This window comes from Streptomyces sp. NPDC007856 (assembly GCF_042868225.1).
Lineage (GTDB): Bacteria > Actinomycetota > Actinomycetes > Streptomycetales > Streptomycetaceae > Streptomyces.
On record NZ_JBIAEC010000021.1, the window covers coordinates 1 to 114,227 of the forward strand.

93 protein-coding genes and 19 pseudogenes (1 of these 112 running past the window's edge) are annotated in these 114,227 nt (G+C 68.8%); 62 read left to right on the plus strand and 50 right to left on the minus strand.

Annotated features, from left to right (window positions below; all coding sequences use genetic code 11):
* Nucleotides 1-626 (minus strand): annotated as a pseudogene (locus ACFYOH_RS36820) (2,3-dihydroxybiphenyl 1,2-dioxygenase); the annotation flags it as partial.
* 256 nt (nt 627-882) lie between these two features.
* Here ACFYOH_RS36820 and ACFYOH_RS36825 point away from each other — a divergent pair.
* On the plus strand, nt 883-2,082 hold the full coding sequence (locus ACFYOH_RS36825; RefSeq protein ID WP_388635004.1) for an IS30 family transposase: 1,200 nt from the start codon (nt 883-885) through the stop codon (nt 2,080-2,082).
* Between the two features lie 247 nt (nt 2,083-2,329).
* Nucleotides 2,330-2,968: a TetR/AcrR family transcriptional regulator gene (locus ACFYOH_RS36830; protein ID WP_388635006.1), complete on the plus strand. Its 639-nt coding sequence runs from the start codon at nt 2,330-2,332 to the stop codon at nt 2,966-2,968.
* Here the strand turns inward: ACFYOH_RS36830 and ACFYOH_RS36835 are convergent.
* The 3 genes from ACFYOH_RS36835 to ACFYOH_RS36845 all read right to left on the minus strand — a co-directional run bounded on the left by ACFYOH_RS36835 (nt 2,934) and on the right by ACFYOH_RS36845 (nt 8,124).
* Nucleotides 2,934-3,584 (minus strand): TetR/AcrR family transcriptional regulator, encoded by a 651-nt coding sequence (locus ACFYOH_RS36835; RefSeq protein WP_388635008.1) that lies wholly within the window; start codon nt 3,582-3,584, stop codon nt 2,934-2,936. The genes ACFYOH_RS36830 and ACFYOH_RS36835 overlap by 35 nt on opposite strands.
* A gap of 108 nt (nt 3,585-3,692) precedes the next feature.
* A complete protein-coding gene (locus ACFYOH_RS36840; protein WP_388635010.1) occupies nt 3,693-4,739 on the minus strand; it encodes a zinc-binding dehydrogenase in 1,047 nt (348 codons plus the stop codon).
* A 163-nt stretch (nt 4,740-4,902) separates the two neighbouring features.
* Complete coding sequence (locus tag ACFYOH_RS36845) at nt 4,903-8,124, minus strand: bifunctional cytochrome P450/NADPH--P450 reductase (RefSeq protein ID WP_388635012.1); 3,222 nt, start codon at nt 8,122-8,124, stop codon at nt 4,903-4,905.
* Nucleotides 8,125-8,377: 253 nt separating this feature from the next.
* Between ACFYOH_RS36845 and ACFYOH_RS36850 the strand changes: the two genes are divergently transcribed.
* Both ACFYOH_RS36850 and ACFYOH_RS36855 read left to right on the plus strand, forming a co-directional pair.
* The gene (locus ACFYOH_RS36850; RefSeq protein WP_388635014.1) at nt 8,378-9,031 is read left to right on the plus strand and encodes a TetR/AcrR family transcriptional regulator; all 654 of its coding nucleotides are present in this window, start codon (nt 8,378-8,380) and stop codon (nt 9,029-9,031) included.
* Between the two features lie 228 nt (nt 9,032-9,259).
* Nucleotides 9,260-9,856, plus strand: a complete 597-nt coding sequence (locus tag ACFYOH_RS36855; RefSeq protein ID WP_388635016.1) for a TetR/AcrR family transcriptional regulator — start codon at nt 9,260-9,262, stop codon at nt 9,854-9,856.
* Between the two features lie 358 nt (nt 9,857-10,214).
* On the opposite strand, the gene ACFYOH_RS36860 is transcribed toward ACFYOH_RS36855, so the two are convergent.
* Nucleotides 10,215-10,979 (minus strand): IclR family transcriptional regulator, encoded by a 765-nt coding sequence (locus ACFYOH_RS36860; protein WP_388635018.1) that lies wholly within the window; start codon nt 10,977-10,979, stop codon nt 10,215-10,217.
* Nucleotides 10,980-11,089: 110 nt separating this feature from the next.
* Here ACFYOH_RS36860 and ACFYOH_RS36865 point away from each other — a divergent pair, with 110 nt between their 5' ends.
* Nucleotides 11,090-12,091 (plus strand): amidohydrolase family protein, encoded by a 1,002-nt coding sequence (locus ACFYOH_RS36865; protein ID WP_388635020.1) that lies wholly within the window; start codon nt 11,090-11,092, stop codon nt 12,089-12,091.
* 309 nt (nt 12,092-12,400) lie between these two features.
* On the opposite strand, the gene ACFYOH_RS36870 is transcribed toward ACFYOH_RS36865, so the two are convergent.
* From ACFYOH_RS36870 to ACFYOH_RS36890, 5 genes are all read right to left on the minus strand, one after another.
* Entirely contained in the window at nt 12,401-14,416 is a 2,016-nt protein-coding gene (locus tag ACFYOH_RS36870) for a SpoIIE family protein phosphatase (RefSeq protein ID WP_388635022.1), read from the minus strand.
* Nucleotides 14,417-15,005: 589 nt separating this feature from the next.
* Nucleotides 15,006-15,431 carry an SsgA family sporulation/cell division regulator gene (locus tag ACFYOH_RS36875; protein ID WP_388635024.1) on the minus strand — a complete coding sequence of 142 codons (426 nt, stop codon included), beginning with the start codon at nt 15,429-15,431 and terminating at the stop codon, nt 15,006-15,008.
* Between the two features lie 557 nt (nt 15,432-15,988).
* Nucleotides 15,989-16,318, minus strand: coding sequence for an NIPSNAP family protein (locus ACFYOH_RS36880; protein WP_388635026.1), 330 nt, complete (start codon nt 16,316-16,318; stop codon nt 15,989-15,991).
* 40 nt (nt 16,319-16,358) lie between these two features.
* Complete coding sequence (locus tag ACFYOH_RS36885) at nt 16,359-16,778, minus strand: SsgA family sporulation/cell division regulator (protein WP_388635028.1); 420 nt, start codon at nt 16,776-16,778, stop codon at nt 16,359-16,361.
* Nucleotides 16,779-17,122: 344 nt separating this feature from the next.
* A complete protein-coding gene (locus tag ACFYOH_RS36890; RefSeq protein ID WP_388635030.1) occupies nt 17,123-17,605 on the minus strand; it encodes a hypothetical protein in 483 nt (160 codons plus the stop codon).
* Nucleotides 17,606-17,964: 359 nt separating this feature from the next.
* On the opposite strand from ACFYOH_RS36890, the gene ACFYOH_RS36895 reads away from it, so the two are divergent.
* From ACFYOH_RS36895 to ACFYOH_RS36905, 3 genes and pseudogenes are all read left to right on the plus strand, one after another.
* Nucleotides 17,965-18,174, plus strand: coding sequence for a ferredoxin (locus ACFYOH_RS36895; RefSeq protein ID WP_388635168.1), 210 nt, complete (start codon nt 17,965-17,967; stop codon nt 18,172-18,174).
* Nucleotides 18,164-19,520: pseudogene (locus tag ACFYOH_RS36900) on the plus strand (NAD(P)/FAD-dependent oxidoreductase). Before ACFYOH_RS36895 ends, ACFYOH_RS36900 begins: the two are co-directional and overlap by 11 nt.
* Before the next feature lie 28 nt (nt 19,521-19,548).
* Nucleotides 19,549-20,734 (plus strand): annotated as a pseudogene (locus ACFYOH_RS36905) (cytochrome P450).
* A gap of 31 nt (nt 20,735-20,765) precedes the next feature.
* On the opposite strand, the gene ACFYOH_RS36910 reads toward ACFYOH_RS36905, so the two are convergent.
* Nucleotides 20,766-21,401, minus strand: coding sequence for a TetR family transcriptional regulator (locus ACFYOH_RS36910; RefSeq protein ID WP_388635032.1), 636 nt, complete (start codon nt 21,399-21,401; stop codon nt 20,766-20,768).
* 438 nt (nt 21,402-21,839) lie between these two features.
* Between ACFYOH_RS36910 and ACFYOH_RS36915 the strand changes: the two genes are divergently transcribed.
* On the plus strand, nt 21,840-24,302 hold the full coding sequence (locus ACFYOH_RS36915; protein ID WP_388635034.1) for a SpoIIE family protein phosphatase: 2,463 nt from the start codon (nt 21,840-21,842) through the stop codon (nt 24,300-24,302).
* A gap of 459 nt (nt 24,303-24,761) precedes the next feature.
* Here ACFYOH_RS36915 and ACFYOH_RS36920 read toward each other — a convergent pair.
* Nucleotides 24,762-25,649: pseudogene (locus ACFYOH_RS36920) on the minus strand (IS5 family transposase).
* 690 nt (nt 25,650-26,339) lie between these two features.
* On the opposite strand from ACFYOH_RS36920, the gene ACFYOH_RS36925 reads away from it, so the two are divergent.
* Nucleotides 26,340-27,947 (plus strand): hypothetical protein, encoded by a 1,608-nt coding sequence (locus tag ACFYOH_RS36925; RefSeq protein WP_388635036.1) that lies wholly within the window; start codon nt 26,340-26,342, stop codon nt 27,945-27,947.
* A 96-nt stretch (nt 27,948-28,043) separates the two neighbouring features.
* On the plus strand, nt 28,044-28,544 hold the full coding sequence (locus ACFYOH_RS36930; RefSeq protein ID WP_388635184.1) for a hypothetical protein: 501 nt from the start codon (nt 28,044-28,046) through the stop codon (nt 28,542-28,544).
* 27 nt (nt 28,545-28,571) lie between these two features.
* On the opposite strand, the pseudogene ACFYOH_RS36935 reads toward ACFYOH_RS36930, so the two are convergent.
* Together ACFYOH_RS36935 and ACFYOH_RS36940 are read right to left on the minus strand one after the other, a co-directional pair.
* Nucleotides 28,572-29,317: pseudogene (locus ACFYOH_RS36935) on the minus strand (IS5 family transposase); the annotation flags it as partial.
* A 54-nt stretch (nt 29,318-29,371) separates the two neighbouring features.
* Nucleotides 29,372-30,739: a cell filamentation protein Fic gene (locus ACFYOH_RS36940; RefSeq protein ID WP_388635170.1), complete on the minus strand. Its 1,368-nt coding sequence runs from the start codon at nt 30,737-30,739 to the stop codon at nt 29,372-29,374.
* A gap of 222 nt (nt 30,740-30,961) precedes the next feature.
* On the opposite strand from ACFYOH_RS36940, the gene ACFYOH_RS36945 reads away from it, so the two are divergent.
* Together ACFYOH_RS36945 and ACFYOH_RS36950 are read left to right on the plus strand one after the other, a co-directional pair.
* Complete coding sequence (locus ACFYOH_RS36945; protein WP_388635038.1) at nt 30,962-32,218, plus strand: SLC13 family permease; 1,257 nt, start codon at nt 30,962-30,964, stop codon at nt 32,216-32,218.
* 5 nt (nt 32,219-32,223) lie between these two features.
* Nucleotides 32,224-32,724 (plus strand): universal stress protein, encoded by a 501-nt coding sequence (locus ACFYOH_RS36950; protein WP_388635040.1) that lies wholly within the window; start codon nt 32,224-32,226, stop codon nt 32,722-32,724.
* Between the two features lie 232 nt (nt 32,725-32,956).
* On the opposite strand, the pseudogene ACFYOH_RS36955 reads toward ACFYOH_RS36950, so the two are convergent.
* Nucleotides 32,957-33,331: pseudogene (locus ACFYOH_RS36955) on the minus strand (FadR/GntR family transcriptional regulator); the annotation flags it as partial.
* A gap of 175 nt (nt 33,332-33,506) precedes the next feature.
* Between ACFYOH_RS36955 and ACFYOH_RS36960 the strand changes: the two are divergent.
* Nucleotides 33,507-33,944, plus strand: a complete 438-nt coding sequence (locus ACFYOH_RS36960; RefSeq protein WP_388635172.1) for a glyoxalase — start codon at nt 33,507-33,509, stop codon at nt 33,942-33,944.
* A 303-nt stretch (nt 33,945-34,247) separates the two neighbouring features.
* Here ACFYOH_RS36960 and ACFYOH_RS36965 read toward each other — a convergent pair.
* The 3 genes and pseudogenes from ACFYOH_RS36965 to ACFYOH_RS36975 form a co-directional block, all read right to left on the minus strand.
* Nucleotides 34,248-34,634: pseudogene (locus ACFYOH_RS36965) on the minus strand (PP2C family protein-serine/threonine phosphatase); the annotation flags it as partial.
* A gap of 135 nt (nt 34,635-34,769) precedes the next feature.
* Entirely contained in the window at nt 34,770-35,219 is a 450-nt protein-coding gene (locus tag ACFYOH_RS36970) for a hypothetical protein (protein ID WP_388635042.1), read from the minus strand.
* A 561-nt stretch (nt 35,220-35,780) separates the two neighbouring features.
* The gene (locus tag ACFYOH_RS36975; RefSeq protein ID WP_388635044.1) at nt 35,781-35,954 is read right to left on the minus strand and encodes a CsbD family protein; all 174 of its coding nucleotides are present in this window, start codon (nt 35,952-35,954) and stop codon (nt 35,781-35,783) included.
* A 139-nt stretch (nt 35,955-36,093) separates the two neighbouring features.
* Here ACFYOH_RS36975 and ACFYOH_RS36980 point away from each other — a divergent pair, with 139 nt between their 5' ends.
* Nucleotides 36,094-36,264 carry a hypothetical protein gene (locus ACFYOH_RS36980; RefSeq protein WP_014673915.1) on the plus strand — a complete coding sequence of 57 codons (171 nt, stop codon included), beginning with the start codon at nt 36,094-36,096 and terminating at the stop codon, nt 36,262-36,264.
* A gap of 648 nt (nt 36,265-36,912) precedes the next feature.
* Here the strand turns inward: ACFYOH_RS36980 and ACFYOH_RS36985 are convergent.
* The 9 genes from ACFYOH_RS36985 to ACFYOH_RS37025 form a co-directional block, all read right to left on the minus strand.
* Nucleotides 36,913-39,315, minus strand: coding sequence for a SpoIIE family protein phosphatase (locus ACFYOH_RS36985; protein WP_388635046.1), 2,403 nt, complete (start codon nt 39,313-39,315; stop codon nt 36,913-36,915).
* Nucleotides 39,316-39,406: 91 nt separating this feature from the next.
* A complete protein-coding gene (locus tag ACFYOH_RS36990; RefSeq protein WP_388635048.1) occupies nt 39,407-43,693 on the minus strand; it encodes a HAMP domain-containing protein in 4,287 nt (1,428 codons plus the stop codon).
* Between the two features lie 901 nt (nt 43,694-44,594).
* Nucleotides 44,595-45,821: an RNA-guided endonuclease InsQ/TnpB family protein gene (locus ACFYOH_RS36995; RefSeq protein WP_388635050.1), complete on the minus strand. Its 1,227-nt coding sequence runs from the start codon at nt 45,819-45,821 to the stop codon at nt 44,595-44,597.
* Nucleotides 45,822-46,087: 266 nt separating this feature from the next.
* Nucleotides 46,088-47,017, minus strand: a complete 930-nt coding sequence (locus tag ACFYOH_RS37000; protein ID WP_388635052.1) for an anti-sigma factor RsbA family regulatory protein — start codon at nt 47,015-47,017, stop codon at nt 46,088-46,090.
* Nucleotides 47,014-47,418 (minus strand): STAS domain-containing protein, encoded by a 405-nt coding sequence (locus ACFYOH_RS37005; protein WP_388635054.1) that lies wholly within the window; start codon nt 47,416-47,418, stop codon nt 47,014-47,016. Before ACFYOH_RS37005 ends, ACFYOH_RS37000 begins: the two co-directional genes overlap by 4 nt.
* Nucleotides 47,419-47,529: 111 nt before the next feature.
* Complete coding sequence (locus ACFYOH_RS37010; RefSeq protein WP_388635056.1) at nt 47,530-47,985, minus strand: hypothetical protein; 456 nt, start codon at nt 47,983-47,985, stop codon at nt 47,530-47,532.
* A gap of 382 nt (nt 47,986-48,367) precedes the next feature.
* Complete coding sequence (locus ACFYOH_RS37015) at nt 48,368-48,820, minus strand: PRC-barrel domain-containing protein (RefSeq protein WP_388635058.1); 453 nt, start codon at nt 48,818-48,820, stop codon at nt 48,368-48,370.
* Nucleotides 48,817-49,422 carry a PRC-barrel domain-containing protein gene (locus ACFYOH_RS37020; RefSeq protein ID WP_388635060.1) on the minus strand — a complete coding sequence of 202 codons (606 nt, stop codon included), beginning with the start codon at nt 49,420-49,422 and terminating at the stop codon, nt 48,817-48,819. The genes ACFYOH_RS37015 and ACFYOH_RS37020 overlap by 4 nt, the downstream gene beginning before the upstream one ends.
* Complete coding sequence (locus ACFYOH_RS37025; protein WP_388635062.1) at nt 49,419-49,565, minus strand: hypothetical protein; 147 nt, start codon at nt 49,563-49,565, stop codon at nt 49,419-49,421. Before ACFYOH_RS37025 ends, ACFYOH_RS37020 begins: the two co-directional genes overlap by 4 nt.
* 405 nt (nt 49,566-49,970) lie before the next feature.
* On the opposite strand from ACFYOH_RS37025, the gene ACFYOH_RS37030 reads away from it, so the two are divergent.
* A complete protein-coding gene (locus ACFYOH_RS37030) occupies nt 49,971-50,171 on the plus strand; it encodes an XRE family transcriptional regulator (protein ID WP_388635064.1) in 201 nt (66 codons plus the stop codon).
* A gap of 520 nt (nt 50,172-50,691) precedes the next feature.
* On the opposite strand, the gene ACFYOH_RS37035 is transcribed toward ACFYOH_RS37030, so the two are convergent.
* Entirely contained in the window at nt 50,692-51,255 is a 564-nt protein-coding gene (locus ACFYOH_RS37035; protein WP_388635066.1) for a Dps family protein, read from the minus strand.
* A 157-nt stretch (nt 51,256-51,412) separates the two neighbouring features.
* On the opposite strand from ACFYOH_RS37035, the gene ACFYOH_RS37040 reads away from it, so the two are divergent.
* The 5 genes from ACFYOH_RS37040 (at nt 51,413) to ACFYOH_RS37060 (ending at nt 56,324) form a co-directional block, all read left to right on the plus strand.
* The gene (locus ACFYOH_RS37040; protein ID WP_388635174.1) at nt 51,413-52,996 is read left to right on the plus strand and encodes an FMN-binding glutamate synthase family protein; all 1,584 of its coding nucleotides are present in this window, start codon (nt 51,413-51,415) and stop codon (nt 52,994-52,996) included.
* A gap of 14 nt (nt 52,997-53,010) precedes the next feature.
* Entirely contained in the window at nt 53,011-54,768 is a 1,758-nt protein-coding gene (locus tag ACFYOH_RS37045; protein ID WP_388635068.1) for a thiamine pyrophosphate-dependent enzyme, read from the plus strand.
* Between the two features lie 98 nt (nt 54,769-54,866).
* The gene (locus ACFYOH_RS37050; RefSeq protein ID WP_388635070.1) at nt 54,867-55,718 is read left to right on the plus strand and encodes an RNA polymerase sigma factor SigF; all 852 of its coding nucleotides are present in this window, start codon (nt 54,867-54,869) and stop codon (nt 55,716-55,718) included.
* An 87-nt stretch (nt 55,719-55,805) separates the two neighbouring features.
* Nucleotides 55,806-55,934: a hypothetical protein gene (locus ACFYOH_RS37055; protein ID WP_388635072.1), complete on the plus strand. Its 129-nt coding sequence runs from the start codon at nt 55,806-55,808 to the stop codon at nt 55,932-55,934.
* Nucleotides 55,935-56,027: 93 nt separating this feature from the next.
* The gene (locus tag ACFYOH_RS37060; protein WP_388635074.1) at nt 56,028-56,324 is read left to right on the plus strand and encodes a hypothetical protein; all 297 of its coding nucleotides are present in this window, start codon (nt 56,028-56,030) and stop codon (nt 56,322-56,324) included.
* Nucleotides 56,325-56,331: 7 nt separating this feature from the next.
* On the opposite strand, the gene glgX is transcribed toward ACFYOH_RS37060, so the two are convergent.
* From glgX to ACFYOH_RS37080, 4 genes and pseudogenes are all read right to left on the minus strand, one after another.
* Nucleotides 56,332-58,473, minus strand: a complete 2,142-nt coding sequence (gene glgX / locus ACFYOH_RS37065; protein WP_388635076.1) for a glycogen debranching protein GlgX — start codon at nt 58,471-58,473, stop codon at nt 56,332-56,334.
* Between the two features lie 268 nt (nt 58,474-58,741).
* Entirely contained in the window at nt 58,742-59,080 is a 339-nt protein-coding gene (locus ACFYOH_RS37070) for an STAS domain-containing protein (protein WP_388635077.1), read from the minus strand.
* Nucleotides 59,077-59,513: pseudogene (locus ACFYOH_RS37075) on the minus strand (PP2C family protein-serine/threonine phosphatase); the annotation flags it as partial. The gene ACFYOH_RS37070 and the pseudogene ACFYOH_RS37075, both read right to left, overlap by 4 nt.
* A 95-nt stretch (nt 59,514-59,608) precedes the next feature.
* Nucleotides 59,609-59,791: pseudogene (locus ACFYOH_RS37080) on the minus strand (CPCC family cysteine-rich protein); the annotation flags it as partial.
* A gap of 1,005 nt (nt 59,792-60,796) precedes the next feature.
* Between ACFYOH_RS37080 and ACFYOH_RS37085 the strand changes: the two are divergent.
* A complete protein-coding gene (locus ACFYOH_RS37085) occupies nt 60,797-63,283 on the plus strand; it encodes a SpoIIE family protein phosphatase (RefSeq protein WP_388635079.1) in 2,487 nt (828 codons plus the stop codon).
* A 68-nt stretch (nt 63,284-63,351) separates the two neighbouring features.
* Nucleotides 63,352-63,924: pseudogene (locus ACFYOH_RS37090) on the plus strand (zinc-binding dehydrogenase); the annotation flags it as partial.
* A 143-nt stretch (nt 63,925-64,067) separates the two neighbouring features.
* Here the strand turns inward: ACFYOH_RS37090 and ACFYOH_RS37095 are convergent.
* Both ACFYOH_RS37095 and ACFYOH_RS37100 read right to left on the minus strand, forming a co-directional pair.
* Nucleotides 64,068-64,403 carry a hypothetical protein gene (locus ACFYOH_RS37095; protein ID WP_388635081.1) on the minus strand — a complete coding sequence of 112 codons (336 nt, stop codon included), beginning with the start codon at nt 64,401-64,403 and terminating at the stop codon, nt 64,068-64,070.
* Between the two features lie 327 nt (nt 64,404-64,730).
* Nucleotides 64,731-66,427: pseudogene (locus ACFYOH_RS37100) on the minus strand (aminotransferase class I/II-fold pyridoxal phosphate-dependent enzyme).
* A 284-nt stretch (nt 66,428-66,711) separates the two neighbouring features.
* Between ACFYOH_RS37100 and ACFYOH_RS37105 the strand changes: the two are divergent.
* The 9 genes and pseudogenes from ACFYOH_RS37105 (at nt 66,712) to ACFYOH_RS37145 (ending at nt 74,698) form a co-directional block, all read left to right on the plus strand.
* The gene (locus tag ACFYOH_RS37105; protein ID WP_388635083.1) at nt 66,712-67,629 is read left to right on the plus strand and encodes an NADP-dependent oxidoreductase; all 918 of its coding nucleotides are present in this window, start codon (nt 66,712-66,714) and stop codon (nt 67,627-67,629) included.
* A gap of 629 nt (nt 67,630-68,258) precedes the next feature.
* Complete coding sequence (locus ACFYOH_RS37110; RefSeq protein ID WP_388635085.1) at nt 68,259-70,223, plus strand: SpoIIE family protein phosphatase; 1,965 nt, start codon at nt 68,259-68,261, stop codon at nt 70,221-70,223.
* Nucleotides 70,224-70,326: 103 nt separating this feature from the next.
* Nucleotides 70,327-70,502 (plus strand): annotated as a pseudogene (locus tag ACFYOH_RS37115) (FAD-dependent oxidoreductase); the annotation flags it as partial.
* Between the two features lie 285 nt (nt 70,503-70,787).
* On the plus strand, nt 70,788-71,459 hold the full coding sequence (locus ACFYOH_RS37120) for a TetR/AcrR family transcriptional regulator (protein WP_388635087.1): 672 nt from the start codon (nt 70,788-70,790) through the stop codon (nt 71,457-71,459).
* Between the two features lie 333 nt (nt 71,460-71,792).
* Nucleotides 71,793-72,077, plus strand: a complete 285-nt coding sequence (locus ACFYOH_RS37125) for a winged helix-turn-helix domain-containing protein (protein WP_388635089.1) — start codon at nt 71,793-71,795, stop codon at nt 72,075-72,077.
* A gap of 22 nt (nt 72,078-72,099) precedes the next feature.
* Nucleotides 72,100-72,558 (plus strand): BTAD domain-containing putative transcriptional regulator, encoded by a 459-nt coding sequence (locus tag ACFYOH_RS37130; RefSeq protein WP_388635176.1) that lies wholly within the window; start codon nt 72,100-72,102, stop codon nt 72,556-72,558.
* A gap of 504 nt (nt 72,559-73,062) precedes the next feature.
* Complete coding sequence (locus tag ACFYOH_RS37135) at nt 73,063-73,578, plus strand: RNA polymerase subunit sigma-70 (RefSeq protein WP_388635091.1); 516 nt, start codon at nt 73,063-73,065, stop codon at nt 73,576-73,578.
* 203 nt (nt 73,579-73,781) lie between these two features.
* Complete coding sequence (locus ACFYOH_RS37140; protein WP_388635093.1) at nt 73,782-73,922, plus strand: hypothetical protein; 141 nt, start codon at nt 73,782-73,784, stop codon at nt 73,920-73,922.
* 392 nt (nt 73,923-74,314) lie between these two features.
* Nucleotides 74,315-74,698 (plus strand): MmcQ/YjbR family DNA-binding protein, encoded by a 384-nt coding sequence (locus ACFYOH_RS37145; RefSeq protein WP_388635178.1) that lies wholly within the window; start codon nt 74,315-74,317, stop codon nt 74,696-74,698.
* A gap of 321 nt (nt 74,699-75,019) precedes the next feature.
* Here ACFYOH_RS37145 and ACFYOH_RS37150 read toward each other — a convergent pair whose 3' ends face one another.
* From ACFYOH_RS37150 to ACFYOH_RS37160, 3 genes are all read right to left on the minus strand, one after another.
* A complete protein-coding gene (locus tag ACFYOH_RS37150) occupies nt 75,020-75,709 on the minus strand; it encodes an Ada metal-binding domain-containing protein (protein ID WP_388635095.1) in 690 nt (229 codons plus the stop codon).
* A 311-nt stretch (nt 75,710-76,020) separates the two neighbouring features.
* Complete coding sequence (locus tag ACFYOH_RS37155; protein WP_388635097.1) at nt 76,021-76,890, minus strand: carbon-nitrogen hydrolase family protein; 870 nt, start codon at nt 76,888-76,890, stop codon at nt 76,021-76,023.
* Nucleotides 76,891-76,898: 8 nt separating this feature from the next.
* Nucleotides 76,899-78,389, minus strand: coding sequence for an APC family permease (locus tag ACFYOH_RS37160; RefSeq protein WP_388635099.1), 1,491 nt, complete (start codon nt 78,387-78,389; stop codon nt 76,899-76,901).
* 115 nt (nt 78,390-78,504) lie between these two features.
* Here ACFYOH_RS37160 and ACFYOH_RS37165 point away from each other — a divergent pair, with 115 nt between their 5' ends.
* The gene (locus tag ACFYOH_RS37165) at nt 78,505-79,110 is read left to right on the plus strand and encodes a TetR/AcrR family transcriptional regulator (RefSeq protein ID WP_388635101.1); all 606 of its coding nucleotides are present in this window, start codon (nt 78,505-78,507) and stop codon (nt 79,108-79,110) included.
* Between the two features lie 33 nt (nt 79,111-79,143).
* Here the strand turns inward: ACFYOH_RS37165 and ACFYOH_RS37170 are convergent, their stop codons facing one another.
* On the minus strand, nt 79,144-79,707 hold the full coding sequence (locus ACFYOH_RS37170) for a YbaK/EbsC family protein (protein WP_388635103.1): 564 nt from the start codon (nt 79,705-79,707) through the stop codon (nt 79,144-79,146).
* 270 nt (nt 79,708-79,977) lie between these two features.
* On the opposite strand from ACFYOH_RS37170, the gene ACFYOH_RS37175 reads away from it, so the two are divergent.
* Complete coding sequence (locus tag ACFYOH_RS37175) at nt 79,978-81,249, plus strand: ISAs1 family transposase (RefSeq protein WP_388635105.1); 1,272 nt, start codon at nt 79,978-79,980, stop codon at nt 81,247-81,249.
* Between the two features lie 106 nt (nt 81,250-81,355).
* Here the strand turns inward: ACFYOH_RS37175 and ACFYOH_RS37180 are convergent, their stop codons facing one another.
* A complete protein-coding gene (locus tag ACFYOH_RS37180; protein WP_388635107.1) occupies nt 81,356-81,769 on the minus strand; it encodes a Rid family hydrolase in 414 nt (137 codons plus the stop codon).
* Between the two features lie 521 nt (nt 81,770-82,290).
* On the opposite strand from ACFYOH_RS37180, the gene ACFYOH_RS37185 reads away from it, so the two are divergent.
* The 11 genes and pseudogenes from ACFYOH_RS37185 to ACFYOH_RS37235 all read left to right on the plus strand — a co-directional run.
* Nucleotides 82,291-82,839, plus strand: a complete 549-nt coding sequence (locus ACFYOH_RS37185; RefSeq protein ID WP_388635109.1) for a carboxymuconolactone decarboxylase family protein — start codon at nt 82,291-82,293, stop codon at nt 82,837-82,839.
* Nucleotides 82,840-82,952: 113 nt separating this feature from the next.
* Nucleotides 82,953-83,747 carry an isocitrate lyase/phosphoenolpyruvate mutase family protein gene (locus ACFYOH_RS37190; RefSeq protein WP_388635111.1) on the plus strand — a complete coding sequence of 265 codons (795 nt, stop codon included), beginning with the start codon at nt 82,953-82,955 and terminating at the stop codon, nt 83,745-83,747.
* A 59-nt stretch (nt 83,748-83,806) separates the two neighbouring features.
* Nucleotides 83,807-84,454, plus strand: coding sequence for a nitroreductase family protein (locus ACFYOH_RS37195; protein WP_388635113.1), 648 nt, complete (start codon nt 83,807-83,809; stop codon nt 84,452-84,454).
* Nucleotides 84,455-84,730: 276 nt separating this feature from the next.
* Nucleotides 84,731-85,786, plus strand: a complete 1,056-nt coding sequence (locus ACFYOH_RS37200) for an alpha/beta fold hydrolase (protein WP_388635115.1) — start codon at nt 84,731-84,733, stop codon at nt 85,784-85,786.
* Nucleotides 85,787-85,849: 63 nt separating this feature from the next.
* Complete coding sequence (locus tag ACFYOH_RS37205) at nt 85,850-86,197, plus strand: isocitrate lyase/phosphoenolpyruvate mutase family protein (RefSeq protein ID WP_388635180.1); 348 nt, start codon at nt 85,850-85,852, stop codon at nt 86,195-86,197.
* Nucleotides 86,198-86,396: 199 nt separating this feature from the next.
* Nucleotides 86,397-87,590: a C45 family autoproteolytic acyltransferase/hydolase gene (locus tag ACFYOH_RS37210; RefSeq protein WP_388635117.1), complete on the plus strand. Its 1,194-nt coding sequence runs from the start codon at nt 86,397-86,399 to the stop codon at nt 87,588-87,590.
* Nucleotides 87,591-87,626: 36 nt separating this feature from the next.
* Nucleotides 87,627-88,526 (plus strand): NADP-dependent oxidoreductase, encoded by a 900-nt coding sequence (locus tag ACFYOH_RS37215; RefSeq protein ID WP_388635119.1) that lies wholly within the window; start codon nt 87,627-87,629, stop codon nt 88,524-88,526.
* A gap of 166 nt (nt 88,527-88,692) precedes the next feature.
* A pseudogene (locus ACFYOH_RS37220) lies at nt 88,693-88,962 on the plus strand (NAD(P)/FAD-dependent oxidoreductase); the annotation flags it as partial.
* A complete protein-coding gene (locus ACFYOH_RS37225) occupies nt 88,959-89,837 on the plus strand; it encodes an SDR family NAD(P)-dependent oxidoreductase (RefSeq protein WP_388635121.1) in 879 nt (292 codons plus the stop codon). The pseudogene ACFYOH_RS37220 and the gene ACFYOH_RS37225, both read left to right, overlap by 4 nt.
* Nucleotides 89,834-91,261: an aldehyde dehydrogenase family protein gene (locus tag ACFYOH_RS37230; RefSeq protein WP_388635123.1), complete on the plus strand. Its 1,428-nt coding sequence runs from the start codon at nt 89,834-89,836 to the stop codon at nt 91,259-91,261. The genes ACFYOH_RS37225 and ACFYOH_RS37230 overlap by 4 nt, the downstream gene beginning before the upstream one ends.
* A gap of 61 nt (nt 91,262-91,322) precedes the next feature.
* A pseudogene (locus ACFYOH_RS37235) lies at nt 91,323-91,765 on the plus strand (AraC family transcriptional regulator ligand-binding domain-containing protein); the annotation flags it as partial.
* Nucleotides 91,766-91,834: 69 nt separating this feature from the next.
* Here the strand turns inward: ACFYOH_RS37235 and ACFYOH_RS37240 are convergent.
* Both ACFYOH_RS37240 and ACFYOH_RS37245 read right to left on the minus strand, forming a co-directional pair.
* Nucleotides 91,835-91,927 (minus strand): annotated as a pseudogene (locus ACFYOH_RS37240) (superoxide dismutase); the annotation flags it as partial.
* Between the two features lie 417 nt (nt 91,928-92,344).
* Entirely contained in the window at nt 92,345-92,800 is a 456-nt protein-coding gene (locus ACFYOH_RS37245; RefSeq protein ID WP_388635125.1) for a MarR family winged helix-turn-helix transcriptional regulator, read from the minus strand.
* 112 nt (nt 92,801-92,912) lie between these two features.
* Between ACFYOH_RS37245 and ACFYOH_RS37250 the strand changes: the two genes are divergently transcribed.
* The 4 genes from ACFYOH_RS37250 (at nt 92,913) to ACFYOH_RS37265 (ending at nt 96,868) form a co-directional block, all read left to right on the plus strand.
* Nucleotides 92,913-93,995, plus strand: coding sequence for a substrate-binding domain-containing protein (locus ACFYOH_RS37250; RefSeq protein ID WP_388635127.1), 1,083 nt, complete (start codon nt 92,913-92,915; stop codon nt 93,993-93,995).
* A gap of 546 nt (nt 93,996-94,541) precedes the next feature.
* On the plus strand, nt 94,542-96,239 hold the full coding sequence (locus ACFYOH_RS37255; RefSeq protein ID WP_388635129.1) for a purine-cytosine permease family protein: 1,698 nt from the start codon (nt 94,542-94,544) through the stop codon (nt 96,237-96,239).
* A 198-nt stretch (nt 96,240-96,437) separates the two neighbouring features.
* Nucleotides 96,438-96,662 (plus strand): hypothetical protein, encoded by a 225-nt coding sequence (locus ACFYOH_RS37260; RefSeq protein ID WP_388635131.1) that lies wholly within the window; start codon nt 96,438-96,440, stop codon nt 96,660-96,662.
* Entirely contained in the window at nt 96,659-96,868 is a 210-nt protein-coding gene (locus ACFYOH_RS37265) for a hypothetical protein (RefSeq protein WP_388635133.1), read from the plus strand. Before ACFYOH_RS37260 ends, ACFYOH_RS37265 begins: the two co-directional genes overlap by 4 nt.
* A gap of 121 nt (nt 96,869-96,989) precedes the next feature.
* On the opposite strand, the gene ACFYOH_RS37270 is transcribed toward ACFYOH_RS37265, so the two are convergent.
* Nucleotides 96,990-97,898, minus strand: a complete 909-nt coding sequence (locus ACFYOH_RS37270; protein ID WP_388635135.1) for a LysR family transcriptional regulator — start codon at nt 97,896-97,898, stop codon at nt 96,990-96,992.
* Between the two features lie 125 nt (nt 97,899-98,023).
* Here ACFYOH_RS37270 and ACFYOH_RS37275 point away from each other — a divergent pair, with 125 nt between their 5' ends.
* Both ACFYOH_RS37275 and ACFYOH_RS37280 read left to right on the plus strand, forming a co-directional pair.
* On the plus strand, nt 98,024-98,842 hold the full coding sequence (locus ACFYOH_RS37275) for an inositol monophosphatase family protein (RefSeq protein WP_388635137.1): 819 nt from the start codon (nt 98,024-98,026) through the stop codon (nt 98,840-98,842).
* 41 nt (nt 98,843-98,883) lie between these two features.
* Nucleotides 98,884-99,480, plus strand: coding sequence for an NADPH-dependent F420 reductase (locus ACFYOH_RS37280; RefSeq protein ID WP_388635139.1), 597 nt, complete (start codon nt 98,884-98,886; stop codon nt 99,478-99,480).
* 131 nt (nt 99,481-99,611) lie between these two features.
* Here the strand turns inward: ACFYOH_RS37280 and ACFYOH_RS37285 are convergent, their stop codons facing one another.
* Nucleotides 99,612-100,055: a hypothetical protein gene (locus tag ACFYOH_RS37285; protein ID WP_388635141.1), complete on the minus strand. Its 444-nt coding sequence runs from the start codon at nt 100,053-100,055 to the stop codon at nt 99,612-99,614.
* Nucleotides 100,056-100,059: 4 nt separating this feature from the next.
* Between ACFYOH_RS37285 and ACFYOH_RS37290 the strand changes: the two are divergent.
* Together ACFYOH_RS37290 and ACFYOH_RS37295 are read left to right on the plus strand one after the other, a co-directional pair.
* A pseudogene (locus tag ACFYOH_RS37290) lies at nt 100,060-100,425 on the plus strand (transposase); the annotation flags it as partial.
* Between the two features lie 565 nt (nt 100,426-100,990).
* A complete protein-coding gene (locus ACFYOH_RS37295; RefSeq protein WP_388635143.1) occupies nt 100,991-101,485 on the plus strand; it encodes a hypothetical protein in 495 nt (164 codons plus the stop codon).
* 395 nt (nt 101,486-101,880) lie between these two features.
* On the opposite strand, the gene ACFYOH_RS37300 is transcribed toward ACFYOH_RS37295, so the two are convergent.
* From ACFYOH_RS37300 to ACFYOH_RS37310, 3 genes and pseudogenes are all read right to left on the minus strand, one after another.
* On the minus strand, nt 101,881-102,183 hold the full coding sequence (locus ACFYOH_RS37300) for a hypothetical protein (protein WP_388635145.1): 303 nt from the start codon (nt 102,181-102,183) through the stop codon (nt 101,881-101,883).
* A gap of 138 nt (nt 102,184-102,321) precedes the next feature.
* Nucleotides 102,322-102,595: pseudogene (locus ACFYOH_RS37305) on the minus strand (transposase family protein); the annotation flags it as partial.
* Nucleotides 102,596-102,679: 84 nt separating this feature from the next.
* Nucleotides 102,680-103,540: a LysR family transcriptional regulator gene (locus tag ACFYOH_RS37310; RefSeq protein WP_388635147.1), complete on the minus strand. Its 861-nt coding sequence runs from the start codon at nt 103,538-103,540 to the stop codon at nt 102,680-102,682.
* Nucleotides 103,541-103,740: 200 nt separating this feature from the next.
* Here ACFYOH_RS37310 and ACFYOH_RS37315 point away from each other — a divergent pair, with 200 nt between their 5' ends.
* The 7 genes and pseudogenes from ACFYOH_RS37315 to ACFYOH_RS37345 all read left to right on the plus strand — a co-directional run.
* The gene (locus ACFYOH_RS37315; protein WP_099935065.1) at nt 103,741-104,427 is read left to right on the plus strand and encodes an isochorismatase family protein; all 687 of its coding nucleotides are present in this window, start codon (nt 103,741-103,743) and stop codon (nt 104,425-104,427) included.
* Nucleotides 104,428-104,571: 144 nt separating this feature from the next.
* Nucleotides 104,572-105,825, plus strand: coding sequence for an MFS transporter (locus tag ACFYOH_RS37320; RefSeq protein ID WP_388635149.1), 1,254 nt, complete (start codon nt 104,572-104,574; stop codon nt 105,823-105,825).
* 111 nt (nt 105,826-105,936) lie between these two features.
* Nucleotides 105,937-106,062 (plus strand): annotated as a pseudogene (locus ACFYOH_RS37325) (hydrolase); the annotation flags it as partial.
* A gap of 121 nt (nt 106,063-106,183) precedes the next feature.
* Entirely contained in the window at nt 106,184-106,744 is a 561-nt protein-coding gene (locus tag ACFYOH_RS37330) for an HAD hydrolase family protein (RefSeq protein WP_388635182.1), read from the plus strand.
* Nucleotides 106,745-106,761: 17 nt separating this feature from the next.
* Nucleotides 106,762-107,610 carry an IS5 family transposase gene (locus ACFYOH_RS37335; protein ID WP_388635151.1) on the plus strand — a complete coding sequence of 283 codons (849 nt, stop codon included), beginning with the start codon at nt 106,762-106,764 and terminating at the stop codon, nt 107,608-107,610.
* On the plus strand, nt 107,607-108,005 hold the full coding sequence (locus ACFYOH_RS37340; RefSeq protein ID WP_388635153.1) for a hypothetical protein: 399 nt from the start codon (nt 107,607-107,609) through the stop codon (nt 108,003-108,005). The genes ACFYOH_RS37335 and ACFYOH_RS37340 overlap by 4 nt, the downstream gene beginning before the upstream one ends.
* A 72-nt stretch (nt 108,006-108,077) precedes the next feature.
* Nucleotides 108,078-108,518, plus strand: a pseudogene (locus ACFYOH_RS37345) (DUF6461 domain-containing protein); the annotation flags it as partial.
* A gap of 181 nt (nt 108,519-108,699) precedes the next feature.
* On the opposite strand, the gene ACFYOH_RS37350 reads toward ACFYOH_RS37345, so the two are convergent.
* A complete protein-coding gene (locus ACFYOH_RS37350; protein WP_388635155.1) occupies nt 108,700-110,253 on the minus strand; it encodes an FAD-dependent monooxygenase in 1,554 nt (517 codons plus the stop codon).
* A 297-nt stretch (nt 110,254-110,550) separates the two neighbouring features.
* On the opposite strand from ACFYOH_RS37350, the gene ACFYOH_RS37355 reads away from it, so the two are divergent.
* Complete coding sequence (locus tag ACFYOH_RS37355; RefSeq protein WP_388635157.1) at nt 110,551-111,378, plus strand: alpha/beta fold hydrolase; 828 nt, start codon at nt 110,551-110,553, stop codon at nt 111,376-111,378.
* A 169-nt stretch (nt 111,379-111,547) separates the two neighbouring features.
* Here the strand turns inward: ACFYOH_RS37355 and ACFYOH_RS37360 are convergent, their stop codons facing one another.
* The 3 genes from ACFYOH_RS37360 to ACFYOH_RS37370 all read right to left on the minus strand — a co-directional run bounded on the left by ACFYOH_RS37360 (nt 111,548) and on the right by ACFYOH_RS37370 (nt 113,180).
* The gene (locus ACFYOH_RS37360) at nt 111,548-111,691 is read right to left on the minus strand and encodes a VOC family protein (protein ID WP_388635159.1); all 144 of its coding nucleotides are present in this window, start codon (nt 111,689-111,691) and stop codon (nt 111,548-111,550) included.
* 74 nt (nt 111,692-111,765) lie between these two features.
* Nucleotides 111,766-111,990 carry a VOC family protein gene (locus ACFYOH_RS37365; protein WP_388635161.1) on the minus strand — a complete coding sequence of 75 codons (225 nt, stop codon included), beginning with the start codon at nt 111,988-111,990 and terminating at the stop codon, nt 111,766-111,768.
* A 602-nt stretch (nt 111,991-112,592) separates the two neighbouring features.
* The gene (locus ACFYOH_RS37370; RefSeq protein WP_388635163.1) at nt 112,593-113,180 is read right to left on the minus strand and encodes a TetR/AcrR family transcriptional regulator; all 588 of its coding nucleotides are present in this window, start codon (nt 113,178-113,180) and stop codon (nt 112,593-112,595) included.
* Nucleotides 113,181-113,543: 363 nt separating this feature from the next.
* Here ACFYOH_RS37370 and ACFYOH_RS37375 point away from each other — a divergent pair, with 363 nt between their 5' ends.
* Nucleotides 113,544-114,227: the 5' portion of a glucose 1-dehydrogenase gene (locus tag ACFYOH_RS37375; RefSeq protein WP_031026510.1), read on the plus strand. It continues 66 nt past the right edge of the window; the window shows 684 of its 750 coding nt (coding positions 1-684); its start codon is at nt 113,544-113,546; its stop codon lies beyond the right edge, outside the window.

The following is a 114,227-nucleotide window of genomic DNA, read 5'->3' on the forward strand; positions in this document are numbered from 1 at the left end:
AACGCCATGGTCGGCCCGCGCTGGCGCTGCCCGTCGAGGAACAGGAAGTCGGACACGATCATGCCAAGGGTGTCCAAGTACCAGTCCAGAGTGCGGGTGAACGTCCTCGTCTCCAGCACCACATGACCGAGGCGCTGAATGCGCGACGGCTCACGGGGCGGGCGCTGGGTGGCGTTCGTACGACGGCCTTCGATGCCGGTGTTGAGGATCAGCGGCTGCTGCCCGGGCAGCGCGGGCAGCGGCTCGGCGCAGTGCACCACCCGGACCGGGAGTCCCGAGGGATCGAACAGGGCGACCGACCGGCCGCCGCCGGGGACGTCGATGTCCCGGACGGTGTTTCCGACGGCGGCGGCCAGCCGGTCCACATCGGTCCGTTCGGCCGCGCGGAACGCGGGCCCGAGGAAACGGGAGGCGTGGCCGCGTCGGATGACCATGCAGGGTGGGCCCGCGAAGGTGCCGCGCAGCCAGAGTGCCTCCTCGGTGCGGGCGGCGATAGCGAAGCCGAAGTCACGGGCGAACGCCTCGGCCCGGTCCAGGTCCGTCTTCTCGAACTCCAGCCAGGCCAGGTCCGCCACTTTGATCACGGGATTCCGGGTGGATTCAACTGGTCGTCGCAACACCCTGATCTCGGAGGTGTGCGACGTGGCTACGGCGGACTGGAGTTTGAAGACCAGCGATGTCCCGGAGGGGCGGCGTCGGCAGTGGCGCGCTGACCGTGCGTTGCGGCCGGCGATGCGTTCGCCGGGGCGGCCTGATCCGTCTCGGGTCGTGCAGCGCCAGTTCTGGCGACTGATCGCCACGGGGGTCACGACGGTGGAGGCGTCGTTGGCGGTCGGCGTGTCGTGGCCGGTGGGTGCGAGGTGGTTTCGTCACGCTGGCGGCATGCCTCCGATCTCGTTGGCCGAGCCCTGGGGCCGGTACCTCACGTTCGAAGAGCGCGAGGAGATCGCGATCCTCATGGCGATGAGCAAGGGCGTGCGCGAGATCGCCCGCGCCCTGGGGCGAGACCCCGGGACAATCTCTCGCGAACTGCGCCGCAACGCCGCCACGCGCGGCGGCAAGCAGGAATACCGCGCGACGGTCGCCCAGTGGAAGGCTCAGCAGGCGGCCAAGCGCCCGAAGACCGCGAAACTTCTGGGTAACGACCGGTTGCGTGAGTACGTAGAGGACCGGCTCGCCGGCAGCATCCGTCGCCCCGACAACATGACCGTCACCGGGCCCAAGACGCCCGCATGGAAAGGGCTGAACAAGCCGCACCGTCAGGACAGACGTTGGGCGACGGCATGGAGTCCGGAGCAGATTTCGCACCGACTCCGTGTCGACTTCCCCGATGATGAGTCCATGCGCATCAGCCACGAAGCGATCTACCAGGCGCTGTTCATCGAAGGCCGTGGCGCGCTCAAGCGGGAACTGGTGACGTGCCTGCGCACCGGCCGGGCGCTGCGGGCTCCCCGTGCACGGTCGCAGAACGAGCCGCAGGGGCATGTCACCGCGGACGTCGTCCTCAGCAAACGCCCCGCCGAGGCCACGGACCGCGCGGTCCCCGGACACTGGGAAGGCGATTTGATCATCGGGACGGGCCGCTCCGAGATCGGCACGCTTGTCGAGCGCAGCAGCCGCTCCACGCTCCTGGTGCACCTGCCCCGTCTGGAGGGCTGGGGCGAGAATCTGCCCGTGAAGAATGGCCCCTCGCTCGGGGGCTATGGCGCGATCGCGATGAACGCGGCGCTCACCACGTCGATGACGCAATTGCCTGAGCAGCTACGTAAGACCCTCACCTGGGACCGTGGGAAGGCACTCTCCGGTCATGCTCAGTTCGCTCTTGATACCGGGATGAAGGTGTTCTTCGCCGATCCGCACTCGCCCTGGCAACGACCGACGAACGAGAACACGAACGGGCTGCTGCGCCAGTACTTCCCGAAGGACACCGATCTCTCCCGCTGGTCGTTCACGGACCTCGAAGCCGTCGCCATGGCGATCAACAACCGGCCCCGCAAAGTCCTGGGCTGGCGGACGCCGGCCGAGGTCTTCGAAGAACAGCTACGCTCGCTGCAACAGCCCGGTGTTGCAACGACTGGTTGAACTCGCCCCGGGCTCGTCCGGGGTGTTCACCGCGTAGGGCGCCCTGCTCACTGTGGAGGTCTTGGTGGGGCGTCAGAGGACCGCCCTTGTTAACGGGGATGTGGGACATGGTGTCCTCCAAGCAACACTGCCGTAATGAGGAAATCATCAACTCTGCCGTTTCTCGTCGTCAATAGGTGCAGCCCAAATAATTGAGGATATCATCAGTAATGGCAGAGTCATCGTTGCGGCGGTTACACTGGGCCGTATGCCGACGTCAGCCCCGCCCAAGAACCGCTTCGAGCGACGCCGTGCCGAGACCCGCCAGGCGCTCGTCCGCGCGGCCCGGCAGATCCTCGCGGAAACCGGGGACACCAGCGCAAGCATCCAGGCCATCGCCGAGCGCGCCGATGTCGGCTTCGGGTCCTTCTACAACCACTTCGAGTCGAAGACGGAGCTGTTCGACGCGGCGGTGACGGACGCCCTGGAGGAGTTCGGGCAGGTCATCGACGAGCGCGTGGAAGGCATCGACGACCCGGCCGAGCTGGTCGCGGCCGGCTTCCGGCTCACCGCCCGGATGGCCGACTCCCACCCGGAACTCATGCGGATCCTGCGCGACCGCGGCCTGGCGCACATCCACTCCGACCGCGGCCTCGCCCCACGCGCCCTGCGCGACCTGGAGATCGGCATCGCCTCAGGTCGTTTCACCTGCGGCAACGCGACCACCGCCCTGTCCGCCCTGGGCGGCACCCTGCTGTCCCTGGTGGCTCTCAGGCTGGCCCGCCCCGACCTCGACGGCGACGAGGCCGCCTCCGACCTGGCCGAGATGGTCCTGCGCATGCTCGGCCTTGCTGCGGACGACGCCCACGAGGTCACCCGGCGCCCGCTGCCCGATCTCGCCCGATGACCTCCTGCACCTGAAGCGCGGCCCTCCGCGGTGCTACGCCGGCGGCGACGAGGAACGCGGTTGCCGCGGCCTCGCCCGTGGGGTCGGTCCACGGGCATGCCGCGTTCTCCTCGGCGAGGGCCAGCATCAGTGCCTCCAGCGCTTGGGCGAGGACAGGTGCGGGAAGGTGGTCCGCGAAGACGCCTTCGCGCTGACCGCGCCGTAGGATTGCGACGGCCTCCGCGCGGGCCGGTGCCAGGGTGGTGCGGATCTCGTCCTTTCCCTGATGGCGCCGTCCCAAGGTGATGAGCATGCGGTAGTGGTCGCCCACCGTCCATGCCGCCAGCACCATCCGTGTCATCGCCTCGACCGGGTCGGCATCCGCGGTACGGGCTCCGGCAAACGCCTGCCGAAGTTCACGGCCTGCTTCCTGTGTCAGGTCGGCGATCAGCGCATGCCGGCTGGGGAAGTGTCCGTAGAGGGTGCGCCGGGCGACGCCGGCCGCCCGAGAGATGCTGTCGAGACTCGCGTCCGGGTCCTCCAGCAGTTTCCGCCAGGCGGTCGCGAGGATGCGTCGGCGGTTGGAGTGAGCATCCCTGCGCTGCACAGTACGGCCCGGGGCGTCGGTCGTCTGCATGTCTCTTTCTCTCCACGATTGCCGGAAAGCCGTGGGCGCCGGTGCTCCCTCACGCACCGGCGCCCACTCACCCCTGCCCAGGGTGGCTTGTCGTCCTGCTGACGGGCGTCAGGGGACGAGGATGAGGCGGATCGGGTCGCCGATCTTGTTCTCCAGTCGGTGGACGGCGTCGGCGGCCTCGACGAGCGGGATGTGGTCGGTGATGGAGGGAGCCAGGTCGAGCCGTCCGGCCGCGGTCAGCTGCACCAGCTCGGAGACGGACTCGGGGAAGCCGCCGTAGTGGCCGCGCACCTGCTTCTGCAGGTAGTTGAAGGTGAGGCCCTCGGTGATGGTCAGTGGCCGGGGTGTGATGCCCACCAGGATCAGGGAGCCGCCCAGGCCGAGCACGGAGGCGGCCTGGTCGCGGACGGCGGGGACGCCGGCGCAGTCGAAGGCGAAGTCCAGGCCGCGTCCGCCGGTGGCTGCGCGGACCTGGTCGGCGAAGTCGGGGGCTGCCGGGTCGAGCGCGAGGTCCGCGCCGAAGGCCAGGGCGCGCTCGCGGGCGCTGGGCAGCGGGTCGACGGCGATGATCGGGGCGGCGCCGACCAGGCGGGCGAGGCGTACGTTGTGCGCGCCGACTCCGCCCACGCCCCAGACGCCGACGGACTGGGCGGCACGGACGCCCGCGGTGGCGACGACGGCGGCGTAGGGGGTGGAGACCGCGTCGGGGATGATCGCGGCCTGGTCGAAGGGGAGGCTGTCGGGGATGGGGATGAGGGTTTCCTCGCGGGCGATCACGTACTCGGCCCAGCCGCCGTCGTAGTCGATGCCGGCGGTGAGCATCTGGGTGCAGGGGCGGTGGCGCACGCACCCGGCGCACGTGCCGCAGGTCTTGCCGGCCTCCAGGGTGACGCGGGTGCCGACGGGCAGGCCGCGCTTGAGGTCGGGGCCGAGCGTGTGGATGACACCGGAGACCTCGTGGCCGACGGTGATGGTGTCGGAGGTGGCGAACAGCGGGACGAGGGAGCCGTCGAGGAGGTGGACGTCGGAGAGGCAGACGCCGGCGGCCTTGACCTCGATGAGGACCTCGCCCGGGCCCGGCACGGGGATCGGGACCTCTTCCACGGCGAACTTCTTGCTGTCCAGGTGGAAGCGTCCGGCGAGCATGGTGTCCATGACGGTCTGCTTTCTGTGAGAGGCACCGCCCGGTGGTTCGGGCCAGTGGGTGCTGTGTGGTGTCTGGGGGCTTGTGGTGGCCGGGAGGCGTACGGCCGGCAGCGGGGGATGCCGCACGCCTCCCGGCGGCTGGGGGTCACACGCCTTGACGGCGTTGTGACGGTCAGGCGAAGACGTCCTGCTGGTAGCGCTCGTCCGCTTCGAGCTGGGCGAGCCACTGCTGGGCGGTCTCGTCGTCGCTGCCGGTCTTCTGGCGGTGGATGGCGGCGAGTGCCTCGCGGACGGCGGGGGCCATGCGGCGGCCGTCACCGCAGACGTAGATGTACGCGCCGTCCTCGATGGCCTGCCACACCGTGTCGGCGGCATGGGCGATGGCGTTCTGTACGAACCGGGCCGGGTGGCCGGTCACCGCGGAATAGGCGGTGTGGATCTGCGCGATCCCGGTCTGCTCCCAGTCCTGCATCTCCTGCTTGTAGAAGTAGTCGTGCTCCGGGTGGCGGCAGCCGACGAAGACCTGCGACGCGCCCACCTGGGTGCCGTTCGCGTGCTGTGTCGCCCGCTCCTCCAGGAAGCCGCGCAGCGGCGCGATGCCGGTGCCGGGGCCGATGAGGATCAGCGGCGTGGCGGGGTCGGCGGGCGGGGCGAACGTCGGGGAGGGAACGCGGACGTAGCCGTAGACGACGTCCCCCGGCTCGAGGCCCGCGATGTAGGCGGAGCAGGTGCCGCGGTACTGGCCGTCGCCGGACAGGGCCGGACCTTCCAGCAGGCCGACGGTCAGGCGCACATGGCGCGGGTTGGCGGACGGGGCGGAGGAGATGGAGTAGAAGCGCGGGCGGATGGGGCCCATCATCTCCAGGAAGACCGCCAGCGGCAGCTCGACGGCCGGGAAGCGCTCCAGCAGGCCCAGCACCGAGATGCGCTTGCCGAGGATCTCCTTCTGGTAGCGCTCCTCGGCCTCCTGGGTGTCGGCGGTGTACGCCTGGAGCTGCGGCCGGGTCCACGGGCACTCGGTGTACTCGGCGAGCGTCTGGATCTGGGACCGGGTGGCCACGTCCTGCAGCTCCAGGAACTCGGTGAGCAGGATGCCGGCGGTGACCGGGGTGCCGATCGGCAGGTGGGTGCGGCCACCGGCCGGCTGGTCGAGCCGGAGCACCTGGTCGTAGTCGACGCCGAGCCGCCTCAGTGCGCGCTCCACAAGGGCGAGTTCGTTCTTGGCGAAGACGGCCAGGTGGTTGCCGGTGTCGTAGGTGACGCCCTCGGGCAGCTCGAAAGTGATGGACTTCGCGGACGGCCGCGGTGGCTCGATCTGGAAGTCCCACAGGCCGGTCGCGTCGGCCACGAGCTCGTCGTTGGTCACCACCGTGAGCGGGTACGCCTGCTCGGAGACGATGGCGGGGCGCACGTCGGACTCGGTGAGCAGCTGCACCTCGTAGCGCGGGCCGCTCGCCTGGGAGGTGTCGGCGGCGTACTCCTCGGCCAGAGTGGCCCACAGGTTGTCCATCCACCGCGTGGCCATGCCGTCGAAGTCACCGGCGGCGTCCGCGATGCCGCGCTCGACGACCGGGGTGGCGCCGGCCGCCAGCAGACCTTCCTCGATCCGCTTGGGGAACGCCTGGTAGGTGGCCACCCACTGGGTGTTGCCCGCGCCCAGCAGCGCGAACCTCACATTCGCCAGCGAGCCCTCGGGCAGCCCGGCGGCGAGCAGGTCGTCGAAGCGCTGGGCGTTGTCGGGCGCCTTGCCGTTGTAGCTGGCGGCCACGACGGCGAGCAGGCCCTCGGAGGGCAGGTTGTCGCCCAGCTCGTCCAGACTCACCAGCGTCGTGCCGAACCCGGAGCGCTCACCGCGGTCGGCGATGGTGCGCGCCAGGTCCTCGCACGAGCCGAGGCTGGAGCCGTAGGCCACGGTCAGGTTCACACCGACACCGCTGACCGCCGCCTGCGCCTGCGTGCCGCCCGTCTGCAGGTCCGCGGCGCCGAAGACGGTCCGCTCGTGCTCCTGACGACGGCGGACGATCAGCTCGAAGTTGCCGGGCTTGCGCGTCAGCGCCTCCCGGGGGTCCATCTTGTAGTCGTTGGTGTCGGAGAACTTGAACTTCTGCAGCACCAGCGCCAGGGCAAGGCGGGCCTCGGTGAGCGCGAACTGCCGGCCGATGCAGGCACGGACGCCGTTGCCGAACGGCTTGTAGGCGTGCGGGTGCTGCTGGACGCGGTTCTCCGGCAGCCAGCGGTCGATGTCGAACTCGTCCGGACGCTCCCACGCCTTGGGGTGGGTGTGCAGCGGGCCTTCCAGGATGAGGACCTTCGCACCCTTCTTCAGCTTGTAGTGGCCGCCGATGACGGTGTCCTCCCGCGCCGTCTTGCCGAACGACGGGATGGGAGCCCACAGGCGCAGGGTCTCGTCCAGGATCCGCGGGATGACGTCCAGCTGCATGATCGTGTCGTAGTCCGGGACCGTGTCGCCGGGCATCAGCCGGTCCACCTCGGCATACGCCTGGGCCAGCACGTGCGGGTTGCGCATCAGCGAGTACGTGGCGAACGACAGCAGGCCGCTGGTGGTCTCGTGGCCGGCGATCAGGAACGTCAGCACCTGGTCGCGGACGTTGTCGTCGTACAGCCGCTTGCCGGTCTCCGGGTCGGTGGCCTCTAGCATCAGGCCCAGCAGATCCTCCTCACCGCCGCCCTTCCCCTCGCGGCGCTCCTTGATCACGCTCTCGACCAGCTCCTGCATCAGATGGACGTTCTCGCCGTACTTCTTGGCATCGGCCTTGCGGAGCTTGGTCATCATCGGCAGCTCCTGCGAGCGCCGCAGTGACTCCACCAGCGCGCCCAGCAGCGCGTTGAGGAAGGGGTGCAGCTCCTCCTTGTCGAAGGAGTCGAACCGGTAGCCGAACCCCGACAGGGCGATCGTGTCCAGCGTCAGCCGGGTGTAGTCGTCGGTGATGTTGACCGACTGACCCTCCTTGCGCTCCCACTTGCCCACCAGGTTCTGGGCGATCTCCAGCATCTGCCCGAAGTACGCCCTCATGGCCCGCTGGCTGAACGCCGGCAGGAGGATCCGGTGCGCCATGCCCCATTCCTCCTCGTGCTGGTGGGCCGTGAACAGGCCCGCGCCCGCGAAGTCCCGGACATGCTGCAGCGGCGTCTTCTCGATCTGCTTGAAGAACCGCGTCTCGTCGGAGACCTCGGCCACCAGGTCCGGGTCGTAGACGAAGATCTGCTCGATACCGGCGATGTCCAAGCCGTAGATGCCCTCGGGGAACTGCTTGGACAGCTCGGCGAAGTACTCGACCGGGTTGGTGTCGGGGATCTGCGGCGTGTTGCCGAGCAGGGGGATCCCACGCGGGGACCGGATGGGGCGAAGGTCGTTCGCGGAGTGCGTGGTCATGACTTGCTCCTCTGCGTGGAGGGGGTGGAGGGGGTGGGCAAGGGCGCGCTGCGTAGGTCGATGCCGTGGCGCCGTACGGAAACATACGCCGTATGGAATTGGAACCATACGCGGTACGGAAAGTGGAGTGCAACCCCGGGTCTCCAGGTGGGGGTGTGGTGAAGCTCATTTCCATACCGTGTACGGAACTGGTACCGTACGGGGTATGGAAAAGAAGGTGAGACGTCCCCCGCGGGGAACGAGGAAGAGAGACGTGCCTCTGACGGAGGCCGGGATCTATGCCGCCGCCCTGCGGCTCATCGACGGGGACGGGGTCGAGGCGCTCACCATGCGCAAACTCGCCACCGCGCTCGACGCGAACCCGATGTCGCTGTACCACCACGTGCCGAACAAGGAAGCCGTGCTGCGCGGCGTGACGAGAATGGTCGGAGCCCAGTTCCGCACCGTGACGCTGGAGGACGCTCCCTGGCAGGAGCGGATCCGTCTGCTCGCAACGGACTTCCGGACCTTGGCGCACCGTCACCCTAAGCTGCTGGCGTACTCGTTCAGCCACCTGCCGGACTTCATCCAGCCCGACGACCCGTTCTGGACCGCCCTCACCGCCATCGTGGCCGCTGCCGGCGTGCCGCAGTCAGAGGTCTCGGAGATCGCCGCGCTGATGGTCGCCGTCGTCATCGGTGTCCTCACCGCGGAACTCAACGGCGCTCTCCAGCAGTGGTCGACCCTCAAGTCCCACGGCCCTGAAGTCGACGAAGACGGGGCCGCGGACGCAGACCCTGGCTCTACGGGTGCGGCCCCTGAAGGCCCTGACGAGGACCACATGTTCCGTCTCGTGATGGACACGCTGATCACGGGCCTGGAAGGCCGCCTCACCGCCGGTCGTGACGGCCGGCACGCCGGCCATTGAGCCAGTCAGCCTGAGACGCTGCGCCCCAGGCGCTGGCGCCTGAGGCGCGCCCGCAGTCGGGCGAGATCAGGCTGCGACACACGGGCCGCACCTGTCGTGCACATGTAGCGGGACAGGCAGTGCTGTGAGGGCCCACCTTCGAGGGGGGCGAACAGGCTCCTTGCGGCTCCCCTCACCTGCTCAATGGATGTCACATAGTGGCTGCGACTCGGGTTCTATCAGCGGAAGGTGTACCAGGTGGAAGATCGAACAGATCCGCGTCTCTTGCGCAGTCGTCAGGCCATGGTCGCGGCGGCCACCGCGTTGCTCACGGAAGGTGGGCTGGAGGCCGTGACGCATCAAACGGTTGCGACTCGTGCCGGCGTCGGCAGGGCAACCGTCTACCGGCACTGGCCGAGCCTTCTCGACCTCCGCCTGGCCGCGCTGGAGGCCGGCATGCCCCCTCTCCCTCCGGTACCCGAGGAGCTTCGGGCCGCTTCGGGCAACGATCCGCGAGCGGAGCTCATTTACCGTCTGAACGTGCTCGCCGAGCGTTGGGACGACGAGCAAGCGGGGGCCGTCCTTGCCGCGGTCCTCGGGGGCTCACGGCACGACGAAGGTATGCGCCACCTCCGGGAGTCACTGCTGAACCAGATCGCCGACGCCCTGCGCCCCGCGGTTGCCACAGCCGTCGAGCGCGGCCAGCTCCGGCCCGACGTCACCCCCGAGACATTCGCCATGGCCACCGCCGGGCCGCTGTTCTTCGAGCGCTTCTTCGTCGGGAACCACCTGGGGCGCGACACCGTGAACGCCGTCGTGGACGCCGCTTTGCGAGGTTGGTCCTAGGTGTAGCGCCTTGCGGCCACGAAGCAAGCCAGGCCATCCGTCCGACACGGTCTCCGCCCCGCAGGTGCGGGCTGCCGTCAGGCTCCCAGAGCCGTGGTGCTGGGGACCACCAAGTACATCGACGCAGCCGTCGGCCGGTACACGCCGAAGGTCAGGATCCGCGACGAGGACGTTGCGCGGCTGCCCCCCGCTCATCACTAGAACCTCGACGTGCTGTCCGCGCCGACGCCACCCTGCGGCCGCTGCGTGCTCCCGACGCCGCCGGTGGCTCGACACCTGCAGCAACTGACTTTCCCCAGGGGAGATGTGGCGGAGGGGACTCGGCACAACGACAGCCGGCGCGGCCAGGGTCGGCACGCTACCGGTGCCCGTCCTCGGTTTCCACGGACACGGTCCGACCACTGTCCTCAATGAGACAGCGGGAAATCGCACGGGCCGTCGCGCGCACGGCCGGGCCGTACCCCGGGTTCGGCGAACCGGTGCCGGACGCCACGACCGACAACGCCGCGACCACCTCGCCGCCGTCACGCACCGGCGCGGCCACGGTGCTCACCTGCCAAGGACGGCTCTGGTGGCCGACAGCGTGATCGCCGCGCCGTACCTCCGCCAGCACACGGCGCAGGTCGGCGGGGGTGCGGATGTCGTCGTCGCCGTGCTCCGGCGCGTAGGCGGCGAGGGCCTGCTCCTGGACGGCCGGCGGTGCGAAGGCGAGAAGCACCAGTCCTACGCCGGTGGACGTCAGAGGAAGACGGCCCCCCACGCGGTAGCGCACGGGACTCGCATCTCGCGCTGACAGCCGCTCGACCAGCAGCGCCTCCCCCTGGTCCCGCACGGCGAGCAGGACATGTTGACGCGTGACGTGGAAGAGGTCCTCCATGAACGGCATCGCCACCGATCGCAGCCCGTGACCGCGCGGGGCCAGGGAAGCGGTCTCCAGCAGCCGAAGACCCACCACGAATCGGCCGTCGCCGAGGCGTTCCAGAGCGCCCACTTTCATCAGAGACCGGGCGAGCCGCAGAGCACTGCTGCGGGGGACGCCGCTTCGCTGTGCGAGTTCGGCAAGCGTCTGCGCACGATGGTCACCGTCGAAGCTGCCGAGCAGGGCGAAAGCCCGGTCGATCACCGGTTGTCCCTCAGCCGGCCTGCCCCCGCGTCTCCTGGGCACACCGTCGTCAGCGATCGCCATTTCATTCATTGGAATCACTGCTGCCAATGTACGGCACGCTTCCTACGGTGGCTGGCACTGAGAGGGACTCCGCAGAAAGGGAGAGTTCTGTGGCCGCGAGCGGCTTCATCGATGTGCACGCCCACTTCGTGACCGACAGCTATGTGGCGGCGGCTCGAGCCGCAGGTGTCGAACATCCCGACGGGATGCCCGGCTGGCCCGCGTGGAGCGTCGAAGAGCATCTCGACATGATGAAGCGCTCAGGGATCGACAAGTCCTACCTGTCGATCTCCTCGCCCGGAGTGCACTTCGGGGACGACGGCGAGGCCCGCGCCCTCGCGCGTGAGGTCAATGAGTTCGGCGCCCGGGTCCGCACGGAGGACCCGCAGCGGTTCGGTCTCTTCGCCTCCCTGCCCCTGCCGGACGTCGAGGGCTCGCTCGCCGAGGCCGCCCACGCGCTCGACGTCCTCGGTGCGGACGGAGTGGTGGTGGAAACCAACCATCATGGCCTCTACCTCGGTGACCCCCGGTTCGAGCCGCTCTGGGAGGAGCTCGACCGCCGCAGCGCCGTCGTCTTCGTTCACCCCACGTCAGCGCCCCACGCCGACGAGCTTGCCCTGGGCCGGCCACGGCCGATGCTGGAGTTCCTCTTCGACACCGCCCGCACTGCGAGCGACCTGCTCTTGCGCGGTGTCCTCGCCCGCCGTCCGCGGATCCGCTGGATCCTGACACACGGCGGAGGTGTGCTGCCGCTGCTCGCCGACCGGATGGAACTCTTCCGCACCCACGTCGGCGGCGGCGCCGTCGACGCGCCGAGCGCCGTCGAGCAACTCGGCCGACTCTGGTACGACATGGCCGGCACGCCATTCCCGCGCCAGGTCCCGGCCTTGGGCGCGGCCTTCGGCACCGAGCGTCTCCTCTACGGCAGCGACTACTGCTGGACGCCCATCGACGCGGTGCTCGCTCAGGTCACCTCCATCGACTCCGCTGTGCAGCCGTCCGCCACCCTCACCTGGCGGGACCTCACCACCCGCAATGCCCGCAACTTGTTCGACACCGACGCACGGTGACCGCCCGACCTGAAGGAACGGTCATGAGCAAGTGGGTATGCCAACCGCGGTCGCCACAACAGCACCGCGGTCCGGGTTGCTGGGGCGGCTCTGCCGTCAGCCGGTGGAGCTGCGGCTGATCCGCCACAGCGTTCTGGTCTGCGAGGTCACCGACTCCAACAGCACCCGGCCTCACCGCTCGCTGGGGCTGCCGCCACAGCCAGAGCCGCAAGATGTGGTTCGAGCAGCGCATCGAACGTCGTTCCGACTGAGCCCCCGAGCTCCTGGTCGACGCATCCGCTCACCGGAGAGCTCCGTCCGTCGTCGCGCCTACAGGGAATGCCATGCCGGGAATCCAGCGGACTCCTTCCCGCTCAGCTCGGCCCAGACCGTCTTGCCGTGTCGGGCGTGCCGCGTTCCCCAGTGCTCGGCGAACTGAGCGACCAGGAGCAGGCCGCGTCCCCCCTCGTCGTAGGTGCGGGCCCGGCGCAGGTGAGGGGTCGTGTCGGAGACCTCGCACACGAGGGCACGGTCATGGATCAGGCGCAGCCGTATGGGAGGACGACCGCAGCGGATGGCGTTGGTGACCAGTTCGCTGACGATGAGCCCGGTGGAGAACTCGACCTCCTCCAGGCCCCAGCTGCTTAGCTGTTGAGCGACGTTCGACCGGGCCCGGGACACGCAGACGGGGTCGGCGTCCAAGTCCCAGCTGGCGACTTGGCGAGCGCCCAGGACGTGGGTGCGTGCGAGGAGCAGCGCGACATCGTCGTGTGGTCGATCAGCCGGCAGCAGGGCTTCGAGCACGGTGTCGCAGGTTGCTTGCAGGGAGGAAGCGGGCTGTGCGAGGGCTTGGCGGAGCAGGGCGATACCCGCTTCGACGTCGTGGTCGCGGTCTTCGATCAGACCATCGGTGTAGAGGGCAAGGACGCTGCCTTCGGGGAGGTCGAACTCCGCCGCTTCGAATGGAAGGCCACCCAGGCCCAGCGGTGGTCCGGGTGGCAGTTCGAGGAGGTCGGCGGTTCCGTCAAGGCCCACCACGGCGGGCAGCACATGCCCCGCGCGGGCGAGGACGCACTGGCGTGAGACGGGGTCGTAGACGGCGTACAGGCAGGTGGCGCCGATGTCCCCGGCCTCTTCGATGGTCGGGTCTGTAGAGGATTCGGCGGACAGGTGGATGACGACGTCGTCCAGGTGGGTGAGGAGTTCGTCGGGCGGCAGGTCGATGTCGGCCAGGGTGCGGACGGCTTTCCGCAGCCGCCCCATGGTGGCGGCGGCGTGGATGCCGTGTCCGACCACATCGCCCACCACCAGGGCGACGCGGGCTCCGGACACGGGGATGACGTCGTACCAGTCGCCGCCGACGCCGGCCTGCGCCCCTGCGGGCAGGTAGCGATAAGCGGTCTCCACGGCCGACTGCTGTGCGGTGTGCTGCGGGAGCAGGCTGCGCTGCAGGGTGGGGGCAGTCGCGCGCGTGTGTGTAGCGGCGGGCATTGTCGACAGCCACCGCCGCCCTGGCGGCGATCTCCTGCGCGAGGAGCAGGTCCTCGTCGTCGAAGGGGTCGGGTTGCGGTGCCGGACGAAGTGCGCGACGCCCAGGGTGGAGTCTCGGGCCCGCAGCGGCACCACCAGCGTCGAGTGGGTCCGGTGGTCGTCGGCGCCGTCGGCGCCGTCGGCGTCAAGGGGCGCTGGCGGGCCGGCGTGCGGGGAGGGCTGACCGGTGTCGAGGGAGCGAGCCGACGGCGAACCGCGCGGGCTGACGTGAAGCTGCTCCGGTCGGATCGTCAATGCCGGGTCGCCCTCCACCACTGATCGTTGAGCGACCCGCCGGAGCGTCGGAAGGCCGCTCACAGGGCCGTCATTTTCGCGCAGCACGGAGTCGAGCAGGTCGACGGTGACGAGGTCGGCGAAATTCTCGGTGGCGAGGTCCGGCAGCTCTTGGGCTGTGCGGGCGATGTCCAGCGTGGTGCCGATGCGCCTGCCCGCCTCGTTCACCATCGACAGCCGCCACTGCAGCCGCCGGTCCCGTTCCCGCTGGTAGACCGCCACGCCCTGTTCCGACATGCGATCGACGTAACCGGCCATCGTCGCGATCAGCTTCCGCGTCGCCGCACTGATCAATTCTGCGTCGTCGGTCAGCCGGGGCATCTCTTCGAGTAGCCGGTCGAGCATGACACCTTGCCCCAGCCGGAAGGACCGCAGTATCACGCTGACGGGTGTCCCGTGCCGAGCAAGTCGGCGCGCGCGGTCCGGGTCTGCGGCCGGCGTTTCGATCTGGTCCGGCTCGATGCCGTGTACCAGGCCGGCCAACGCCGCGAGAACATGTTCGGTGACGTTCTCTGCCGTCATGCGGGCTACATCGGGGTCTTCTCAGACCTCGGGGACTCCACGGTGCAGGCACCGCTCGACGTCATGGATCAACTGGTCTGCCCGCAGGCTGACCTCACGCGCGGCACGGGACACGAGACTGTCCGCAGGGAAGTCCACAAGACGACGTTACGCTGCACCGGCGTGTACAGCCCGTCAGGGTTCGGGGAGCGGGGCCCAGCGTGCGCACGGTCGGCGTTGATGCCGCTCACTCAAGCGAGAACTGTTCATCGGGCAGCCGCCCGTCCCAGTAGGAGTCCATGAGTCGAGCAGTTCAGCAGGCTCGGCCAGCACTCCGGCTGACCGCTCCGTCCCTGCGGCAGAGCCTGCCGATGAGTGGCGAGCTACGGAGCGCGGGAAGGTGGGCGATGCGACGCAGGTAGCGGGTTGCCGCGTGACGGCTGGTCTCACCGGGGCGGGTCGGCCGCGGAGTCGCGGCGATCATCCTGACCGAGGTCGGCATCGACCCGGCCGCCCTCGACGCCACGACTGCGGATATCCACTCACCATGGCGGTGAACACCGAGGCGCAGACGTCCGTGTGCCTGCCTCAGGTCGCACCATGCCAGGACTCACCCTTCGGCGAGGAAGTGCGCCAGCAAGCGGTCGAAGTCGCTGTGGCCGAGCTCGGCCCCCCGAGGCACCACTGCCTCCGTTTCCTGCAGGAACGCCTTGACTTCCTGCGCTGGGGCCTTGAGCAGGGCCGTACCGGACGGCGGGTTGAGAAGGATGTACAAGTCGCGGCGGCCCTCCTCGCCGGCGGGCCATATGCGAACGTCCCCCTCGCCGGCGGGACCCTCCAGGCCGTCGATCAGCAAATCGCGCCCGATGATCCACTCCGCCGGCTCGTCGCTGTCGACATCGGTGGTGAATGCGGCATGGACCACATAGGGGTCACTCGGCTCGTACCGCAGATTCATGATCATGGGCAAGGACGTCGCATGGACGCCGACAAGCTTCACAGGCAGCCCCTGGATCACAGTTCTCAATGACTTCATTGGGTCCTACTCCTGGTGCTTTGAGTCATCCGGGGAGGGCCATCGAAAGGGCTGTCGCCGGATTCAAAGGGGCTGCACAGACGGGGTTTCTGCGAGGGACCGGTGGCGATCGGCACGAGGACACCCGCAGGAGCAGTTCTTCGTGCCGTCGCCAGGGTGCCCGGCCGACGGGAGCAGTCGAGGCCACCACTGCCGGCCGGGGCCATCACGGAGATGTGGCCAACGGTGGTTGCCGGACAGAGGGCGTCCTTGGTCTCAGCGATCGACGCTGTACCGGTCGTGGTGGTAGTGAACCGACTCGTCACGGCCCCCACCTCGACGCCGGCCGCGGTTGCCGGGGCCCGGTCACGCAGGGCAGAGCCGTCCTTGGACCGGAACGGCATGCTGTCCGAGTCCGAGGAGACGCACATGACCACACAGGTGCCCTGCTTATGGGTCGGTATCGATGCCAGCAAGGGCCACCACTGGTGGGTCGCCATCGACGACACCGGAACCACCATCGCAGGGTCGCCGGATACCGGCCCTTCTGGCCGCGTCACGCGTCGCAGGCTGACCCGTCAGCGCAAGGGTGAGTCCACGGTGGGCGTCAGGAGGGTCTCGTCGAGGCCGACGATCTGGCTGATGTCGAATCCCTCCATGTCCGCGCGGAATTCAGGACTCGACAGGTATGCCTCCAGCCGCTCCTGCACGTCCTCGGCGTCCTTGTAGGAAACGAGGGCGTACAGCCGGGGGGTGTCGCTTCCGGGCGCCTCGGGCACCGTCCAGACGCCGTGTGTGGTGATCCGGTGCTTTGACATACCTGGAATGTGCTGGGCCCAGATCTTCTCGTAGGCGGAGAGTGCGTCGGGGCTGCGCAGGGTGTAGACGCGAAGCTGGTACTGGGGCATGACACTGGTTCCTTTACTTCTGAGCATGGATGGTCGGCGGTCAGCCTCGGGGGAGGAGGTGTGCCAGTTCGGCATCCCAGTCGATGAGTCCGGACTCGGTACCCCGTGGCACCAGAGCCTGGGTGTCCTGAAGGAAGGACGAGATGTCCTGCACGGGGACCTCGAGCAAGGCGGTGCCTCCGGAAGAACCGAGGGCGATGTAGATCGACTCGTCACCCCGCCCTGCGGCCGACCAGATCCGGACGTCGGCGTAACCTGCGGAACCCTCCAGACCGTCAGCCAGAAGATCCCGCCCCAGGACCCATTCGACCGGCTCGTCGCTGTGGACGAAAAAGGCGGCACGGACGACGTAGGGATCAGCAGGCTCGTACCGCAGCCGCATGCACAAGGGCTGTGAGTAGGTGCACGAGACGACGAGCTGCGCGGTCACCGCCCGAACCACGGTCCTCGAGGACTCCATGGGCATTCACTCCAAGGCACCCCCCCTGCCTCGGCTGCGCCCCGGCGCTCGTGGCGACAAGCACGCATCGAATCAGGAGGTGTTCAGCAGGGCCCGGGCGCCGGACGGCAGCGGCGGACCGCGCGGGTCGTGGCGTCGCGGCAGTTGGGCGACGCGCGCCTGTGGCACGAGGTGGTGCCGCAGGCAGGTTCAGAGGGGGAGCAGGCAGCAGGCCCTCGCTCGATCACCCGCCAGGGCGGCGGGCAGGGGACCGCTGATCCGTGACCAGCGGTCGCATCCCTGCCGCCGACAGGCATCAAGGCGAGGGGTACAGCCTCCGCTCAGGGGCACGGGCGGGACCCGTCCTACCGATCACCGTGGTTCCGGTCGTGGTGGTCCCAGCCGTAGTAGTCCCAGCCGCCGTGGTTCCGGTCGTGGTGGTCCCAGCCGTAGTAGTCCCGGTCACCGTGGTTCCGGTCGTGGTGGTCCCAGCCCCGGCCGTCGCTCTCGTAGCGGTTCCAGTCGAGCCGGTAGGACCTGTCGGACTTCCACTCGCGCCGCTCATCGTCCCAGCGGTAGCAGCGACCGTCGCAGCTGTGCCAGAGGGAGCCGGCGACATGGTCGTCGTGGTGCCAGCCACGCTTTCCGTCCCAGCAGTAGCCCTGCTCGATCAGGTAACCCACGCCGTGGTCCCAGCGGTAGCTGGCGGGGCTGGCCTCGGCCGACCGCTGGACATGCACAGAGGCGGGAGTCGCGGCCGAAGCGGTGCCCCCGGCACCTACAACGGCGACACCCGCGACCGCCACGGAGGAAACGGCGACAGCAATCCGCTTCGTGAGCTTCTTCATGATCTTTCCTTCCGGTTGGTGCGATCTGCACCAACGGCTGCTTTTGCAGGCGATGTGAGGCGCCTGGCGTTGTGTGGCGTTGTCCGTCAAGCATTTCCATACGATGTATGGAATCGCCCTGCCAGGATAACCATACGGCGTACGGAAATGGGAGGGCGGTGACAGTGACTCGGGTCACCCGGACCACCTGGTCGAAGGAGACGCACCTGAACGCTTCTCAGTAACTGGGGCGTCGTTGCCGGGAGTTCAAACCCTTCCGGCCCGAATACCAGCTCTCGATCACAAGGCATGCAGGGACTCAGCTCTGGCCCCATGCTGGCGAGGAGGGGGGTGTGACAGCGGAGGAAGAAGTGGTGGAGATGCGGACCGTTGTCGACCTCACGCGCTGCCAGGGCTATGCGCAGTGCGTGTTCCTCGCGCCGGAGGTGTTCGAGCTGCACGGCGAGGAGGGGCTGCTGTACGCCACGGCCGTGCCCGACGATCAGGTGGAGCGTGTGCGCCAGGCCGCGGCCGCATGTCCGGTGCAGGCGATCCTCCTCGGGGAAGAGGTGAACACCGGTGCCCAGTGACCTGAAAGACGGCCGCATCGTCATCGTCGGCGCCTCGCTGGCCGGGCTGAGAGCAGCCGAGGCGCTGCGCGAGGAAGGATTCACGGGTTCACTGACGGTGGTGGGGGACGAGCCCCATGCGCCCTACGACCGGCCGCCGCTGTCCAAGCAGGTGCTGCTGGGCCAGGCGACGGCGGACACCCTCGAGCTGCCGATGCGGCGGGACCCGGACGCCGAGTGGCGCCTCGGGGTGCGCGCCACCGGCGTGGACCTGCTGGCGAAACGGGTGTCGCTCGAAGACGGTGAGTCCCTGCCCTACGACCGGCTGCTGATCGCCACCGGAAACCCGGGCGCGGCCCTGGCCCAACCCGGAGGAAGGCGCCCTGGACGGTGTGTTCACCCTGCGCACGCGCGAGCACGGCGCGGGACTGGCCGAGCGGCTGGCCGCGAGGCCGGAGCGGGTGCTGGTGATCGGCGGCGGCTTCACCGGCTCGGAGATCGCCTCGGCCTGCCGGGAACTGGGCCTTGAGGTGACCGTCGCCGAACGCGGTCCCGCACCCCTGGTGGGCGCGCTCGGCGGCACCCTGTCCAAGCTCGCCGCCGCCATGCAGCGCAACCACGGCGTGGACCTGCGCACCGGGGTGTCGGTCACCGCCCTGAACGGCAACGGCAGCTTCACCGGCGCGCGGCTGTCCGACGGCAGCCGCGTCGAGGCGGACGTGTGCGTCGTGGCCCTGGGGGCGATCCGCAATGTGGAGTGGCTGGCGGAGTCGGGGCCGGCGGCGGGTCCGCGCGGGATCGCCTGCGACGCTGGCTGCCGGGCCTTCAACATGTACGGGATCGTCACCGACGACGTCTTTGTGGCAGGTGACGTCTCCCGCTTCCCCCACGCGCTGTTCGGCTACCAGATGCTGTCGTTGGAGCACTGGGGCAACACGGTCGAGCAGGCCGAGGTCGCGGCCCACAACATGGTCAACCCCGGACCGCTGGAGCGCCCGCACCTGGCCATCCCCGTCTTCTGGTCGACCCAGTTCGGGCTCAACATCAAGCCGGTGGGCGTGCCCACCTACTCCGACCACGTCGTCATCGCCCAGGGCTCCCTGGAGGCCCGCCGTCTGGCGATGGTCTACGGCTACCAGGGCAGGGTCACCGCATCCGTCACCGTCGACATGGCCAAGGCGCTCGACTACTACCGGCACCTGATCGAGACCGCCGCTCCCTTCCCGCCCCCGCTCGGCGCGCAGGACCGTGCGATCGCGGCCGACATCACGATCCCCTCCGCCGTACCGGACCCCTCCGTGCTGTCCCACGGCCCGACCGTCGCACTCACCGGTCACCTTCCCGACCGCCGGCTGACGGTGGTGTAGCCCCCATCCCGCCCCACGAGGAGCCGCCATGGACTCCGCGACCCTGCCGGCACGGACACCCGACTACGCCAGCCGTCCCAACCCCTACCCGTTGTACGCGGAACTCCGCGAGGCCGGTCCCGTGGTGCCGCAGGCCGACGGCAGCTACCTGATCGGCACCTACCACCACATCGCCGCGCTGCTCCACGACCCACGGATGAGTGCCGATCCCCGCACCCGCGGCGAGGCAACCCACAAGCCGCCGTTCCTGCGGCTCGACGACCCCGAACACCGCAGGCTGCGCACCCTCGCCATGCGGCCGTTCGGGCCCCCGCACAGCCCTGGCCGGGTCGACGGCATGCGCGGCGAGATCGACCGGATCACCAGGGAACTGCTGGAGCCGCTCGAGGCGGGCCGGCAGATCGACATCGTCGACGACTTCGCCTATCCGCTGCCCGTCACCGTGATCTGCCGCCTGCTCGGCGTGCCGCACGAGGACGAACCCCTCTTCCGGGCCTGGTCCGACGCGCCGTCGCAGCCGCTGACGTCAGGCCCGACGACGACTCCGCCGAGCCGGACAAGGCGGGCGACCAGGCTCGGAAGGAGGTGGGCGGCTACCTGTTGAACCTGGCCGAGCAGCGCCGTGGCAAGCCGGGCGACGACATGCTCTCCGCCTTCGTCAACGAGGCCGATCCGGCTCTGCGGCTCACCGACGAGGAACTCGCGGAAACCGCCGTACTGCTCCTCATCGCCGGACACGAGACCACGGTCAACCTGATCGCCAACGGCGCCCTCACTCTCCTGCGCCAGCCCGAGCAGCTGGACCGGCTGCGCCGGGAACCGGAGTTGCTCCCGCGAGCGGTGGAGGAGCTGCTGCGCTACGAGCCCCCGGTCCACATGCGCGAGCGCATCCCGCACGCCGACATCGACATCGCCGGCACCCTGCGTCCCCGCAGGCGCGTCCGTCGTTCTGGTGCTGGCCTCGGGCAACCGCGACCCGATGCGGTTCCGCGATCCCGACCGGTTCGACCCCCGCCCGCCCGGACAACCAGCACCTCGGCTTCGGCAGCGGTATCCACCTCTGCTACGGCGGACCCCTGGCCCGGATCGAGGCATACATCGCGCTCAGCGCGCTGCTTGCCCACCTCGGCAGCGCCCGCCTGGTCGAGGACCCGCCCCCCTACCGCCAGAACGCCATGCTCCGCGGCCCCCGCCACCTGTCCATCCAACTGTGAAGCCGCGTCGTCGACAGACAGCACATCGTCTTCACGCCGCAGCGGGAAGGGGCCGCCGGGCGAGGTCACGGGCCTCGTCCGCGGAGACGCCAAGCATGTGCAGGAGCATCTCGGCCATCTTTCCGGCTGCATGGTCCCTGTCGGCCTCGGGCTCATGGAACCAGAGCTGCAGGAGCGCCAGCAGGCTGCCGTTCAGCACGGTCAAGGCGATCATCGGGTCGACCACGGTGAAGCGGCCAGAAGCCATGCCCTGCTCCACGTCGTGTCTCGCGCGCGGAGCCAGTCCGCGGCCGGCGCATATGCGGCCGAGCTCGCTGTGGCAGAGAATCCGCATGATCTCCGGGTGCGAGCCGGCCATGCGTGCGCTGAGCCGCATACCGGCGGCGAGGCGCTCGGCGGGGTCGTCGACGTCGTACAGATGTTTGTCGACGGCTCGGGCGAACTCCTCCAGGGCGTCGGCCACGGCCGCGTCGAACAGGTCCGGCTTGGACGTGAACTGGTTGTAGAACGAGCCGAAGCCCACGTCGGCGAGCTCCGCGATGGTCCGGATGCTGGCGCTCGTATCGCCCGAATCGGCCAGGAGCTTCCGCGCGGCGCGGACGAGTGCCTGCCGGGTCTCGGCCCGACGGCGTTCGAATCGATTCATGGGTGAGGCTGACATCGGCATACACCGCACACAAGGTCACCAGTTCTGATGAATTCATCATCGCATTGGCGGTGTGGATTGTCCACCCTGAGCGCCATGGGCCCCCTTGTCGCCCAGCGGTCAGTAATTCCGGCGGTGCTAGAGGGCCACCTCACCTCCCCTCGTCGTACTGCACGGCCACATTTGATTGAAGGATCGGTTTCGGTGGCCTTGACGGCGAAGCGGTCGTATCTGACTATTTCATCAGAAGTGGGCAAAGTGGCCCAAGCTGGCGAAGACCGGTCGGCAGGTGTCAGCGCAACGGCCAGGTCGCGCGCTACACCGCAAACTCCGGCTTCCGGTACCGCACGGGGGACTTCTCCGCCTCCTCCCCATCACCGTCCACCACGGCTACAGACCGGGCGGCCGCGCCCACATGCCGGCACTCCCTCACCTCCGAACTGAAGGGGATCAACCACGATGACGAATACCGACCACACGCCACTCGCCAAGCCGGTGAGTCCCGGCGAGATACCGGACGCGGCGATAGCGGTGATCGATGCGGACGGGACGGTGGCGGCGTGGACGCAGGCCGCTGAGCGACTTGTCGGGTACTCGGCCGCGGAAGTGGTGGGCCGATCCGCCGCGCACGTGCTACCGCCCCCTGAGGAGGCCCGAAGGGCTTCGCTGTTCGCCGAGCAGTGCCGTGCCCAAAGTGGCTGGTCCGGCACCGCCGCGGTCCGCCACCGCGACGGCCACACGCTCAAGATGTCGCTGCGGGTCTCGCTGTTGTGGGGACAGAACGCCGGCACCCGGTGGCTGGTGTCCGTGACCGACATAGGCGCCCTGTCCTCGGAGCCTGCCAACGGACCGGTGCGAGAGTCGCTCCTTGCCCATGCACCGATCGGCATCGTGGTGTATGACCCACAGTTGCGCTGTACCTGGGTGAACGACGCCATGGAGCGCCACGACGGCATTCCCCGTGACCGACGCTTCGGACGCCGTCTGAAGGACTCGCTGCCCGCCGTGGAGGCCGAAGCGCTCGAGGTGGTGATGCGGCAGGTGCTGCAGAGCGGTACCACCATGGTCCACGAATACCGGGCGTGGCCGCTGTCGGACGGGCGCCGTGAACATGCGTTCTCGGCCTCGTTCTTCTGCCTCCAGGACGCGGACGGCACGGCAATGGGAGTGTGCTCCATGACCGTGGATGTCACCGGGAACCGGCGGGCGCGCGAACGCCTGGCCATCCTCAGCGAGGCGAGTACGCGCATCGGCAGCACCCTCGACGTCATGCAGACCGGGCAGGAACTGGCCGAGCTCGCCGTGCCCCTGCTGGCCGACCACGCCCTCGTCGACATGGTGGAGTCGGTTCCCTTTGGCGTGGAGCCCTCGGCACGTATCGGCACGACGAGCGGCCGCCCACCGCTGCTGCGCCGTGCCGGGGTGGCCCCCATCGACCTGGGGCTCCTGGAGTTGCCGTGGGTGCGGGAAGAGGTGATCCACGCCCACCCGAGCTCATCGTTCGCCGTCGCCCTGCGCACGGGCAGGTCTCACCTGGAGCCGGTGCTCGACACCCAGGCCGGCCCGTGGGTCGACCACGACCCGGTGCGGGCGCAGAAGGTGCGGGACAGCGGCGTCCACTCCTTGATGGTCGTGCCCATCCGTGCGCGGCGCTGCGTGCTGGGGCTGGCGCTGTTCGGCCGCAGCGAGGAACAGACGCCGTTCCAGGAGGACGACCTGCTCCTCGCCGAGGAGCTCGTCACCCGGGCCGCGCTCAGCCTGGACAACGCCCTGCAGTATGCGCGCGAGCGCACCGCGGCCCTCACCCTGCAACGCGACCTGCTTCCCCACCGTGTGCGGGGCGGTGCCGCCGTCGAGGTTGCCGCGCGCTACGTGCCGGCCGACATGGACCACGGCGTCGGGGGTGACTGGTTCGACGTGATCGAGTTGTCCGGCGCCCGGGTGGCCCTCGTTGTCGGCGATGTGGTGGGACACGGCATCAACGCCGCGGCGACCATGGGCAGGCTCCGCACCGCGGTACGCACGCTCGCGGACCTCGATCTGCCCCCCGACGAACTGCTGGCACGCCTCGACGACACGGTGCACCGGTTGAACGACGAAGACGCCGACGTCTTTGGCCAAGTCCCTACGGTGGTGGGTGCCACCTGTCTGTACGCCGTCTACGACCCGGTCACGCGGCGGTGCACGATGGCGCGGGCAGGACATCCCCCGCCCCTGATCATCGACGCGCAAGGCCGGGTCACCATCGCCGACCTGCCCGCCGGAGCCCCACTCGGCCTCGGTCTCGGCCTGGTGCCCTTCGAGTCCGTGGAACTGGAACTGCCCGAGGGGAGTCTGCTCGCGTTCTACTCCGACGGACTGGTCGAGTCCCGTGACGACGATCTCGACGTCGGCATGAACCGTCTGGGGGCCGCCCTCGCACAGCCGGGTTCGTCCCTGGAGGACCTGAGTTCCCAAGTGATCGAGGCTCTGCCGGCCCAGGCGCAGCCCGACGATGTCACCTTGCTCCTCGCACGCACGCGCGCGTTCGAACCGGCCCAGGTCGCCTCCTGGGACCTGCCGAACGAGCCTGCCGCCGTCCCGGCCGCCCGCCGTCTGGCCGCTCGCCGGCTCGGCGACTGGGGGCTGGAGCATCTCGTGACCACGGTGGAGCTGATCGTCAGTGAGCTGGTCACCAACGCCATCCACTACGGCGACGGCCCGATCCATCTACGGCTCATCCAGCATCAGGTGCTGACCTGCGAAGTCTCCGACACCAACACCAGCCACCCACGCCCGCGGCATCCGCGCACCCTCGATGAGAACGGCCGTGGTCTCTTCCTCGTCGCCCAACTGTCCCGCAGATGGGGCTCCCGCTCGGTGACGGACGGCAAGGTCGTTTGGGCCGAGCAAGCCCTACCCTCCGCGGCCGCGTTCGCCTGAGCCACTGAAGAAGGAACGAAAAATGGATGTAAACGCTTTCAGTGAGCCGCAGGCGTTCGAGCGGTGGCACCGTTGCGCGCCCGCAGCCCGCTCGCGGAGCTCGTCCGGGTATTTGCGTGGTGCTGGCACTGCTCGTGGTTCTCCTTCGGGCCAGGATCATAAGCCTGGCTTCAGGGACTCCACGAATCCGGGGTCAGCTCAGTGGTGTGGTGACGCGGGCGGGTGCGCTCAGTCATGCTGGTCACGGTCGACACTCTCCTGGTGGCTTCGGGAACACACGCCGACGCCGGGCCGAGTGCGGCGGTCAGGACTGTGACGGTGCCTGTCGCGAAGGCCCCTATCGGGACACGCCCACCGGTCCGGCGGTAGCATGCACCGCCTCAGACAGCGGTCGGCAGATCAAACGCAAGGCACCAAGGCCAGTCGTACCGCGGGCCAGACCACCGCCCGAGGCGACACTCAAACATCCTCACAGTCGTACCGGCTGGCCACCGCCCGGTACTGCTTCCACTTGCTGACGCACCGTTCGACGGCACTGCGGCGGCGGTACTGGGCCTTGTCGAAGGCAGGTGGGCGCCCGCCTGCCCGGCCCTTGCGGTTGGCTCGTTGGTCGTCGGGCTGGGCGATGGTTGCCTTGATGCCCCGTCGTCGCAGATAGCTGCGGTTGTCGCGGCTGGAGTACGCCTTGTCGCCGCGGACGCGATCGGGACGGCTGCGCGGCCGTCCCGGTCCGCGCCGTCGGATCCGTAAGCCCTCGAGTACAGGGACGAACATGGGGCTGTCGCCTCGTTGACCCGGCGTGGTCAGCCAGGTCAACGGGCGGGCCGGATCATCTGACAGCAGGTGGATTTTGCTGGTCGGTCCGCCCCGTGAGCGCCCCAGTGCCTCCCGCCCATCCGCTTCCACACGCGCACCGCCCCCTTTGCGGGTAGTCGCGTGGCGGCCGACGCCGGGCCCCGGCCGCATGCTGATGTGCCCGGCAGGAGGTGGAGTCGATGTTCACGGCCCATTCGCGCCTGCGCTGCGCTCTCTCCGCTTCTACCGCCTTGGCCAGTGCCCCGTCGGGATCGGCGGCGTCGGCCTCGATCTGTAACTCGGCCAGGATCTGCCGCCACGTTCCATCCGCCGACCAGCGGCGATGCCGCTCATAGATGGTCTGCCAGGGGCCGTACCGCTCAGGCAGGTCCGGCCAGGGCACCCCCGTACGGGCCCGGAACAGCTGATCCGCCGTCGCGGATGCTTCTCCCTCCGCCCGCCCTTCGGCCCCACACGCGCGGGCGGCAGCAACGGCTCCACCAACTCCCACTGTTCATCCGTCAGATTTGACGGATGGCCCCCACCAGCCACAGCAGAGTCAACGATCACCCTGACCGCAAGATACGCAAGATCTCAAACACGGTCTGACGGATGCAGGGGCTAGTGCTGTTCTGCAGCCCGGTTCGGCCCGGCAGCTGTGCCGAGATCACCCAGCCCTGACAGCTCAAACCGGCCACGCCCCTGGCCGGCGCTCCGTTCGTGGGGGTCCTCGCGGATGCCGGCCATCAGGGCATGGGGGCGCAGACCGGCGGACGACGGGTGGTGGCACCGCCACGTCGCAAGTTCGGGAAGCACGCTCCCGCTTGGTCCGCGCCCGACCACGCACGAGGTCGTCAGGCCGCGGCCCGGCCGCAGGGTGAGTCGCGAGGCCGCGGCTCGTCACCGACGAGCACGCCCGCTTTTTGCCGCTTGCGATCCTTCAGGCGCCGACTTCTTGACTCAGTATTTCCTTCAACTTTCGGTGCCTTCGCATTGACGGAAGAAAAGGCGAGCGGTGTGGTCCCGCTTTCCATGAAACCTTGCGCATCCTCATTGACCCGGACGCGTCAAGTCTGCTTTGCTTCTCGCCGTCTGACGGGGCATCACCTGCTGCGACCAGCGAAAACTGCGTCGCCGAAGGGGAATTGCGGTTCACCCGGCCCTGCCCCGTCGACGTGTCACGCAGCTCGCCTCCACCGCACCCACGGCGGAGGTCTGTACGCAGAAAGGAACCCATTACCCATGGGTAAACCCCACATTCGCGGCGCGGCCCGGGCGACCCTGACCGGTCTCGCGTCGCTGTCCCTTCTCACCGCCGCGGCACTCGCCTCCATACCGCAGGCGTCAGCCGCCCCCCAGGCCGTCGGTCACACGGCCAGACCGAACCCGTACGACCCGGCCTACCAGCACCCGTACCGGCACGGTGTCCTGCCGACCATCCAGCAGCACGCCAAGATGAAGTCCTGGTCGGCCGCCCACCCCGCCGCGACCGCGGCGACCGGGCCGGAGACGCTCTCCTACGGCGGCGGCATCGACGGCATCGGCGTCCAGAGCGGTCACTCAAAGGTCTACCTGGTCTTCTACGGCTCCCAGTGGGGCACGCAGAGCACCAACGGCAGTGGCGACGCCACGTTCTCCGGCGACCCGGACGGCGCGGCCCCGGTCACTCAGGAGATGTTCAAGGGCATCGGCACGGGTAACGAGCTGTGGTCCGCCGATCTCACCCAGTGGTGTGACGGACCGAACGTGTCGGCGGGCGCCACCAGTTGCCCGTCCAACGCGAACTTCGTTCCGTACCAGAGCGGTGGCGTTCTGGCCGGCGTGTGGTACGACAACTCGGCAGCCTCCCCGAGCGCCGCGACCGGACACCAGCTGGGTGCCGAGGCCGTCAAGGCGGCCGGTCACTTCGGCAACACCACCGCCGCGTCCAACCGGGACGCCTACTACGTCATCCTCTCGCCGCACAACACCAACCCGGACAACTACCAGGGCCAGTACTGCGCCTGGCACGACTACAACGGCGACAGCACCCTGACAGGCGGCCCGGTCTCCTCCTCCTACGGTGACATCGCGTTCAGCAACCAGCCGTACAACATGGACTCCGGCGCCGGCTGCGGTGTCGGTTTCGTCAACTCGCCCGGCACGCTCGACGGCTGGACCATGACGCTCGGCCACGAGTGGCACGAGATGATGTCCGACCAGAACCCGGCCGGCGGCTGGACCAACCAGACCGGAAGCTCGTACAACGGCCAGGAGAACTCCGACGAATGCGCCTGGATCTCGCCCGGCAGCACGGGCGGCGCGGCCAACGTGAAGATGGGCACCGGCACCTTCGCCGAGCAGGCCAGCTGGTCCAACGACACCAACTCCTGCGCCATCTCCCACCCGATCGTGGGCGGCGGAGGCACGGGCGGCGGCACCCTCACCAACGGCACCTTCGAGACCGGCAACCTGTCCAGCTGGACCACCAGCGGCAGCACTTCCGCAACCACCTCGGCGGCACACAGCGGCAGCTACGGCGCGATGGCCGGCTCCACCAGCCCGACGAACACGTCCTCCCTCTCCCAGAGCTTCACCGCCCCGTCCGGCACCAGCAAGGTCTCCTTCTGGTACAACGTCACCTGCCCGGACACCGTGACCTACGACTGGGCGACGGCCACGCTCCAGGACACCACGTCTGGCACCACCACGACGCTGCTGGGTAAGACCTGCACGCAGGGCGCAGGCTGGAAGCAGGTTTCCGGCACCGTCACCCCGGGCCACAACTACACGCTCACCCTCACCAACAAGGACGACGACTACGCGGGTGACCCGACGTACACCTACTACGACGACGTGACCGTCTCCTGACCCTCACCCCATACCGCGGGGGGCGGGCCGCCGCCCCGCCCCCCGCCCTCCGCCGCCGCCCGTCAGTCCTGTCGGGCGGCGCCCTCGGGAGCGCCCATGCCACACCCGCCGGCCCGCCGCAGCCCCGTCCGGCCGCGCCCCTTGCCCGCCACCGTCGCCTGCCTGGCGGCCGTGGTCTGCCTCCTCACCGGATGTTCCGGCGGACCCGCCGGATCCTCTCCCCTCACACCGCCGCCGGACTCCGGTGTCTCCCCGGTTCCGGCCGGCCACTCCTCGAGCCCCCTCGTCCTCGACGAACGGGCGCGGGGAACGACCGTCCGGGTGCCCACCGGCACGCTCGTCGTGGTGCGCCTGCACAGCACCTACTGGTCGACCCCGGCCGGATCGGACCCGCAGGTGCTCGCCCCGTCCGGAGGCGGCACGATCCCCGCCGGCACTTGCCCGCCCGGCCGCGGTTGCGGAACCTCCTCGGCACGGTTCACCGCCCGCCGTCCCGGCACCGCGCACATCACGGCCCGCCGCACCTCCTGCGGCGAGGCGATGCGCTGCTCCCCGGGCCAGGAACGCTACGAGGTCACCGTCACCGTGACCCGGTAGCTGGTCCGGTGCCGGCGGTGACCGGGTGCGCAGGCGGGCCGCCCGGCTGTCGGTCTTCTCCGGGATGGTGTGCCGGATGCCTCGGCGTCGCAGGTACTCGCGGCACGGGCGGTTGCTGTATCCCTTGTCGGCCGCGATGCTGTCGGGCTTCGTGCGGGGCCGGCCCACACCGACCCGCGGAACGCAGATCTTCGCCAGCACCGTCTGGAACTGGGTGCAGTCTGCCCGCTGTCCGCCGGTCACGACCAGGGACAGTGGGCGGCAACGGCCGTCCGCGCTCAGGTGGAGTTTGCTGGTGAACCCGCCCCGCGAGCGGCCCAGGCCCTCACCTCCAGCACCACCTCCACCAGCCGGGCGAGCAGGCTTTGCCATGGTGTTTCGCCCTGGTGTTCTGCCGCTTCGACCCCCTTTGACGCGGGCGTCGGCGGCGGTTCCGTCCGGGCACCGGCCGCGTGCTGATGGGCCCGCACGATGGTGGAGTCCACCGAGATGTCCCAATCGATCTCGCCCGCGACATCGGCAGCGGCCTGGACCTGCTGCAGCAGTCGTTCCCACGTCCCGTCGGCCGACCACAGCCGGTGGCGTTCATAGACGGTCTTCCAGGGGCCGAATCGCTCGGGAAGATCCCGCCACTGCACTCCGGTCCGCACCCGGTGCAGGATCCCATCGATCACCTGTCGATGATCCCGCCATCGGCCACAACGTCCATTGCTCACCGGCAGGAACGGCCGCAACCGTTCCCACTCGGCATCTGTCAGATCGCCCCGCCCCATGCCCACAACAACGACCCAGGCATGGGGCCGGTCACGTGATCGCCCGGACAGCTCCTAGGGGGTCGGGTCGGTGGCTCGTCGTCGGGTTTCGCGCAGGTGGAGGTCTATGTACCTGGTGAGGGTCAGTGCGTCTTGTGGGGCGTCGGCGTGGAAGGAGACCCGGCGTAGCAGTCGCACGCTGTCGAGTGCGACGTCTTCGCGGGCCAGGACGAAGAGGAGGGTGAGGAGGGCGCAGCGGGCGTTGCCGTCGTCGAAGGGGTGGAAGAAGCAGACGTCGAGGAAGGCGCGTGCGGCCCGGGCAGTCAGTGGGAGAGGCCGGGTGGCGTCCTTGGCGCTTTCGGTGAGGCAGGCGTCAAGGCGGGTGCGGGTGTCCGAGGCGATGCCGTAGCGTTCCCGGCCGCCCTTGGCGAAGGCGGGCAGGCTGCGGAACGGCGGCAGCCCGGGTGTGGCGAGGACGTGTTGTTGCCAGCGCTGGATGAGGGCGAAGTCGAGCCGGGCGCCGCGCGCGGCGTCGGCTCGCATTAGCTCCAGGGCGGTGAGCAGGCCCTGTCCGCGGGCGGGGTCCAAGATGGCGTCGAAGGTGCGGATTTCCTGCGCCATTCCGTCGCGCACCGGTGTCACCGGTGCGTCCCCGGTGCTGTCGGCGGCCTCATGCCACGGCACGACTTCCCGTATGGCGAGCCAGCGCTTCAGGTGGTCGGGCAGCGGCGACTCGGCGGCCCGGGCGTCCGTGTGCGGCCGCATGGAGGCCGCGAGCTGTTCGGCGATGTCCTCGACCAGTACCGGGTCGGGGCCGGTCCAGCTCTTGAACCGGCCGCCGATCGCCCGGTCCACCAGGTGCTCGGCGTCGTCGGCCGCGACGCCCCAGCGGGTGAGGAACCAGCTGAGTACCTGATGGCAGTGCCCGTACCAGGCGCTGCCGCAGCCGGTGCGGTCGGTGACGTGCAGGATCAGGTTGCGGGCGGTGCGGTCCCACAAGATCCGCTGGTCGTCGATGTCGGCCAGGTCCAGCGGGTAGGCCTCGAATCGTGTGGCCAGCCTCTCCAGCCACTCCCGCCACTCGCACAGTGCCGCGGTCACGCGGTCGAGGGTCTCGTCCGGGGTGGTGACCGAGTGCTGGGGGCAGCACCAGCTGCCGACTGGACCTCCGTCGAAGTCCCCCTCGTCGTGCGCCCATCGCCAGCCGGCGACCCAGGGGCCGTAGTGCTCGGCCAGGGCGTACGTCATGGCGTCGGACCAGGGTCTGGCCTCGTCCCAGCTCCATTCGTGCAGGGCCCGGTCACCCGGCGGCACGTCGGGGCGTCGGGGCACCCGCCCGGCCGGCCCGAGCGACCTGACCACCCCTGCCGCCGCCTCGCTGTCGAACGGATGACGGGCGGGGTCCACCTCATCCCAGGTCAAGTCGCGGGGCGACAGCTCCATGAACACCGCGCAAGTCTCTTGCCTCGCCGGCACCGGTTCAACCCGATTACCGAACCGCGCCGGAACACCTGCGCGACGCCCTTGCCGCACGTCGGCCGCCCACCCCGCCGGCGGGGGGCGGGCCGCCGCCCCGCCCCCCGCCGGCAGGTGGGCGCCCGCCATGGCGGTCAACGGGCGGGCCGGACCTCGCGCGGGCGGTCGCGGGCGGGGGAAGATCAAGTGGTGAACTCCTCTGTGGCGGAGGCCGTCTCCGTCGTTCTGCTGCTGGTGGTGCTGGCGTGCGCCGTCGTTCGCCCGTTCGGGTGGCCGGAGGCGGTGGTCGCCGTGCCGGCTGCGGGTGTGGTGATCGCCACCGGGGCGCTCTCGCTGGCGCACGCCCGTGAGGAGGCGGAGCGGCTCGGGCCGGTGATCGGGTTCCTTGCGGCCGTCCTGGTCCTCGCCCAGCTGTGTGACGACGAGGGGCTGTTCCATGCGTGCGGGGCGTGGATGGCCCTTAGTGCGGCGGGGCGCCCGCGCCGCCTGCTGGTGCAGGTGTTCGCCGCCGCTTCGGTGATCACCGCGGTGCTCAGTCTGGATGCCACGATCGTGCTGCTGACGCCGGTGGTGTTCGCCACCGCCGCCCGGCTCGGTGCCCGGCCGAAACCGCACGTCTACGCCTGCACCCACCTGTCGAACACCGCGTCGCTGCTGCTGCCGGTCTCCAACCTCACCAACCTGCTCGCGTTCGCCGCCAGCGGGCTGAGCTTCACGCGCTTCGCCGCCCTGATGGCCTTGCCCTGGCTGGTGGCCATCGCCACCGAGTACGTGGTCTTCCGCCGGTTCTTCGCCACCGACCTGGACGCAGGGGCTCAGGCCCCACGCACCGCCGGGCAACGCGAACTGCCGGTGTTCGCCCTGGTCACAGTGGCCTGCACGCTGGCCGGGTTCGTCCTCACCTCCATGGTGGACGTCAACCCCGCGTGGGCGGCCTTCGCCGGCGCCCTCGTGCTCGCCGGGCGGGCCCTGGCCCAGCGCCGTACCACGCCCACCGCCATCGTGCGGGCCGCCGCGGTGCCGTTCCTCGCCTTCGTCCTGGCCCTGGGACTGGTGGTCCGCGCGGTCGTCGACAATGGGCTGGCGGCGGGGCTGGGACACCTGATCCCGGGCGGTACCGGACTGGCGGCGTTGTGCGGTATCGCCGCCCTGGCCGCGGTGCTGGCCAACGTCATCAACAATCTGCCCGCCGTGCTGGTGCTGCTGCCGCTGACCGCCCCGTCCGGGCCGGCCGCGGTCCTGGCAGTCCTGCTAGGGGTGAACATCGGCCCGAACCTCACCTACGCCGGCTCCCTGGCCACGCTGCTGTGGCGGCGCATCGTGCACGAACACGACAGTGACGTCGAACTCGGTGAGTTCACCCGGCTCGGTTTGTTCACTGTGCCTGCCGCCCTGGGGCTGTCGGTGGTGGCACTGTGGACCTCGCTCACCCTCATCGGAGGCTGACCGTCATGAAAGTCATCGCCTGGATCACCGAGGGCACCTGGCCCGCCGGCATCGACGCCGCCCGCGCCCACGCGCCCGACGACGCCGACATCGTGCTGCTCCACGTCACCCCGGCCGACGTCCCGGGCGCGGCGCACGGCGCCTTCGCCGGTCTGCTCGGCCGCGGCCATGGCGAACGCGACCCCGGCACGCAGGTGGAGCACCTCGCCGCCGCCTCCGCCGAGACATTCCTGGCCGAGGCCGCGCAGCGTCTGGGCCGCCCGTGCGCCCGTGTCGAGCGGACCGGCCGCGTCGAGCGGGAGGTCGTCGCCGCTGCCGAGGGTGCCGACCTGCTCATCCTCACCCGCGACGGTGACCGGACCCATCTCGGGCCGCGCAGCCTGGGGCATGCCGGCCGTTTCATCGTCGACCACGCCCCGTGCCCCGTCCTGCTGGTGTGGCCCGAGCCCGCGCCAGGCATCGACACCATCCCGCCCCCGCCACCCCACCCGCCGCACCACCAATAGCGGCAGGCACCCGGCATCGGACCGTCTTCCGCGGCCAGGAGCATGGGCGACGGTGAAGCGGACCGAATTCTTGGTGTGATACGAGCAGTCGATGTCCAGCAGACCTCGGTGGCGGGGATCCTGGCAGCTGAGCCCCGCTCTTCCCTCTCGCGGCGCCGGTGGGCGCCGACAGCGAGCCGACGCCCCGTCGACATGCCTGTAGGGCGTCCACCGGCAGGTCCCCGGGAGCTCCTCACGCCTCCTGGCGGGGAGGCTTCGCCGGAGCACCCCGGCGACGCCCCGCTGCACCGGTGACGGGTGACTCCAAGGAGCGCAGGTGTTCCCTCAGCCACTGCTCGGTGTTGTTGACGTGCAGGAGGGCGGCAGCCTGGCCCAGGAAGGCGTCGCGGGAGGAGAGGGCCGTGAAGATCGACTCGCGTTCGGCGAGGGTGCGGCCCGCGGCCTGGTCGTCGACAAGGCCGCGCCAGATCCGGGCGCAGCGTGCGGCCCGATATGCCTTCCAGGAGCGCGGGGAGCGAGTCGTTGCCCGTCGCGGAGATCACGGCCCGGTGGAAGCCGCGTCGTGGGCGTTGAGCTGCTCGACATCGTCGCGGGCCTCGCGCATGGGGATGTACTGGGCCCCATGGTTGGTGTGCATGACCGCCCCGGCGAGGCTGCCGCGGGTCTGTTCGGCGGCGGTCAGGGCGTTGGCGGATAAGCTGAGCGGGATCCGGCCGCTGAACGCGGTGTCGACGAGGCTGTATCTCCGGCCCCGCAGCCCAGTCGGAGCAGGGAGTGCCGACATGGACGTTCTCTTCATCACGAGCGTGGCGGTGGTGGTCGCCGACCCGTCGCTGAGCCGCAAGCTGTTCATCGAGGTTCTTGGCCTCTCTCTGGAGGGGGAAGGCAACGGCTACTACTCCAGCGGGAGCGTCCCCGGCAGCAAGCACTTCGGCCTGTGGCCGCTCTCGCAGGCGGCCGAGGCATGCTTCGGCACGGACCAGTGGCCCGCCGACCGGGTGGTTCCACAGGCGTCTATCGAGTTCGAGGTGGCGAACGCGGAAGCCGTCGCAGCCGCCGGTGCCGAGCTTCAGCGTGCGGGCTTCGAGTTGGTGCACCAAGCCCGAATCGAGCCGTGGGGTCAGACGGTGGCCAGACTTCTCACGGCGGACGGCTTGATCGTCGGGATCTCCTACGCCCCCTCCTTGCACGACGTGCAGGACGACCAGGACTCTGGCTGAGCCCGGCCTGAGACGGGTGAAGACGTCGTAGTTCCCTGACGTACTCCGGCCCCGGGGATCAATGGGACCGTGGTTGGTGCCGAGATCGATCACACCCTGTGAGGGCCTGCGCAGACCGGCCATCGGCTCCGTCCGCCAGGGTCCGGGGCTTTCACGCTTCACGGGGTTGTGCCGCCTTTCAGGTCGCCTGGCGGGGTGCTGTCGCCTGGATGAGGAGCAGGGCGATGTCGTCCTGGTGTGGGGTCGGGGGCAGTGGCTGACGAGGGTGTTGGCGAGGGCGCCGAGGGTCTGGTCTGGCGCCTGCGCGAGGCAGGTGACGAGGTCGGCGGTGGCGTCGTCGATGTCGGCGCCGGGGGTTTCGATCAGGCCGTCGGTGTACAGGGCGAGGAGGGTGCCGGAAGGGAGCGGGATCTCGGTGGTGGGGTAGGTGGCGTCGGGGTCGATGCCCAGGAGCAGGCCGGGGGGCAGGTGGAGGATTTCGGTGTGGCCGTCGGGGTGGCGGATCAGGGGTGGGGGGTGTCCGGCGGTGGCGAGGCGGGCGCGGTGGTGTGCGAGGTCGAGGTGGGCGTACAGGCAGCTGGTGAACAGTCCCGGGTCGAGGTCGATGAGGAGTCGGTTGGTCCCGGCGAGGACTTCGCCGGGGGGCGTGCCGGCGGTGGCGTGGGCGTGGACGGCGATGCAAGGCCACAACGAGGGCGGCCAAAGCGGTGAGCACGATGGTCGACGCAGTGAGGCGCCGCCGCCACCCCCGAGATCATCCGGGCTGCCCGCGACATGCTCCCCAACCCCGAGAACTCGATCACCTCGATCGCCAAGATCCTCGGGTCAGCCCCGGCACGCTCTACAACCACATCCCCGACCTGCAAGAGCTCCGCGCCTCCGGCCGCGTTCCGAACACCACAGGTGCGCAAGACGCTCCACGGCATCGGCGATGGCCACGTTGGACAGCCACAGCCGGACCAGGACGGGCACCAGGGCGATGGCGACCGTGGCCAGGCCCAGCCACCGGAGCGCGTCCCGGGCGGCCTGTGGCCCGGGGCCCAGACGCAACGCCCCGCCGAGACGCCGGGCCAGGCGACCGGTGAGAGACAACGCGAGGGCGGTCGTGAGCAACAGGGAGACAGCGACGAGGGTTGCGGCGACGATACGCAAGGCGGTGCGCCAGACCGGCCGGTCCGCACCGGTCCGGTGCATGGTGTGCAACACCCGGCGGAAGCTCACATGGCTGAATCCCGGCCACAGGGCTCCCGCCCCCCGAGAAAGATCAGCGTCCACGCCGCGGACGATGGTCCGGCCATCTGCAGCTGCACAGCAGAGTGCGGGATGCGACCCGAACGGCCTGCGACATGTGGTGAATGACCCCGGTCCGGCCGCGGGCATGGTCAGGCCCACGATCGAGAGGATCACCAGCAGTACCGGAAACAGGGCCGTCGAACCTGTCAGCGAAGATGCGCTGGACTGAGTGACAGGGCTGCCGGCCGCGACGCCGGGCAGCGTCCACCGGAGCGGAGTACGCCGGCGGTTACCGGGCGGCACGGGTTGACGGCCTGCGCGCAGGAGGTCGTCGAGGCTTCGACAAAGGGGAAGAGGTCGGTGGAGCGCCGGTTCAGCTCGGTGCGGTCGCGGGCAGCGCCGCCTTGAGGGCCGCTTTGTCGCTTGCAGGGAGCATGTCGGTCGGCAGCTTGACGTTGAACCGCGGGGATGTGCGGCGCAACGCCTCGGGCGACCTGCGCCCGCTCGCGTTCCGCCGGGTTCCGCAGCCGGATGCCATCGAAAAGGGCCTTCCCGGATGACGCCCGGAAAGGCCCTTCCGTATCCACGGTGCACAAAGCAAAGTCAGTGCTTGAATGCGTCCTTGGCCTTCTCCTTGGCCTCACGGACGTCACCCGTGCTCTTTTCTGCCTGTCCCTCAGCGGCCATGCGGTCGTTGCCGACGGCGTTTCCCACGGTTTCCTTGGCCTTGCCCTCGGCCTGCTCGACCTTTGCCTTGGCCTTCTCTCCGGCAGTCATGAAGGGGGACCTCCTCGTAGCTTGTGTACCGCTGTCCCGATAACCGGCTCGTGCCCCGGCGTTACTCTCAGAAACAAGGCAGCGTCGGGCGCATGTGGGCCACTTTGCAGGGCAGACGGGCGACAGGAGGTTGATAAAGATGGTTCCTCTGCTGTTGGTTCTTCTTCTCGCCCTGATCCTTTTCGGCGCCGGCTTCGCCATCAAGGTCCTCTGGTGGGTCGCCGTCGCCGTCCTTGTACTCTGGCTTCTCGGCTTCGTCATGCGCTCCACCACCGCCGGCGGCGGTCGCGGCCGTTGGTACCGATGGTGATCTGACCCGTACACACGGCCCGTTCGCAGGGCCCGGCCGATACGACGACCGGGCCCTGCGCGCATGCCGAAAGTGTTGCCGTCAGGCGCGTAGCGTGACCATACGCTCCATAGACGCCCCAAACTGGCACGCGCGATGGAACCCGCCGTGCCCACTGCCGAGACGATCCCTCGCCGACGGCGGAATGGCTCAAATGGACTGCGACCGGTACACCTGGGAGACAGACGCCGGTGGACAGCACGGCGAGCCGTCAGCCAACGTGCTATCGCGGGATTGACGGCGGCCGTGTCGCTTCCCCGCCCGGCCCCGGGAGCATAAGAGTTCCAACAGGAGCCGGCCGATGTGGGGCAGCGCGCGCACGGCGCTGTCGGGTGTCGGCGATGGAGGGGTCCCTTCGCTGTCCCCGGGGGCGCCATAAGAAGCACTGGCCGCGCCGCTGCGGCACAGTGGTGCACCCGTGTGCTGGGCGGCGAGGACAGCGGCGCGAAACGACCCTCGCGAGACGGCTCCAGATCCTGCGGGCTGGCCCGGGGCCCGTCTGCTGCTTGGCGCGGTCGTAGGCGTCCAGGGCCCAGGTGTAGTCGTCGCGCGTCCAGTGGGTCGGTCGAGCGGGTTCTGCCGGAGCCGGCCCGGTGACCCGAGTCGCGGCTAGGTCACGCGGATGCCGACGATGCAGGTGTCGTCGTCCGTGTCCGACCTGCTGTAGGTCAGCAGACGGTCGAGCTGTTGGTCCAGGGTCTTCGGCGCGGTACGGGCCGTGGTCAGCAGGTGGGTCAGGGACTCCTCCACAGACCGGTCGCGGCGCTCGATGAGCCCGTCGGTGTACATCAGGAGCATGTCCTCCGGCGCGAATTGCAGCTCGGCCTCCTCGTAGACGGCTTCGGGCAGTGCGCCCAGCAGCATGCCCTTGACCAGCGGCAGCGGGGTCGCCTCCGGTCCGCGGACCAGCACGGGCGGGAGATGGCCTGCCCGTGCCCAGCGCAGACTGCGCTGATCCGGGTCGTACAGGGCGCACACCGCGGTGGCCGTGACCCCTCCGGTCAAGTGGTGCGCCAGGATGTTCAGCCAGGACAGCAGCTGCCCCGGCCCGGCACCCGTCACGGCGAGGCCACGCAACGCGTTGCGCAGAACGACCATGCTGGTGGCGGCCTCGATGCCGTGGCCTGCGACGTCACCCACGCACAGCAGCACCAGCCCGGACGGCAGCACCACGGCGTCGTACCAGTCGCCGCCCACCAGATGCTCGGTCTCCGCCGGCCGGTAGCGCACCGCGACCTCCAGACCGGGCACCGTCAGGGGGGCCTGCGTTGGAGGCATGATGGCGTGCTGCAACTGCAGGGTCAGACGGTTGCGTTCCGTCGCCTGCTGCTCGGTGTGGGCGAGCTGGTCCCGGGTGGCGGCCAGCGCCACCTCCGTCCAGTGCTGGGCGGAAATGTCCTGGTAGGCGCCCCGCACAACGAAGAGCCGCCCGTCGGCGTCGAGGGCTGGTTCGGCGACCACCCGGATGTGGCGGGTCACGCCGTCGGGGCGTTGCAGCCGGAAGGCCGCGGAGGCCGGCCGGCGGCGGTGCAGCAGCGTCCGCAAGAACCGGCCGAGGGCCACCGCGTCGTCCGGGTGCGCGTGCGCGGGCAGCTCCTCCAGCGGTACGGGCGTGCTCGCCGGGGACCGGCCGTAGAGGTGGAACAGTTGGTCGTTCCAGGTGATCTCACCGGTGAGCAGGTTCTCCTCGAAGCCGCCGATACGGCCCAGACGTTGGGCGTGCTGGAGCAGGCTCGCCAGCCGCGCCGTCTCGTCCTCGATACGCCAGATCAGCAGCACGCTGCTGCCGTGCCGGCTGATGCTGAGGTCCGCGACCGCCGACAGCGGCACCTGGTCGACGAGAGCGGTCAGAGGCACCCGGCGGCCCCGGAACGGCTCGCCGGTGGCGTAGACCCGCTCGACCCGCTGGAACAGCTCGCTCTTCCCGGCGGCCATGGGGTACGCCTCGAGCAACAGCGCTCCGCTGACGACCGCGCGCGGCCGGCCGCTCGGGTCCAGGAAACGGCTGTTGACGTGCTGGATGCGGAAGTCCACCAGCTGGCCGGAGCCGTCGACGTGCGGCACCAGCACCAGTGCGGGGTCGTGCAGTCCATCGGCCAGCTCCATCAGTTCGGCGGCGTCCGGCAGGATCCGTGGGTTCTGGCCGGGGCACTGGCGGAGCGTGTACGTCTCCAGGGTGTGCGCGCACAGCTCGGCCAGGGCTTCCACCTGCCGGACGATCTGCGGCGGCTGCGGCTCCAGCGGCCCGGGCCAGGCGATCTCCAGGACGCCGTGGATGCGGCCCCCCGTGCCGGCGGGTACCGCAACCCGGCCGCCGGCCGGATGCAGGTGCCGGCCGATGGTGGGCAGCCCGATGTCGGCGAGCGACTCGAACCACTGACCGGTGAGCTCGGTCAGCCCCCGGCGGGCCACGGTCGCCACCTCCGGGGGGACGTAACGCCATCGGACGGCCTCGGCGGGGGAGAAGCCGGCGCTTCCGCTGAGGGTGAGCGAGCCGTCCGCGCCCGCACTCCACACGGCCACGGCGACCGCGCCGAGCGGGCGCAGTGCATGCTCCAGCAGAGCGTTGGCGACGTCCTGAGTGTCGTTCGCGGCCAGCGCTCCGCTCTCCGCAGCCCGCAGTCGCAGGGCGGTGTCCTGGCGCGCGGGCGTCTCGGCGGCGGTGCTCAGGAAGGCGTCCGCGATCTCCGACACCCGATCGCGGGCGGCCTGGTTGATGACGTCCACCGCGAACTCCAGTGGCGTGACCTTGGCCTGCGCGGTCAGCTCCGCGAGCTGCCGGGCGGCTTGCGCCGGACCGCAGCCCAGCCGTTCGACCAGGATGCCTTTGGCCAGCTCGATCAGCGCCCGGCCCTCCGCCTCCGCATGCGCGGTACGGACCTCGCGGCGCAGCCGTTCCACCGTGGCGGCCAGCCTGCCGACGGGGGAGGTGGGGGAGACGCCCGCGAGCTCCAGCGGCGCAGTGCCCGACGCGGCTCCGTCCGGTTCGCGTGGCTGCTCGGGCGTCTTCACGATGTGCACGCTCCTCGGCTGAACGACGCTTGGACGCGGGTCGTGCCGCGCCGGGCTGTACCCGCCCCGTCGGCGGGTGGCACCGGCGCGCTCACGCGGACAGCCAGCGTCGGACGCAGGCGATGAGGTCGCGGGTGTCGACGGGCTTGGTGACGTAGTCGCTGGCGCCGGAGGCCAGGGACTTCTCCCGGTCGCCGGGCATCGCCTTGGCGGTGACGGCGATGATCGGCAGCTCGGCGTACTGCGGCAGCTTGCGGATCTCGGCGGTGGCTGTGTAGCCGTCCATCTCCGGCATCATCACGTCCATCAGCACCAGCGCGATGTCGCGGTTGGCGAGCAGCGTGTCGATGCCCTTGCGCCCGTTCTCCGCGTGCAGCACCCGGAAGCCGTACATCTCCAGGATCCCGCTGAGTGCGAACAGGTTGCGCGCGTCGTCGTCGACGACCAGGACCGTACGGCCCCGGAAACTGTCGTCCACCGGCGGTGCGGGGTCCTGCGGGTCCTCGAGCCGGACAAGGGAGAGCACGTCCCCGGGTGCCTCGGCGGCCAGGTGTAGGGCGATGCGTTCGCGCAGCTCGTCCAGGCTGGACAGGAACTCCAGGGACCCGTCGTCAGGGTGGGAGCGCAGTGCTTCGGCCCGTGCCACCTCTGGCCGGTGGCTGCTGTGGATGAGCACCGGTACGCTCGCCAGGCCCGAGTCGCCTTTGAGGGCCCGCAGGAACCGGCTCGCCTCCCCGTCGGGCATGTCCAGGTCCAGTACGACGCAGTGGCAGGACTCGGTGGCCAGCGCGCCCGCTGCCTCCTGCGCTCCGACGGCGGTGATGACGTCCACCGCCGGCAGCGGGGAGCCGTCGTCCGGGCTGTGCCGGGCCACGTCCGCGACCACGCTCTCGGCGACTAGGGTCAGCAGCCCGCGCGGCCGTTCCTCCACCACCAGGAGCCGGCGCGGTCGTTGCTGGGGAATGACGGGCTGCGGCGAAGCGGTGGGCTGGCCCGCGGTGGCGGCCGATGCGAGTCCTGCCGGTTGTTTCGGGCTGTTCGGGGTGGGCCGACCGTCGTTGAGCAGCTCTTCGAAGTCCGGCCGGGCCACGGGCAGGTACAGCGTGAAGGTGGTGCCCCGGCCGGGCACGCTGTCCACCGCCACGGCACCGCCGAGCAGATGCGCGATCTCCCGGGTGATGGACAGTCCGAGGCCCGTTCCGCCGTACCTGCGGCTCGTGGTGCCGTCCGCCTGCTGGAACGCCCCGAAGATCGACTCCAGGTGCTGCTCCGGAATGCCGATGCCGGTGTCCCGCACCCGGAACGCCACGACGGCACCGCCGCGCACGACGTCCTGCGGAACCTCTCCGTCCGTGGCGGGCTCAATGGCCAGCTCGACGCTGCCCAGCTCGGTGAACTTAACCGCGTTGGACAGCAGGTTGCGCAGCACCTGCCGCAGCCGGGAGTCATCGGTGAGCAGGTCGGCGGGCGCGCCCGCCGCAGTGGTGACCGCGAACTCCAGCCCCTTCTGGGTTGTCATAGGCCGGAAGGTGGCCTCGACGTAGTCGATGAGCCGGCGCAGCGGCACCCGTTCCGGGGTGACGTCCATTTTGCCTGCCTCGACCTTCGACAGGTCCAGGATGTCGTTGATCAGCTGCAGCAGGTCGCTGCCCGCGGAGTGGATGACGCCCGCGTACTCGACCTGTTTCGGGGTGAGGTTGCGCGAGGGGTTCTGGGCAAGCAGCTGGGCGAGGATGAGCAGGCTGTTGAGCGGGGTGCGCAGCTCGTGGCTCATGTTGGCCAGGAACTCCGATTTGTACTTCGAGGCCAGCGACAACTGCTGGGCGCGAGCCTCAAGTTCCTGCCGGGCCTGCTCGATCTGCAGGTTCTTCGCCTCGATGTCGCGGTTCTGCGCCGCCAGCAGCGACGCCTTCTCCTCCAATTCGGCGTTGGAGCGCTGCAGCTCGGCCTGCTGGGACTGCAACTCGACCGAACGCGCCCGCAGCTCGGCGGTCAGCCGCTGCGATTCCTCCAGCAACTCGTCGGTGCGGGCGTTGGCCACGATCGTGTTGACGTTGACGCCGAGCGTCTCGCGGAGCTGTTCCAGGAAGTCCCGGTGGACGGGCGTGAAGGCGGTGACCGACGCCAGCTCGATGACGCCGAGGACCTGGTCCTCGAAGAGGATCGGCAGCAGGATCAGCGCGGTCGGCACCGCCTGGCCGAGCCCGGAGGAGATGGTCACGTACCCTTGCGGCAACTCGTCGACGGTGATGGTACGGCGGCTGCGCGCGGCCTGGCCGACCAGCGAGCGGCCGAAGGAGAACCGGGTGGGCCGCCCGTCGTCGTCGGGCCTGCCATAGGAGCCGACAAGCCGCAGCTCCGGGCCGCGCTCACCGTCCTCGGCGAGGTAGAAGGCGCCGTACTGGGCCGACACCAGCGGCGTCAGCTCGTCCATGATGAGCTCAGCCACCACAGGCAGGTCCCGGTGGCCCTGCATGAGACCGGCGATGCGCGCCAGGTTGGTCTTGAGCCAGTCCTGCTCCTGGTTGGCCCGGGTGGTCTCGCGCAGCGACTCCACCATGGAGTTGATGTTGTCCTTGAGTTCGGCGACCTCGCCGGAGGCCTCCACCGTGATCGAGCGGGTCAGATCGCCCTCGGCCACGGCGCTGGCCACGGCGCCGATGGCCCGTACCTGACGGGTCAGGTTGCCGGCCAGCTCGTTGACGTTCTCCGTGAGCCGCTTCCAGGTGCCCGAGACGCCCTCCACCTCGGCCTGGCCGCCGAGGCGTCCTTCGGTGCCGACCTCGCGGGCGACGCGGGTGACTTCGTCGGCGAAGGCGGAGAGCTGGTCCACCATCGTGTTGATGGTCGTCTTCAGCTCCAGGATCTCGCCGCGTGCGTCCACGTCGATCTTCTTCGACAGGTCGCCCCTGGCCACGGCGGTCGTCACCAGAGCGATGTTGCGTACCTGACCGGTCAGGTTGTTCGCCATGGAGTTGACGTTGTCGGTGAGGTCCTTCCACGTGCCGGCCACGTTGGGCACGTGGGCCTGGCCGCCGAGGCGTCCTTCTGTGCCGACTTCGCGGGCGACGCGGGTGACCTCGTCGGCGAACGCGGACAGGGTGTCGACCATCGTGTTGATCACATCGGCCAGCGCGGCGACCTCGCCCTCGGCCCGGATCGTGATCTTGCGGGACAGGTCGCCCCGTGCGACGGCGGTGGCGACCTGCGCGATGGAGCGCACCTGGCCGGTCAGGTTCGACGCCATCACGTTCACGTTGTCGGTGAGGGCCTTCCAGGTGCCCGAGACGCCTTTGACGTCGGCCTGGCCGCCGAGGCGTCCTTCGGTGCCGACTTCGCGGGCGACGCGGGTGACTTCGTCGGCGAAGGCGGAGAGCTGGTCGACCATCGTGTTGATGGTGTTCTTGAGTTCGAGGATCTCGCCGCGGGCGTCGACGGTGATCTTCTGCGACAGGTCGCCCTCGGCCACCGCCGTCGCCACCTGGGCGACATTGCGGACCTGGGCGGTGAGGTTGCCCGCCATGAAGTTGACCGAGTCGGTCAGATCCCGCCAGGTGCCCTTGACGCCTTTGACGTCGGCCTGGCCGCCGAGGCGTCCTTCGGTGCCGACTTCGCGGGCGACGCGGGTGACTTCGTCGGCGAAGGCGGAGAGCTGGTCGACCATCGTGTTGATGGTGTTCTTGAGTTCGAGGATCTCGCCGCGGGCGTCGACGGTGATCTTCTGCGACAGGTCGCCCTCGGCCACCGCGGTGGTCACCTGCGCGACGTTGCGGACCTGGTTGGTCAGGTTGCCCGCCATGAAGTTGACCGAGTCGGTGAGGTCCCGCCACACCCCAGCGACACCGGGCACCTTGGCCTGACCGCCGAGGCGTCCTTCGGTGCCGACCTCGCGGGCGACGCGGGTGACCTCGTCGGCGAAGGCGGAGAGCTGGTCCACCATCGTGTTGACGGTTTCCTTCAGCTGCAGGATCTCGCCGCGGGCGGGCACGTCGATCTTCTGCGACAGGTCGCCCTTGGCCACGGCAGTGGCCACCTGGGCGATGTCACGGACCTGGGTGGTCAGGTTCCCGGCCATGGCGTTGACCGAGTCGGTCAGGTCGGCCCAGGTTCCGGAGACCCCCGGCACCTCCGCCTGGCCGCCGAGCGTCCCTTCGGTGCCGACTTCTCGGGCCACGCGCGTCACCTCGGAGGTGAACACGGACAACTGATCGACCATGCCGTTGAACACGCTCGCGATCTCACCCATGAGACCGTCGGCGTCCTCCGGCAGACGTGTCCCGAAGTCGCCGTCCCGCACGGCCGTCAACCCCGCCAGGAGCTGTCTGAGCTCCCCGTTGTGCGGCCCGGCGTCGATGAGCTCGGCCTTGTCGATGTTCATGCGCACCCTCGTCCCGCTCCCCTGGAGCCCTCGGCAGTGAAGACTCGCACACCCCGGCGGGCCGCGGTGGGCCCGTAAACGCTCTGCATTCCCTCACCTCACGGCTTTGGGCGAGGAGAAAATACGCCGCAGGCTAACCCACTCGGTACCCGCCGAACAAAGCCTCCGGTCGCTGCGCACCAGGGAAGGAATCCGCCACGAAGTGCCAGGCATGACACCGGAGCCACGGGGTAGTTGGCCCAGTTCTCGTGTCTCGATGTCCACCAGGATCGTGCCGTAGGTGTGCTCCAGTAGGGGTGCCGCCTGCGCACGACCACCGACGCGCCATCTGGGAGCAGATCACCCACGGGCTTTCATGATCGCGGTGCTGGGTCCCTGTGACGGCCAGGTCGGCACGTACAGCAGGTGGACCGATTTCGATGCGCTGGAGGCCGAACGCACCGCCGTCGCCTACCTGTCGTCCACCACGAGCCGAACGGCGGGCTTGGATGAGAACATCCGATCGCCCAGATGTATGGCGGGGCCGGCCGTTCGAGCACGAGCACCGCCTCGCCGAACGCCTCCACAGCAGCCTGCTGCACACCCTGCCGGACGTGGAAGGTGTGGACGTCGCCAGCAGCTGCGCGACCGCCGCCGACATGACCGGGCGCCGTTGGCGCCTGGAACAACTCGCCACCGCGCTCGCAACCGTGACGGGCGGGCTCAGTGCCGACCGAAATCCGTGCCTTGCTGCTCCACCGGCAACCCGACGCCGAGCTGCCCGACGACTGCGGCCTCCTTGTCGTCCGCTGCCCGGTCAACAGCTCGCCGGGAGGCTCGGCTTGCGGTCGGCTGAAGGGCGAGCGGTCTCGATGCCGCCGGGTCCGTAGTGATCAGCGGCCGATTTGACATCCTCGCCCACCTAAAGGAGGGCGATTCCCGTCTGCCGCGCCGTTGTCGGGTGCGGCTCCGGGTGGGTTCCTGCTTCATCGCGCTGTGCCGGTAGGGATACCGGTCTTACCTGCGCTCCACGGGCTGACACGGCCAGTCCGGCCGCGTTCGCGACGTTGACCGCCGCGTTGATGTCCCGGTCCAGGACGGTCCCACAGGTCCCGCAGGTCCACTCTCGGACGTGGAGGGGTTTGGGGCCGTCCTTGACGCCGCAGGCCGAGCAGACTTGAGAGGTGGGCTCGAAGCGTCCGATGCGCACGAAGGTGCGCCCGTACCGGCTGGCTTTGTATGCGAGCATGGTCACGAACTGCGACCATCCGGCATCGTGCACGGACTTGGCCAGGCGTGTGCGGGCGAGTCCCTTGACCGCCAGGTCTTCCACCGCGATGGCTTGGTTTTCGCGGATCAGCGTGGTGGAGAGCTGGTGGTGGAACTCCCGCCGTGCGTCCGCGACGCGGGCATGCGCCCGTGCGACGCGCACCCTGGCCTTGTTCCGGTTGGCGCTGCCCTTCTCCTTGCGGGACAGGGAGCGCTGTGCCTTCTTGAGCTGTTTCTCAGCCCGGCGCAGGAAGCGGGGGCTGTCGATCTTCCGGCCGTCCGAGAGGACGGCGAAGTGCCCCAGGCCGAGGTCGATGCCGACCTCGGGTATTGCCGGCATCAGGACTTCTTCGGGGCCGGTCTCGATGACGAACGAGGCGAAGTACCTACCCGCGCTGTCCTTGATGACGGTCATGGTGGTGGGGGTGGACGGCAGGGTGCGTGACCACGTCACCGTCAGGTCGCCGATCTTGGGCAGGCGCAGCTTTTTGCCGGGTGTGATCTTCCACCCGGCGTTCGCGGTGAATCGGATCGCCTGCCGGGTATCCCGCTTCGACTTGAAACGGGGCGGCCCCATCTTGGGGCGCTTGCCCTTGAGGGAGCCGAAGAAGTTCCGGTAGGCGGTGTCCAGGTCCCGAAGGGACTGCTGGAGGATCACCGACGACACTTCGGTCAGCCACGCCCGCTCGGGCGTCTTCTTCGCGACCGTGAGCCGCTTGGAAAGCTCACCGGAAGTGACGAACGGCAGCCCGGCGGCGCGGGCGTCCTCGCGGACGCGCAACGCGTCGTTGAAGACCACCCGTGCGCACCCGAACGCCCTGGCCAGCGACTGACGCTGACCAGCGCTCGGGTACACGCGGAACGAATACCGAAGCTGCATGGCGATCACCATACATACCCACGCTGGACTCCAAATCCCGATGTGCGCACGGGCGTCACGTCATCGTGGGGCGGACACTTCTGTTCCGGCTCCTACTTCGCCGGCATCTACGCAGGGGCGCCCCTGACCGTCGTGAAGCAGTACATCGAGAATCAGAAGCGCCCCGCGGGCTGAGGTGAACAGTGCGGACCCGTGCCCCTGGTGCGGTCAGAGCAGTTCTGAGATGGCCTTCACCCCCGGCGTAAACGCCGGAGCACTGGCCAAGATCAAAGGTAGAAGCGGATCGTGGTACCCGCCTCACCGGTGTGGATACGCACGAGGTCGGCGACGTGGTTGACGAGGAGCAGGCCGCGGCCGCCGGGCCGTTCGGGTGCCGGGGGGCGCCGGCCGGCCAGTGGATCGGTGAGCCGGCCTGCGTCCTGCACCTCGCAGACGACCTGCTTGTCCTCCGCCCAGATCCGCAGCGTGCCGCCACCTGCTCCATGAACGACGCTGTTGGTGGTCAGCTCTGCCACCGCCAGCTGGAGATCCTGCAGCCGTGCCCCCTCCAACCCCAGCCGCTCACCCTCCCGTACTGCAAACTCACGTACCGTTGTCAATTGGCCACTGCCCTCGAAGCTCGTCGCCTGGGCGGCCGGCGGCACGGGCAGAGCCTGGTTGTACCTGGCGACGACCGCCTCGGGACTGTACGCAGCCGAAGCCGTCTCGCTCCCCTCGGCGACCACCACCGGGTGGGTGGCCCAAGCGTCCTTCAGCACCCCCTGGTCGAGCCCGTCGACGTCGTACGGGCACAGAATCGTGACGGCACGCCCAGTGAATGCCTCGTTGATCAGCGCTTCGTGCTGCACACACGCGGGGTACTCCACCGCGCTGCGACCGGGCCAGATCGGCTCACCGATGATGCGCACCCGTCCACTGGTATGGGCATCGGCGAACTGGCGCAGCACTCCGGGAATGATCCGCCCCGGGTTCCGGCCCGCCTGCGTCATGTCCACGAAGTGAACCCGACGGGCCTGGTCACTGAGCTGGTCCTTGATCAGCTGGAGTCGGTCCGGCGGCGCGGCGACCGCAACTGGTTCCTCCTTGGCCAGCCCCTCGAGTACGAAGGGGACTGTACCTGTCACATACTGCTGCTCCCCGCTGTAGAACAGCGCCGGATGCACAAACTCCTGGGGCCCGGGTGCGGTGCCGGTCATGCAGCCACCTCGATCCCGCCCAGGCCGGGCCAGAACAAGTCCAGAATGCGCGGTACCTGGGGCGGTGGTTGGTCAAGGACGAGCAGGCGATGCCCACTCAGTGACCGTGCGGTCATCACCAGATCCGTCACCCCCGCCACGTCGATGAACGTCAGCTGGGACATCTCGACGTACAGGCAGCTCTCGCTCCGCCGTGACAGCTGGCCGAGGGCTTCCTGCCACATCGGCCGCGTACTCACGCCGATCTCGCCTTTCGCATACACGCCTGGGCGCTCCAGCAGCGGACGTACCTCCAGCCGAGCCCCGCCGAGTGACGGCGCGGCGCAGTGCGCCTCCCTATCGAGTGGGACATCCACGCGCTTCCCCTCACTCTGCCCGAATCGCCCCTCGACGGCGTGCACCCGGATGAGTACAGCCGCTGTCCATCTATACCAGGCGTATGACGCGAACCCGGCGAGTTGTCCGACGACCGGGATTCGACGGTATCGCGCAGAGGTTGCCGGGAAGGTCATTTAGCACTGGTGGCCAGTGGCTATCGTCCGCCAGGCACCAGGATTATGACTGATGATCAGGCTGAGGCGTACGGTCGCCACGTCCAGGGAGACGATCATCGGATACAGCGGTGAGGTGGTGCCGTGCATCATCAGCACCTCGTTGAACCGCTCGTACTCCACCGGCGCCCGCCGCGCGGGCCGCACATGCACCATCGCCGGCTGCGACAAAGCAGCTCGTGCGTCGACTGAGTCGCGAACACGGCCGGTCCGGTCGGGACCAGGGAGCGACGACTCATGTATCGCCATGCCGTAGCCGCCCGCATAGAGTGGCTGGAATCGGGCATACGCGAACCACGCCTCGTCGAAGTGCACCTGCGGGCTGCTCGCCGAGAGGGTGCGCTTGAGGTCGCCTGCCGCTTCCAGGCGGCCGGCGCCGCGAGCGAGATCGGAGGCGACTGACTGCACTCCGGGCATGCGGCTGACCTGCGTGCGCTCCCTGACCGAGGTCCGAGAGGCACTGGCCGAGGAGACACCGGACTGCGTACTGCCCATCGGTGCCAGCAGTCACAGGACGTGCGGGGTGGCATGACGCAAACCGAACCGCGCGAGGCCCGGCGTGGCGCCGGGGGCTGCCGTCGCGCGAGTACCGGCGCGGCCTCCATGACCTGCGCGATGGACTGGCGGGGGGCGGCAGGTGGGCCGTGAACGGAAGCCGGACCCCTCCTGTGCCGCCCGCCGCTGACGTCGTAACCTCGGAGCCTGCCGCATGCCTGACGCGGGAGCGGGACAGCGACACGTCCGCGCCGACGACCGGCCCGCCGTGTCTGAGCTGCGTCTGGCTACGACCGTGCGCAGCTCACTCCCGTGCCCCCGGACTCCCGTCGGGCTCGACGCGGACCACCACGGCGTAGGAGCCGAGGCCAAGGAGGTGGTCTGCGGGGATGTCGCCGAGTGCCGTGTAGAGCCTGAGGATGTGCCCGGTCGTGTTGTCGAAGGCGATGTCCTTGACGGTGCCGTGCGCGGTGCCGTGTTCCGTCAGGACCCGGTGCCCGAGGGCCTCCTGATGGGCGGGAACATCGCTCCGCCCGGGATCGGTGCCGGTGCGGGAGCGCACGATGACGGCGTCCCGTCCGACGGCTTCGATCGCGTTCCAGGCGATGGTCGTGGCGTGTTTCGGGGCCCCGGACAGACGCAGGCAGGCGACCCGCCCGTTGCGGGCATCGATGGTCAGCGACTCCACGCGCCCGAGCTGTTCGGCCTCTTCGGCGGTGATCACGGGTATGCCCAGGGCCTGGGAGAACATCATCATGCCGCGCCTCCTTCTCCGGACGTGGGTGCGCCGGCACACGGTGGCGCGGCCTGCGCACGGAAGGCCTCGACCTGGGCGCTGAAGCTGGGCAGGTCGTCGGCGATGAAGCAGTTGGCATGCGGAGGGACAACGAGAGCCCGGCCGGAGACGGCCAGTGTCTCCCCGCGCGGGATGAACGTCTTCCGCTTCCGGGAATCGAGGTTTTCGTGGGCGGCGATCTCGAATCCGATGACCCGCCCGCCGACGCCGGCCTCGATCACCACGTCCAGGACCGTGCCCACCTCGGTCCCCTGGTCGGTGAGGACGGGCGCGCCGATGACCTGACCGCGTTCGGCTTCGCCGGTCCCCACGACCACGTTGCGGTTCTCCAGGACCGCCTCACTGGGAATCATCACGGCGGACGGTCCGATGGCATGCACTCCGGAGAACGGGAGGCTCTCCTTAAGAGGGCCGGACAACGGCCCGCGTCCGCTCAGGGTGAAGCCCGTGATCCGACCGGCCTGAGCATCGAAGACGGTGTCGCGGATCTGGGCGACCTCCTCGCCGCCCAGGGTCACGACCACGCGCTTGGTCAGTTCGGAGGCGAGCATCAGGGAGTTCACCGTCCCCCCTCCTTGCCGCTCCGGTGACCTGAACGCACCGCGATCACCGTGCCGTTACGGCGTTTCGCCTGGACTGCCAACGTTGTCGCGGCGAGCAATCCTGCCACCGCGATCAGCAGGACCACCCAGCCCCACCATTCCATCGCCGACCTCCTTGCTTCCGTCGTCACTCGGGCCGTCGCGCTGTGTGCACGTCCCTGGGCTATCCGGTTGCCCGCGGTAAGCGCGTCGCACGCCTACGGCGCACTGTGAGGCGCGAGTTGGAGACATCAGGGCACCCCTGATTACCTTCCTGGGGCGGCGGGCGGGGGCGAGCAGAAGCGGGTGCCGGCTGGTGCACGAGGTGTCGCTCCATGCGGGTGAGCGTGGCGAAGATCCGCTGTCCGATGCGTTGTCAGGTCGGGTGCCCCGTGGATCCCAGCGTGGCCTGTGCCTGCCTGTGGAGACTCCGGGTAGCCGCACCGGTGGCAATGCGCCCAGCCGGGGTCGAGGAGCGGAACACGGACGCACTCGCACAACTCATTCAGCAGGCCATGAGACGCCAGCACATGTCGGCCGAGGCGATCGCCGTCGGCACCGGCATTCGGACGCCGCGCATCAAGGCATTCGCGGAGGACGGCGCGATGGGCCCTGTCCGGCCTACGGAAGAAGAGCTGACCGCACTCGCCGCGATGCTTTCGATGCGCACCGCCGACGTACTGGTGGCGGCGTATGCCACGGGCCCCAGCCGAGTGGGGGCGACGAGCTGAGGCGTCCCGCCTCGAAGGTGCCGACGCGATCCTTGTCCGGGCCTGTCGTTCCCCTGCTGCCGGCTGCCCCACCGGCATAGGCCGGCGTGGGTCGGAAGCGGGGAGCCGGCGCATCGGCGGAGCCGAGGACGTCGGTCGGGACGCTGGCGCACTGCCGCGCTCCTGCCGTGAGTGCGAGCAGGACGTGGTGAAGGAGACAACCCGTCGGGGCGCGCTGCGTCTTCTGCGCGTGGGAGGACAGCAGCCTCGCGGGCGAGTCGTCCTCTTCTGCGTCCGGCTGTGCGAGTGGATCGTCTGCACACGGCCTGCGGCCGGGAGAAGATGCGGCGGATCGGGCCCGCGCCCGAGTAGCCGGCGGTCTTCGGAGACGTGGTTGGCTGTCCCACTCCGCCCGCCGCCGGGCCGTCGTACGGTGTGTCGCCCGGAGGGGCGCCGTAGACGCGATTCTGCGTGCGGGCGACGGTCGGCGGCCGTGCCCGGCCTCGCCCGAGGGCCCGGCCGCCGTTGCCGTGGGGGCTGTTCAGCCCAGTTCGGCGCCCTTGGCGGCGGCCTCCTCCTCGGTCCGGGCCTGTCCGGTGGCGAGCGTGCCGCCCGCGCTCTCCAGGTGGGCCCGCACGAACCACTGGAACTGCTCCAGGTCGCGCAGCTGCTCGATGAGAAGGTCCTCGGTGGCAGTGTCTATGCCGCCCGCCTCCTTGATCGCGGCGCGGACCCCTTCGATCACGCCCGTGTAGACGAGGTCGAGGGCGCCGAGATGGGCGATGGCGTCGGCCCTGCCGATGGAGTAGTCGTCCCAGGTGCGTTCGGCCACGAGCGCTCCCGGCGTTCCCTGCGCGACACCGCCGAGCGCGGCGATGCGCTCCGCCACGTCGTCGGCGATGTCCCGGACCCGGTCCACCTGGGGGTCGATCATCTCGTGGACGGCGATGAAGTGCGGCCCGACCACGTTCCAGTGCACGTGTTTGAGCGTCAGATGCAGATCGTTCAGGGCGTGCAGGCGCAGCCGGAGCAGACCGATCAGCCGGCCGGCCGCCTCGCGCTCGATGCCGGGGACGGTGTACTTCGGGGTCAGATCCTGTGTCATGACTCACCTCGGTATGTCTACGAAGACTCGGTTTCCGCGCAGATCGCGCGTCCGCACCAGCTCGCTTGCCCCGGTTCCTCCGGCGCAGACATAGGCGGTCGAGGCCGCTGCCGTCTCGGCGTGCATGGCAGGCGGTAACCGGGCAATGCGCGAAGTTGTGACACGCATCGTCATCATCGTCCTGACTCTGCTGGCCGCTCTCGGCGCCCTTGCCGCGGCGGTCGCCGACTCACCCGCCTGGTGGTTCGCGGCCCTGCCAGTTACGTTTCTGGGCGCGCTCGGCGCCTGGGATCTGCTGCAGCGCCGGCACTCGGTGCTGCGCAACTATCCCGTCCTCGGACATCTCCGCTTCCTCATGGAGAGCATCCGCCCGGAGCTGCAGCAGTACTTCATCGAGCGGAACTTCGACGGGCGCCCCTTCGACCGGGACGTGCGCAGCATCGTATACGAGCGCGCCAAGGGCACCGACGCGGAGGAGCCGTACGGCACCGAGCGGGACGTGTACCAGCCTGGTTACGAGTATCTGGTCCCGTCGATGGCGGCGTGCCCGGTGCCCGAGTCCGCGCCGCGCGTGCGGATCGGCGGCCCGGACTGCGCCCGTCCGTACGACATGGCCCTGCTGAACGTGTCGGCGATGAGCTTCGGCTCCCTGTCGGCCAACGCAGTCCTCGCGCTCAACGGGGGTGCCGCGGCCGGGGGGTTCGCCCAGGACACCGGTGAGGGCGGGCTGTCCGAGTACCACCTGCGGCCTGGGGGCGACCTCGTGTGGGAGATCGGTACCGGGTACTTCGGCTGCCGCACCCGGGACGGGGGCTTCGACGCGGCCGAGTTCGCCGACAAGGCCGCGCACGACCACGTCAAGTGCGTGTCCCTGAAGCTGTCGCAGGGCGCCAAACCGGGCATCGGCGGTGTCCTGCCCGGCGCCAAGGTGAACGCCGAGATCGCCCGCGTCCGGGACGTGCCCGAGGGGCGGACGGTCGTCTCGCCGCCGTACCACAGGGTGTTCTCCACTCCGCGTGAACTGGTCCGCTTCATCGCCCGCATGCGCGAGCTGTCCGGTGGCAAGCCCGCCGGGTTCAAGCTGTGCGTGGGCTCGCGACGGCAGTTCCTGGCCGTGTGCAAGGCCATGCTGGAGGAGGGCACGGCGCCCGACTTCATCGTCGTGGACGGCGCCGAGGGCGGAACCGGCGCGGCGCCGCTGGAGTTCGCCGACCATGTGGGAACCCCGCTCACCGAGGGCCTGCTCACCGTGCACAACGCCCTCGTGGGAACCGGCCTGCGCGACCAGATCCGGATCGGGGCCAGCGGCAAGATCGCCACTGGCACCGACCTCGTCAAGCGCATGGTGCAGGGCGCCGACTACGGCAACGCCGCACGGGCCATGATGTTCGCCGTCGGCTGCATCCAGGCCCAGCGGTGCCACACGAACACGTGCCCCACCGGTGTCACGACCCAGGACCCCGGCCGGGCCCGTGCCCTCGACGTCCCCGACAAGACGGCGCGCGTCCAGCGCTTCCAACAGGCGACGGTGGCCAGCGCGTTGCAGCTCATGGCGTCCATGGGCGTCACAGATCCCGCAGACCTGCGCCCGCACATGCTGCGCCGGCGCATCGACCCGTTCACCGAACGCTGCTACGAGGAGCTGTACGAGTGGCTCGAGCCCGGGCAGCTGCTCGCAGAGCCGCCGGACTCCTGGGCGGCCGACTGGAAGGCCGCCGACCCCGACCGTTTCACCGTGTGACCTGGAGGAATCACGTGGCCCGTACCGTTGCCCAAGTCATCGTGGACGCGCTGAGCGAACTCGGCGTGCGCCAGGTGTTCGGCGTCGTGGGAGACGCGCTCAACCCCCTGACCGACGCCATCCGCACCACCGAGGGCCTGGAATGGGTGGGGTGCCGGCACGAGGAGGCGGCGGCCTTCGCCGCCAGCGCCCAGTCGCAGCTCACCGGAACCCTCGGCGTGTGTATGGGCACCGTCGGACCCGGTTCCGTCCACCTCCTCAACGGACTGTACGACGCGGCCAAGAGCCACGCCCCGGTCCTGGCCATCGCCGGCCAGGTACCGCTCGCCGAACTCGGCAGCGACTACTTCCAGGAGGTCGACAACGACGCCCTCTTCAGCGATGTGGCCGTCTTCCGCGCGACGGTCACTTCCCCCTACCAGCTGCCGCAAGTGCTGGAGACGGCGGTGCGCCATGCACAGGGCCGCAAGGGCGTCGCCGTCCTCACCGTGCCGGGCGACCTGGGCGACCGGGAACTGACCGCCGACCGGCCGGCCCGGTTCTCCCTGAACGCTCCGGTGAGCCGGCCGGAGGAGCCGGCCGTACGCCGCGCCGCAAAACTCCTCGACCGCTCCGAATGGACCACCCTGCTGGTCGGGGAGGGCGCCCGCGCCGCCCGCGATGACGTCCTCGCCCTCGCCGACCGCCTGGCCGCGCCCATGGTGCTCACCCTGAAGGCCAAGGCAGGATTCGAGGGCGAGGCCAATCCCTTCCAGGTCGGCCAGACGGGCCTGATCGGCAACCCGGCCGCCACGGCGGCCCTCCAGGACGCGGACACCCTCCTCCTGCTCGGCACCGACTTCCCCTACCGGGACTGGTATCCCGAGGGCCGGACCGTGATCCAGGTGGATACCGAGGCCACCCACATCGGACGCCGTGTCCCGGTCGACGTCGGGCTCGTCGGCGACACCGGCGCCACCGTGCGCGACCTCCTGGACCACCTCACCGCCGCACCCGCCGGGTCCGAAGGCGGCCGCGACCGCTCCCACCTCCACAAGGCGCGCGAACGGTTCGAGCAGTGGCGCTCGGGCCAGGCCCGGCTCGCCGACCCAGCCCACGACAAGGGCCTCGCCGGCCGCGTCCGCTCCGCCCTGGACAACCGCCACCACGCCATCCGCCCGGAGGCGCTGGCCGCGGCAGTCGACCGGATCGCGGCCGGCGACGCCGTCTTCACCTCCGACACGGGCATGGCCACCGTCTGGCTCTCGCGCTTCGTCGAGATGCGTGGCGACCGGCGCCTGATCGGCTCCTACAACCTCGGCTCGATGGCCAACGCCATGCCCCAGGCACTGGGCGCCCAGTGCCTGGACCGCGAACGCCAGGTGGTGGCCTTCTGCGGCGACGGAGGGCTGAGCATGCTCCTCGGTGACCTCATGACCCTGAAGACCTACCGCCTTCCCGTCAAACTCGTCGTCTTCGACAACCGCCGGCTGGGCATGGTGAAACTCGAGCAGGAGCAGGCAGGGCTGCCCGAGTTCGGGACCGTGCTCGACAACCCCGACTTCGCCGCCGTGGCCGAGGCCATGGGCATCACCGGGATCCGCGTGACGGACCCGGCCGAGGTGGAGGGCGCCGTGCGCCGCGCTCTCGGCGCTCCGGGCCCGGTGCTGCTCGACGTTCTCACCAACCCCGACGAGATCGCCGTACCGGCCAAGCCGACCGTCGAGCAGGGCTGGGGATTCGCGCTGGCCAAGGTCAAGGAGGTCGTACGCAGCCACGGCGAGCAGGACTGAGACAAGACGGAGGAATGCCGGTCGGGCTGCCGGGTATCCGCCTGCTTGCCGGAGAACGACCGGCAAGGGCAGAACCGATCGACTGGGAGGGGCGCACGATGGCGACGACGGCCGTACCGACTGCCGAGGAGACGGTGGATGTACCGGACGTACCGGAGATCGCCGACCCTTCCAAGGTCGCGCCGAGGGATGCGCGGGAGCTGTCCAAGGTGTTCTTCGACCAGCTCGCGGTGCTGGAGGAGGGCACGCCGGAGCATCAGTACGCGCGCAACACGCTCATCGAGATGAACATGTCCCTCGTCCGCTACGCGGCCGGCCGGTTCCGCAGCCGCGGCCCGCAGGAGATGGAGGACATCGTCCAGGTCGGCATGATCGGCCTGATCAAGGCGATCGACCGGTTCGAGCTGTCCCGCGAGGTCGAGTTCACCTCCTTCGCCGTGCCGTACATCGTCGGTGAGATCAAGCGGTTCTTCCGCGACACCTCCTGGGCCGTGCACGTACCGCGCCGGCTGCAGGAGGCGCGCGTCCAACTCGCCCGTGCGAAGGAGGAGTTGAGTAGCAGGCTCGGCCGGACGCCGACCACCAAGGAGCTGTCGGAGCTGATGTGCCTGCCCGAGGAGGAGGTCGTGGAGGCCCAGCTCGCCTCCAACGGCCACACGTCGGCCTCCCTGGACGCGGCGATCAACGGCAGCGAGGACGGTGAAGCCGCGCTGGCCGACTTCATCGGCGACGAGGACGCCGCCCTGGGTCTGATAGAGGACTTCCGCACCCTCGCCCCGCTGATCGACCAACTCGATGAGCGTGAACGCAACCTCATCCACTGGCGCTTTGTCGAGGAACTCACCCAGGCCCAGATCGGCGAACGCCTCGGCATCTCCCAGATGCACGTCTCCCGACTGCTCTCCCGTCTCCTGGCCCGCCTGCGCGAAGGCATGCTCACCACTGGATGACGGCCCGGGCGCCCGACAGTCGGCCTTCCTCGCGGCCGGGCGCAGCGCCGGACACCGCGGCGAGGCCATCGGTATCCGGTGGCCCTGGTGGGCGCGTACCTGGCCGCCAACATCGTCGTGCTAGCCGTCGCCACTTGGCACGTCGTCGGCCATCCGGCAAGGATCAGCCACTGGGCCGGCGCGCACGGACCACTGCAACTGTTCGCCCGCGCGTGAGAGTCGGGGGCGGAGAGGCCAGCCGTGGACCATACTCGGAGGGGTCCGCCCGGACCGCCCACGAGCGGACCGCTCATCTCGCTGGAAGTGTCGGTGCGGGACGCGTCGGACTTGACGGCAGAGGCCACCGTGCACGGCACCGAGGAGAACGAAGTGGCACTGCTGCGGGTGCAGGGCCCCACGATGCCCGACACCATCGTGGCGATCCTGCTGGAACTGCGTGACCGCACGGGCGAGGTGCCGCATGCATGCGTCAGCTGGTCGGAGGACGGTCCGGTCGGTCTCCTGCTCCGTTTCTGGTCTTCGGCGACGGAGAAGCGGCCCCGGTCACCCGCGAGGTCCTGCGCCGCACCGAGCCTGCCCCGGAGCGGCGGCCGCGCGTCCCCATGAGCCGAGGTCAGCCTTCCTGGTGAGCGCGGAGCACGAGCAGGGAGTGCGCCTCCGCCTCCACCTCGCTGCCGCTCTTGATCAGCGGCCGGTACTCGGTGTAGGGGATGGCCGTGTCCACCTCCACCGCCCACCACGGGCCAAGTTCTTCGGGGACGGCGAAGGCGAGCGGCTGGCTGTGGGCGTTGAAGAGGAGAAGGAACGAGTCGTCCACCACGGGCAGGCCCCTCAGGTCCGGTTCCGTGATGGCCTTGCCGTTGAGGTGGACCATCAGGGACCTGGCGAAGCCGGTGTCCCAGTCGGTGTCGGTCATCTCCCGTCCAGCGGGGGTGAACCAGGCGATGTCCTTGGTCTCGGTGCGGCCGCCGTGAGCGGGACGTCCCTTGAAGAACCGTCGCCGGTGGAAGACGGGATGGCTGCGGCGCAGCGTGATCAGCCGACGGGTGAAGTCGAGGAGTTCGCTTCCTTCGGTGACCTGTGACCAGTCGATCCAGGTCAGTTCGTTGTCCTGGCAGTAGGCGTTGTTGTTGCCGCGCTGGCTGCGGCCGAGTTCGTCGCCGTGCAGCAGCATGGGTACGCCCTGGGAGAGCAGCAGGGTGGCGAGGAGGTTGCGCTGCTGGCGGGCGCGCAGCGCAAGGATGCCGCGGTCGCCGGTGGGGCCCTCCGCGCCGCAGTTCCAGGAGCGGTTGTGGTCCTCGCCGTCGCGGTTGTCCTCGCCGTTGGCCTCGTTGTGCTTGCCGTTGTATGAGACCAGGTCGCGCAGGGTGAACCCGTCGTGCGCGGTGACGAAATTGACCGACGCGTAGGGTCGGCGTCCGTCGTTCTGGTACAGATCGGAGGAGCCGGTGAGCCGGGACGCGAACTCGCCGAGTGTGCCGCCCTCGCCCCGCCAGAAGTCGCGTACCGTGTCGCGGTACTTGCCGTTCCACTCCGTCCACAACGGCGGGAAGTTGCCCACCTGGTATCCGCCGTCGCCGACGTCCCAGGGCTCGGCGATGAGTTTCACCTGGGAGATGACCGGGTCCTGCTGGACGAGGTCGAAGAACGACGACAGCCGGTCCACCTCGTGGAACTGCCGGGCCAGGGTGGCTGCCAGGTCGAAGCGGAAGCCGTCGACGTGCATCTCGGTCACCCAGTAGCGCAGCGAGTCCATGATCAGCTGCAGGGTGTGCGGATGGTTCATCCGCAGGCTGTTGCCCGTGCCCGTGGTGTCCCAGTAGAACCGCGGGTCCTCCACGGACAGACGGTAGTACGCCGCGTTGTCCAGGCCCCGCAACGACAGCATGGGTCCGAGGTGGTTCCCCTCGGCGGTGTGGTTGTAGACCACGTCGAGGATCACCTCGATCCCCGCCTCGTGCAGGGCTTTGACCATCGAGCGGAACTCCTGCACCTGCTCGCCGCGCTGCCCGGAGGAGCAGTAGGCGTTGTGCGGGGCGAAGAAGCCGATGGTGTTGTATCCCCAGTAGTTCGACAGGCCCTTCTCCACCAGCGCGTGATCCTGCACGAACTGGTGTACCGGCATCAACTCCACCGCGGTGACGCCCAGCTTGACGAAGTAGTCGACCATGGCCGGGTGCGCCAGTGCGGCGTAGGTGCCGCGGATCGCCGCCGGTATCGCCGGGTGGGTCTTCGTCATGCCCTTCACATGGGCCTCGTAGACGACCGTCTCGTGATACGGCGTCCGCGGCGGATGGTCGCTTCCCCAGTCGGAGTAGGGGTTGACCACGACCGACTTCGGCGCATACGCAGCGGAGTCCACGTCGTTGCGCCGACGGGGGTTGCCGAAGCGGTAGGGGAACAGCGCCTCGTTCCACTCGACCTCGCCCTCGATCGCCTTGGCGTACGGATCGAGGAGCAACTTGTTGGGGTTGCACCGCTCACCGCGCTCGGGCCGGTACGGCCCGTGCACCCGGAACCCGTAACGTCGGCCGGGCCCGACGTCGGGATGATGGATGTGGTGGACGAAGCCGTCCACCTCGTGCAGCGTGACGCGTTCCTCGACGCCGTCCTCGTCGAAGAGACACAGGTCCACACGCTCCGCCACTTCGGAGAACACGGCGAAATTGGTCCCGGCGCCGTCGAAGGTGGCGCCCAAGGGCGACATCTGCCCCGGCCGCGGGCCGACCTCTGTACTTTCCTGCCAGATACGCATGACCCCGCGCCTCCCCGATACGGACGGTGGGCAGCCCGCACCGTCCGTACCCTTGTGCCCGGGTCGTGAGTGCGTATGCCGGTGCGGTCATGCGGCCCGGGACGGTTCGACACAGCGAGATCCGGTCGCAGATCGCGGCATCTCGCGGCCCTGATTGACGAACGGGGCGGCGGCTGACGGCATCCGCCGGTATGCACCGATGATCAGCCCCGGTAAGCCGGCCGGTACGCCGGTACGCCGGTACGCCGGTACGCCGGTACGCCGTTGGTCAGGGCCGGGTGGCGGTGTCGCTGTCGGGGTGGAGGGTGAAGATCTGGTCGAGGCCGACGATGCGCAGCACGCGCAGGGTGGGGGGCGGGACCGCGGCGAGCGCGATGTCGGCCTGGGCGGCGTGGGCATGGTGGCGCGCGGCGATCAGAGCGGTGATGCCGCTGGAGTCGCAGAATTCCATGCCGGCCAGGTCCAGGACGAGGCGTTGGCCGGGCCGGAGAGCGAGAGCGGCGAACGCTGCGCGCAGTTCGGGGGCGGTGAGGTAGTCGAGTTCGCCGGTGATCTCCAGGACTGGACCGGTCGTGGCGTCTCGGGTGGTGATCGTCAGGGGGCTCATTCGGGGGTTCTCGTCGGTGGGTGGGCGGGGAGGTTGCCGGGGGCGCCGAGGGCGAGCAGGGCGGTGCCGTCGTCGAGGCCGTCGCCGAAGCTGTCCAGCAGGCCGGTCAGGGCCTGGATGACGGCGTGTGGTGGTTGGCAGGCGTGGTGGGCGGCGAAGGCGTGCAGACCGTCGTCCCCGTAGCGGTCGGTGCGGTCCTTGCCGGTGCGGGCTTCGGTGAGGCCGTCGGTGTAGAGCAGCAGCGTGTCGCCGGGGGCCAGGACGGTGCCGGCGGCCGTGAAGCGGGCCTCGGGCAGGATGCCGACGAGGAGGCCACCGGGGTGGGCAGGTAGTCGGCCCTGCCGTCTGCGCGCAGTACGAGCACCGGCGGGTGGCCTCCCGAGTACTGATCAGCTGCAGGCAGACCGGAGTTCGCCTCGGGGCACCACCGGGGAATACAGGAAGCAGGTGCCATACCCCCTTTCGAATCGGACAGGTCTCACTCATCCGCTTCACCTGTCCCGCGCAGGGCCTGCTTGATTGCCGGTCCCCGGAGCGAGTATGAGCTGCGTATTCCGCGTACCGAAGGCGGGCGGCAGTCAGGCTCTCTGACCCGTTCGGCCCGCCCCAGGCCTCATCGGCATTCAGGTCATCCTGCCCGTCGTCTTCCCAACCGCACTCCGGGCAGATCTCCCACGCGCACCGGGCGTCAAGAGTCAAGAGGTGGCAACACGGGCAAGCGTAGGGCCCTCCTCGTGGGGGGACATGCTTCTCGCAACTCGCGTGGCGTCATCACACGAGGAGCGTGCCGGCCTCCAACGTGATCACAACCGGAGGCAAGCTCTAGTGTCCCAGCTCCGTAGATGGCGATCTTGCTTTGTCCGCAGAATTGGCCTGGGAATCTGTCATAGAAATGGACCGTACTCCGGTGCCACTGGGTGCGTAGCGTTGCACGCATGAGTACGAACGAAGCACACGGAAGCCCGCAGTGCCTCCCAAAGCGCACGCGCCGTCTGGACTGGGCGAAACTCGCTCCGGAGGCCTCAGGCGTGATCCGCCTGGACACGGCACCGTGACGGTCTCCCTATGGCTCACGGGCGCCATCCCCGGGCGCAGCATCGTTCCCTACGTGGGGGACCAAATGGTCTGGCGGGTCTTGGGCGGCGTGCGGTTTCCGTCGATCGGCTACGCGGCGATCGTGCCCGCGCCCTGCTGCAGCCCGCGTCAGTCTTTCTCGCAGAGGCTGGCGGGATGACGGTCATCATGCTGGCGGCCGGATTTTACATGACTCATGCCCGCTGTGTGCGCCTGGTGCCGTAAGTCATCGGACTGTCCGTGGCCCTGGTGATCGCTCTTTCTGGGGCTCTGCTGCGGGGCTCGATCAACCCCGCCCGCCAGTTCGGTCCTGCCGCATTCGCTGGGCAGACCACCGATCTGCGGATCCGACTGACGCGTGAGGTGCGGGTGAGAGCAAGCGGGGAGTCACCGGACGGCCGTGTTGCTGCCGTCGGTACCAGCCGACGGCCCGTTGGCTGCGCCCAGGCTCCGAGAGGGGGCCCGCTGGAGCAGGTCTGACGGGTCGAGACGACCGGCGCAGCCACCGTCGGGGGCAGTGTGAATGGGCTGTGGCCTGCCGTGCCTGGTAGCTCGATCACTCCTGCCCTGGACCTATCCATCCACCAGACAGCCGAGCAGTTGGGGGACCGCATCGCCGGGGGGACACAGAAGGGAAGAGCAATGGGCAGTTCCGCAGAGACAGCAGTCTCCGAGGCTCAGACGGCCCTCGAGACAGTCTGCCCAGCGATAGCCCTGCTCGATGCGCGGGGGACGGTGATCGGATGGTCGCAGGCCGCTCAGCGGCTCGTGGGCTACTCGGCCGCCGAGGTGGTGGGGCGGTCCGCCGGTGTCCTGTTGGTGGCCGCTGACGACCGAGCAAAGGCTGCACAAGCCGCACAAGAGAGCACCTCCCGGAGCTGCTGGTCCGACCTTGTGCAGGTGCGCCACCGGGACGGCCGCAGCATCGACGTGCGCCTGCGCGTGTCATCGCTGTCCGGGCAGGACGGCCGGGAGCGGTGGGTGGTCTGCGCGACCGACAAGGCCTTGCTTCCCGCGTGGCCGGCCGAGGCCACGGTGGCGGAGCCGCTCCTCGCTACGCTGCCGCTGCCGAGCCGCCTGCCGATCGGTGTCGTCGTACGGGACACGCACCTGCGCTGCATCCGGGTCAACGACACCCAGGGCTCCAAGGACGGCATCCCACTCCCCGAGCGGCTGGGCCGCACGCTGACGGAGGCGGCGCCCGGGACGGGGTCCGAAACGCTGGAGGCAGTGATGCACCAGGTACTGGAGAGCGGGGAACCGGCGATGGACGTGGACTACCAGGCCTTGCTGCCGGCGAATGTGCGAAGCAACCGCCTATTGACGGCGTCCTTCTTCCGCCTCGACGACGCGCAGGGTCGCGCGCTGGGCGTGTGTAGTGTGAGCGTGGACGTCACCGACAGCCGGCGTGCGCGAGAGCGTCTGGCAATCCTCGGCGAGGCCAGCAGGCGCATCGGTACCACGTTGGACGTGATGCAGACCGCGCAGGAACTGGCCGACCTCGCCGTGCCGTTCCTCGCGGACTACGCCACCGTCGACCTGGCGGAGTCCGTCCAACACGGCGAGAAGCCCTTGGCCCATCTCGGCCCACAGGACGGCCGCATCCCCGTCTTCCGCCGCGCGGGCCTGGCCTCGATCCACCCGGGAACGCCGGAGTCCCTGTTCGCTCGCGGAGAGCCGGTCTTCGTCCCGCCCATTTCGCCCTTCACCGGTGTCCTGCGCTCCGGAAACTCCCACTTCGAGCCGGTCCTGGACAAGTCTCCGGGCACATGGCTGGACCACCTCGGCGCGGCGTGGGCGGAGAAGATCCGCGAGCACGCCATGCACGCGTTGATGGTCGTCCCGATCCACGCCCGGGGCGCGGTACTGGGCGTGGCGGTCTTCGTGCGGACGGAGGACCCCAGGCCGTTCGAGGAGGACGACCTGCTCTTGGCCGAGGAACTCGTCAGCTGGGCAGCGCTGGCCCTGGACAACGCCCGCCAATACGTGCGCGAACGCTCCGCGGTTCTCGCCCTGCAGCGCTTGCTGCACCCCCACCGCCCCACGGGCGGCTCCGCCGCGGATGTGGCCTGGCGCTACCTGCCGGCCGACAGCCACCACGGCATCGGGGGTGACTGGTTCGACGTGATCCCCCTCTCCGGCGCCCGCGTCGCCCTGGTCGTCGGCGACGTGGTGGGACACGGCATCAACGCGGCGGCGAAGATGGGCCAACTCCGCACCGCCATGAACACCCTCGCGGACATGGACATGCCTCCCGACGAAGTACTGTCCCGCCTCGACGAGCAGGTAATCCGCCTCACCGAGGCGGAAGACCCCCGGCACCCGGCCACCACCACGATGGCCGCCACGTGCCTGTATGCCGTCTACGACCCGGTCACCCGTACCTGCACCATGGCACGGGCCGGCCACCCCCCGCCCGCGGTCATCGACCCGTACGGCCACGTCACCTTCCCCGACCTGCCCGCCGGAGCACCGCTCGGCCTCGGACTGGTCCCCTTCGAGACCGTAACTTTGGAGCTCGCCGAAGGAAGCGTGCTCGCCCTCTACACCGACGGTCTGATCGAGGCCCGCGACCAGGACCTCAACGCCGGCATGAACCGTTTGAGCGCGGCCCTCGCACGGCCCGACCTCACATTGGACGATCTGTGCTCCTCGACGGTGGACACACTGCGGGCCAACCCGCCGAGCGACGATGTCACTCTGCTTCTCGCACGGACCCGCTCGCTGAGCGCAGACCAGGTTGCCTCTTGGCAGTTCCCCAGCGACCCCGCCGTCGTCAGCCGTGCCCGAACGCTCGCTGCCCGGCAGCTGACCCAGTGGGGACTGGAACACCTGGCCGAGTCCACAGAGCTGATCATCAGCGAACTGTTCACCAACGCCGTCACCCACGGCAACGGCGATTGCAACAGCGACCGCACGATCGGCCTACGCCTCATTCGGCACGAGATGCTGACCTGCGAAGTCTCCGACGCCAGCCACAGCCACCCGCTTGTGCGACACCCCCGCTCCACCGACGAACACGGCCGCGGCCTCTTCCTCGTCACTCAACTGTCCCGCCGATGGGGAACCCGCCACATCCCCGACGGCAAAATCATCTGGGCTGATCAGCAACTGCCAGCCGGTGCGTGAAACCACTTACCCGCCCAGCTCAAGCGCTTGGAGGCCAGTGCCTGTACCCCGCGTGCCGACGGACCATCGCGGATGTCGACCACACGGTGGCGGCCGCGCTGCCGATCTCTGGACTGACCGCCTGGCAGAGCCTGTTCGACCACGCACGGATCATGACCGGCCAGACCGTCCTGATCCACGGCGCCGCGGGTGGCGTCGGTTCGATCGCGGTGCAGCTCGCGCTGGGGGCGGGAGCCCGGGTGATCGGCACCGGTCGGTCCGCCGACCGGGACGCCGTCCTCGCTCTGGGCACGCATACGTTCCTGGATCTCGAGGCTGGCCGGCTGGAGGACGTCGGCGAGGTCGACGTGGTGTTCGACGTGATCGGGGGTGACATCCTCGACCGCTCGGCTGCGCTCGTACGCGCCGGCGGCACGATCGCCCAGCCGCCCACCGGCCGGCCCAAGGACGGGCGGGCGCTGTTCTTCGTCGTGGAACCCGACCGCGCGCGTCTCGCGGACCTTGCGCAGCGGGTCCGGGACGGGCGGCTCGACGTACGGGTCGGCGCGGTCCGCCCGTTGGCCGAGGCAGCCGCCGCCTTCGCCCCTGAGCGGCGCGTCACCGGCAGGACGATCATCCGGGTCGCCGATGATCCCCAGTGATCACAGAGCGTCGCAACTCCGTGATCATCGAGAAGATGTTCAGCGGGTCTGACAGCACCCCGGTGCACTCCTTGCCCGACAGAGGGGACCGGGTCCGAGCTCCGACTTCGGGCGGCCGCGCGGTGACGGCCGGGTCCACCGACTCAGGAAGCCCGGCAGGTCCCGTTGCCGAAAGGGGTACGGGCGAACCAGGTCCGCGCCTCGTCGGCGGACAGGACGCAGGTCGGCTCGGCCGTACCCGGGAGCAGCGGGAAGAACCGGTCGGCGTACCAACTGCGTTGATACATCGGCTCGTCCAGCACGAGCAGGCGTCCTCCCTCCAGTACGACGATGTCGCCGGGCAGCTCCTCGTTCGTGCCGTATCGCGTCCTCCGCCAACTCCTCGAACCGGGAAGGGGGCAGCAGGCCCGAGACCAGCGCCCGGCGACCAGCCAACTGGGCTTCGCCCGTACCCCGAACTCGGCACCCGGCGCCTCCACCCGGTGCAGTCCCGCAGGGCGCTGCCGTCCGCGAACGCTCTGTCCAGGGCGTCGGGATCGATGCCCGCCCCGGCGGCGTGACGGTCCACCGTGGCCCGGTCGCCCAGGTCCTCGCCCAGCGCGAAGTGGGCCGCGAAGAGTGCGTCGATGAACGCGCCCACGACGTCGGGGCGGTGCAGGCACGCCCATTCCACCGCCGTCAGGGCCATCCGCGTGTCATGCACGTCATGAAGCGCCTGCCTTCTTGACAGTGCAGCCCAGGCAGGCGTGAAGTGACGCCGTACCCACAAAGAGATCAGTTCGGGTGCCCGGCTACCTGGGGGCGCGTCAGGAAAGGATCCGCACGAGTGCGGAGAGCGCCTGAGGCCACGCAGCGTCGGAGGGCACCCCGTATCCGACGACGAGGGCATCGGCCATGGCGTTCAGGGACCGTTCATGGCGGTATCGAGACAGGCCAGCCACTTTGAGGCCCTGCCGGGTTGCCGACCGAAGGACCCGCTGCTCGGTTCCGGGCGGCAAACCGAGCACGGTGTGCAGGCCAGCCGCTGTCCCGATGACGCGCACCTTTGGGGCGTGCTGGGCCAGGGCTGTGACGAGAGCGTCTCGTCGATCGCGGTAGCGCCGACGGGCAGCACGTACGTGACGGCTGTAGGCGCCGGAGGTGATGAATTCCGCCATCGTCAGCTGGCTGAATACCTCGCACGAGTCGATCTGTCCCTTGGCTGCCACGGCTTCCTCAGCGAGCGTGGGAGGCAGCGCCATCCAGGCCAGCCGCAGGCCAGGAGCAAGGGTCTGGCTGGCGGTACCCAGGTAGACCACGCAGTCGGGGTCGAGTCCTTGGAGTGCCCCGACGGACTGGCGGTCGAAGCGGAACTCACCGTCGTAGTCATCCTCCAGGACCAGCCCGCCGGTCCGTCTGGCCCAGTCCACGACGGCCGTCCGGCGATCGCGCTGCAGCGCCGTGCCCACAGGGAACTGGTGAGCCGGTGTGAGTAGGACTGCATTGGTGCCGACGGGCGGCACCGGGTCGGTCCCGTGGGTATCCAAGGGAAGCGGGAGGGTCTTCAGTCCGGCAGCCGCCAGCAGGTCGCAGTACCTGTCTAGGCCGTAGGACTCGACGGCGACGTTCCTCGCCCCCGCCCGGCCAGGACTCCGCTCAGGATCTGCAGGCCGTGGGAGGTGCCGGCGCAGATCAGTATGTGGTCCGGACTCACGTACACGCCCCGGGCTCGCGCGAGATGGTCTGCGAGCGCGGCCCGTAGCTCCGGCCGACCGCGGGGGTCGCCGTAGCCGAGGGCGTCGTCGGGGGCCGCGGTCAGGGCGCGGCGTGTGGCCTTCAGTCAGGCTGTACGAGGAAAAGCGGTGAGGTCGGGGTTACCTGGGATCAGGTCGTAGCAAGGGTCACCGGACGGCTCGGCGGCCGAGCGCGCCGAGATCGGCCGAGTGATCATTCTGTCTGCCACGAGTGTGCCCGAGCCTCTGCGGGCGGTAAGCCATCCCTCGGCGACGAGGTCGGCATAGGCGTCAGCCACGGTGTTGCGGGCAAGGCCGAGGTCGGCGGCGAGCTGGCGGGAGGAGGGCAGCCGTATTCCCGGGGCCAGGTGGCCGGTGCGGACAGCTTCGCGCACGGCTTCGGTCAGCGCACGGCGCACACCTCGTCCAGCTGGTATCAAATCATTCTCAAAGGCCTGACGTAGCTGCGCTGGACTGATCGTGGTGCGAGCGCCGAGGGGCTCGACAGTGGCCGCGTTGTTGATCGGAACATCGACCGGGCCGCCGGACAGAAGGTCGTCGATGGCCGTGGTGCGCTGGTTGTCATTGGTCAGATCGGTAGTCACGATGCGAACCTCAACACTCGACGCATTTGCTCTGATGGCGTTGGCGGTTTCGTCGAGTTGGACGGCGGTGCGGGCGAGAAGGATGACATCGACTCCGGCCCGGGCAAGTCCGGTCGCGATCGCTTCGCCCGTGCCGTGGCCAGAGCCGGTGATCAGCGCGGTCATGCGAATAAGCCCAGCTGTCATGCATGAGGGTTCCTTTCAACGCGATGTGTGGGATGGCCTCTCCCACGTCCCGTGCCGCACCACGCGACTCCGATGAGCGAGAAGGTCTACCGGATTGACTCCGCACCTATGTGATGAGCGTCGATCCTTCGCGCCGTCTTACCGACATTTCGCTGTTGCGCTTGTTCCTCGACGCCCTCGCACCCCACTCCCTATCGATCAGCGTGGTAAGACGCCGAGGTCTGGCGCCGCTACTACTGTCGAACCGAGAAGTCCGTACAGGCGGGGATACAGAGAGGCGCCGGATGAAGGCGATTGTGGTGACGGATCAGGCCGCGGGAACCGCCGGGATGACGCTGGCGGAGCGCCCCGAGCCGCAGGCAGCGCTGAACGATGTCGTCGTTCAGGTTCACGCGTCGGGATTCACTCCGGGTGAGCTGACGTGGCCCTCGACCTGGACCGATCGCTTCGGCCGAGACCGGACGCCGTCGATTCCCGGGCAGGAGCTGGCCGGATTGGTCACCGCTCTCGGCTATGGCACGACGGGGCTGTCGGTGGGGCAGCGGGTGTTCGGCCTCGCGGACGGGCATCGGGGCGGCACCCTGGCGGAGTATGTGGCGATTGAGGCGCGTAATCTCGCGCCGCTGCCGGCCGACGTTGACTTCACGGTGGGCGCGAGCCTGCCGATGCCGGGCCTGACCGCATGGCAGGGACTGTTCGAGCACGGCCGCCTTCAGGCGGGGCAGAGTGTCCTTGTGCACGGCGCTGCCGGCGCAGTCGGGTCGATGGTGACGCAGCTCGCACGAGAGGCCGGCGCCTACGTCATCGGCACCGGACGTACCGCCGATCGGGAGACGGCGCTTGACTTCGGCGCGAGGGAGTTCGTCGATCTCGAGAATGACGCCCTGGAAGACGTCGACAAAGTCGATCTGGTGTTCGATGTCATCGGCGGAGAGATCGGAAATCGGTCCGCAGGCGTGATCCGTGCCGGAGGAACGCTGGTGTCCATCGCCGGCCCGCCTGAGGTGCGTCCCGCGGACGGCCTGGCGATCGATTTCGTTGTCGTGCCCGATCGTGCCCAACTGGGTGAGGTCGTCCAGCGGGTGCGGGACGGACGGCTGCGGACGAACATCGGCAAAGTCTCGACCCTCGATGACGCGGTTGCGGCCTTCAACCCGACCGAGCGGATCATTGGGAAGACGATCATCAGTGTTCGTCCGTGAGCGACGCGCGCGCATCGATGCACGCCGCCCTCTGGCGCTGACCAGATCGGCCGGCTGTGTCCTATCGCCTGTCGGCGTGCACTCCTGGATCCAGCGGACAATAACGTTCAGGGCCGCCAGCGCGGAGGACCGAGAACGACCTTCTTCCGGTGACAGCGGCCGATATCGAAGCTCGTGGCCGATCTTTACGCCCCGATCGGCCAGCGCGTAACGATGTTGCAGACTGAGGATTACAGGACCGGTGGTGCGGCCGACGCACTACCGCGCCGCACAAGACGTGTCGAGAAATCCGAAAAACGGCCTGGAATATGCATCCCGGCTGGAACGCTGGATTCAAGTGCCGTCTGCATCGTGATACGCATGCGCGTTACATCCCACGCTGTCCGGGCGAGCCGGTTGAGGGACCGGCCTGGAGTACGTCGAGGTTGATGATCGCATCGCTCCGCGATTGCTACACGCAATGATTCCGCCACAGCGGCAATCCCCCTACAGGTAGCGTGCTGCCGGCTGGTGTCTTGCTTTGCGCCCTGTCCCATGCCACAGCTGGTGGGCGCGACCTGCTCTGCGGCGGATAGTGTTGTTGAAGGAAGACGAGGTCATATCGCTCGACGATGGGTAGTGAGCGGCAAATGGACGCCTCGGACGAACTTCTTCGGATGGCTACACCGTCGGCTCTTTTGACGCTGGACGGTGTCATCCGCTTCCTCAATGCTGCGCTGGCGGCTCAACTGGGCAGGCCGTGGGAACAGTGCGTGGGTCATGGTTTCGTTGAGCTACTCCCCGAGGACCAGCGCATCTCGGCTGAGGGCTTGCTGAGGCACGGGGCCACGACGAAGGGGCTTGCGATGCGTGTGCTGGAATTTCCCGGCACGAGCACCGCATCTGTGGTCTGCCTCGTCGAGGCGCGACCGGTGACGGATTCCTCGAGCGGCGAGCGGCTTGTGTGGGTGCATTCGTTGGACGCGGGACACGACCTCGGCGGTCTGCTGATCCCATTCCAGCTTGCGGCGAAGGCTGCCGACCTCGGTCTCTGCATGTGTTCCCCCGATGAGCACCAGGTGGAGTGGCTGGGGGGTGCACCCGCCCTGGCCGCGCTCTTCCCGCAAGCGTCGGTGCCCCGGTCCAAGATGATCAGGCAAGTGCACCCTGATGATCGGAAGGACGTGCAGCGGCTTGTGCGCTCGTCCGCCGCCCAGTCCCCATGGATCAGGTCGCGGTTCCTCACCGAGCACGATGGCTGGCGTGTTCTCGCAGGCCAGGTCCGCCGGATCCAGTTGGGATACGGCGGCCCCGAACGGGTTTTTGCGGTGATCCGCGACGACACCCAGTCGGAGACACACCGCCAAGAGACGCTGGCCGAGGTGAGCGCGGAGCGGGAGCGCGCCGATGGGATCACCGCGTTCTCCTCAGCCCTGTTCAGCGCTGCCACCGAGCAGGAACTGCAGCAGGTGGTCCTGGCCCGGCTCGCCGCGGCCGTCGGAGGTTCCGGCGCCCTCTTCGCACTCGTCGACGACGGTCGCTTGCGGGTCTCCTCGGATGCTGGGATCCCCACATGGGAGGTTGATGCTCTGCTCGGCCTGTCGCTGGAGGAGGATCGGCCGTTGCCCTACGTGATCCGTACCGGTCAGGCACAGTTCTTCCGCAACCACGAGGAGCTTGCTCGCCGGTGGCTGCACGATGACAGTCTGCCCCTGCCGAGCCCCGCGCCCGGCACCGCCTTGTCGATCACCCCTCTCAGCCCGGTGGGCGACCGGCCGCTCGGGGCCTGGGTGGTGACGTACGACGGTGAGCACCCTCCTTCCCCAGAAAAGCTCGCCTTCATAACGACTCTGGCCGAATTGGCAGGCCAGGCACTGAGGGCCATCAGGTTGCAACAAGCCCACGTCGAGCTGTCCATGGCGCTCCAAGAGAGCATGCTCCCGACGCTGCCGGAGCACCTCCCAGGCCTGGAGATCGCCGCCCGCTATCAGCCTAGTCGGGATGGGTTGGATATCGGCGGAGACTGGTATGACGCGTTCTTGCTCCCCGATGGTGCGGTCGCACTGGAAATCGGGGACGCTCAAGGGCACGACGTGGATGCCGCGGCTTTCATGGGCCAGGTGCGCTCGTCCATGCGCGCGATCGCCGCCCACGAGCCTGACCCGGGAACGGTGCTGACGCGTACCAACGAGTTGCTCGTCGCGATGGACGCGCCACGGTTCGCAAGCTGCACCATGCTGCACCTCGATCCGCATGACGGACAGGTCATCGGCACCAGCGCAGGCCATGTGCCACTGCTCCACGCGCGCGACGACGGCAGCCACACCATTCGCACACTTCCCGCCGGGCCGCTCCTGGGAATCGTGCCTGGCGCCGCCTACCCCGAGGAGACCTTCACTTTGGAAGAGGGCACCGCGCTGGTCATGGTCACCGATGGTGTGGTCGAAGGGCCGCGCCTGACCCTGGACGCCGGACTGGAGCGAGCGGGAGCGCTGGCCGGTCGAGCCCTCCAGGACCGGCTCGGCGTCGAGGCGACCGCAGACCGAATACTCGACGCGGTGACCGCGGTGGGCCACCTCGACGACGTGGCCGTGCTGGTCATGCGACGCACATGAGACTCGATGTGTCTCCCGGGCAGGGAAGCCCCTCCGCCCCTCATTCACCGGCGCAGCGTCAGCCCAGGGGAGACCCCAACTGCTGCCGGCACGCGGCGGCGAAGTCGTCCTCGACCGTGACCCGGTCTCCCCGGCCCTCGACTACCAGCAGCAGGGTGTCGCCATGGACCAGGGCTACGTCCCGGTCGACGAGTACATGCGGACGAACGTCCCGGACCCTCTCCGCTGTCAGAGACCTGGTCCCCACGCCCCAGCTCACGACACGTCGGCTTCGCCGACGCCACGTGAAGGGCCTGTCCGGGACCGGCTCGGACGCGAGGAGAGCATTCCCGCCGCAGGTCCTCGCTACGGCCGGTCCTGTGCCCCTGGCCGGCCAGGAGGGGCGGGGACCGCCGGAGGCATGGCTTCTCCCTGGCAGTGGTCGGCCCGGGCCGACCACTGCCAGGGAGGCCCGGGAGGATGACTCCGGATCGAATGGGTCGGACGCCGGAGGACGAGTAACGGAAAAGGACCTTGAGGTCCCTTCTGAATCCTGCTACCGTTCGCATCGGTAACCTGGTCAATGTGGCGGAACAGGTGCGCGATAAAGACGATTCCCGACTGACTGAGCGAGGGCGGGCGACTCGAGAGCGCATTTTGAGGGCCGCCGCCGACATGATGTACGTCAAGGGCGTGTCTTCCACGACCCTCGACGAGGTCAGGGCGGCCAGCGGAACGAGCAAATCCCAGCTCTACCGCCACTTCCCCGACAAGGATGCACTGGTGCGGGACGTTGTCGCGTTGCAGGCTGCAGAACTGCTCGAACGTCAGCACCAGCTACTGCAGAGGCTCAACTCCATCCGTGGGCTGGAGCGCTGGCGGGACGCACTGATCGAACACAACGCGCTCCGAAACGGAGCTTACGGCTGTCCGCTCGGCTCGCTTGCAAGCGAGCTGGCCGATCAGGACGAAGAGGCGCGCAAGGCGATCGCCCGGCACTTCGACTCCTGGGAGGGACTGCTCGATGCTGGGCTCGAGCGGATGAAGGACTCTGGAGTCCTCCGCGCCGACGCGGACGCCGGAGAGCTCGCCACCGGCCTCATGGCCGCCCTCCAAGGCGGCTACCTCCTTGCGCAGACGGCCCAGGACGTCAAACCCATGAGGATCGCCCTTGACATGGCGATCGGCCACGTCAAGACCTATGTCGTGGCCGCCGAGGACGTCAATCCGCCGGAGGGGAGCGCGGGAGGGCGCTAAGCCGTCGGGGGCGAGGCCGAGAAGTCCCGGTGCGGCGCCACGGGCGGTTGTGTCGCCGTCTCCGTACCAGACTGGACTTTAACGCCCTCCCGGCGGGCACAGGCGGGAGGGGTGGCGGCGGGAGGACGCGTTCGTCCGCACGTTGTTTGCCCGCATGTGGCCCCAGCCGCCGACCAAGAGCGGCGGCCCCCTGATGAAAGGCAGGTCTCCTCCCCAAGAGGGGACTATTTGGTCCTGGAAATTGGCCCGATCCGCGGTAGGTTCGGGGGAGATGGTCCCTTACGGACAGCCAGGCAGCCAAGCCTCACGGGGATCTCCAGAGCGGTAAGCACTATGCACGTGGGCGTCCAGTTCTCAGTGCTCGGCCCAGTCCGGCTGCACAGACAGGGGGGCGAGGCCGGAGCCGGTCAGCCGAGGCAGTGCGCCGTGCTCGCTTCGCTGTTGCTCAAGGCAGGCAAGCCTGTAAGTCCCTCGAAACTGGTGGAGGACGTGTGGGGCGACGATGCCCCACCGTCGGCCGTAGGCTCCGTGCGCACGTACGTCTGCAGGCTCAGGCGAGCACTGGGGGAGCAGAGTCACAGCTCCGTGAGCCTGGTCGTCGGGCGCTACCTGCTGTAGCCACCAACCGGACGCTCTGGACCTGAACAGGTTTAAGGAGACGACAGCATGGGCGAGGGAGGCCCGCAGCACCGGCGAAGCCCTCGCCGGGGTCCCGGGGCCGTTCGCGGGCCAGCAGCGCAGCGTCCTCAGCGAGCTGCGCCTCGCGCGTGTGCGGAGGAGCAGCTCGCCTGCGAAGTGGAGAGAGGGAGCTACACCCGAAGCCGCCGCCGAACCGTCCGCCCTGCTTGTCGAGCACCCGGTTCGAGAGCTCAGAGGCGGTCTCCTCATGACTGCGCTCTACGGTGCTGGGCGGCAGTGCGAGCCCCTGACGATCTACCACATGACCAGTCACCTGCTGCGTCAACGCCTCGGCGTTAGCCCGTCACCGGAACTGCAGCAAGTCCACGAGCGCATCCTCTCCGGACGATTCCAGCTCCCGCAAAGGGCCGACCGCCCGAAGGGCGCGCCACGGACGCCCCCGCATCACGCCCTGGCTTAGCTCCCAGCCGCCGTGCCGAGCCTCGGCGGCCGAGAGGGAGCGAGAGCAGGTCGAGCGCTTGGTCGCCGATGCAGAGACGTCGTCCTCCGTGGTCATCTACACGGTCGGCGGACTGGCCGGCGTCGGCAAGACAGCTTTCGCCACCACCGGCGCCCCGCCGTCTGGCTGACCGCTTCCCGGACGGCCAGCTCTTTGCAGAGCTGGGAAAGCGTGCCCCACGGCGCGTGCGAGTCCCTCGTCGAAATATGCCGGAAACCCCGTCCGTGAAATCCCAGGATGCGTACACGGCGAAAAGAACAGCGACTTCGCGTAGATGTCCTGTTGATGGTCTCGTGATTGGCTTGTCCGCACGAAATGATCTGGAGATTGAGAACCATGCACTCCGCAGATGCTAGAAAAACGTGCCGCTCGGCTCCGGATGGACATGCCGGAACCAGCGGCAGTGCCCCGATAGCAGGGCCCGCCACGGGCCGAGGGCAGCTCGACCCGGAGTCCGCCGCCTGGGTGGACGCGTTCGAGGGCGGTCGTGGGCCGCAGTACGAGCAGGCCTGCACGCAGCTGCACGAACTGCTGGTGCGGATCGCCATGGACGAAGTGTTCCGCCGGGGTCCTCGTTACCGAATTACCGGGCCCGAGCTGAACGATCTCGCCCACCAGGCGGTCGCCGACGCACTGATGAGGATCACGCACAAAATCCAACTGGGCCGCCATTTCTGGCGTGTTTCAAATAACCGGTTCGACTTGGACGAATGGGCGCAAGTTCCCGACCGCTCCGGTATCGACCCCGTCAGCCACTGGCAGGCGCGAGAGCTGGTCGAAGCCGCGCGCGACGCAGTCGAGACAGCACTCAGCGCCCGCCAGCGGCAGGTCTTCACTGCCGTCGTCAACGGGGTGCCCCTGGAAACGCTCGCCAGTGAGCTGGAGACGAACCGTAACGCGCTCTATAAGACGATGTTCGACGCCCGTAAGAAACTGCGAGCTCAGCTGATAGCCGGCGGACATCTCAGCGCTGCGCGCTGATGCGGCGGCGACGTCGGCCGGGGCAGCGCTGACCGAAGGGCTCACACCGCAGCCGCACACGTCCCGGGGCCTGGCAGTCGTCTTCCCGGGGCGGACCAGAAGGCCCGCGCCGCCAGGAACTCACCTTCCCGACGGGCCGGAGGTAGGAAATCGCCCTCGGGCGCTCACCAGCCGCCGGTGGGTCGGCGACGCCGATCGCGGGTGTGCGGGGCGCCGGGTACACCGACCCGCAGATCCGGGCGATCGTCGCGGTGGCGGTGCAGTTCCTGCTCACCAACTTCATCAACAACGTCATCCACGCCGACATCGACATCCCCGCCGTCGATACGGCTGCGGCCCAGTGAACCGCCGATCGCTTGATGGCTGAAACCCTCGGCCCGGTCCGCGCACCCAGCCCGGTAAACCCCTCAGCGACCCAACGATCATTCAGGAAAGGCTCGACACGTCTGACAGGCGGCGCCCAGGTGCTGGCCTGGCCGTTCGACGCGAAGTGGCCCGGTCTTTTGCTCAGAAAATGGTCCACACGTGTGGGCGGACGCGCGCATACGCTCGGGTCATGACCAGCGCGGATTTGGCCGCCTGCGTCGCGCCGCCCGCGTAACTGTCTCTGTATCCCGTCGGCTTCCGTCACTGTTGCCGGCGTGCGGCGCCGCCGTTCGTGGCGGCCATGCGGGACGCCACCTTGGGCCTTGGCCGGGCGGTCAGGGCACTCGGATCGATAGAGGAGTTGATCACCTTGGACGGACAGGAGCTGCAGAAGATCGCGGGCGACTGCACTGTGGAACTGCCTGGCGCCGACCTGGAGCATCGTTTCGGCCCCGACTGGGGGGTCTACAAGGTGCGCGGCAAGGTCTTCATGCTCATGACCGACATGCCGGGGCGCCCCGTCGTGATCCTGAAAGCTGATCCGGACGACGCCGCAGCCCTGCGTGAGCAGTACGCAGACATTACCCCCGGCTATCACATGGACAAGAGGCACTGGATCACGGTGGAAGGCGGGGGCACCATCGACGAGAAGCTGGTGAAGGAGCTCGTGATCGACTCCTACCGTCTCGTGGTCGACCGGCTTCCCAAGTCCGAGCAGCCCGTGGATCCGCACACCTACGGCCGCCGCGCCTGACCTTCGTCATGCCCATCAGCGGCGAGAAGCTCCAGGACAGAGCGCGCGACACAGCACCGGCGATGCCCGGGGTCAGCCACGGGCGCCCGTTCACCGAGCCGCTGGACGTCTACAAGGTGGCGGGCAAGGTCCTCCTGATCGTCACGGACGACCCGGACGAACGCATCGTCACCCTCAAGGAAGAACCGGAGTACGGGCGGCTGCTGCAGCACGAACACCTATCGATTACCCCGGGCCTACCAACCAAGCCTTCGTTACCCGGCGCTTGGCGGAGTCGTCGTTCCGTTGTTTCGGGGGGTTGTAGTCGGTGTCCGGGGCGGTTCAGAAGGACACGTTCTCGGCGTGTGGCAGACGGGCCGGGCCGGAAGGCCGGCAACAGATGCCGGTGGTGTGAACCGCGGTGACGAACTGGCCGTCGTAACGTCGCTCCTTGTCTGTGACCGCCTGATAGCAGGTGCCGAAGTCGGTGTGCATGGTCCGCCGTGTTCTTGGGTCGAGCAGGCATGCCGAACAGGCCTCAAGAGGCAGCAGCCGCCTGAGAAGTGGGTCGTGGAACGAACGCGCTCGTGGAGCTGCGAACGTGGGCTCAGCTGCGCGCGAAGGATTCGATGTGGTCCAGGGCCATGTCCAGCGCGACAGCGATCGGCTCGGAGCTATGAGCGTTCTGTGCAAGCACGTAACCCCCCTGCAGAGCAGCCAGCAGCCCAGTACCCAAGCGTTGTGGGTCCGCGTTTCGACGAGCACCCGCCGCCAGGCATCGAATGATGCGTTGAGCGCTTGGCGGGACTGCTCATCGTTGTCGGACAGCTCAATCGACATCGCGCCCAGCGCGCAGCCGTAGGAGCCGTCCTGTAGTGAGTTGGCCTGGACCAGGGCGTCACGCCAGCGGCGCAGACCGGTGAGGGTCTTCAGGCCGCGCAGGCGCTGTTCCTCGCGGGCGAGGACGAACTTCGACTGCACGTCGATCACGGCGTGGATCAGCGCGAGTTTGTCCTCGAAGTGATTGTACAACTGCGACTTACTCGTGCGGCTCGCCAGGGCGCTTGCAGGTTCCGTGGTTGTGCGATTGGTCGGATGGTGTCCGGTTGGGGGTGCACAGCAGGGCTGGCACGGGCTTCATGATCATTGTGGTGTCTGAAGCCCAATGAGGGACTCTGTCGGGAATCTTGTCAACGGCCAGGTCCTTCGTGCCCGTCAGCAGGCAATTCCGTCTTCCGACCGGCCCGCTGGCCAAGATTCCCGACAGAGTCCCTCACTGGCTATGTAAGCGTTGCCGGCCAGCCGCTGCGGTCGAGGTCTGTGCGCGGCCGGCCGTGGTGGGCCTACTTTTCAGCGGCCCATGCGGGTGTGTGGAAGGTTCCGCCGTACATGGGCAGCTGGATCTTCGCGCCGTAGCGGGCGAGTTGGGCCCACGGGCGGTTGATGCCGGCGGATCCGTAGGCGCGGACCCGGGTGACGGTGTCGAGGTCGAGGACGTCGACGAGGATCTCCTCGCCGCCTGCGGCCTGCTGGCGGACGATGCCTTCGGGGTCGACGATCGCGCTGTGGCCGACGGCGGCGGGGTCGGCGGCGTTGACGTTGACCACGTAGATCTGGTTGGTCCAGGCGTTGGCGCGGGCGCAGACCAGCTCCATCTCCCGGTCGCGCGTGGTGGTCAGGGTGGGCTGGATGACGACCTCGGCACCCATCCAGGCGAGCTGCCGCATGGTCTCCGGGAAGGACCCGTCGTAGCAGATGGCCAGGCCCACCCGGCCGGTGCCGGGGATGTCGAAGACGGTGAACTCGTGTCCGGGGGCGGCCTGTTCGTAGGGCTGCCACGGGAAGACTTTGCGGTAGCGGGCGACGAGGCCGTCGTCGGGGGAGATCGCGAGCGCCGTGTTGAAGACGGTGCCGTCCTCAGCGCACTCGAACACGGAGCCGGGGACCAGCCACAGTCCGGTCTCGCGGGCGAGCGCGCAAAGGCGGTCGGTCAGCGGCCCGGGGACCGGTTCGGCGACCTGCTCCATCCAGCCTTCGCGACCCTGGAGCAGCGGCGGTTCGGCGGCGAGGAGCAGTTCGGGCACGACGACGAGCTGGACGTGCGGGAACAGCTCCCGTACGGCGTGGACCTGCTCCTCGAAGCGGTGGTAGGTGGCCTCGGGGTCGTGGACGACGGGGCGGGTCTGGAGGGCGGCGATGGCGAGCGTGCGCATGGTGGTTCTCAGTCCTCGGTGATGATCAGGTCGGTGACGGTGCGGCGACCGTTGCGGAAGAAGTCGGGGAAGCGGAGCCGGAGCAGGGCGGTGAGTGGCAGGCCGAGCAGGATCGAGCCGATGCCGAGCAGGAACACCCCGCCGATGCCGTCGATCGAGGTGGCGCCGTAGCTGGGGTCGACCATGTCCCACGCGCTGCGGGCGAAGGCGGCCAGCATCATCAGGCCGCCGGCCAGCGGGAGCAGGCCCTTGACCAGCAAGGCCTGAGTGGAGGTGCGCAGGTCGCGGCGGAAGTGCCACGCGCAGGCGAAGGCGGTGGCGCCGTAGTAGGCGCACACCAGCAGGCCGATGCAGAGTACGGCGTCGCCGAGGAAGGAGGGCGCGGCGAAGCTCAGCGCGGCCAGCAGGGCGACAGCGACCACGCCGGTGAAGACGGTGGCGAAGGTGGGGGTGCGGTAGCGCGGGTGCACGCGGGCGAAGATCTTGGGCATGGCGCCGTGGGAGGCGACCGAGACGTTGGGGCGGGCGGTGGAGACGATGCAGGTCAGCAGGGCGGCGACGGACGAGAGCGCGACGGCGAGCTGGACGCCCTTGGCGACGCTGCCGCCGAGTGCGGCGGGGGCGAGGGTCGCCAGCACGTCGGCGGTGTTGTTCTGGTCGCCGAGCCCGAGGCCCTTGGTGCCGGTGCCGGCGAAGCTGATGGCGGCGACGGCGGTGAACAGGTAGGTGCTCAGCAGGATGAGCGTGGACAGGACGGCGGCCCGTCCGGGGGTGCGGGTGCGGTCGCAGGCCTCCTCGTTGACGGTGAGCGCGGCGTCCCAGCCCCAGTAGATGAACAGGCACAGCAGCACCGACTCGGCGAACGGTCCGGTGCCGTGGAAGCCGACCGGGTTGAGCCACGCGAGGCTCGGGGTGGCGGCGCCGTGGTGGGCCAGGGCGGCGACTCCGAAGCCGACGAGGGCGGCGAGCTGGATGGCGACCATGGCGGTCTGCACGGCCGCGGAGAGCTGGACGCCCCGGTAGGCGACGGCGGTGACGAGCGCGATCAGCAGGGCGCCGAGGCAGGTGACCGGCAGGGTCTGCCCGGCGAGGTCGGTGAGGCCGACCAGGTCGAGCAGGTTGGTGGCGCCGACCTGGGCGAGGGCGGTCATGGCGATCAGGGTGGCGATCTGCGGGAGCCAGTTGCCGAAGATCCAGCCGGACCAGGGGCCGAAGTTCTTGGTGATCCAGACGAAGTTGGTACCGCAGTCCGGCATGACGCGGTTGAGCTCGCGGAACGCGTAGGCGGTGCACAGGATCGGCACGAAGCCGACCAGAAGGGCGGCCGGCGCGAGGTGGCCGACGGCGAGCACGACCAGGCCCAGGGTGACGGTGATGCTGTAGGCCGGGGCGACCGAGGCCAGGCCGAGGGAGACCATCGACAGCAGGCCGACAGAGTCGGCGGCGAGGCCCTTGTCGGGGGCGGAGGGTCTGGCTGCGACATCGGTGGGGTTGGACATCTCGGGCTCCTGGCGTGAGGGCCGGCATTGTTAAACGCAGATTTAAGAATATGGCCACTCTGCCGTCAAGGGCTGGGTTGATAGCATTGAATACAAGGTGAGAGAAGGGCTGTGCATGACAGGCGGCAAGAGTGGCAGGAAGAGCAAGGAGGCCCGCCGGGCCGAACTGGGAGCGGCAGTGCAGCGCGCCCTGCTGGCACGCGGACTGGAGGGGCTGCGCCTGCGCGACATCGCGGACGAGGCAGGAGTCACCCCGGCCGCGGTGCTCTACTACGGTGACCTGGACGCGCTGGTCTACGAGGCTTACCGGCACGGCATCGAGCGCTACGGCGAGGAGCGCGAACGCGCCGCCGAGAAGTTCACCGACGCCCGCGACCAACTGCGCGCCTGCATCGACAACGGCCCCGCCACCGGCCCCGAGGACGCGCTCACCCGGCTGCTCTTCGAGTACTGGCCCCGCTGCCTGCGCGACCCCAAGGCGGCGGCCCTCGACAGCGCCCTGACTGAGCGCCAGATCGCGGTCTACTACGGCATCCTGCTACTCGGCCAGAACCAAGGCCACTTCAAGCTGACGGACCCGCCGCGGCTGCTGGCCGCCAACTTCGTCGCCATGGAGGACGGCTACCAGATGGACATCCTGGCCGGACGCCGCAGCCGCGCCGAGGTCGTCACCGCCCTGCGCAGCCTGGCCCGCGCGGTCACGGGCTACGACCTGGACTGAGGCCGTCCGGCCCGACGCGGGCTGGGGCCGGGCTCAGCCTGCCAGGCCCGGCAGAATCTCGACACCGGGCAGCTGAGCGAAGGCCCACCCGGGCAGGATCAGCTTCCCGCGCCGGCGGCCGCTGCCCACCAGGACGTGCGGGGCGGTCGTCACCGCTTCGTCTACCAGCAGCGGCCAGCCGGCCGGGAGGCCGACAGGAGTGATGCCGCCGTACTCCATGCCTGACTCGCTCACCGCGTTGTCCATCGGGGCGAAGGACGCCCGACGCGCACCGAGGTGCTTGCGGACGGCGGTGTTCACGTCCACTCGCGTGTGGGCCAGGGCGAGGCACGCGGCGAGGGTGATCTCGCCGCCGCGCTTGGCGGCCACGACCACGCAGTTCGCGGAGAGCTCCAGCGGGACTGCGTAGGTGTCGCAGAAGACGGCGGTGTCGGCCTTCCCGGGGTCGGTGTCGACGTAGAGCACGGACTCGGCCGCCTCGCGCGCCGCCCAGTTCTTCAGCGCGTCGACCACCGGCGCCGCGAGGAGATCGGTCACGTCCAGGGCGCGGTGGGTCGCGGGGAAGTCGCCGAACGGGGGACGCACGTGCTCGCTCATAGAAGTGACTCTACTGGCCCATTGGTCGGCAGGATCACAAGGTCAGGGCCCCGTTCGGTCGAAGGCCCCGGCAGGGGCCCGCTTTGCGGGGCGCCAACCGCGAAGACATTGAGAGACTCTGTCGGGAATCTTGGCCAGCGGGCCGGTCGGACGACGGAATTGCCTGCTGACGGGCACGAAGGACCTGGCCGTTGACAAGATTCCCGACAGAGTCCCTCAATGAACATGAGGTGGCCCGTGCCTGCCGCTGTATCTTCTCCCATCCCTGCCGTGCTGGCGAAGCTGGGTCCGCTGAACGCCGGTCGGGTCGCTGACCTGCGCCCCTACCTCGACTCGGTGCCCGACCCGCGCTCGCGGCGGGGCCGGTGGTACCCGCTGACAGCGATCCTGCTGGTGTGCGCCTGCGCGGTCGTCTCGGGCGCGAAGAGCATCGACGAGCTCGCCAAGTGGGGCGAGCGTGCCTCGAACACGATGCTGGCGGTCATCGGTATCCGCCGTCATCCGTTCAGGTGGCGGCGCACTCCGTCGCCGGCCACGATCGGGCGCGTGCTGGGGGCTGTTGACGGCGATGCGCTGGACCGGGCAGTGGGCGCCTACCTGGCCGACCGGCACCGGGCTGCCGCCGAGCCCGCCGTTGCGCCGGCCCCCTCCGCCTCCGGGCGGCGGCGCGTCATCGCCATCGACGGCAAAGCACGCAAGGGATCAGCCCGACTCACCTCGGCCCGTCGGCACCTGCTCTCGGCGGTCACCCACGGCCGCGTCGTGACCCTCGCCCAGGCCGAGGTCGGCGCGAAGACGAATGAAACCATGCACTTCCGGCCGCTGCTGGCGCCGCTGGACCTGGCCGGCGCTGTCGTCACCTTCGACGCACTGCACTCGGTCAAGGCGAACATCTCCTGGCTGGTCGAGGCCAAGAAGGCCCACTACATCGCCGTGATCAAGACCAACCAGCCGACCGCCCACAGCCAGCTCGCGGCCCTGCCGTGGCGGGACATCGCCGTCCAGCACACCTCCTCCAGCACCGGGCACGGCAGACAGGAGTCCCGCTCGATCAAGACCTGCGCAATCGCGGACCAACTCGGCGGGATCGCCTTCCCCCACGCCCACCTGGCCATCCGCGTCCACCGTCGGCGCAAGCAGACCGGCAGGCGCGAGACCCGCGAGAGCGTCTACGCCGTCACCAGCCTCGACGCCCACCAGGCCAGCCCGTCCGACCTGGCCGCCGCGATTCGTGGGCACTGGGGAGTGGAGAACTCCTCGCACCACATCAGAGACGTCACCTTCGCCGAAGACGCCTCCACCGTCCACACCGGGACCGCACCCCGCGCCATGGCGACCTTGCACAACCTCGCCATCGGCGCGCTGAAAACCCGGAGCCGACAACATCGCCAAGACCACCCGAGCGATCCGCGACAACCCCGAACGAGCACTCCCACTCCTGGGCATCACCAACAATTCGGACGCATCCGGAACTTGATCAAGCCCTGGCTGCTCGCCAGCCGGACGTCATCGAGCGTGGTGGCGTTGACGCCCCTGACATAAAACAGCTTGGCCGCCGAATCAACGATCCGTGAACGGGTCTCCAGGCCGCGTGGCGTGCGTCGAGTAACGCTGGTTCCGGGCACGGTGTCTCCCTCGGGCATGTTACTCACTCGTGCTGCTCGGCAGCCGTGTGCGTCACGACCGCAGTGGCCTCGATCTCCAAGCGGAGACCGGGCCGGATCAGTTGTGGCACCACTGCGAGCACATAGGCCGGTCGGTGAGAGATGACGTCCTTGCGAACCTTCACGTAGGTGTCGATGTCGTCGCGATCCGTGAGCCGGGACCGGACCTGGACGATGTCGCTGAGTTGGGCGCCCGCGCACCGCAGCGCCTCGCACACGTTGTCCGAGGCTTGCTCGGCCTCCTCGGCGAAATGCTCCGGCAGTGTCCCGTCCGGCCGCAATCCCGGGGTGCCGGACAGGACGACCTGCGTGGCGCCGGCCGGGATCGCGACCGCTTCGGAGTAGGTGCCGATGTGGCGCGACACCCTGGCGTCGATGAACTGTGTTGCGGCGGTCATATCAGCGAAAACCCCCTCGTTGGCGGACGCGAGATGGAGGCGGCAGGCAGATCCGAGAGATCTCGCCTTCGTCCTCTAGAGTGGACTAAATCGTCCATCAAATCAATCGATCAGGCCCGAGCCGGACTGGCTCGAGGCGGCTTGAACTCGTTCGTGCCGACCGGTCGAAGTGGCTCACGGTACAGCCTCTGTGTCCCATTGAGCTGCGGATTTATTGTCCGATGCGACGTTGACCCGCTTGCATCCAGTGCGGCGGACTCAGCTGGACCGGGGGAGGGGTTGCGTTGAAGTTTCTGGTCTGTATAGTCCTTCTTAGGCGGTGCCCGGTGGAGAAGAGATCCGGAACTCGGTGCCGACGGAGTCACCCCTCGCAATGCAGGCAGCAGGCGCCCGGCGCAACCGACGCCACCGGCGAGGTTGCGGCCCGCCCAGCTAAGGCCTGCGGCGGAGCTCTGAAGCACTACGAGCCCGACCCGGGCTCGATGACTACTACTCACACCCCGACCGGAGGTCGATTGGCCATGTCACGACTGAACGTTCCCCCTCGAGAGGATGTGCCCGCCGGCGCGCAGCAGATACTCGACAACGTTGGTGCACAGCTCGGTTTCGTCCCGAACATGTTCAAGACCATCGCGTCGAACCCGACCGTTCTTGAGGTCGTCACGACTCTGCAAGGCACCTTGAGCCGGGTTCTCGATGCGAAGACGCGGCACAGCATCGCGCTGGCCGTGTCGCAAGCCAACGGCTGCAGTTACTGCCTGGCGATGCACACCTACGTCGCGACCGAATTCGGCGGCATGTCAGGCGAAGACATCGAGCTCGGCCGCGCAGGGAGCTCGGTCGATCCCAAACGCGCCGCGGCCGCTCGCTTCGCCCAACGGGTGGTCGACAGCCGCGGGCGGGTCAGCGACGCCGAGCTCGCGGGTGTGCGAGGCGCCGGGTACACCGACCCGCAGATCCTGGCGATCGTCGCGGTGACGGTGCAATTCCTGCTCACCAACTTCATCAACAACGTCAACCAGTCCGACGTCGACATCCCCGCCGCCGACTCGGTCGGTACGTTGGGCTGACCGCTCGAACCCTCGTACCGGGCCGCGTGCGCGGCCCGGTACCCCTCTCGCCGATCCGGTGATCTTTCAAGAAGGGGCTTCACATGCCGAGTTCTGAGCTCTACTAGAAATTCATGGCGTTGCACACCCGTGACGGCGGGGTCGTCATGCCGAACGCATGGGACGGCCTCTCGGCGCTGATGCTGGCTGATGCCGGCTTCGAGGCGATCGCGACATCGTCGGCGGCGCTCGCGGGCACGCTTGGCAGGTCCGACGGGCGTCACGAAGTCACCCGCGACGAGCACCTCGAGCATGCGCGGCTGCTCGGCCGACTCACCGGGCTGCCCGTGAACGGAGCCTTCGAGGACGGTTACGGCGACACGCCTGAAGACGTCGCCGCGACCGTTGAGGCCACCGTGGCGTCCGGCCTGGCCGGTATCGGGATCGAGGACACCTCGGGCAATCCCGATCAACCGATCCGCGACTTCGACGAGGCATTCAATCGCGTACGTAGCGCCGTCAACGCGGACAGGGGACGCATCGTCGTCACTGGTCGGACCGACAACTTCATCCAGGGGCGGCCCGATCTCGTTGACACCATCCGGCGTCTGACGGCCTTCGCCGAGGCCGGCGCGGATGTGCTCTACGCGCCGTTCCCGCCCGACCGCGACGCGCTCGTCGCGATCGTGACCGCGGTCGCGCCGACACCGGTCAACGTCCTGGTGTCGCCGGCGGAGAAGGTGCTGACCGTCGCGGAGCTGCAAAAGATCGGGGTCAAGCGGATCAGCGTGGGTCCGATGCCCTACGCGAACGCGATGGGGGCCCTCGAACACGCCACCAAGGCGCTCGTCGCGGGCGACCTCGCCTCGGCGACGACAGGCATGAGTTTCGAGCGTATTGATGAACTGCTTGCCCGCGGCAAGAACTAGCCCAAAACCTGCGAACCACCGCTCCTCATCTACTGATTGCAAGAAGAAGGCGGATTGACATGAATCTCGACAAGCTCATGAACAAGCATCTCACCAGGTATTTCGACCCCAGCAAGACCATCCCGGAGGAAACCCTTCAGCAGCTGCTGAGGTTCCTGCGTTCCACGCCGACGTCGGTGAACATCCAGCCGAACCACTTCTACGTCCTCGCCACGCCCGAAGGCAAAGAGCGGCTCGCCAACAACCTGGGCGAGCGGTTCCAGGACAACGCCGAGAAGATCCTGAACGCGTCGCACACCGTCATCCTCACCACCCGGGCAGATGTGCCGGACAGCCACCTCGAGGCGGTGTTCACGAAGGAGAGGGCCGACGGCCGGTTCCCTGACCCATCAAAGCAGGAGCTGTGGGAGTCGATGACCCGGGACTTCCTCAACCTGCGCAACTACGGCTACAAGGACCTGAGCCACTGGATGGAGAAGCAGACCTACATGGCGGTGGGCCTGACCATGATGGCGGCCGCCGAACTCGGCGTCGAGGCCACGCCGCTGGAGGGGTTCGACCCGACCAGTGTCGACAAGGCGTTCAAGATCCGCGAGACCGGACACAGCACGACCGTGCTGCTGGCCCTCGGCTACCCCGACCTCGCGAGGGTGTACACCAGCCCGATCTCGCGATTCGACGCCGACCAGCTGTTCACCTTCATCTAAACACCACCCGGAAACCAAAACCCACCACGCATACGAGGAAGGGGACAATCTCAATGTCAGGCTCGATACTGGACGCGACAACGGTGATCAACCTGGCTCGCCGAGGCGGAACGCTCCGGCAGACATTTTCACCTGAGGTGGTCCCCCCGGGAGGCCTCGTTCGCCGCCTCGGCCGCGCCGATCCTCACCTGATCGAAAGACCGCAACCTTGCACGTCGGCACGGCGTCCACAGCGCCGGCAGTGAACCCCGAAACACTCAGAGAAAGAACAAGAAAGTGAACGACAGCAAGCTGTGGAGCGAAGATCCACGCATCGGAATAGGAAAGACCAACAAGCTCATCGCGCTCATCACGGCTGTGGTGGCTCTCCTGGTGGGCTCCGTGGCTTTGAGCTCTGGAGCATGGGGCGATAGTCGCGAGCACGGCTCAGTGGCGGCGCAGTCCACGTCGTCTTACCCGCAGTCTCAACCACCCGCTGGCTTTCAGTCCAAGTTCGCGGCGGTAAATGGCTTTCGCATGCACTATGTGCGGGGTGGCAAAGGTTCACCTGTGGTAATGATCCACGGGTTCCCCGAGGATTGGAGCGAGTGGCGGCAGGAGATGGGCCCGCTCTCCAAGAAGCACACCGTGATCGCCGTCGACCTGCGTGGTGCTGGCCAGTCCCAGGTCACCGAGAGTGGTTACGACGCGGCGCAGTTGGCGAAGGACGTGCATCAGCTACTGACGCAGCTGAGGCTCAACAACGGCGTGCAGGTTGTCGCCCACGATATTGGTATGTGGGTCGCCTACGGCTATGCGGCGCAGTTCCGGCCGGAAGTGCGGAGCATGGCTGTGATGGAAGCTCCCATCCCGGATAAGAGCATCTACAGCTACCCCGCGCTCAACGCCGACCCGAACAAGCCCTCGCCGTGGCACTTTGGCTTGTTCCAGCTGCCCCTCGCTGAAAAGCTCATTGCTGGTCACGAACGCGTCCTCGTCCACGACATGATGCTCGAGTACGTCGCGGGCGACAAGTCGCCGTTCACGCCGTCGGACTTTGACTACTACGCCCACTTCCTGAAGGAGCCCGGCCGCGCGACGGCCTGGATGAATGTGTACCGTGGGCTTCGCACAGACGTTCAGCAGAACAAGGAATTCCTTGCGCAGGGCAAGTTGAAGATGCCTATCCTCGCGGTCGGTGGCCAGCTTTCCTTCGGTCCAGGGGTCCCCAGCCAGTGGCATGAATACGCCGCGAACGTCCAGGGAGTAGTCCTGAAGAATACAGGCCACTTCGTGAACGAGGAGAGGCCGAAGGAAGTGACGGCTCTGCTGAGCTCCTTCCTGCAGAAGTAGCTTTCACCGTCAAGGGATGAGCAACGATCCCTACAGACTGCGGGGAGTATCTCCGTAGAACCGATCCGCGACTTCGACGAGGCATTCAATCGCGTACGTAGCGCCGTCAACGCGGACAGGGGACGCATCGTCGTCACTGGTCGGACCGACAACTTCATCCAGGGGCGGCCCGATCTCGTTGACACCATCCGGCGTCTGACGGCCTTCGCCGAGGCCGGTGCGGATGTGCTCTACGCGCCGTTCCCGCCCGACCGCGACGCGCTCGTCGCGATCGTGACCGCGGTCGCGCCGACACCGGTCAACGTCCTGGCGTCGCCGGGGGACAAGGTGCTGACCGTCCCGGAGCTGCAAAAGATCGGGGTCAAGCGGATCAGCGTGGGTCCGATGCTCTCAACGAGCGCCGCCTACTGAACCTGCTGACACCCACCGAGACCACAACACTCGAAACGCTGCTCACGACCTGGCTCTTACGTATGGCACAGGCCGACCCGGCAGTAACTGACCAGACGCCCATCCGAGCCGCGACCTGCTGGACGGTATGACGCAGCTTGGCAACACGGGTGCTCGTCGCGTGCATCGCGTCGACTTTCGGATGAGGAGAACCCACTTCATGCCCAGCCCCACGGTCTTCCGATCAGCTGCCGCCGCCCCGGGCGACCAAGGACTGCTCCTCGGCCGCGCCTTCCCCGACCAGATCCGGCGGACCTGGGAGTTCTACGACGAACTCTTCGCTACCGCCGGGGCGGCTCGCCAAGACGTCACCAAGTGGGGCGAGGAGGCCTTGGAGCACATCAGCGCGCTGGCCCCCGACCTAGCCGTCGAGATCGACGGCATCGCCCACGGCTCCGGCCTGCCGCCGCATCAGATCGCCGCGCTCAATGCCCGCACGGAGATCCTCGGCCGACTCGGGCAGCAGCACCCGGAGTGCTCGACCGTCGTCCACACCCCGGCCGACGGCGGCCCGCCGGTCACCAGCCAGACCTGGGACTGGCACGATGGCATGCGCGACAACTGGTTCGTGTGGACCGTCGAGCACCCAGACGGCCGGGTGGTGCGCACGCTCACCGAATACGGCATCGTCGGCAAGATCGGAGTCAACTCCCGCGGACTCGGCCTCCACTTCAACATCCTCGGCCACCGCTCCGACCAGTCCCCCGGACGCCACGGCCCATGGCTCCCGGTCCACGTCCTGGCCCGCCTGGTACTCGACCGCTGCGCGACCCTCGACAAGGCGAAGGCACTGGCCATGGGCACCCCGGTCGCGGCCTCTTCCGCGCTCACCCTGTGCGACTACGAGGAAGGCCGCGCCCGCGCCGCCACCGTCGAAGTCAGCCCGGCCGGTCGCGCCCTGATCCAGCCCGGCGACGACGGCTACCTGCTCCACACCAATCACTTCCTCGCCCCGAACCTGTCCCCCGGAGAGACCATCGGAACGCAGGACCCCGACACCTACCACCGCTTCGAGGCCCTGCAGAAACGCACCCGCCCGCTGGATGCCCCGGACCGCGGCGCCCTGCTGCAGGCCCTCACTGTCCACCGCGCCGAGGGCGCGGCCCTGTGCTGCCACGCGGCCCCGACCGCGCCACTCGGCCAGCGCTGGGAAACCCTGGCCACCGTGTCCCTCGACGTCACTACAGGCCACATCGCCGTCCACCCCGGCGGCCCCTGCACCGCCCAGGCCTGGCTGCATAGGTTCGACACCAGTGCGGCTGAGACCACGAGCGACCTCTGTAAGGGGATCTTGAGGTCGACACTGGTGCCTGCTTTGGGTTTCCGGCCCGTATTTCTTGGTCGGTCGGACTGAGTGAGAGGACAAAGATCTACTGTGAAAGCATGCGGAGTGTCCGGGGCCGAGAAGGAAGTCGCCCTGCTGGAGTTGCCCGAACCGTCATCTCCCGGGCCCGGTCAGATCCTGGTGGAGGTAGAGGCGGCCGGGGTCGGCCCGTGGGACCAACTGCTGAACGGCGCCGGCTGGGACGTGGGTCTGCGCCCCCCGGCGGCGCTGGGAGTGGAGGGCGCAGGCAAGGTGCTGGCCGTCGGCGCGGGTGTCACCCGGTTTGCCGTAGGCGACCGGGTGCTCGCCCACGAGGCCCCGCTGCCCGGCGGAAGCGGCTTCTGGGCCGAACAGGTTCTGATCAACGCGGATCACGCGGCAGCCTGCCCACCCGAGTTGGACGCCGTGCACGCGGCGGCGCTGCCGGTCAACGGACTCACCGCGTTGCAGGCCCTGGAGAAGCTGGACCTCAGCCGAGGACAGCGGCTCCTGATCACCAACGGAGGCGGGGCCACCGGAGCCCTGGCCATCCAGCTCGCCGCGGCCAAGGGCATCGAGGTGACCGCGACCGCGTCTGCTGCCGCCGCAGAGCGCCTGCTCGGTCTGGGAGCGATGGAGGTCGTCGACTACCACGACCCGAACTGGTCGACCAAGGTACGCGGCGGGTTCGACGCCGCCCTCATCATCGCCACCGGCACGGCGGACGCCGCCCTGCCTTTGGTGCGGGACGGCGGACGACTGTGCTCCCTGACCTCGGACGCGCCTCCGGATGAACGAGGCATCACGAGTTGGGACCTCTACGTCGAGCCCAACGCCGCGCAGCTTGTCCAGCTGGCGGAGCAGGCCGCCGCGGGAACCTTGAAACTCGCACCGGAACCCCTGCCGCTGAGCGAGGGACCGGCCGCGTTCGCCCGGGTGGTCACCGGACGGGCCGGCGGTAAGAAGATCGTGCTCACCCGAGCATGACCCGACCGGGCACCCCCGATCCCGATGCTGGGCGGGGGCGCCCACCAGGCGCGATCGAGGAGTCGCCAGGCTGAGATACGCAGGCTCGCCAAGCCGCAGCCGGTGGAGCCGGTTGCCAGGTCTCGGCAACGGCCCAAAACGGGCTCACCGACGGCGCTTGGGGTTCTTCGACGCTCAGGCACAGCTGATCGCCGGCTTCGTCCAGGACACCCGCCGGGGCATGCCGAACGCCGAGCGGTTCGCCCGCATGATCCGCGGCGACCGCCCGGACCTGTCCGGCGGCCTGAGGTTCGTGGACTCCCCGCGCCACACCGGCTACGTCGACAGCGTCGCGTACACCAGGTACCTCACCAAGGTCGCCGCCGCCATGGGCTGGCCCACAGAGGGACGCCCCCCAGCCGTGTCGGCCGTCCGCAGCAAGGAAACGGCGGCATGAGCGGCTACGACTACACCGGCAAGGTGATGCTGGTGACGGGCGGCGCGGGCGGCATCGGCAGCGCACTGTGCCGACGGTTCGCGGCCGGCGGCGCCGTGTGCGTCGTCGTCGACATCGACGGTGAACGCGCGCAGCGGGTCGCGGACACCCTTCCCGGCGCCGGTCACCTGGGCCTCGGCTGCGACCTGCTGGACCGGGCAGAGGTGGCGGACCTCTTCGAACACGTCGCCTTCGCCTTCGGCCGCCTCGACGTGCTGGTCAACAACGTCGGTATGACCAGCACCGAGCGATTCGACGTGCGCGAGGTGGAGAGCATCGCACGGGAGATCGACCTCAACCTGCTCTCCCCGCTCGTCGCGACCCGGCTCGCCATCCCCCTGCTGAGGGCTGCCGACGACCCCCGCGTCATCACGACGGTGTCACTGGCCGGCATCTTCCCGCAGGGCGAGACCCCCATCTACGCGGCGTCGAAGTTCGGGCTGCGCGGCGCCATGCCGTCCATCGCCCTCGACCTGGGCGACAAGGGCATCCGTGTCGGCTCCGTCCTGCCGTCGGCCACCGACACCCCGATGCTGCGCCAGGAGGCCGTCGAAGGCGGCAACTCCCTGCAGTTCCAGGACCCGCCGCAGCAGCCGTCCGACGTCGTCGCCGCGGTGGTGAGCCTGCTCGACAGGCCGCGACTCGAAGCGTATCCGCGCGCAGGTGAATCCCGCCTGGTCCGCTTCTCCATGCTGATGCCGAACCTCCTGCCCAGACTCCTCCCGCTCTTCCGTAGGCGCGGCGAGCGCGGCCTGGCCAGATACCTGGAGGACCTGCGCCGCAGAGGACTGGCCCGTCAGGTCGACGGCCGCTGGGAACTGGTGAAGGAGGCATGACCGTGACCACAGAAACGAACGTCCGTCTGCTCAGAGTCGTCAACCCGGCGACCGGAGAAACCATTGACACCCTGCCCGCCGCCACCGCCGACGAGGTGGACACAGCCGTGGACCAGGCCCACCGAGTCTTCGACAGCGGAGCGTGGTCGGGGCTGCCGCCCCGGGAGCGGGCCGCGGTGCTGCTGCACCTCGCGGACCTGATGGAACGCGACGCCGAGATCCTGGCCCGCCTGGACTGCGAGGACGCGGGCAAACCCATCACGGACTGCCGCACCGGCGACGTGCCCGGCGCGATCGAGTCGATCCGCTGGTTCGCGGAGGCGGCCGACAAGGTCTTCGGGCGCGTCGCGCCCACCGGCCGCAACCACCTCGGCCTGATGAGCCGGGAACCCGTCGGAGTGGCTGCGTCCGTCCTCCCGTGGAACTACCCGCTCGCCATGGCCGCCTGGAAGATCGGCCCCGCCCTCGCGGCGGGCAACAGCCTGCTGCTCAAGCCTGCCGAAGCGACCCCCCGCTCGGCCCTCCACATGGCCAGGCTGGCTATGGAAGCGGGTCTGCCGGACGGGACGCTCACCGTTCTGCCCGGCCACGGGGCGGAAGCCGGCCGGGCGCTCGCTCGCCACCCCGGGGTGGACGCTCTGTCCTTCACCGGCTCGACGGCCACCGGACGGCGGATCCTGGCGGATGCCGCGGAGACCAACTTCAAACGCGTCTCCCTGGAGATGGGTGGCAAGAGCCCCCAGGTCCTCATGCCGGACGCACTCGACTTCGGCGCCGAGCTCATCGAAGACATGGTCGAGGCCGCGTTCCTGACGACGGGCCAGAACTGTACGGCGGGCTCCCGCGTCCTGGTCCACGAGGACATCGCCGCCGAGGTCATCGCCCGGTTCACGGCCGCCGCCGGGGCGCTGGCCATCGGTGACCCCGCCGACCCGGACACCCGGATGGGACCGCTGATCAGCGGTGCGGCGCGGGACCGGGTCGCCCGCGCCGTGGACGAGGCGGTCGCCGCCGGAGCCGTGGCGCACATGGCCCGGTCGCCGGAAGGCCTGCACCCGCACGGGGCCTACTACCCGCCCACCGTGGTGGTCGGCGCCCCCGACGACAGCAGGGTCCTCACCGAGGAACTGTTCGGACCCGTGGTCACCGTTCAGACCTTCACCTCCGAGCAGGAAGCCGTCCGGACGGCCAACGCCACCGCCTACGGCCTCGCCGCCTCCGTATGGACCCGCGACCTCGACACCGCCTTCCGCCTCGCCCGTGGCATCCAGGCCGGGGTGGTCTCCGTCAACGCCTACAGCGAGGGCGACATCACCTCCCCCTTCGGCGGCTGGAAGCAGTCCGGATTCGGCGGGGCGGAGCGATCCACCAACGCCTTCGACCAGTGGACCAGGGAGAAGACGGTGTGGATCCGTACCCGCTGACAAAGCGGAAACCTGACGCCACTGCCTAGAGTGGTCGCCAGTACGGCCCTGGAGAGAAGCCATGCCCGAGCCACCCCGTCCGGAGAACGGCACCACGCGCAGCACGTCGGCGACGATCTCCCCGAACATCCTGCGCTACCTCAGCCAGATCACCGGGAGTACGGCGTCGACCTGCAACCGGAGCTGACACAAGTGGGTCTCACTGAGACCCTGATGGCATCGGCGGCCCTGCGCGTCTCCTACCGGCAGGGTAGTGCCGTCATCCGACGCGCCGTCGAACTCACCGGCGACGAGAACCTGGGCCTGCGGGTCGGAGCCGCCCAGCACCTCACCGCCTGGGGCCTCCTGGGTTTCGCCATGCTCGCCGGCGACACCCTCCAGGTGGCCATCGAGACAGGCGTGCGCTTCCAGAACGTGTCCGGGGCCATGACGGTCTGGTCGGCCGGCCGGGAGGGCCCCGACTACGTGGTGCGGGCCGACCTCCCGGATCCGGTGGTCGACCCGAATCAGCCGCCTGCCGAGCGGCTCCCAGGCAAACACGCCCCAGCCGGAGCCCTGCCCGCTCGAAGTAGCAACCGTGAGCTGCTTCTTGAACCGCTCGAAGGCGCCGAAGTGTCTGTCGATGGCGTCGGCGAGGGCGCCGTCGGGGCGGTCGCCGCCACACACGAAGCCGAGCAGGTCGATGCCCGGCCGTCCCAGCAGTGGCAGTTCCTGAACGGCGAGATCACGTCGGCGACCGGAAAGCTGTGGACCTCAGCCGGCTGGTGGACCGTGCTCCTAGTCCTCGCACCAGGGCCGTACCGTCACCGTCCACGGGCACGGACCAGTTACCGTCGAGCGGCACCTCGCCGCGCTCGACGTCACCACCGACTACGGGTTCTGACGCAGTGAGCCGCTCCATATGGACTTGCTCAACCCCGGTCAGCTGTCCAGCTTCATCCCGCACGAGAGTGCCGTTCACCCGGACTTGACGGCCCAGTTCAACCTGGACAAGTCTCCCGGCAGCCTTTGACAGTCAACCCACTCCCAGGGAGCAGCATCGCAGGCGGTCAGGTCCGATCGCGATGATCGCGCTTCCGTTGATCAACGCAGCCGTTCAGCCGGAGCGACCGCAGACTGTCCGTCGAGGGTTGCCGTGAGCATCGGGAGCAGCTTGATGAGTTCGCCGTGGTCGGCGAGGGCGTCAAGAAGCCGGGCCTGGTCCGTGCGGACGCGACGGGCGGCACGTCGGTGGAACGCGCTGCCGCGGGGCGTGAGATACAGCAGGACGCGGCGGCGGTCGGCGGGATCGGGGCGGCGGTGAACCAGGTTGTCGGCGACCATGAGGTCGACGAGCTTGGTCAAGCTGGGTGCCGGCATCAGGGCCTGGTCGGCGATCTCGGTCATCGGGTGGCCCCGGCCGTCGGCGACGCTCGACAGGACGCGCCACTGCTCGACCGAGCAGCCCTCCTCGGCCAGCACGGCAGCCAGGCGCCGCACGAGGCGCCGTTCGGCGTGGCTGAGGAGATGAGCGAGGTCCGGCGACGATTCAGACGGCATTGCCGGTGTCCTTCCGATAGGTCTACTGTTTGGACAGATTACGAGCCTCCGCGAGGGCGCTGGGGCCGGGACCGCGATCCGCATGCCCCCATGCCCTCACGGAGGTGGTCTGGTGTATCCGCTGCCCCCGTCGAGGAACGGCAACTCGGGCAGGACCCTGAACGTGGCGCTGGTCGTGCCGTTGCAGGGTCCGGCCGGAGTCTTCGGCCCGTCGTGCGAGATGGCCGCACAACTGGCCGTGGAGGAGCTGAACGCCGCGGGCGGCGTGCTGAGCCAGGAGGTCCGGCTGGTCGTCGTGGACGGCGGAGCTGCGCCGGAGCGGGCTGCGGGCGAGGTCGAGGCCCTGGTGTCGCTGCGGGCGGTGGAGGCGGTGGTGGGCTGGCACACCTCGGCGGTGCGCAGAGCACTGGTGCCGCGCATCGCGGGCAGGGTGCCGTACATCTATACCGCACAGTACGAGGGCGGTGAGCACACGCCCGGGGTGTTCCTGACCGGCGAGACGGACGCGGCGCAGTTGCTGCCGGCGATGCGACTGCTGGCCGAGGCGACCGGAGCTCGGCGCTGGTGCACGGTGGGCAACGACTACGTGTGGCCTCGCGTCACCGCCCGGGCCGCGCGCGGGTACGCCCGGGCCTGTGGCGGCCAGGTACGGGACGAGGTCTTCGTGCCGCTGGGGACGTACGAGTTCGCCCCGGTGCTGCGCCGGATCGAGCGGTGCGAGGCGGATGTGGTGCTGATGTTGCTGGTCGGGGACGACGCGGCGCGTTTCAACCGGGCATTCGCCGCCTGTGGGCTGCACCAGCGGTGTCCGCGGCTGAGCACGCACATGGACGAGAACATCCTGCTGGCCACCGGCGCGGAGGCCACCGAGGGACTGTGGGCGACGGCCGGGTACTTCGAGACGCTGGGGACCGCCGAGAGCCTGGACTTCAGTGGCCGCTACGCAGCCCGGTTCGGCATCGAGGCCCCGGTGGTGGGGAGCCTCGGCGAGTCGTGTTTCGAAGGGGTACGACTGCTGGCGGCACTTGCCGAGCGGGCGCAGTCGCTGGACGTGGACGCCATGTGCGCGGTGGAGGACACGGTCACCTACGAGGGACCTCGGGGCTTGCTGCGGCTGCAGGGCAACCATCTCCACCAACGGCTGTACCTCGCACGGGCGGACGCCTTCGACTTCGACATCGTCGCCCAACTCTGACCCCAGCCCCGCATTCGCGCTGGTCAGCGTACCCGTCATGCCCTTTGCCCCGCCTGTCCATTGACAATACTCCGCCGCAGAAATATTTTCTATGGGAAGAATCAAGCAGAGCAATCCTCCTCGGCACAGCGACGACCAGGTCGTACGCGCACCACCCCGCGCACGCACGGCGACACCCCGAGACCCGGCGGGCGCCAGTCCGCGCGAGGACTCACCAGGTCGTCAAGCAGCGGAATACCTCCACACACTGGACGGCTTGCGCACCCCCATCACCAGGCGTGCAATTCCCATCGGAATCCGTCACAGCCAATCCCTCCGGGAACTCGAGGTACACAAGAATGGCCACTTCAGGGGCCATCGAGGCGCACATTTCGATGAACCTTGGATTCTATCCAGTCATTTTTCTACGCGCGTCACCAAAAGGCTCACTAAAGAGCCTTCATTTAAAGGATGCGAAACGCCCGGGAAACAGTGCGGCGTGACTCTTCCGTGGAACTCCCCCGGGCCATCCGGGCGGTGACCCTGCATGCGGAAGAGGGAAGAGTCGTGACGGAGATCGTCGACAGAGAGGCGCCGGCAACATCAGCCGGACGGACCTATAACGACTGGGCGAAGAACGACACGCTGGAGGACTACTCGCTGCGCTACGCGCCGAAGTCCTTCCGCCGCTGGACCCCCTACGTGGTGGCCACCACCGCGCTGGGCGGCATCGCCTATCTGGCCGACTTCGCCATCGGCGGCTCGATCGCCATCTCCAACGGCTTCTCCAGCGCCATGGTGGCGATCCTGACCGCGGCCTTGGTCATCTTCCTGACCGGCATACCGATCTCGTACTACTCGGCCAAGTACTCCATCGACATGGACCTGTTGACCCGGGGCGCGGGCTTCGGCTACCTCGGCTCGACGCTCACCTCGGTCATCTACGCCAGCTTCACCTTCATCTTCTTCGCCCTCGAAGGCTCCATCATGGCGCAGGCCCTGGACCTGGGCCTGCACATCCCGCTCACCGTCGGGTACCTGATCTGCTCCCTCATCATCCTGCCGCTGGTCATCTACGGCATGACCGCGCTGTCGAAGATGCAGGTGTGGACGCAGCCGGTCTGGCTGGTGCTGATGGTCGCACCGTTCGTGTCCATCGCGATCCAGGACCCGGGCAAGTTCTCGAAGTTCACCCACTTCGCCGGCAACTCACCGACCGGCTCCACCATCAGCATGCTCGGCGTCGGCGCGGGCGCCGGTGTGGCGCTGTCGCTGATCGCGCAGATCGGTGAGCAGGTCGACTACCTGCGGTTCATGCCGGACAAGACGCCGGAGAACGGCAAGAAGTGGTGGGGTGCCGTGCTCTCCGCCGGCCCCGGCTGGGTGGTGCTCGGTGCGGCCAAGCAGATCGGCGGCGCCTTCCTTGCTTTCTACATCGCCGGCAGTGTGGGCCTGGCCAAGGCCAACGAGCCGATCCAGCAGTACATGTCCGGGTTCAAGACGTTCGCCGCTCCGGTTGCCCTGGGCCTGGCCACGTTCTTCGTGATCCTCTCCCAGGTAAAGATCAACTCGACGAACGCGTACTCCGGTTCGCTCTCCTGGTCGAACTTCTTCTCCCGCCTCACCCACCGTCACCCCGGCCGGGTCGTCTACATCTTCCTCAACGTCGGCATCGCCCTGGCCCTGATGGAAGGCGGCGTCTTCGGCTTCCTCAACACGGTCCTCGGCTTCTACTCCAACGTGGCCATCGCCTGGATCGGCGCGGTCGTCGCCGACCTGGTCATCAACAAGCCGCTGAAGCTCAGCCCGTCGTACATCGAGTTCAAGCGCGCCCACCTGTACAACTTCAACCCGGTCGGCTTCGGCTCGATGCTGATCGCCTCGGCCGTCTCGATCGCCGCTTACTTCGAGGCGTTCGGCGACTACGGCAAGGCGTACTCGCCCTTCATCGCGCTGTTCCTGGCGATGCTGCTCTCGCCGCTGTTTGCGGTGCTGACCAAGGGCAAGTACTACATCGCCCGCGCCGACGACCTGGACGAGCCGCTGCTGGGCGCGGACGGCCTGCCCTCGGCCGCCGTCCTGACCTGCTCGGTGTGCGTGACCGAGTTCGAGCGGCCCGACATGGCGGGCTGCCCCTCCCATCGGGGCGCGATCTGCTCGCTCTGCTGCAGCCTGGAGAAGGACTGCCACGACTCCTGCAAGAGCGGCAGCGGCACCGCCGGTCCGGTCAGCCTTGCCATGCCCACCGTACGGTCCACGGACTGACCACTGGCGGACACCCGCGCCCCCATCGCCCCCGGCCCGCGTCCCTCGACGCGGGCCGGGGCATGTGTGTGATCAGGTTCATAGGGCTGCGGAGTAGCGAGCGGCAACGTCCTCCCAGTTGACCAGGTCCCACAGCCCTGTCCCTCGTGGCCGAAGGGCAGATGAGGCACGGACCGGAAGCGGACCGCGACCATGCGGATGTACTGCCACGCAGACGACCACGAGCCCGGCATCGGGGACCGCGGCGAGCGCCACCTGATCCAGCTGTGGCCCGCCCAGCCCACCGACCCTGTACACCCGCCCATCAGCGACGAAGACCTCCAGGCACGCACCGAGTACGCCACCGCCATGGCACGCCAGTCTGAGGAGTACGGGGGCGACTACACGGTGCATCTGAGGGGCGACGAGCTGGGCGGCTCTTGAAACGGGTCAACGGTCAGTGCGCCGGCAAAGTCATCGCCGCACACCCCGACGACATCGAAGCCGCCCTTGCGGAGTACGAGCAGGCTCTCTTTTCCCGCAGCGCTCGGTTCGCCGCCGAATCCGACAAGAACCACCAGCTCATCTTCGGCGACAACGCCGCCGCCGGCTTGCTCAAGCTGCTCACCGGCCAAGAGCCGACCGAGTGAGCAGAGCCCACAGATCCGCGATCGTGAGCCGCAGGCGTCGGTCTGGCCGCCCTCACGCCAGCACCCGCACGGACAAAACCGCTGCTGACGTTGAAGGGGTGAAGCGGCCGGACGGCGCCGACTACGACGACGCTCCGCCCATGGCCAGCGCGGTTCGCGCCAGCCCGCGCAGCCAGGCGTGGGCGTGGTCGGTGTCGTAGCGCTGATGCCATGACAGGTATATCGGTGCCGACGGCAGTTCGAGCGGGAGGGGGAGCACGACCAGGCCGAGGTCGGCGACCGCTGACCGTGTGGTGGCTTCGGGGACGCTGATCAGGAGATCGGAGCCGCGCGCGAACTCCAGCGCGGCCGCTTCCGTGGGCGCGGTCGCCACCACGCGGCGGGTGAGGCCGAGCCGCGCGAGGGCGTCGTCGAGGGCGTTGCTGAGGTTTCCACGTCGCGAGACGGTGACGTGCTCAGCGGCGGCGTACTGCTTTGCGGTGACGGTCCTGACGCGCGTGAGGGCGTGCCCCTGCCTCACGACGATGACGAGACGGGTCTCGCCCACGTTCTCGGCACGGATGTCCGGTGCGCTCGGGCGGTGGGCGTTCGCCTCCAGGTCGACCTCGCCGCGCCGCAACTCGGGGGTGTCGATGCTGGATTCCGCGATGAAGCGCAATCGCACGCCCGGCGCCTCTTCACGCACGGCCGAGAGCAGTGTGGGGCCGCTCAAGGCGACCAGGGAATCGTGCCAGCGGAGTGTGAAGGTGCGCTCCAACGTTGCCAGATCGAGTTCACGGCTCGGTGCCAGCACCCCTTGGACCTGGTGCAGCAGCTCGTGCACCTGTTCCCGGACGGCGATCGCGTACGGCGTCGGGGTCATCGTGCGGCCGGTGCGCACCAGGATCTGATCCCCGGTCGTGCGCCGGATTCGGCCCAGGCTCCGGCTCATCGCGGGGGCGGTGACATGCAGACGTGCGGCCGCCCCGGCCACACTGCCCTCCTCCAGCAGCGCGTCGAGCGCGGCCAGCAGGTTCAAATCCAATTGCATGTGAGTAATCCTAGTCGTGCTTTACATGCATTTGAAGTTAATCAAGGGGCTGTATACCTTCGAGACCAGAGCGCACAGTTCGGCCCGAACGGCCTTATCACCTCCTTCTCAAAAGGGAGTTCAACATGTCCGAAATGCTTCAGACCACTGACGTCGCCGCCTCCGACGCCGACCTGCTCGGCCAGACCGCGATCGCCGTGCGCGCGGCCGGTTCGGTGCTGCGCGAGCGCTTCGGCGAGGTGGTCCGCTACCAGACCCGCGAAGAGCTGATGCGCGCGCTCGCCGCCAACGACGCCACGGCCCTCGACATCCTGCGCCCCCGCCTCACGCGCCTACGCCCGGACGCCGGCTGGGTGGAGGACGAACTGGACGGCGGGGCGCTGCCGCCAGGCGAATGGTGGGTCGTGGATCCGGCCGAGGGCAACGTCAACCACCTGCACGCCCTGCCAGAGTGGGCGGTGACCGCCACCCTCGTGCGTGAGAACCAGCCGGTGCTCACCGCGGTCCACCTGCCGTTGACCGGCGAGACCTACACCGCGCTCACCGGCGGGGGCGCCTACCTCGACGGCCGGCCGCTGCACGTCTCCCAGACCGCGGACCTCGGCCTGAGCATCGTGGCCACCAGCCAGGCCCGGCCGGACGAGGACGAGAAGGTCGTGCGGCGCGTCGGCTCATCGATCACCGCGATGCTCTTCGACGCGCTCGTCGTCCGCACCGCCGTGCCCGCGACCCTGCACCTGCTGAACGTGGCCGCCGGCCGGATCGACGCCTTCTGGCAGTTCGCCGGCGCCCGCGCGGACCTGCTGCCTGGGGCGCTGCTCGTCACCGAGGCCGGCGGACAGATCTCCGACGCCGAGGGCCGCCCCTGGACCCCGCAGAGCGAGAGCCTCCTGGCCGCCGCGCCCGGCGTCCACGCCGAGGCCGTCGCCACACTCTCACGCTGACCACGCACCACAACCTGCACGCACGGAAGGACCAGATCAGCATGACCATGATCGCAGTTCTCGGAAATGGCCGCGTCGGCGGCAACCTGGCCACAGCCCTCACCCGGGAAGGGCATGAGGTGACCGTGGCGGACCGCGCGCCGGGCGCCGCCGCCGACGCTGCCCGGACAGCCCGCATCGTCATCAACGCCACCCCGGGAGCCGGCTCGCTGGACCGGCTCGCAGCTCTGCGCGAGGCACTGCGCGACAAGATCCTCGTCGACGTCTCCAACGCCACCGTCGACGGACCGGACGGACTGCCCGCCGCCCTGATCTACCCCGGCTCGAGCCTCGCCGAGCAACTCCAAGAAACGCTCCCCGAAACGCGCGTCGTCAAAACACTCAACACCATGCTCTTCCCGGTGATGACCGCACCGGCCACGCTCACCCAGGCGCCCGACGCCTTCCTCTCCGGCGACGACCCGCAGGCCAAGCAGACCGTCCGTGAACTGCTCATCAACCTCGGCTGGCGCAAGGAGTGGATCACTGATCTCGGCGGGATCCAGACCGCCCGCGCCACAGAGGGCGCGATACTGTTCGTACCGCACGTGATTCGGTCCAGCGGATTCGCGCCCTTCGCGATCTCGATCGCCCGCTGATCCGCACCCAGTGCACCGCCCCCGCCGGGCCCACATCCAGAACAGATACGCCGCCGACCGCCGGCCATCGAGCGACCGGCCCGAGCCTCTGCTCAGCCCGGTGGGCGGCGTGATGACCGAGAACCCGCAGCTCAGCGGCGTCGACCTGGCCCACGTTGCCCTGCGCGCTGCCAAGGTGGCGGCGCAAAGAACGGCGGCGGCCGTGCCGCGACGGCGCAGCCGAAGCCGCGCACGACCCAGGTGGTCCGGCGTGGCCGCGAGCCGATGGGGCTCGGTGCCGCGATCGGCGCCATGTTCGGGATCGGCCGGACCCGGGCCGCGGCGTAGGTGAGCGCGCCGCGGTGCCACTGGGCCGCGTCCCGCAGTTCGCCGCGCAACAGGTCCGCCCGGGTCCGTACGTCCTCGTCGAGAGCGGGGGTGGGTGGTGCGCCGTACGGCGTGCCGGTGAGCGCGGAGAACAGGATCGCTCCCCGGTCCGCCGCTTCCTGCGGGCTGTCGGCGAGGTCTGTGGCGTCGGCGGGAAGCCCGTCAGTGGCGAGGCGTGCGAACCACTGACCGCCTGCTGATCGCTGCACGGTGGCCACCGTGGCCTGCGCATACCGGAGGGAGTTCACCGACGCCTGGGGCGGGAAGTATCCGGCGATCGTCCGGCTCTGGGAGGCGGCCTGGGCGGAGTTCGTGACCTTCCTCCGGTTCGACGTGGAGATCCGCGAGATCGTCTGCACCACCAACGCGATCGAGAGCATCAACGCGCGCATCCGCAAGGCCGTCCGGGCCCGGGGACACTTCCCCACCGACCAGGCCGCCCTCAAATGCGTCTACCTGGCCGTCATGAGCCTGGACCCGACCGGCACCGGACGCAAACGCTGGACCATGCGCTGGAAGGCCGCACTCCAAGCCTTCGACATCACCTTCGACGGCCGGCTCACCGCCGGACGCCGCTGAACAAATCCGACTGAGTTCCACCGTTCGCTACACAGACCCGTCGTAGCAACACTCCTGATCAGAGAGGTGTGTTGTGGGACGACCAGCGGGTTGGATGGCGGAGTTGACGGGTCGGTCCCCGATGAAGTCGCCGGGACGGCCCTCGACTCGGCGCGAGATCGAGCGGCTGTTCTGGGGCGAGATCGGCAAGGGACTGACCAGTGAGGATGCGGCTGTCGGGGATCAGCCAGGTGAGTGAGCTGTTCAGGTGAAGGCGCACTGGGGTCGGAATCGGCCGTGGGGGCCAACGGAGCAGCCAGTATCGATGAGATCGATCTTGGCCTTGGGAGCTGGTCCGGGCACGGCGTCGCGCCTTCGGTGCCACGGTCGTACGGCCGGATGTCCTCAGCCGATGTCCGAAGAACGTGCCGTCGACCAAGTTCCCGGCCACCACCCGAAAGAGGCGTGGCCCCGGGCCTTCGAAGATCGTTGGGCGGTATGCACAAGAACACTGCTCAACTCGAGAGGACCTCCCTTGTCGAATCTCCGGACGCGGGCGCTTGCCCGGCGCGCGACAGGTGTGGCCATGGCCGCGATCACGGCCTTCCTGCTCCAAGGAGCCCCAGCATCGGCGACGGCTGCCTCGGAACCGCCGGTCGCGGGCACCTACTGCACGCCGTGGGAGGGCCACTACGGCGCGAAGAACTGGACCTACGCCGATGCCCGTGTGTGCCTCGTCGTCGACGCCTCGCAGAAAGCCCACGTCAGGGGCGAGACCGACACGAACACCTACTACTGGGGCGGCGCCTGGTACAACGCCAGCAGCAACTACCCGGCCAACTGGCGCGCGACGGGAACGGTGAGCAACTCCAAGGGCAAGGTGCTGTCGTACGACACGTACCTGGTCGGCCAGACGTCCCGCACCGGCTCGAAGGACGACATGATCAACGTCGGCCCTCTGTCGGAATGTGGCGAGTACACCGTCAGTATGCGGTTCTTCCAGAACGGGGCGTACTGGACGGACAGCCCCTCCATCGACTCGGGGGAGCGCGCCTACCAGATCACGGTCCCCTGCTCCTGAGCGGACCGCGCGTCTCCCGCGCCGCCGCCCCGGCACGCCGGGGCGGCGGCCGGTCACTTGTACACCTCGCCCGGACGGGGCTTCGGCACTGGTCCCCAAGGCCGGGAATGAGGACATGTCCGCATTCCGTTGCCCTGGGCATGGCGCAGATCAAGTGGCCGCCGGTGATCGCGCGGGCCGCCGAGATCGTGGATTCGTACACCATCCCCGTCACCTTGAGGCAGATCTTCTACAAGCTGCTGATGGAGGGGCTGATCCCGAACTCCGACTACGCGTACAAGAAGCTGTCGGCCGAGACGGCGGACCGCCGACGCGCCGGGGAGTTCCCGCCCCTGTTCGACCGGGGCCGCGGGGGTCTTGCAGCCGACATCGTGGGAGAGCCCCAAGGACGGGGTTCAGGCGCTGGCCGAGCAGTACCGGGTGGACCGCACGGCCGGGCAGCCGGTCGCGTTGTGGCTCGGGGCGGAGAAGAACGCGCTCGCCGGGCTCATCCAGGCGTGGTTCGACGAGATCGGCGTGCCGGTGCTGCCGCTGGGCGGGTACTCCTCGGAGAGCCTGGACCGGCAGGTGAAGGCGAGAGTCAAGGCGGAGGGGCGCCCGGCCGTGCTCGTCCTGTCGGTTCTCTTCGACGCGAGCGGCATGGACATCAGCCGCTCCTTCGTCGAGATGACCAGCTGCTGGAAGAAGGTCCACCGCATCCGGCCTGGACGAGGAGCTGATCAGCCGGTACAGCCTGCCGGTGCTGCGGGGCAAGTCCACCGACTCACGGGCCGCCGGCTTCATCGCTGCTCACCCGGAGATGAACGAGGAACTGAGGAACCTGCGTGCGAAGGCGACGTCCGACGAAAGCCGCGGGTGGGACACACCAGACGCCGCACCCGCACACGGACCACCACCCGTCGTTCATCGACCGGCACGTCCGCGACGGTCCGCCAGTGATAGCCGTGCACGCGTTCCGACGAGGCCCCGCACACCGGGCAGACCGCGGTGTCCAGCGGAGTCCGCCCGCACCAGGATCCGCTCACCTTCGTCGGCCACGTCCTCGATGACCAGCGGGGACAGGCCCGAGAAGACCGTCTGCACAAGCTCATTGACATCCCTCACACGAATGTCAACGACCTATTACGACGCTCCGTCACCACCGAATGCGAGACAGGGCCGTTCACTGGACAGACCCGGGTGCCGTGCCTCTGCCTACTTGATGTGGCGCAGCAGGGCGGTGACGGCTGGGGACACCTGCCCTCGGGGGTGTACCACCATCACCTTCCAGGTGGGTGCGTGTTGGGTGAAGTGGTGTGGCGTGAGGTCGGGGAAGCGGGCGGCCAGGGATGTGGGCATGATGCACACGCCGAGGTCCTGGCGGACCAGGTCGGTGGCGGCCAGGATGTCGTTGACCTCGAAGGTGGCGGTGCGGTCGACGAGGGCCGCGTGGAAGGCCCGGTCGACCGAGTGCCGGATGGCCCAGCCGGCGGGGAATTCCACCAGTGGCAGGGCGGCGGCCTCGGCGAGGGTGACCGGTCGCTCGCCTTCCATGGCGCGGCTCGGTGCCGTGATCAGGACCATCTCCTCCTCCTTCAGCACGCGTGTGGCCAATCCTCGTTGCTGGGGGCGGTCCAGTGCCGCGACGGCCACGTCCGTGGTGCCGTCGCGCAGTGCCTGCAGGATGTCGTCGGCCGGTGCCTGGCGAAGCCTGAGCGTTACCTGTGGGTGCTGGTGGCGGAAGGCGGCCAGTGCCTGGGCGAGGCCCGTGTGGAGGCCCTGCATGACGCCGATCGTGATCTCTCCCGTCAGCTCTCCTTTGACGAGGTCGACGGCGGCGCGGGCTTCCTCGGTGGCCCGCAGTGCGGCGCGGGCGGCCGGGAGGAACGCCTGGCCGGCCGGGGTGAGGGATACCCGGTGGGTGGTCCGGTGGAAGAGCGGTGCGCCCAGCTCGCGCTCAAGGGTGCGCACCGTGGTGGAGACCGCGGACTGCACCACGTGCAGGCGTCGTGCCGCCGCGCTGAAGCCGCCCTCCTCGGCGACCGCGACGACGACCTCCATCTGTCGAAGATCCATTCCGCCTCCGTACCCCCTCCCGGCCCGCTGACTCCAGGATATCTCCGACAGAGATTACCGTCATCTTTATCCATCTTCTCGACATGGGAAGCGGTGGCGGTGGCACGAGGTTGAAGAGGTCGTCGGCAGCGAGGGAGCTGCCGGTGAACCAGGGCATCCGGCCCGGTGCCGGATGCCCGCCCTTGAAGCAAGGAGACGTCATGTCGAACAACGGCCTCATCGACCCGGCCGACGCCGCGGTTCTGCTGGTGGACCACCAGAGCGGTCTGCTGCAGATCGTCAACCACACCAACATCCACGAGCTGCGCAACAACGTGGCTGTTCTGGCCAAGGCCGCCACCCTGGCCGGCGCCCCGGTGATCGCCACCGCGTCGGTCCCCGAGGGCCCGAACGGCCCGCTGATCCCCGAGGTCTTCGACAACGCCCCCCAGGCGACCTACGTCCAGCGTCACGGTGAGATCAACGCCTGGGACGTGGAGGGCTTCCGTAGCGCCGTCGCGCAGACCGGCCGCCGCACCCTCCTCGTCGCCGGCATCATGACCAGCGTCTGCGTCGTCGAGCCCGCGCTGGCCGCCCTCGCCGAGGGATACGACGTGTACGCCGTCATCGACGCCTCCGGCACCTACTCCGACGAGGCACAGCGGATCTCGATCGAGCGCCTGAGCCGCGCGGGCGTCAAGGTCATCGACGTCCTGGGTGTGGCGGCCGAGCTGCAGAAGACCTGGGCCCGCGAGGACTGGGCCGCCTGGGGCGGCATCTACGCGAGCGTCAGCCCAGGCTACGCCGCCGTCATGGAGTCCGTGGCCCGCGCCCAGGCGGAGGCCACCGGGTCCGAGGGCGCCGGCGCCGAGGTCAAGTGGGCCGAGGCCCGCGGCCGGCTGGCCTGAAACCCTTCGCCCGCCCCGGGCCGTCCGGCCCGGGGCAGCGAACCCGTCCTTCAGCGACTTGAGTTTCACGGTCGGCGTCGGTCCCAGGCGACGCCGGCCGGCCACCGTCACCACTCGGAGCACTCACGAAAACGGAGCACCCCCATGTCGTTGTCCGCCCCCCGGCTCGTTCGCCGGGCACCCGGCCAGCAGATCGCTGCCCGGCACTCGGCCCGCAGGCACGGGGTCGGGTTCTGGCTGATCGCCTCGGCGTTCGTCACGGCCATGGCGTTCTCCACCGTCCCGACGCCGCTGTACCCCCTCTACCAGGCACGCGACGGCTTCTCCACCTTCACCGTCACCATTGTGTTCGCCGTCTACGCCCTCGGCGTCCTGGCCAGCCTGCTGCTGGCCGGGCACATCTCGGACTGGGTCGGCCGACGCAAGGTTTTGATCACGGCGCTGACCCTCGAACTGGTCGCCGCCGCACTGTTCCTCACCCAGCCATCCCTGCCGCTCCTTCTCCTCGCACGGCTGGTCACCGGCCTCGGGGTCGGCATGCTCACCGCGACCGCCACCGCGCACCTGCACGACCTGCACACCGCACACCGCCCCGACGCCTCGCCGCAGCGCTTCGAGATCGTCTCCACCGCGGCCAACATCGGCGGCCTCGGCTTCGGCCCGCTCATCGCCGGCCTTCTCGCCCAGTACCTCGACGCCCCCCTGCGCCTGCCCTACCTCGTCTTCGGCGCCCTGCTGCTGATCAGCATCGCCGCGGTCGCGCTCACCCCCGAAACGGTCCAGGTGCAGTCCGTCAGGCCCGCCTACCGGCCGCAGCGCATCACCACCGACCACGGCGACCCCGCCGGATACCTGGCCGCCGCGGCCGCGGGCTTTGCGTCCTTCGCGGTCTTCGGCCTGTTCACCTCGCTGGCCCCCGGATTCGTCGGCCACACCCTGCACCACCCCTCCCGCGCACTGGCCGGACTGACCGTGTTCGCCGTGTTCGGCGCCTCCGCCGCGGCCCAGACCCTCACCAGCCGCCTCGACGCCACACTGCGCAGGAACATCGGTCTGTACGCCCAGGCCGCCGGGGCGACCGCACTCGCCATCGGCATGCACACCGCCAGCCTCACCCTGTTCCTGGTGGCCGGCATCACGGCCGGCATCGGCGCCGGAGTCCTGTTCAAATCCGCCGTCGGCACCGTCGTCGCCATGGCCACCCCGGCCAAACGCGGCGAAGCCCTCGCCGGCCTCTTCCTCATCTCCTACCTCGGCCTCGCCCTGCCCGCCATCGCCATCGGCATCGCCACCCGCTACACCACCATGACCACCGCGATGACCTGGTTCACCGCGGTCCTGCTCGCCCTGCTCACCACGGCCGGCCTCCTCGCCCGCCGTCCCAGCCACACCGACTGAGCGCATCCTCCGCCACCAGGCCCCAAAGACCCATGCGGCGCCACGCCCAGCCCCGTGCGGCCCCGCGCCCGGCCCACTCGACCAGCCCGCTCCCGGTCCGGAAAGTGCACCATGACAACGACGCCAACGCCGACGCCGACTCCAGCCTCCCCGCCGCATCCCCGGCCGAAGCTGGTGGCGACCGACCTCGACGGCACACTTCTGCACAGCGACGGCAGCCTGTCCCAGCGCACCCGGGCCGCCCTGACCGCGGCGAGCAAGGCCGGCATCCGCATCGCCCTCGTCACCGCCACGGTGCGTTCCCGCCCTGCTGGAGACCATCGGACGGCACTACGTCATCGCCGCCAACGGCGCCGCACTGTACGCGCCGGACGCAACCACGATCCACATCTCCCCAATACGGTCCGACACGGCGACCGAACTCGTGACGCGACTGCGCGATGCCGTGCCCGGCGTCTCCTTCGCCGTGGAATACGAGACGGCATACGGCCACGAACCTGACTACCCCAACTGGTCGTTCGGCGAAGAGGCCGTCGAGCTAATCGGTCCCGCCGAGGACCTGCTCACGCCGGCGCCGGGCCGCCATGTACTCAAGCTCCTCGCCCACCACCCCACACTGCCCCTCGACGTCTTCTACGAGCAGGCGCGACGCAGTGCCGGCAGCAGTGCCGAGACGACCCACTCCACGGGTTTGTCGCTGGTGGAGTTCAGCGCGCCCGGCGTCACCAAGGCCGCCACACTCCTCGCGTGGAGCAGCCGGCTCGGCATTACCGCCGACGAGATCGCCGCCTTCGGCGACATGCCCATTCGCCCTTGCGCGCCCATGGGCGGGTCAAACCGTGCCCGCAGACCAGGACACGGGACCTCCCATCACACCAGAAAATCGGGGAACTTCTTTGAGTGGGTGGTTCGTTGGTGATCTGGTGATGTGACCGGGTGAGTGAACGCAAGCCGTACCCGAGTGACTTATCGGACGAGCAGTGGTCGTTGATCGAGCCGGTGATCACCGCGTGGAAGGACCGGCACCGCTCGGTCAGCGGTCATCAGGGCGCCTACGACATGCGAGAGATCGTGAACGCCATCCTCTACCAGGGGCGGACCGGTTGCCAGTGGGCCTATCTCCCGCACGACCTGCCGCAGAAGAGCGCGACGTACTACTACTTCGCCGCCTGGCGGGACGACGGGACCGACCAGGTCATTCATGAACTCCTGCGCTGCCAGGTCCGGGAGAGGGCCCGGCGATTAGAGGACCCGACCCTGGTGGTGCTGGACACCCAGAGTGTCCACGTGGCCGCCGGGGTCCCCGCCTCCACGAGTGGCCACGATCCGGCCAAGCGGGTGCCCGGCCGCAAGCGCGGCCTGGCCGTGGACGTCCTCGGCCTGGTCATCACGGTCGTCGTCCTCGCTGCGAACACCCACGACAACGCCGCGGGCATCGTCCTGCTTGACCAGGTCGCCGAGCACGCCGGCGGAACCGTGCGCAAAGCCCTGGTCGACCAGGGCTTCAAGAATCAGGTCGTCATGCACGGCGCCGACCTGGGCATCGACGTCGAGATCGTCGAACGCAACCCGCAGGTCAAGGGGTTCGTGCCGCAGCCGAAGCGGTGGAGGGTCGAGCAGACCTACGGGATCCTGATACTGCACCGGCGCCTGGTCCGCGACTACGAGCACCGCCCCTCCTCCCCGGCTTCCCGCGTCTACTGGGCGATGACCCACGTCATGACCCGACGCCTCACCGGCGCGAACGCCCCCACCTGGCGCGAGACGCAGGCGGTGGCAGCGTGAACATCGAGCCCCTCCTCGACGCCCTGGACCTCCAGGAAGACGCCGCCCGGGCCCTGGCCGACGACCTCCGCGCACAGATCGACGACCTGCAGACCCGGCTGCGGGAGGCCGAGACCCACCTGGAGCATCTCGCGATCACCCGCAAGACCATCACCGGCCTCGCCGACCGGCTCCCGGCCCACACACCGGACCTGCCCGAGCACCCGGACTACCCCCGCATTCTCGCCGCCTTCAACCACGCGACCGGGCCGCTACGGGCCAAGGACGTCTGCGAAGCCCTCGGCCACGAACTGCTGCCGAAGAACGTCGAAGGCACTCGCGCCAAGCTGAAACGCCTGGTCAAACTCGGGATCCTCACCGAGGTCGACACCGGCAACTTCGCCAGGAAGCCATAGCCGACGGAACCTCCACCAGCGACCTTGCCCAGCCTCACCCAGAAACGGACATCACCTTACGAACCGCCCACTAAGGACGGTGAGCTCCGTACGACGTTTGAGGGCCCCTCGTCGCGTGATGGCAGCAGCCCCGATGAACTGGTTCCTTTGCTGCGGGAAGTCGGCTTCCCCCTGACTTCAGAGGGAGAGCACGACGAGAACGCCCCGACCGTCGACGGGAAGGCGGCGGTCCTCGCTCTGGCCGAGAGACTCACAGGCATACGCGTCACCGAATCCCTCCTTCAGGACGCCACGTACGAACTGGGGCTCGTCCCCGAACGGCCCGCTGAGGACTGGACCGGCCTGGTCATCGACATCACCGATGCCCACGGAGAGCGTCTGTACAGGGAATGGACCTACGAGGAGATCGCGGCGGCTTCCGACCGCGCACGGGCGGAGGCGAACGCGCCGGTCGTGGTCACCTACAACGAGCCTGTCGCCACGGACCGTCCGGAACACGAGACGGGTGAGTAGCGAACGAGCGCGTGGAGGGTGCCCCCGGGCACCCGCTGCCCTTAAGGGTGGGTCGGTCTGCGACTGCTGAGGTGAGAGCGGCCGATGCGGCCAGCGTGACAGGAAGACCGCCACTTCCTGCGAAGCGGCGGTCTCCTTTGCGTCGTTCCTGCTCAAAACGAGACCCGTGTGAAGACGGATCCTAACGCGGTGACGAGGCGACGGAGCTGGTGCCCTGTGTGCCGCACCATTCGGTCAGTGCTCGGCGGGCCGCGGTGATGCGATGTTCTGGTGACTCGTCTGAGATGGCCCATGCGATGTAGGCGTCTGGTCTGACCAGAACGCATTTCTTGGTGGCGCCCTTCGGGGACACGATCTCGACCTCGTCGGTCCACTCTGTGATGAGTGAGGGGAGGCGGTCGGTGTCGGACGGTGTGACGAGGACGAACCGTCGCTTGCGGAGGGCTTCGTAGAGTCTGCGTCCGTCGGTGAGGGGGATGTCAGGTGCCCGCTTGCCGACGAGGGGGTGTGCGCCGGCCGGTGCGGTGTAGGAGATGTCGATTCCCGAGATCGCCTTGGCCAGTCGTCGGGCCACTGGCGGGGTTTGCAGCACCGTACGCGCTGAGAGGTCACGGAGGCCGCACAGTGCCCGTGGTGTGGTGAGGACGCCGCGGAGCAGTGCGCCGCTCATCCGCAGGACCCGGTGTCCCACCGGGTGGCGTTCGTTCTGGTAGCTGTCGAGCAGAGTGTCTGGTGCGCGGCCGCGCTGAACGGCCGCGAGTTTCCAGCTCAGGTTCGCGGAGTCCTGGATGCTGGTGTTGAGGCCCATGCCGCCGGCGGGGGAGTGGACGTGGGCGGCGTCGCCGACGAGGAACACCCGGCCTACCCGGTAGCGGGGGGACTGGCGTTCGTCACTGTGGAATCGGGAGAGCCAGCGGGGGTCGTGCATGCCGAAGTCGCTGCCGAGCGCCTGGCGTGCGACGTCTTTGATTTCCTCCAGGTCGACCGATGCGTTGTCGGGCATGGGGTGGTGGCGATTCCATGCCATGACCCTGAACCAGCCGTCGCCGAACGGGACGACGATGGCGAAGGCGTCTCCGATTGCCGCCACGGTGGGCGGCTTCTTCGGCGGGTCGGCCATGCGGACGTCTGCGAGCATCATGGAGCGAACGGCGGAGCGGCCGGGGAACGGGAGGCCGAGGGACTGGCGTACGCAGCTGTTCCGTCCGTCCGCGCCGACGACGTAGTCCGCGCGCAGGCTCTGTTCAGTGCCAGCTGGTGTCTTCACGGTGACGTCGACACCGGTGGGGTCTTGCTGGACGCCGGTCACTTCATGCGCTCGCATGATGTTGACGCCGTGTTCCAGGGCGCGGGCCAGGAGCAGACGCTCGGTGTTGTACTGGGGCGTCACGAGTACGTGAGGGTATCGCGTAGGCAGGTGCGAGAGATCGATCCGCAGGAATTGCAGGATCGGGTTGCGCAGGCCGGTCATCAGCAGGTCGTCGGCAAGGCCCCGGGCGTCCAGTTGCTCCATCGTTCGGGCGTGAACGGCGAATGCGCGGGTCAGCTGGGATTCCCCCTCTCGCCGTTCCACGACGGTGCAGCGCACTCCGGCCTCGGCCAGGTCACCTGCGAGCAGCAACCCCGCTGGACCAGCACCGACGACCAGCACATCAACGTCGGATCTCATATTCTGTCCTCCGCGTGCCACACAACGAGTAGAACGACGGGTGATCTCCTGGCTGCCGCCCGCCACCGGTGGTGATGTCCAGGGCGGGTGGGTGACTGTGCCCGGGAGTTCACTCGAGTGGCGTAACCGGTGAATTCTCCTGACCGTGGATGTGCCCGCGGCATGTAAGGACCACCGTACGAGACAGACCACTTCCTCGCTTGTCAGGCAACGGCCGTCCCACTCGTACCGAAGCGGTGTTTCCAGACGCGCTGAATCGCTGCCCCGCAATTATGTTGACCTCGTGCGGCGCCGCTTTCCCGTCACACCCCCGGAGGGCGTGACGTAAGGGGCCCGCGAGCGGACATCGAGAGGAGCGCAACCATGCCCTTCGCCACCGCCGAGGACGGCACGCAGATCTTCTACAAGGACTGGGGCTCGGGCCAACCCGTCGTCTTCTCCCACGGCTGGCCGCTCACCGCCGACGCCTGGGACCCCCAGATGAAGCTCATGGTGGACAACGGATTCCGCGCCGTCGCCCACGACCGACGCGGCGGCGGACGCTCCGGTCAGCCCTGGGACGGCAACAACCTCGACACCTACGCCGACGACCTGGCCGCGGTAATCGAAACCGAAGACCTGCGCGACATCATCCTGGTCGGGCACTCCACCGGCGGCGGCGAAGTCACCCGCTACATCGGCCGGCACGGCACGGCACGGGTCGCCAAACTGGTCCTGCTCGGCGCCATCCCGCCGCTGATGCTGAAGACGGAAGCCAACCCCGAGGGCCTGCCGATCGAGGTGTTCGACGAGATCCGCCAGGGTGTGCTCACGGACCGCTCGCAGTACTACAAGGACCTCAGTGCCCCGTTCTACGGTGCCAACCGTGAGGGCTCGACCGTCTCCCAGGGAACGCGTGACGAATTCTGGCTCTGGAGCATGACCGTCGGCATCAAGGGCGCCTACGACTGCATCAAGGCGTTCTCCGAGACGGACACGACCGAGGACCTGAAGAAGGTCGATGTGCCGACACTGATCGTGCACGGCGACGACGACCAGATCGTGCCCATCGTCTCCGCGGGCGCCAAATCATCCAAGATCGTCAAGGACGCGCAGTACAAGGTCTACGAGGGCGCACCTCATGGCCTTGCGATGGTGCCCAAGTACGCCGAGATCTTCAACAGAGACCTGCTTGAGTTCGCGCGTAGTTAGCGCCGTCCCCCGGTCCTGGGTCAACGGCGGCGCTGCCGTTAACCCAGGACACTGCCGGCCAGTGGCGCTGTGAATTGGCGCCCGGGAGGGACGGTTCAAAGATGTCCCGGGCAACCATGTCCGGAGCGCCTGAAACTGGCTCGGCAGCCTGGGCGATCGGTTCGCCGTGTCAGCCGATCGGGCTTGCGCCCTGCTGGAAGACGTTGATGAGGTTTCCGTCGTTGTCGCGGATCGCGGTCGAGATGCTGCCGTCGCCGAGGTCCATCTGCTCCCAGACGGTCGTCACGCCCAGATCACGGAAGGTGCGGGTCACGCTGGCGAGGTCCTCGACACGGAAGACCAGGGCCTTGTTGCCGATCGGGCGGATGTGGGCGGGGGGCTCTGCCGTCAGTTCGGGGTCCGCACACCGTCTGCGGGCTGAAGGAGCTCGAGCCGGAACCCGGGACCTTCCAGGAAGGCGACGTCCGCTCCGATGGCGTCGAAGCGGGACTTCGCCAGCAGGGTGAGGCCGAACACCCGGTTCCACCACTGGATCGACGCGTCGAGGTCACTGACGGAAATCGTCACGTTGTGGAGGCTGTAGGGGAAGGGCGGCTGGGCAGCGGTGGTCATGGTGATCACTTTTCGTTGGGCGGGTGCAGGCGTTTGCGGTGGGGCACGCGAGACCCCTCGCGCATTCCGCCCGGCTTCTCTGTGCTGTGCAGCGGAACAGTCTGTGCCCGTCTGCCGCCGACCCGACGTCTACTTGCAATAGCGAATCAGCGGGTCGTAGGCCAAACGTAGACCTTATGGACCGTACAGTCAAGAACTTGTGTCCTCTTCAGGTGCATTGCGAAGTCAGTGGATCAATGCACCAGTTGGCGAATCGCCGTCGGCGTGCGGAAGTGAGGCGCGAGCGAGGTCCCGCGCGGACTTGGGTAGCCTGGAGACTTTGCCGTCAGGGCCCGTGCGCAATGGGCCGGCGCCGTCGGCTGCCGGAGCGTCGTCCGGCCCGCGTGCGGCGCAGTCGATGGCGCAGCCGCCCGGCCGGAGTGCCTGCTCAAGGGCATGGTGAAAGGGGCAGGCCGTCAACCGCGCTGGGGCGGGCGCCCGGGCCACTCGTGGGGGTGCTCGGAGGGCAGGTAATGCGCGTGCTCGCAGCCGACTCAAGCGGGCCCACCCGGGTCCCTGCCGGTCGGCAGGTCACCTGTGAAGGGTGCTGGCCCGCAGGATGGTCAGTGTCGGGAGAGCTGCTTGAGGGCGGCCTGGCTTATCTGCAGCAGAGCCGAGCCGTCCATGCCGGTCTTCGCGAGAAACTCGATGCCCTGCATGACGGCAAGGAGCAGCCGCCCGACCTCCTGGGCGTCCGCCCCCGGTTCGACCGCCCCCTCGTCCTGGGCTTCCTTCACGCAGGCGATCAGAAGATCTTCGACCGCTTGGTAGCTGCTCCGGGCCCGGGAGACGACGTCCGGATCATTGCTGTGCAGCTCGGACGTGCTGTTGACCAAAAGGCAGCCGCGCCGCTGCGGGTCCTCCGTGAATCCCTTGGCCACGCCCTCAACGAGCAGGGTCAGGCGTTCGAAGGCCGTACCGGGCCCGGTCAGGACCGCCCGGACGCCGTTGAGCTGTTCGTCGCGGTAGCCGTCCAGCACGTGCAGGAACAGCTGCCGCTTGTCGCCGAAGGCCCCGTACAGGCTCCCCTTGCCCAGTCCGGTGGCGTCCGTCAGGTCCTGCAGTGACGTCGCCGCGTACCCCTGATTCCAGAACTGCTCGCGCGCAGACTCCAGAACCTGGTTCTCGTCGAAATTCCGCGGTCGTCCCATGTTCAACAGCATACGTCCTTCTTGACCTATCGGTCCAGATCGTGAGCGCCCGGCTGCATGCGGCACACAGGGGGACAGGCTGGGTGGTGGCGGGGTGTGTGGCGCACGACTCCCCCCGGCGCCCCGGCGCCCCGGCGCCCCGGCGCCCCGGCGTCCTAGCGTCCCGGCGGGCGGACCGGCGTCGGCCGGCTCGTTGCCGCTCGGCGGTGTGGATGCAGTCACGTTTTTGCCCGAGCGGTCCATAACGTGGTTCTTTACCGTACAGTCCATAAGTGGCCCGGGGCTGTCCGCTCCGGGCTGTACCACTGCAGCGACACATGGTGCACGACTTTTGGCGTTTGCACCGGACAGGGATAAGCGATCATGGGACAGCTCGACGGGAAGACGGCAGTCGTCACCGGAGGCAACAGCGGAATCGGACTGGCCACAGCCAAGCGATTCGCGCGTGAGGGCGCGCACGTGTTCATCACCGGCCGTCGGCAGGAGGCTCTCGACGCCGCGCTGGCCGAGATCGGTGGGGAAGCCACCGCCGTCCGGGGCGACGTCGCGAACCTCGCGGACATCGACCGCCTCTACGCGGCTGTCGCCGAGCGGGGCCGGTCCATCGACGTACTGTTCGCCAACGCGGGCGGCGGTGAGTTCGCCGCGCTTGAGCAGGTCACCGAGGAGCACTTCGACGCCACTTTCAACATCAACGTGCGAGGCATGCTCTTCACCGTTCAGAAGGCAATTCCGCTGCTCAACGACGGCGCCTCGGTGATCCTGACCGGATCGACTGCTGCCACCTCAGGTGGCGCCGCCTTCGGCGTGTACGCCGCGTCCAAGGCCGCGGTCCGCTCCTTCTCCCGCACCTGGGCCAACGAGCTCAGCGGCCGCGCAATCCGAGTGAACACCCTGGTGCCCGGCCCGATCGTCACCCCGGGCATCACCGGCCTGGCCGCGGACGCCGACCAGGCCGCGAAGATGAGGGACGCCTTCGCCAGCCAGATACCGCTGGGCCGGATGGGGCACCCGGACGAGGCCGCAGCCGCCGCACTGTTCCTCGCC

Excerpts from the sequence above, each read along its gene's own strand:
- ACFYOH_RS37105 (WP_388635083.1), top strand. The coding sequence starts at position 66,712 with ATGAAGGCGATTGTGGTGACGGATCAGGCCGCGGGAACCGCCGGGATG.
- ACFYOH_RS36835 (WP_388635008.1), bottom strand. The coding sequence starts at position 3,584 with ATGCAGACGACCGACGCCCCGGGCCGTACTGTGCAGCGCAGGGATGCT.
- ACFYOH_RS37165 (WP_388635101.1), top strand. The coding sequence starts at position 78,505 with ATGACAGGCGGCAAGAGTGGCAGGAAGAGCAAGGAGGCCCGCCGGGCC.
- ACFYOH_RS37315 (WP_099935065.1), top strand. The coding sequence starts at position 103,741 with ATGTCGAACAACGGCCTCATCGACCCGGCCGACGCCGCGGTTCTGCTG.
- ACFYOH_RS36950 (WP_388635040.1), top strand. The coding sequence starts at position 32,224 with ATGAAAGTCATCGCCTGGATCACCGAGGGCACCTGGCCCGCCGGCATC.
- ACFYOH_RS37035 (WP_388635066.1), bottom strand. The coding sequence starts at position 51,255 with ATGACACAGGATCTGACCCCGAAGTACACCGTCCCCGGCATCGAGCGC.
- ACFYOH_RS37125 (WP_388635089.1), top strand. The coding sequence starts at position 71,793 with ATGCACGTGGGCGTCCAGTTCTCAGTGCTCGGCCCAGTCCGGCTGCAC.
- ACFYOH_RS37280 (WP_388635139.1), top strand. The coding sequence starts at position 98,884 with ATGACCATGATCGCAGTTCTCGGAAATGGCCGCGTCGGCGGCAACCTG.
- ACFYOH_RS36980 (WP_014673915.1), top strand. The coding sequence starts at position 36,094 with ATGGTTCCTCTGCTGTTGGTTCTTCTTCTCGCCCTGATCCTTTTCGGC.
- ACFYOH_RS37170 (WP_388635103.1), bottom strand. The coding sequence starts at position 79,707 with ATGAGCGAGCACGTGCGTCCCCCGTTCGGCGACTTCCCCGCGACCCAC.
- ACFYOH_RS37110 (WP_388635085.1), top strand. The coding sequence starts at position 68,259 with ATGGACGCCTCGGACGAACTTCTTCGGATGGCTACACCGTCGGCTCTT.
- ACFYOH_RS37160 (WP_388635099.1), bottom strand. The coding sequence starts at position 78,389 with ATGTCCAACCCCACCGATGTCGCAGCCAGACCCTCCGCCCCCGACAAG.
- ACFYOH_RS37085 (WP_388635079.1), top strand. The coding sequence starts at position 60,797 with ATGGGCAGTTCCGCAGAGACAGCAGTCTCCGAGGCTCAGACGGCCCTC.
- ACFYOH_RS37155 (WP_388635097.1), bottom strand. The coding sequence starts at position 76,890 with ATGCGCACGCTCGCCATCGCCGCCCTCCAGACCCGCCCCGTCGTCCAC.
- ACFYOH_RS36895 (WP_388635168.1), top strand. The coding sequence starts at position 17,965 with ATGCGGACCGTTGTCGACCTCACGCGCTGCCAGGGCTATGCGCAGTGC.
- ACFYOH_RS37225 (WP_388635121.1), top strand. The coding sequence starts at position 88,959 with ATGAGCGGCTACGACTACACCGGCAAGGTGATGCTGGTGACGGGCGGC.
- ACFYOH_RS36930 (WP_388635184.1), top strand. The coding sequence starts at position 28,044 with ATGCCACACCCGCCGGCCCGCCGCAGCCCCGTCCGGCCGCGCCCCTTG.
- ACFYOH_RS36960 (WP_388635172.1), top strand. The coding sequence starts at position 33,507 with ATGGACGTTCTCTTCATCACGAGCGTGGCGGTGGTGGTCGCCGACCCG.
- ACFYOH_RS37260 (WP_388635131.1), top strand. The coding sequence starts at position 96,438 with ATGTACTGCCACGCAGACGACCACGAGCCCGGCATCGGGGACCGCGGC.
- ACFYOH_RS37190 (WP_388635111.1), top strand. The coding sequence starts at position 82,953 with ATGGCGTTGCACACCCGTGACGGCGGGGTCGTCATGCCGAACGCATGG.
- ACFYOH_RS37210 (WP_388635117.1), top strand. The coding sequence starts at position 86,397 with ATGCCCAGCCCCACGGTCTTCCGATCAGCTGCCGCCGCCCCGGGCGAC.
- ACFYOH_RS37270 (WP_388635135.1), bottom strand. The coding sequence starts at position 97,898 with ATGCAATTGGATTTGAACCTGCTGGCCGCGCTCGACGCGCTGCTGGAG.
- ACFYOH_RS37275 (WP_388635137.1), top strand. The coding sequence starts at position 98,024 with ATGTCCGAAATGCTTCAGACCACTGACGTCGCCGCCTCCGACGCCGAC.
- ACFYOH_RS37370 (WP_388635163.1), bottom strand. The coding sequence starts at position 113,180 with ATGGGACGACCGCGGAATTTCGACGAGAACCAGGTTCTGGAGTCTGCG.
- ACFYOH_RS37050 (WP_388635070.1), top strand. The coding sequence starts at position 54,867 with ATGGCGACGACGGCCGTACCGACTGCCGAGGAGACGGTGGATGTACCG.
- ACFYOH_RS36975 (WP_388635044.1), bottom strand. The coding sequence starts at position 35,954 with ATGACTGCCGGAGAGAAGGCCAAGGCAAAGGTCGAGCAGGCCGAGGGC.
- ACFYOH_RS37300 (WP_388635145.1), bottom strand. The coding sequence starts at position 102,183 with ATGCGGTGGACCTTCTTCCAGCAGCTGGTCATCTCGACGAAGGAGCGG.
- ACFYOH_RS36910 (WP_388635032.1), bottom strand. The coding sequence starts at position 21,401 with ATGCCGATGTCAGCCTCACCCATGAATCGATTCGAACGCCGTCGGGCC.
- ACFYOH_RS37180 (WP_388635107.1), bottom strand. The coding sequence starts at position 81,769 with ATGACCGCCGCAACACAGTTCATCGACGCCAGGGTGTCGCGCCACATC.
- ACFYOH_RS37015 (WP_388635058.1), bottom strand. The coding sequence starts at position 48,820 with ATGATGATGTTCTCCCAGGCCCTGGGCATACCCGTGATCACCGCCGAA.
- ACFYOH_RS37010 (WP_388635056.1), bottom strand. The coding sequence starts at position 47,985 with ATGCCCGGAGTGCAGTCAGTCGCCTCCGATCTCGCTCGCGGCGCCGGC.
- ACFYOH_RS36880 (WP_388635026.1), bottom strand. The coding sequence starts at position 16,318 with ATGCCCCAGTACCAGCTTCGCGTCTACACCCTGCGCAGCCCCGACGCA.
- ACFYOH_RS37245 (WP_388635125.1), bottom strand. The coding sequence starts at position 92,800 with ATGCCGTCTGAATCGTCGCCGGACCTCGCTCATCTCCTCAGCCACGCC.
- ACFYOH_RS36870 (WP_388635022.1), bottom strand. The coding sequence starts at position 14,416 with ATGACGGCAGAGAACGTCACCGAACATGTTCTCGCGGCGTTGGCCGGC.
- ACFYOH_RS37320 (WP_388635149.1), top strand. The coding sequence starts at position 104,572 with ATGTCGTTGTCCGCCCCCCGGCTCGTTCGCCGGGCACCCGGCCAGCAG.
- ACFYOH_RS36875 (WP_388635024.1), bottom strand. The coding sequence starts at position 15,431 with ATGAAGTCATTGAGAACTGTGATCCAGGGGCTGCCTGTGAAGCTTGTC.
- ACFYOH_RS37195 (WP_388635113.1), top strand. The coding sequence starts at position 83,807 with ATGAATCTCGACAAGCTCATGAACAAGCATCTCACCAGGTATTTCGAC.
- ACFYOH_RS36825 (WP_388635004.1), top strand. The coding sequence starts at position 883 with ATGCCTCCGATCTCGTTGGCCGAGCCCTGGGGCCGGTACCTCACGTTC.
- ACFYOH_RS36890 (WP_388635030.1), bottom strand. The coding sequence starts at position 17,605 with ATGAAGAAGCTCACGAAGCGGATTGCTGTCGCCGTTTCCTCCGTGGCG.
- ACFYOH_RS37030 (WP_388635064.1), top strand. The coding sequence starts at position 49,971 with ATGTCGGCCGAGGCGATCGCCGTCGGCACCGGCATTCGGACGCCGCGC.
- ACFYOH_RS36995 (WP_388635050.1), bottom strand. The coding sequence starts at position 45,821 with ATGCAGCTTCGGTATTCGTTCCGCGTGTACCCGAGCGCTGGTCAGCGT.
- ACFYOH_RS37365 (WP_388635161.1), bottom strand. The coding sequence starts at position 111,990 with ATGACCACCGCTGCCCAGCCGCCCTTCCCCTACAGCCTCCACAACGTG.
- ACFYOH_RS36885 (WP_388635028.1), bottom strand. The coding sequence starts at position 16,778 with ATGGAGTCCTCGAGGACCGTGGTTCGGGCGGTGACCGCGCAGCTCGTC.
- ACFYOH_RS36845 (WP_388635012.1), bottom strand. The coding sequence starts at position 8,124 with ATGACCACGCACTCCGCGAACGACCTTCGCCCCATCCGGTCCCCGCGT.
- ACFYOH_RS36830 (WP_388635006.1), top strand. The coding sequence starts at position 2,330 with ATGCCGACGTCAGCCCCGCCCAAGAACCGCTTCGAGCGACGCCGTGCC.
- glgX (WP_388635076.1), bottom strand. The coding sequence starts at position 58,473 with ATGCGTATCTGGCAGGAAAGTACAGAGGTCGGCCCGCGGCCGGGGCAG.
- ACFYOH_RS37230 (WP_388635123.1), top strand. The coding sequence starts at position 89,834 with ATGACCGTGACCACAGAAACGAACGTCCGTCTGCTCAGAGTCGTCAAC.
- ACFYOH_RS37310 (WP_388635147.1), bottom strand. The coding sequence starts at position 103,540 with ATGGATCTTCGACAGATGGAGGTCGTCGTCGCGGTCGCCGAGGAGGGC.
- ACFYOH_RS37295 (WP_388635143.1), top strand. The coding sequence starts at position 100,991 with ATGGCCGCGATCACGGCCTTCCTGCTCCAAGGAGCCCCAGCATCGGCG.
- ACFYOH_RS36990 (WP_388635048.1), bottom strand. The coding sequence starts at position 43,693 with ATGAACATCGACAAGGCCGAGCTCATCGACGCCGGGCCGCACAACGGG.
- ACFYOH_RS36940 (WP_388635170.1), bottom strand. The coding sequence starts at position 30,739 with ATGGAGCTGTCGCCCCGCGACTTGACCTGGGATGAGGTGGACCCCGCC.
- ACFYOH_RS36915 (WP_388635034.1), top strand. The coding sequence starts at position 21,840 with ATGACGAATACCGACCACACGCCACTCGCCAAGCCGGTGAGTCCCGGC.
- ACFYOH_RS37355 (WP_388635157.1), top strand. The coding sequence starts at position 110,551 with ATGCCCTTCGCCACCGCCGAGGACGGCACGCAGATCTTCTACAAGGAC.
- ACFYOH_RS36925 (WP_388635036.1), top strand. The coding sequence starts at position 26,340 with ATGGGTAAACCCCACATTCGCGGCGCGGCCCGGGCGACCCTGACCGGT.
- ACFYOH_RS37025 (WP_388635062.1), bottom strand. The coding sequence starts at position 49,565 with ATGGAATGGTGGGGCTGGGTGGTCCTGCTGATCGCGGTGGCAGGATTG.
- ACFYOH_RS37000 (WP_388635052.1), bottom strand. The coding sequence starts at position 47,017 with ATGACCGGCACCGCACCCGGGCCCCAGGAGTTTGTGCATCCGGCGCTG.
- ACFYOH_RS37070 (WP_388635077.1), bottom strand. The coding sequence starts at position 59,080 with ATGAGCCCCCTGACGATCACCACCCGAGACGCCACGACCGGTCCAGTC.
- ACFYOH_RS37185 (WP_388635109.1), top strand. The coding sequence starts at position 82,291 with ATGTCACGACTGAACGTTCCCCCTCGAGAGGATGTGCCCGCCGGCGCG.
- ACFYOH_RS36840 (WP_388635010.1), bottom strand. The coding sequence starts at position 4,739 with ATGGACACCATGCTCGCCGGACGCTTCCACCTGGACAGCAAGAAGTTC.